105 protein-coding genes, 2 tRNA genes and 1 pseudogene (1 of these 108 running past the window's edge) are annotated in these 115343 nt (G+C 66.6%); 42 read left to right on the plus strand and 66 right to left on the minus strand.

From position 1 onward, the window contains the following. From ABIC21_RS12705 to ABIC21_RS12745, 9 genes are all read right to left on the minus strand, one after another. On the minus strand, positions 1-593 hold a 593-nt coding region (locus ABIC21_RS12705), incomplete at its 3' end, for a thiolase family protein (protein ID WP_502935994.1). Continuing rightward, positions 590-1075, minus strand: coding sequence for a 4-carboxymuconolactone decarboxylase (gene pcaC / locus ABIC21_RS12710; RefSeq protein WP_354350762.1), 486 nt, complete (start codon positions 1073-1075; stop codon positions 590-592). The genes pcaC and ABIC21_RS12705, both read right to left, overlap by 4 nt. Beyond that, on the minus strand, positions 1072-1890 hold the full coding sequence (locus tag ABIC21_RS12715; RefSeq protein ID WP_354350763.1) for an alpha/beta fold hydrolase: 819 nt from the start codon (positions 1888-1890) through the stop codon (positions 1072-1074). Before ABIC21_RS12715 ends, pcaC begins: the two co-directional genes overlap by 4 nt. Beyond that, the gene (locus ABIC21_RS12720) at positions 1883-3400 is read right to left on the minus strand and encodes a lyase family protein (protein ID WP_354350764.1); all 1518 of its coding nucleotides are present in this window, start codon (positions 3398-3400) and stop codon (positions 1883-1885) included. The genes ABIC21_RS12715 and ABIC21_RS12720 overlap by 8 nt, the downstream gene beginning before the upstream one ends. Then, the gene (gene pcaG, locus ABIC21_RS12725) at positions 3397-3963 is read right to left on the minus strand and encodes a protocatechuate 3,4-dioxygenase subunit alpha (protein ID WP_502935998.1); all 567 of its coding nucleotides are present in this window, start codon (positions 3961-3963) and stop codon (positions 3397-3399) included. Before pcaG ends, ABIC21_RS12720 begins: the two co-directional genes overlap by 4 nt. A gap of 7 nt (positions 3964-3970) precedes the next feature. Continuing rightward, positions 3971-4879 carry a protocatechuate 3,4-dioxygenase subunit beta gene (gene pcaH, locus ABIC21_RS12730; RefSeq protein WP_354350766.1) on the minus strand — a complete coding sequence of 303 codons (909 nt, stop codon included), beginning with the start codon at positions 4877-4879 and terminating at the stop codon, positions 3971-3973. 45 nt (positions 4880-4924) lie between these two features. Then, positions 4925-6892: a bifunctional sugar phosphate isomerase/epimerase/4-hydroxyphenylpyruvate dioxygenase family protein gene (locus tag ABIC21_RS12735; protein WP_354350767.1), complete on the minus strand. Its 1968-nt coding sequence runs from the start codon at positions 6890-6892 to the stop codon at positions 4925-4927. Next, a complete protein-coding gene (locus ABIC21_RS12740) occupies positions 6892-7773 on the minus strand; it encodes a shikimate dehydrogenase (protein WP_354350768.1) in 882 nt (293 codons plus the stop codon). Before ABIC21_RS12740 ends, ABIC21_RS12735 begins: the two co-directional genes overlap by 1 nt. Positions 7774-7936: 163 nt before the next feature. Then, a complete protein-coding gene (locus ABIC21_RS12745) occupies positions 7937-8803 on the minus strand; it encodes an IclR family transcriptional regulator (RefSeq protein ID WP_354350769.1) in 867 nt (288 codons plus the stop codon). A 225-nt stretch (positions 8804-9028) separates the two neighbouring features. On the opposite strand from ABIC21_RS12745, the gene ABIC21_RS12750 reads away from it, so the two are divergent. Continuing rightward, positions 9029-10348: an MFS transporter gene (locus tag ABIC21_RS12750; protein WP_354350770.1), complete on the plus strand. Its 1320-nt coding sequence runs from the start codon at positions 9029-9031 to the stop codon at positions 10346-10348. 101 nt (positions 10349-10449) lie between these two features. Here the strand turns inward: ABIC21_RS12750 and ABIC21_RS12755 are convergent, their stop codons facing one another. Then, positions 10450-11526 carry an ATP-dependent DNA ligase gene (locus ABIC21_RS12755; protein WP_354350771.1) on the minus strand — a complete coding sequence of 359 codons (1077 nt, stop codon included), beginning with the start codon at positions 11524-11526 and terminating at the stop codon, positions 10450-10452. Between the two features lie 95 nt (positions 11527-11621). Between ABIC21_RS12755 and ABIC21_RS12760 the strand changes: the two genes are divergently transcribed. The 3 genes from ABIC21_RS12760 (at position 11622) to ABIC21_RS12770 (ending at position 14717) form a co-directional block, all read left to right on the plus strand. Then, on the plus strand, positions 11622-12617 hold the full coding sequence (locus tag ABIC21_RS12760) for a TIGR03885 family FMN-dependent LLM class oxidoreductase (RefSeq protein WP_354350772.1): 996 nt from the start codon (positions 11622-11624) through the stop codon (positions 12615-12617). Continuing rightward, positions 12614-14308, plus strand: a complete 1695-nt coding sequence (locus ABIC21_RS12765; protein ID WP_354350773.1) for an alpha-amylase family protein — start codon at positions 12614-12616, stop codon at positions 14306-14308. The genes ABIC21_RS12760 and ABIC21_RS12765 overlap by 4 nt, the downstream gene beginning before the upstream one ends. Positions 14309-14480: 172 nt before the next feature. After that, on the plus strand, positions 14481-14717 hold the full coding sequence (locus ABIC21_RS12770; RefSeq protein ID WP_354171346.1) for a hypothetical protein: 237 nt from the start codon (positions 14481-14483) through the stop codon (positions 14715-14717). Between the two features lie 5 nt (positions 14718-14722). Here the strand turns inward: ABIC21_RS12770 and ABIC21_RS12775 are convergent, their stop codons facing one another. The 4 genes from ABIC21_RS12775 to ABIC21_RS12790 form a co-directional block, all read right to left on the minus strand. Then, entirely contained in the window at positions 14723-15010 is a 288-nt protein-coding gene (locus ABIC21_RS12775; protein WP_354350774.1) for a MoaD/ThiS family protein, read from the minus strand. Between the two features lie 5 nt (positions 15011-15015). Beyond that, entirely contained in the window at positions 15016-16155 is a 1140-nt protein-coding gene (locus ABIC21_RS12780) for a WD40/YVTN/BNR-like repeat-containing protein (RefSeq protein ID WP_354350929.1), read from the minus strand. Positions 16156-16260: 105 nt separating this feature from the next. Then, positions 16261-16461 (minus strand): hypothetical protein, encoded by a 201-nt coding sequence (locus ABIC21_RS12785; RefSeq protein WP_354350775.1) that lies wholly within the window; start codon positions 16459-16461, stop codon positions 16261-16263. 78 nt (positions 16462-16539) lie between these two features. Further along, the gene (locus ABIC21_RS12790; protein ID WP_354350776.1) at positions 16540-16890 is read right to left on the minus strand and encodes an ArsR/SmtB family transcription factor; all 351 of its coding nucleotides are present in this window, start codon (positions 16888-16890) and stop codon (positions 16540-16542) included. 92 nt (positions 16891-16982) lie between these two features. Between ABIC21_RS12790 and ABIC21_RS12795 the strand changes: the two genes are divergently transcribed. The 6 genes from ABIC21_RS12795 (at position 16983) to ABIC21_RS12820 (ending at position 22868) form a co-directional block, all read left to right on the plus strand. After that, positions 16983-18365, plus strand: a complete 1383-nt coding sequence (locus tag ABIC21_RS12795) for an FAD-dependent oxidoreductase (RefSeq protein WP_354350777.1) — start codon at positions 16983-16985, stop codon at positions 18363-18365. Between the two features lie 229 nt (positions 18366-18594). Then, a complete protein-coding gene (locus ABIC21_RS12800; protein WP_354350778.1) occupies positions 18595-19107 on the plus strand; it encodes a universal stress protein in 513 nt (170 codons plus the stop codon). Positions 19108-19131: 24 nt separating this feature from the next. Continuing rightward, positions 19132-19512: a hypothetical protein gene (locus ABIC21_RS12805; protein WP_354350779.1), complete on the plus strand. Its 381-nt coding sequence runs from the start codon at positions 19132-19134 to the stop codon at positions 19510-19512. A gap of 225 nt (positions 19513-19737) precedes the next feature. Beyond that, positions 19738-20085, plus strand: a complete 348-nt coding sequence (locus ABIC21_RS12810; protein ID WP_354350780.1) for a metal-sensitive transcriptional regulator — start codon at positions 19738-19740, stop codon at positions 20083-20085. 67 nt (positions 20086-20152) lie between these two features. Next, a complete protein-coding gene (locus tag ABIC21_RS12815; RefSeq protein ID WP_354350781.1) occupies positions 20153-20383 on the plus strand; it encodes a heavy-metal-associated domain-containing protein in 231 nt (76 codons plus the stop codon). A 124-nt stretch (positions 20384-20507) separates the two neighbouring features. After that, positions 20508-22868 (plus strand): heavy metal translocating P-type ATPase, encoded by a 2361-nt coding sequence (locus ABIC21_RS12820; protein WP_502935999.1) that lies wholly within the window; start codon positions 20508-20510, stop codon positions 22866-22868. A gap of 37 nt (positions 22869-22905) precedes the next feature. Here ABIC21_RS12820 and ABIC21_RS12825 read toward each other — a convergent pair whose 3' ends face one another. Together ABIC21_RS12825 and ABIC21_RS12830 are read right to left on the minus strand one after the other, a co-directional pair. Next, a complete protein-coding gene (locus tag ABIC21_RS12825) occupies positions 22906-23178 on the minus strand; it encodes a DUF2277 domain-containing protein (RefSeq protein ID WP_354350783.1) in 273 nt (90 codons plus the stop codon). Between the two features lie 46 nt (positions 23179-23224). Next, a complete protein-coding gene (locus tag ABIC21_RS12830) occupies positions 23225-24178 on the minus strand; it encodes an EamA family transporter (protein ID WP_354350930.1) in 954 nt (317 codons plus the stop codon). Between the two features lie 177 nt (positions 24179-24355). Here ABIC21_RS12830 and ABIC21_RS12835 point away from each other — a divergent pair, with 177 nt between their 5' ends. Further along, complete coding sequence (locus ABIC21_RS12835; protein ID WP_354350784.1) at positions 24356-24898, plus strand: CGNR zinc finger domain-containing protein; 543 nt, start codon at positions 24356-24358, stop codon at positions 24896-24898. Between the two features lie 23 nt (positions 24899-24921). Here the strand turns inward: ABIC21_RS12835 and ABIC21_RS12840 are convergent, their stop codons facing one another. The 3 genes from ABIC21_RS12840 to ABIC21_RS12850 form a co-directional block, all read right to left on the minus strand. Beyond that, positions 24922-25287, minus strand: a complete 366-nt coding sequence (locus ABIC21_RS12840; RefSeq protein ID WP_354350785.1) for a hypothetical protein — start codon at positions 25285-25287, stop codon at positions 24922-24924. Between the two features lie 84 nt (positions 25288-25371). Then, complete coding sequence (locus tag ABIC21_RS12845) at positions 25372-25965, minus strand: hypothetical protein (RefSeq protein ID WP_354350786.1); 594 nt, start codon at positions 25963-25965, stop codon at positions 25372-25374. 71 nt (positions 25966-26036) lie between these two features. Beyond that, positions 26037-27392 carry an MATE family efflux transporter gene (locus ABIC21_RS12850; RefSeq protein ID WP_354350787.1) on the minus strand — a complete coding sequence of 452 codons (1356 nt, stop codon included), beginning with the start codon at positions 27390-27392 and terminating at the stop codon, positions 26037-26039. 149 nt (positions 27393-27541) lie between these two features. Between ABIC21_RS12850 and ABIC21_RS12855 the strand changes: the two genes are divergently transcribed. Further along, entirely contained in the window at positions 27542-27976 is a 435-nt protein-coding gene (locus ABIC21_RS12855) for a DoxX family protein (RefSeq protein WP_354350788.1), read from the plus strand. A 142-nt stretch (positions 27977-28118) separates the two neighbouring features. Beyond that, positions 28119-29093 (plus strand): acyl-CoA thioesterase, encoded by a 975-nt coding sequence (locus ABIC21_RS12860; RefSeq protein ID WP_354350789.1) that lies wholly within the window; start codon positions 28119-28121, stop codon positions 29091-29093. A 4-nt stretch (positions 29094-29097) separates the two neighbouring features. On the opposite strand, the gene dnaB is transcribed toward ABIC21_RS12860, so the two are convergent. Then, a complete protein-coding gene (gene dnaB / locus ABIC21_RS12865; protein WP_024367946.1) occupies positions 29098-30480 on the minus strand; it encodes a replicative DNA helicase in 1383 nt (460 codons plus the stop codon). Positions 30481-31108: 628 nt separating this feature from the next. On the opposite strand from dnaB, the gene ABIC21_RS12870 reads away from it, so the two are divergent. Both ABIC21_RS12870 and ABIC21_RS12875 read left to right on the plus strand, forming a co-directional pair. Further along, complete coding sequence (locus ABIC21_RS12870; RefSeq protein ID WP_354350790.1) at positions 31109-31576, plus strand: hypothetical protein; 468 nt, start codon at positions 31109-31111, stop codon at positions 31574-31576. A gap of 4 nt (positions 31577-31580) precedes the next feature. Further along, complete coding sequence (locus ABIC21_RS12875) at positions 31581-32153, plus strand: hypothetical protein (protein WP_354350791.1); 573 nt, start codon at positions 31581-31583, stop codon at positions 32151-32153. A 15-nt stretch (positions 32154-32168) separates the two neighbouring features. On the opposite strand, the pseudogene ABIC21_RS19335 reads toward ABIC21_RS12875, so the two are convergent. The 3 genes and pseudogenes from ABIC21_RS19335 to ABIC21_RS12890 form a co-directional block, all read right to left on the minus strand. After that, a pseudogene (locus ABIC21_RS19335) lies at positions 32169-32373 on the minus strand (TFIIB-type zinc ribbon-containing protein). 52 nt (positions 32374-32425) lie between these two features. Then, positions 32426-33052: an FMN reductase gene (locus ABIC21_RS12885; protein ID WP_354350792.1), complete on the minus strand. Its 627-nt coding sequence runs from the start codon at positions 33050-33052 to the stop codon at positions 32426-32428. 101 nt (positions 33053-33153) lie between these two features. Then, on the minus strand, positions 33154-34008 hold the full coding sequence (locus ABIC21_RS12890) for a PhzF family phenazine biosynthesis protein (RefSeq protein ID WP_354350793.1): 855 nt from the start codon (positions 34006-34008) through the stop codon (positions 33154-33156). Between the two features lie 65 nt (positions 34009-34073). Here ABIC21_RS12890 and ABIC21_RS12895 point away from each other — a divergent pair, with 65 nt between their 5' ends. Then, positions 34074-34520 carry a DUF1801 domain-containing protein gene (locus ABIC21_RS12895; RefSeq protein ID WP_354350794.1) on the plus strand — a complete coding sequence of 149 codons (447 nt, stop codon included), beginning with the start codon at positions 34074-34076 and terminating at the stop codon, positions 34518-34520. Positions 34521-34692: 172 nt separating this feature from the next. On the opposite strand, the gene rplI is transcribed toward ABIC21_RS12895, so the two are convergent. The 4 genes from rplI to rpsF form a co-directional block, all read right to left on the minus strand. Beyond that, the gene (rplI, locus tag ABIC21_RS12900) at positions 34693-35145 is read right to left on the minus strand and encodes a 50S ribosomal protein L9 (protein ID WP_354350795.1); all 453 of its coding nucleotides are present in this window, start codon (positions 35143-35145) and stop codon (positions 34693-34695) included. A gap of 17 nt (positions 35146-35162) precedes the next feature. Then, entirely contained in the window at positions 35163-35402 is a 240-nt protein-coding gene (gene rpsR, locus ABIC21_RS12905) for a 30S ribosomal protein S18 (protein WP_003800144.1), read from the minus strand. 126 nt (positions 35403-35528) lie between these two features. Next, on the minus strand, positions 35529-36125 hold the full coding sequence (locus tag ABIC21_RS12910; protein WP_354350796.1) for a single-stranded DNA-binding protein: 597 nt from the start codon (positions 36123-36125) through the stop codon (positions 35529-35531). A 55-nt stretch (positions 36126-36180) separates the two neighbouring features. Continuing rightward, positions 36181-36486, minus strand: coding sequence for a 30S ribosomal protein S6 (rpsF, locus tag ABIC21_RS12915; RefSeq protein ID WP_024366241.1), 306 nt, complete (start codon positions 36484-36486; stop codon positions 36181-36183). Positions 36487-36727: 241 nt separating this feature from the next. On the opposite strand from rpsF, the gene ABIC21_RS12920 reads away from it, so the two are divergent. Next, positions 36728-37402 (plus strand): DUF1345 domain-containing protein, encoded by a 675-nt coding sequence (locus ABIC21_RS12920; protein WP_354350797.1) that lies wholly within the window; start codon positions 36728-36730, stop codon positions 37400-37402. A 60-nt stretch (positions 37403-37462) separates the two neighbouring features. Here ABIC21_RS12920 and ABIC21_RS12925 read toward each other — a convergent pair whose 3' ends face one another. From ABIC21_RS12925 to ABIC21_RS12960, 8 genes are all read right to left on the minus strand, one after another. Then, entirely contained in the window at positions 37463-38779 is a 1317-nt protein-coding gene (locus ABIC21_RS12925; RefSeq protein ID WP_354350798.1) for a M18 family aminopeptidase, read from the minus strand. 40 nt (positions 38780-38819) lie between these two features. Beyond that, positions 38820-39716, minus strand: coding sequence for an intradiol ring-cleavage dioxygenase (locus ABIC21_RS12930; protein WP_354350799.1), 897 nt, complete (start codon positions 39714-39716; stop codon positions 38820-38822). Positions 39717-39977: 261 nt separating this feature from the next. Further along, positions 39978-41417: an amino acid permease gene (locus ABIC21_RS12935; protein WP_354350800.1), complete on the minus strand. Its 1440-nt coding sequence runs from the start codon at positions 41415-41417 to the stop codon at positions 39978-39980. Positions 41418-41673: 256 nt separating this feature from the next. Continuing rightward, the gene (locus ABIC21_RS12940; protein WP_354350801.1) at positions 41674-42414 is read right to left on the minus strand and encodes a response regulator; all 741 of its coding nucleotides are present in this window, start codon (positions 42412-42414) and stop codon (positions 41674-41676) included. A gap of 14 nt (positions 42415-42428) precedes the next feature. Next, entirely contained in the window at positions 42429-43760 is a 1332-nt protein-coding gene (locus ABIC21_RS12945; protein WP_354350802.1) for a sensor histidine kinase, read from the minus strand. A gap of 31 nt (positions 43761-43791) precedes the next feature. Then, positions 43792-44700, minus strand: a complete 909-nt coding sequence (locus tag ABIC21_RS12950; RefSeq protein ID WP_354350803.1) for an ABC transporter permease — start codon at positions 44698-44700, stop codon at positions 43792-43794. A 3-nt stretch (positions 44701-44703) separates the two neighbouring features. Further along, positions 44704-45648 carry an ABC transporter ATP-binding protein gene (locus tag ABIC21_RS12955; protein WP_354350804.1) on the minus strand — a complete coding sequence of 315 codons (945 nt, stop codon included), beginning with the start codon at positions 45646-45648 and terminating at the stop codon, positions 44704-44706. 131 nt (positions 45649-45779) lie between these two features. Further along, complete coding sequence (locus tag ABIC21_RS12960) at positions 45780-47276, minus strand: bifunctional phosphatase PAP2/diacylglycerol kinase family protein (RefSeq protein WP_354350805.1); 1497 nt, start codon at positions 47274-47276, stop codon at positions 45780-45782. A gap of 114 nt (positions 47277-47390) precedes the next feature. On the opposite strand from ABIC21_RS12960, the gene ABIC21_RS12965 reads away from it, so the two are divergent. Then, positions 47391-48104, plus strand: a complete 714-nt coding sequence (locus tag ABIC21_RS12965; protein WP_354350806.1) for a phosphatase PAP2 family protein — start codon at positions 47391-47393, stop codon at positions 48102-48104. On the opposite strand, the gene ABIC21_RS12970 is transcribed toward ABIC21_RS12965, so the two are convergent. The 4 genes from ABIC21_RS12970 to ABIC21_RS12985 all read right to left on the minus strand — a co-directional run bounded on the left by ABIC21_RS12970 (position 48040) and on the right by ABIC21_RS12985 (position 54762). Next, positions 48040-49227: an MFS transporter gene (locus ABIC21_RS12970; protein WP_354350807.1), complete on the minus strand. Its 1188-nt coding sequence runs from the start codon at positions 49225-49227 to the stop codon at positions 48040-48042. The two genes, ABIC21_RS12965 and ABIC21_RS12970, sit on opposite strands and share 65 nt — an antisense overlap. Further along, positions 49224-49997 (minus strand): DeoR/GlpR family DNA-binding transcription regulator, encoded by a 774-nt coding sequence (locus tag ABIC21_RS12975; RefSeq protein ID WP_354350808.1) that lies wholly within the window; start codon positions 49995-49997, stop codon positions 49224-49226. Before ABIC21_RS12975 ends, ABIC21_RS12970 begins: the two co-directional genes overlap by 4 nt. Before the next feature lie 227 nt (positions 49998-50224). Beyond that, positions 50225-53050: an FAD-binding and (Fe-S)-binding domain-containing protein gene (locus ABIC21_RS12980; protein ID WP_354350809.1), complete on the minus strand. Its 2826-nt coding sequence runs from the start codon at positions 53048-53050 to the stop codon at positions 50225-50227. Next, on the minus strand, positions 53050-54762 hold the full coding sequence (locus ABIC21_RS12985) for an L-lactate permease (protein ID WP_354350810.1): 1713 nt from the start codon (positions 54760-54762) through the stop codon (positions 53050-53052). Before ABIC21_RS12985 ends, ABIC21_RS12980 begins: the two co-directional genes overlap by 1 nt. 146 nt (positions 54763-54908) lie before the next feature. Between ABIC21_RS12985 and ABIC21_RS12990 the strand changes: the two genes are divergently transcribed. Further along, positions 54909-55601 (plus strand): GntR family transcriptional regulator, encoded by a 693-nt coding sequence (locus tag ABIC21_RS12990; RefSeq protein WP_354350811.1) that lies wholly within the window; start codon positions 54909-54911, stop codon positions 55599-55601. A 106-nt stretch (positions 55602-55707) separates the two neighbouring features. Here the strand turns inward: ABIC21_RS12990 and ABIC21_RS12995 are convergent, their stop codons facing one another. The 4 genes from ABIC21_RS12995 to ABIC21_RS13010 all read right to left on the minus strand — a co-directional run bounded on the left by ABIC21_RS12995 (position 55708) and on the right by ABIC21_RS13010 (position 61617). Continuing rightward, positions 55708-57390, minus strand: coding sequence for an ABC-F family ATP-binding cassette domain-containing protein (locus tag ABIC21_RS12995; RefSeq protein ID WP_354350812.1), 1683 nt, complete (start codon positions 57388-57390; stop codon positions 55708-55710). A 43-nt stretch (positions 57391-57433) separates the two neighbouring features. After that, the gene (locus ABIC21_RS13000) at positions 57434-59419 is read right to left on the minus strand and encodes a penicillin-binding transpeptidase domain-containing protein (protein ID WP_354350813.1); all 1986 of its coding nucleotides are present in this window, start codon (positions 59417-59419) and stop codon (positions 57434-57436) included. Positions 59420-59617: 198 nt separating this feature from the next. Beyond that, the gene (locus tag ABIC21_RS13005; protein WP_354350814.1) at positions 59618-60274 is read right to left on the minus strand and encodes a response regulator; all 657 of its coding nucleotides are present in this window, start codon (positions 60272-60274) and stop codon (positions 59618-59620) included. Continuing rightward, a complete protein-coding gene (locus ABIC21_RS13010) occupies positions 60271-61617 on the minus strand; it encodes a sensor histidine kinase (RefSeq protein ID WP_354350815.1) in 1347 nt (448 codons plus the stop codon). The genes ABIC21_RS13005 and ABIC21_RS13010 overlap by 4 nt, the downstream gene beginning before the upstream one ends. A gap of 187 nt (positions 61618-61804) precedes the next feature. Between ABIC21_RS13010 and ABIC21_RS13015 the strand changes: the two genes are divergently transcribed. After that, positions 61805-62899, plus strand: a complete 1095-nt coding sequence (locus ABIC21_RS13015) for an ABC transporter permease (RefSeq protein ID WP_354350816.1) — start codon at positions 61805-61807, stop codon at positions 62897-62899. Positions 62900-62944: 45 nt separating this feature from the next. Continuing rightward, a complete protein-coding gene (locus ABIC21_RS13020) occupies positions 62945-63646 on the plus strand; it encodes an ABC transporter ATP-binding protein (RefSeq protein WP_354350817.1) in 702 nt (233 codons plus the stop codon). A 28-nt stretch (positions 63647-63674) separates the two neighbouring features. Here the strand turns inward: ABIC21_RS13020 and ABIC21_RS13025 are convergent, their stop codons facing one another. The 5 genes from ABIC21_RS13025 to ABIC21_RS13045 all read right to left on the minus strand — a co-directional run bounded on the left by ABIC21_RS13025 (position 63675) and on the right by ABIC21_RS13045 (position 69584). Beyond that, positions 63675-65114, minus strand: coding sequence for a phytoene desaturase family protein (locus tag ABIC21_RS13025; protein ID WP_354350818.1), 1440 nt, complete (start codon positions 65112-65114; stop codon positions 63675-63677). Continuing rightward, the gene (locus ABIC21_RS13030) at positions 65107-66576 is read right to left on the minus strand and encodes a glycosyltransferase family 87 protein (RefSeq protein ID WP_354350819.1); all 1470 of its coding nucleotides are present in this window, start codon (positions 66574-66576) and stop codon (positions 65107-65109) included. The genes ABIC21_RS13025 and ABIC21_RS13030 overlap by 8 nt, the downstream gene beginning before the upstream one ends. A gap of 171 nt (positions 66577-66747) precedes the next feature. Further along, the gene (locus ABIC21_RS13035) at positions 66748-66888 is read right to left on the minus strand and encodes a hypothetical protein (RefSeq protein ID WP_354350820.1); all 141 of its coding nucleotides are present in this window, start codon (positions 66886-66888) and stop codon (positions 66748-66750) included. Positions 66889-67532: 644 nt separating this feature from the next. Next, positions 67533-68117: a histidine phosphatase family protein gene (locus tag ABIC21_RS13040; protein WP_301226190.1), complete on the minus strand. Its 585-nt coding sequence runs from the start codon at positions 68115-68117 to the stop codon at positions 67533-67535. After that, the gene (locus ABIC21_RS13045) at positions 68118-69584 is read right to left on the minus strand and encodes a CCA tRNA nucleotidyltransferase (RefSeq protein WP_354350821.1); all 1467 of its coding nucleotides are present in this window, start codon (positions 69582-69584) and stop codon (positions 68118-68120) included. A gap of 170 nt (positions 69585-69754) precedes the next feature. On the opposite strand from ABIC21_RS13045, the gene ABIC21_RS13050 reads away from it, so the two are divergent. The 6 genes from ABIC21_RS13050 to ABIC21_RS13075 all read left to right on the plus strand — a co-directional run bounded on the left by ABIC21_RS13050 (position 69755) and on the right by ABIC21_RS13075 (position 80911). After that, complete coding sequence (locus ABIC21_RS13050; RefSeq protein WP_502935995.1) at positions 69755-70303, plus strand: NUDIX hydrolase; 549 nt, start codon at positions 69755-69757, stop codon at positions 70301-70303. Positions 70304-70370: 67 nt separating this feature from the next. Next, positions 70371-72413, plus strand: a complete 2043-nt coding sequence (gene murJ / locus ABIC21_RS13055) for a murein biosynthesis integral membrane protein MurJ (protein WP_502935996.1) — start codon at positions 70371-70373, stop codon at positions 72411-72413. 173 nt (positions 72414-72586) lie between these two features. Further along, on the plus strand, positions 72587-74188 hold the full coding sequence (locus tag ABIC21_RS13060; RefSeq protein WP_354350823.1) for an ABC transporter substrate-binding protein: 1602 nt from the start codon (positions 72587-72589) through the stop codon (positions 74186-74188). 175 nt (positions 74189-74363) lie between these two features. After that, a complete protein-coding gene (gene trxB / locus ABIC21_RS13065; protein WP_354350824.1) occupies positions 74364-75320 on the plus strand; it encodes a thioredoxin-disulfide reductase in 957 nt (318 codons plus the stop codon). Positions 75321-75356: 36 nt separating this feature from the next. Continuing rightward, on the plus strand, positions 75357-75683 hold the full coding sequence (trxA, locus tag ABIC21_RS13070) for a thioredoxin (RefSeq protein WP_354350825.1): 327 nt from the start codon (positions 75357-75359) through the stop codon (positions 75681-75683). A 5000-nt stretch (positions 75684-80683) separates the two neighbouring features. Next, positions 80684-80911 carry a hypothetical protein gene (locus tag ABIC21_RS13075; protein WP_354350826.1) on the plus strand — a complete coding sequence of 76 codons (228 nt, stop codon included), beginning with the start codon at positions 80684-80686 and terminating at the stop codon, positions 80909-80911. A gap of 439 nt (positions 80912-81350) precedes the next feature. Here the strand turns inward: ABIC21_RS13075 and ABIC21_RS13080 are convergent, their stop codons facing one another. The 8 genes from ABIC21_RS13080 to rpmH all read right to left on the minus strand — a co-directional run bounded on the left by ABIC21_RS13080 (position 81351) and on the right by rpmH (position 87053). Beyond that, positions 81351-82577 (minus strand): ParB/RepB/Spo0J family partition protein, encoded by a 1227-nt coding sequence (locus tag ABIC21_RS13080; protein WP_354350827.1) that lies wholly within the window; start codon positions 82575-82577, stop codon positions 81351-81353. A gap of 68 nt (positions 82578-82645) precedes the next feature. Further along, entirely contained in the window at positions 82646-83713 is a 1068-nt protein-coding gene (locus tag ABIC21_RS13085; RefSeq protein ID WP_354350828.1) for a ParA family protein, read from the minus strand. A gap of 86 nt (positions 83714-83799) precedes the next feature. Continuing rightward, a complete protein-coding gene (rsmG, locus tag ABIC21_RS13090; protein ID WP_354350829.1) occupies positions 83800-84450 on the minus strand; it encodes a 16S rRNA (guanine(527)-N(7))-methyltransferase RsmG in 651 nt (216 codons plus the stop codon). Positions 84451-84467: 17 nt separating this feature from the next. Continuing rightward, positions 84468-85079 carry a Jag family protein gene (locus ABIC21_RS13095; protein ID WP_354350830.1) on the minus strand — a complete coding sequence of 204 codons (612 nt, stop codon included), beginning with the start codon at positions 85077-85079 and terminating at the stop codon, positions 84468-84470. Continuing rightward, complete coding sequence (gene yidC, locus ABIC21_RS13100; RefSeq protein ID WP_354350831.1) at positions 85079-86059, minus strand: membrane protein insertase YidC; 981 nt, start codon at positions 86057-86059, stop codon at positions 85079-85081. Before yidC ends, ABIC21_RS13095 begins: the two co-directional genes overlap by 1 nt. 16 nt (positions 86060-86075) lie before the next feature. After that, on the minus strand, positions 86076-86471 hold the full coding sequence (gene yidD / locus ABIC21_RS13105) for a membrane protein insertion efficiency factor YidD (protein ID WP_354350832.1): 396 nt from the start codon (positions 86469-86471) through the stop codon (positions 86076-86078). Beyond that, entirely contained in the window at positions 86464-86874 is a 411-nt protein-coding gene (gene rnpA / locus ABIC21_RS13110; protein ID WP_354350833.1) for a ribonuclease P protein component, read from the minus strand. The genes yidD and rnpA overlap by 8 nt, the downstream gene beginning before the upstream one ends. A gap of 41 nt (positions 86875-86915) precedes the next feature. After that, complete coding sequence (gene rpmH / locus ABIC21_RS13115) at positions 86916-87053, minus strand: 50S ribosomal protein L34 (RefSeq protein ID WP_003800212.1); 138 nt, start codon at positions 87051-87053, stop codon at positions 86916-86918. A 463-nt stretch (positions 87054-87516) separates the two neighbouring features. On the opposite strand from rpmH, the gene dnaA reads away from it, so the two are divergent. The 11 genes from dnaA (at position 87517) to ABIC21_RS13170 (ending at position 99859) form a co-directional block, all read left to right on the plus strand. Beyond that, positions 87517-88938, plus strand: a complete 1422-nt coding sequence (gene dnaA, locus ABIC21_RS13120; RefSeq protein ID WP_354350834.1) for a chromosomal replication initiator protein DnaA — start codon at positions 87517-87519, stop codon at positions 88936-88938. A 520-nt stretch (positions 88939-89458) separates the two neighbouring features. Then, complete coding sequence (dnaN, locus tag ABIC21_RS13125) at positions 89459-90583, plus strand: DNA polymerase III subunit beta (RefSeq protein ID WP_354350835.1); 1125 nt, start codon at positions 89459-89461, stop codon at positions 90581-90583. A 105-nt stretch (positions 90584-90688) separates the two neighbouring features. Next, positions 90689-91573, plus strand: a complete 885-nt coding sequence (gene gnd / locus ABIC21_RS13130) for a phosphogluconate dehydrogenase (NAD(+)-dependent, decarboxylating) (RefSeq protein ID WP_354350836.1) — start codon at positions 90689-90691, stop codon at positions 91571-91573. A gap of 26 nt (positions 91574-91599) precedes the next feature. Continuing rightward, complete coding sequence (recF, locus tag ABIC21_RS13135; protein ID WP_354350837.1) at positions 91600-92847, plus strand: DNA replication/repair protein RecF; 1248 nt, start codon at positions 91600-91602, stop codon at positions 92845-92847. Continuing rightward, a complete protein-coding gene (locus ABIC21_RS13140; RefSeq protein ID WP_354350838.1) occupies positions 92844-93407 on the plus strand; it encodes a DciA family protein in 564 nt (187 codons plus the stop codon). The genes recF and ABIC21_RS13140 overlap by 4 nt, the downstream gene beginning before the upstream one ends. Before the next feature lie 431 nt (positions 93408-93838). Beyond that, positions 93839-95923, plus strand: a complete 2085-nt coding sequence (gene gyrB, locus ABIC21_RS13145; RefSeq protein ID WP_354350839.1) for a DNA topoisomerase (ATP-hydrolyzing) subunit B — start codon at positions 93839-93841, stop codon at positions 95921-95923. Between the two features lie 59 nt (positions 95924-95982). Beyond that, on the plus strand, positions 95983-98706 hold the full coding sequence (gene gyrA, locus ABIC21_RS13150) for a DNA gyrase subunit A (RefSeq protein ID WP_354350840.1): 2724 nt from the start codon (positions 95983-95985) through the stop codon (positions 98704-98706). Next, positions 98703-99353 (plus strand): DUF3566 domain-containing protein, encoded by a 651-nt coding sequence (locus ABIC21_RS13155; protein ID WP_354350841.1) that lies wholly within the window; start codon positions 98703-98705, stop codon positions 99351-99353. Before gyrA ends, ABIC21_RS13155 begins: the two co-directional genes overlap by 4 nt. A 98-nt stretch (positions 99354-99451) precedes the next feature. Beyond that, a tRNA-Ile gene (locus ABIC21_RS13160) sits at positions 99452-99525 on the plus strand. A gap of 70 nt (positions 99526-99595) precedes the next feature. Continuing rightward, positions 99596-99712, plus strand: a complete 117-nt coding sequence (locus tag ABIC21_RS13165) for a DLW-39 family protein (RefSeq protein ID WP_282378815.1) — start codon at positions 99596-99598, stop codon at positions 99710-99712. A gap of 71 nt (positions 99713-99783) precedes the next feature. After that, positions 99784-99859, plus strand: a tRNA-Ala gene (locus tag ABIC21_RS13170). Between the two features lie 74 nt (positions 99860-99933). Here the strand turns inward: ABIC21_RS13170 and ABIC21_RS13175 are convergent. Then, the gene (locus tag ABIC21_RS13175; RefSeq protein ID WP_354350842.1) at positions 99934-100302 is read right to left on the minus strand and encodes a cupin domain-containing protein; all 369 of its coding nucleotides are present in this window, start codon (positions 100300-100302) and stop codon (positions 99934-99936) included. A gap of 117 nt (positions 100303-100419) precedes the next feature. Here ABIC21_RS13175 and ABIC21_RS13180 point away from each other — a divergent pair, with 117 nt between their 5' ends. Continuing rightward, positions 100420-101334: a DMT family transporter gene (locus tag ABIC21_RS13180; RefSeq protein WP_354350843.1), complete on the plus strand. Its 915-nt coding sequence runs from the start codon at positions 100420-100422 to the stop codon at positions 101332-101334. A 33-nt stretch (positions 101335-101367) separates the two neighbouring features. Here ABIC21_RS13180 and ABIC21_RS13185 read toward each other — a convergent pair whose 3' ends face one another. Next, a complete protein-coding gene (locus tag ABIC21_RS13185; protein ID WP_354350844.1) occupies positions 101368-102243 on the minus strand; it encodes a glycosyltransferase family 2 protein in 876 nt (291 codons plus the stop codon). Between the two features lie 154 nt (positions 102244-102397). Beyond that, positions 102398-103378: a hypothetical protein gene (locus ABIC21_RS13190; protein WP_354350845.1), complete on the minus strand. Its 981-nt coding sequence runs from the start codon at positions 103376-103378 to the stop codon at positions 102398-102400. Between the two features lie 155 nt (positions 103379-103533). Between ABIC21_RS13190 and ABIC21_RS13195 the strand changes: the two genes are divergently transcribed. Continuing rightward, positions 103534-104079 (plus strand): peptidylprolyl isomerase, encoded by a 546-nt coding sequence (locus ABIC21_RS13195; protein WP_354350846.1) that lies wholly within the window; start codon positions 103534-103536, stop codon positions 104077-104079. 9 nt (positions 104080-104088) lie between these two features. Further along, on the plus strand, positions 104089-104970 hold the full coding sequence (locus ABIC21_RS13200) for a rhomboid family intramembrane serine protease (RefSeq protein ID WP_354350847.1): 882 nt from the start codon (positions 104089-104091) through the stop codon (positions 104968-104970). A 1068-nt stretch (positions 104971-106038) separates the two neighbouring features. Here the strand turns inward: ABIC21_RS13200 and ABIC21_RS13205 are convergent. Continuing rightward, positions 106039-106644 carry a DNA-3-methyladenine glycosylase I gene (locus ABIC21_RS13205; RefSeq protein ID WP_354350848.1) on the minus strand — a complete coding sequence of 202 codons (606 nt, stop codon included), beginning with the start codon at positions 106642-106644 and terminating at the stop codon, positions 106039-106041. 120 nt (positions 106645-106764) lie between these two features. Further along, entirely contained in the window at positions 106765-107019 is a 255-nt protein-coding gene (locus ABIC21_RS13210) for a cell division protein CrgA (RefSeq protein WP_354171480.1), read from the minus strand. Between the two features lie 214 nt (positions 107020-107233). Here ABIC21_RS13210 and ABIC21_RS13215 point away from each other — a divergent pair, with 214 nt between their 5' ends. Next, on the plus strand, positions 107234-107875 hold the full coding sequence (locus ABIC21_RS13215) for an anthranilate synthase component II (RefSeq protein ID WP_354350849.1): 642 nt from the start codon (positions 107234-107236) through the stop codon (positions 107873-107875). A gap of 17 nt (positions 107876-107892) precedes the next feature. On the opposite strand, the gene pknB is transcribed toward ABIC21_RS13215, so the two are convergent. The 5 genes in view from pknB to ABIC21_RS13240 are tightly spaced (at most 6 nt apart) and all read right to left on the minus strand, a layout consistent with a single transcriptional unit that may run on beyond the window. After that, entirely contained in the window at positions 107893-109842 is a 1950-nt protein-coding gene (pknB, locus tag ABIC21_RS13220) for a Stk1 family PASTA domain-containing Ser/Thr kinase (protein ID WP_354350850.1), read from the minus strand. Between the two features lie 6 nt (positions 109843-109848). Next, positions 109849-111675 carry a protein kinase domain-containing protein gene (locus ABIC21_RS13225; RefSeq protein WP_354350851.1) on the minus strand — a complete coding sequence of 609 codons (1827 nt, stop codon included), beginning with the start codon at positions 111673-111675 and terminating at the stop codon, positions 109849-109851. Beyond that, entirely contained in the window at positions 111672-113129 is a 1458-nt protein-coding gene (locus tag ABIC21_RS13230; RefSeq protein WP_354350852.1) for a peptidoglycan D,D-transpeptidase FtsI family protein, read from the minus strand. The genes ABIC21_RS13225 and ABIC21_RS13230 overlap by 4 nt, the downstream gene beginning before the upstream one ends. Further along, positions 113126-114577, minus strand: a complete 1452-nt coding sequence (locus tag ABIC21_RS13235; protein WP_354350853.1) for an FtsW/RodA/SpoVE family cell cycle protein — start codon at positions 114575-114577, stop codon at positions 113126-113128. The genes ABIC21_RS13230 and ABIC21_RS13235 overlap by 4 nt, the downstream gene beginning before the upstream one ends. Continuing rightward, positions 114574-115343, minus strand: the 3' end of a protein-coding gene (locus ABIC21_RS13240) for a PP2C family protein-serine/threonine phosphatase (protein ID WP_354350854.1). 994 nt of this gene lie beyond the right edge of the window; only the last 770 of its 1764 coding nucleotides appear in the window; its start codon lies beyond the right edge, outside the window; the stop codon is at positions 114574-114576. Before ABIC21_RS13240 ends, ABIC21_RS13235 begins: the two co-directional genes overlap by 4 nt.

Genomic DNA, 115343 nt, shown 5'->3' on the forward strand with positions numbered 1-115343 from the left:
TCGTCCCACGCCGCGGCCGCGAGGTTGTGCGAGGCCGCGGAGAACTCATCCTGCGCCTGCCGGGTGATCCCGTACTTCTCGCGCAGCCGCTCGGTAGCCTCGCCCAGGGACACGGTCCAGTCCGGGGCCATGGCCGGGTTCACCAACCGCCAGCCCAGCGTGGTGGAGACCAGCGTCATGTCCCCGGCCGGGTAGGGCTTCTCCGTCTTGGGCAGCACCCACGGGGCGCGGGACATCGATTCGGCGCCGCCGATCAGCATCAGCTCCGCATCGCCGGTGTTGATCTGCCGGGACGCGATGATCGCCGCGTCCAGGGAGGACCCGCAGAGCCGGTTGACCGTGGTGCCGGGGATCGAGACCGGCAGCCCCGCCAGCAGGGTTCCCATCCGTGCAATGTTGCGGTTTTCCTCGCCCGCGCCGTTGGCGTTGCCGAACACGACCTCGTCGATGCGCCCGACGTCGAGGTTCGGCGCGCGCTTCACGGCCTCACCGATCACGTGGGCGGCGAGGTCGTCCGGGCGGACACCGGCGAGCCCGCCGCCGAACTTCCCAAACGGGGTCCGCACGGCGTCGTACAGGTAGGCCTGGTTCATGAGCTCTTGTCCGTTTCTGTGTTATCCATGGAATGGAAGACTTCCTGCGCTGTCTTGAAGGCGGTGTTGGCGGAGGGAACGCCGCAATAGATGGCGGTCTGCAGCAGGATTTCCTTGATCTCGTCCCGGCTCAGGCCGTTGGTGACGGCGGCACGGAGGTGCATGGCCAGTTCTTCCCAGTGGCCGTGGGCCACCATCGCGGTGATGGTGACCGCGGAGCGCATCTGCCGGGTCAGGCCCGGCCGGGTCCAGATGCCGCCCCAGGCGATCCGGGTGATCATGTCCTGGAAGTCCTCGGTGAAGGAATCCTTGTTGGCGTTGGCGCGGTCGACATGCGCGGCTCCGAGCACCTCGCGCCGGACCACCATTCCGCCGTCGTAGATCTCCTGGCTGGTGGCCTCCGGCTGGACGACGCCGTTGCGCGCTGCGCCGCTGGGATCTGCGCCGGAGAGCCCCGCGCCGGAGGGCTGGGGGGCGTTCACTGGGCTGCCCCGCCGGATTCGGTCCACGTGATGAGGCTCCGCAGCAGCTCGGCGACGTGGCCGGGCGCCTCAAACGGGGCCAGATGTGCCACGCCTTCAAGGGTGACGGCGCTGGCGGTGCCGCCGCCGGCGGTAATCCCTTCGGCGATCGCCTCGGCGAACGACGGCGGGGCAACGCTGTCCTGGGCGCCTGCGACGGCCTGGGTGGGGACGCTGATGCTGGCGAGCTCGTCCCGGACGTCGAAGCCGGCGAGAGCCTCGCAGCAGAAGGCGTAGCTGAAGCGGTCGGCGTCGCGCAGGCTGTGGAGCAGCCGGCCGCTGAGTTCCGGCTGGCGTTCCATGAAGCCGGGGGCGAACCAGCGCTGCGCCGAGCCCTGGATCATCACGGGCGTTCCCTGCGTGCGGACGGTGTCCGCGCGTTCCAGCCAGCCTTCGGGCGTGCCGAGCTTCGCTCCGGTGCACTGCACGGACAGGCTCTTGAGCCGCTCGCCGTGTTTGATGCCCAGCTGCAGGCCGGTGGCCCCGCCCAGCGACACGCCGGCGTAGTGGAATCTCGCGCCGGGGGCGATCGAATCCACCAGCCCGATGACGGCGTCTGCCAGTTCGGCGACGGTAAACGTCTCCGTCGCGGCCGGTGAAATGCCGTGGCCCGGCAGGTCCCAGGCGACGACGTCGACGTCGTCCCCGAGCAGGGCGCCGGCCTGGGTCCACAGCAACGTGGACGTGCCCAGGGACGGGCCGACAACGAGGAGGGGCTTGTCGCCCAGCGGGCGCTGGGGCGACAGCAGTACTGCCTTGACTGTTGGTCTAGCCACGGGAGGCTCCGTTCAGCTCGGGGGTCGGTGCGGTGGGGGAACCGGCGACTGTGTCGGTGACGCTGACGCCGTACTCCGGGTAGGCGGCGAGGATGCGCCGGGAGATTTCGGCGGCCTGGCCGAGGTAGTTGGCCGGATCGAGGAGTTCCTCCAGCCGGGCGTCGGAGAGCAGCTCCGGGGGGACGGCCGCGCGGAGAAGCCGCCGGTAAGTGGGCGCCTGGTCCGCGGCCGGGACCCGGAGGGTCTCGTCCACCACGGCTTGCAGCCGCTGTTTGCCGTCCGCGCTGTTCCTACCCTCGACGTTGCCCGCCAGGAGCGGTGCGACGGCGGCCGTGACGGCCTCGCTGAGCAGCAGCGGTCCGGAAAGATCCAGGTTCCGCCGCATGGCCCCGGGGAAGACCTGCAGGCCCTCGGCGAGTTCGCGGAGCAGCACGGCGGCGCCGAGGCCGAGGCGGAGGAGCTGGCGGAGCGCCGGCCATTCGCTGTGCCAGGCACCGTCGGGGCGTTCATCGTTGAAGTTGGCGGCGGCCAGGTGCAGCTGGGCGGCCTGGCCGGGCGCCTGCAGGGCGGCGCTGCGGATCAGCACGGACAGCACCGGGTTCTGCTTCTGCGGCATGGCCGAGGACCCGCCCCGGCCGGCGGCGCGGGGTTCGGCGAGCTCGGCGACCTCCGGTCGGCTGAGGAACAGCACGTCGGCGGCGATCTTGCCAGCAGCGTCGGTCACGGAGGCCAGGGCGTCGCCGAGGGATGTCACGGCCAGCCGGTTGGTGTGCCACGGCGCCGGGACCGCGGCGAGTCCGAGTTCTGAGGCCAGCCGGTCGGAGAGATCCAGGGCGCTGAGGCGTGAGCCCGAAGTCAGGACGGTGCCCGCGGCCAGGGTGCCGGCCGCTCCCCCGGTCTGCACGGGGAATTCGAGGGCCTCCAGCCGACGGGCGGCCGCGGCGAGCCCGTGGAACCACTGGGCCGCCTTGAGCCCGAAGCTGAACGGCAGGGAGTGCTGGGTGAGGCTGCGTCCCACGCACAGGGTGTCCGCGTGCTGTTCGGCGAGGGCGGCGAGTGCCGCCGTCGTGGCCTTGAGCTCCGTCAGCAGCCCGCGGACCGCCTCCCGGGACAGCAGCATGAGTGCACTGTCGAGGACGTCCTGGCTGGTCAGGGAGGTGTGCACGGCCTTGGCGGCACCGATTCCGGCAGTGTCGAGGGCCGTGACCTGGCCGCGGAGATCCGCCAGCAACGGGATCACCGGGTTGGCGCCGCCCTGGGCGCGGACCGCAAGGTCCGCGACGTCGTAGCGGCCCACCTCGGCGGCCGCGGCGACCACCGCGGCGGACCCGGCCGGGGCGAGTGCTGCCCGTTCCAGGACCGCGGCCCAGGCGGCCTCGACCCGGAGAACGGCGGCCAGCACGGCCCGGTCCCCGGTCAGCGCCGCCACAAGGGGCGACGCCGACACGGGACTCAGGAGGCCAAAATCGCCCTGCACGCCGGCGTCGCCCCCGGTTTCACGGGAGATCACTTCGATGCACCCTCGAAGTCGAGGAACACCGTCTCGCCCGGACCCTGGAGCCGGATGTCCCAGGTCAGGCCGCCGTCGGCGTCGCGGCGGGCGATCAGCGTCTTGCGGCGTTCCGGCTCCAGCGATGACAGCAGCGGGTCCGCGGCGAGGGCCTCACCGTTCTCCGGCAGGTAGATCCGGGTGAAGAGCCGGTTCATGAGGCCGCGGGCGAAGACCGCGACGGCGATGAACGGCGCCGCGCCGTCCTCGGTGGGGCCGGGGTTGACCGTGGTGAAGGTGAAGACGCCGGTGTTGCCGACGGCGCTTCGGCCGAAGCCGGTGAAGGTGTAGCCGTCACGCACGAGCGAACCCTTGCGGTGCGGGACGTTGCCCTCGGCGTCCGCCTGCCAGATTTCCAGGATCGCGTCCGGGATCGGGTGCCCGGCGCCGTCATACACGGTGCCCTGCAGCCGGATGGAGCCCGGGGAGCCGGGAGCCAGCAGCTCGCGGTCCTTGGTGTACGGCAACGCGTAGCCGTAGAAGGGGCCAACGGTCTGGCCTGGCGTCGGGGTGAGTTTACTCATGCCGGCGTTATTCATGGTCGTCTCCTTCTGCGCCCAGGGCCTCGTTCTCTGTCCAGGTCCGCTTCGACCCGGTCAGGACGATGTCCCAGTTGTACGCCAGGGCCCACTCGGGCTTGGTCTGCTCGTGGTCGTAGGTGGCCACGAGCCTGTCCCGGGCGTCCTGGTCGACAATCGACTGGTAGATCGGGTCCAGCGGAAAGAGCTGGTCGCCGGGGAAGTACATCTGGGTGACGATCCGCTGGGTGAACTCCTGCCCGAACAGGGAGAAGTGGATGTGGGCCGGGCGCCAGGCGTTGAGGTGGTTCTTCCACGGGTAGGCGCCGGGCTTGATCGTGGTGAAGCTGTAGGAGCCGTCGGCGCCCGTGATGCAGCGGCCGACGCCGGTGAAGTTGGGGTCCAGCGGTGCCGGGTGCTGGTCCCGTTTGTGGATGTAGCGGCCGGCGGAGTTCGCCTGCCAGATCTCCACCAACTGGCCGGCGACGGGACGTCCGTCGCCGTCGAGTACGCGGCCGGAGACGATGATGCGTTCACCCAGCGGTTCACCGTTGTGCTGGATGGTCAGGTCCGCTTCCAGCGCGTGGACGTCCATGTGCCCGAAGGCCGGCGAGTAGAGCTCGATGGTTTCCGGGTCCGCGTGGTGCAGGTCCTTGGTGGGGTGGCGCAGGACGCTGCTGCGGTACGGTGCATAGTCCAGCCGCGGCTGGATCTCTGCCGGGGCGCCGTTCTTGAGCGCCTGCGCGTAAGCCTCGCCGATGGCCTTCATCTCGGCACTGAGGCCCGCCTGCGACTCTGCGGCAGTATCCAAGGCAGGGCCAGCGGGCGCATACGTCTTCGGTGCGGCATCCGTGGCTTCGTCGGACACGTCTTCGGTGAGCGGATCCGCGTTGTAGATCTCAAGGTTGAGTTCTTCAGGCACAGCAGCCTCCTTTCGCTGGGTGTTGGTGTTGTTTGCTTTGGCCGGTCAGGCTGTTGGATTCGGCTGGTGCAGGTGGTCGTACTGGACGGCGTGCCGCACCGGGGCGTTGGGCGCCCCGTAGCCGTCGTAGTTTCCGCGGCGCTCCACCATTTCGAAGAACACGCTGCCGACGGTGGCGGTATAGAAGTGCAGGAACTCGCCGTCGGCGTCGCGGTCGTAGAGCAGGTTGAGCTCCCGGAGCGTGGCCAGGAAGGACGCGTCCAGATCGAACCGCGCGTCGAGGTCCTCGTAGTAGTTGTCCGGGATCTGGAGGAAATCAAGGCCCCGGGCCTTCGCGGCGCGGGCCGTGGCTACCAGGTCATCCACCGCAAAGGCGATGTGTTCTTGGTAGGTCCGGCGCTGGCCGGTGCCGGCCGCCGCCTCCGCGCCGGGCCCGGCACCTTCGCGCTGGACCAGCGGGGCCAGGTTCAACACGAGACGGACGCCGCGGTCCCGGGTGAGCATCACCTGGGACCGGACCAGGCCGGTGGGGCTGGCGACTTCCGCGTACGGCTGCGGTTCCAGCGCCAGGGCGCTCGTATAGAAGAGGACTGCCTCGTCGAAGTGCTGCCAGGGCTGCGCCAGGTTCACGTGGTCGATCACGGCGCTCTGCTGCGCGGCCCGGCCGGCGTCGGGGGCTTCCATGCCCTCGCCGAATTCACGGGTCCACACGGCGGTGCCGTCGGGGCTGCCCTGGCACAGGAAGATCTCGGTGGAGTCGGGGGCAGCGAACCCCTGGAAAATTTCCTCGTCGGCCTGGCTCTTGCGCGGCACGGCCGGGGCCTTGAGCTGCTGGGCCCGGGCCGCGGCAATCACCGGGGAATCGACGTCGAACCCCAGGGCAGAAATCGCGGGCGCGCTGGCGGCCTGGGAGTCGCGGGATTCCTCGGAGGAGTCCTCATTGATGATCACGCGGGCGTGGCCCATGGTCCACAATTGCACATTCTTGGTCCGGTGGCGCCCGTTGGACGCGAACCCCAGCTGGCCCAGCAGGGATTCCAGTCCCGCGGTGTCCGCTGCCCTGACCTCGGCGAAGTTGAAGCCCGCCGGTTCGGCCACCTGCGGGAGTGTGGCCAGTTCCATCGGGTACCGGCGGCGGCGCGTCGCAGCGTTATCGGCACGGGAGCCGGCACCGTTATCGGAGGCGGCGGCCGCGTCCAGCCACTTGGCGCTCTGCTCCTCCAGCCAGATCAGCGACCGCATGGCATCCACGGCGGTGCGTTCGACGTCGGACTGGCGGAACACGTCGTTGAAGACCTCCAGGGACACCGGGCCCGTGTACCCGGCCCGGACCACGTGGCCAAGGAATTTCGCGAGTTCGAACTGCCCCTCGCCCGGGAAAACCCGGTAGTGCCGGCTCCAGGACAGCACGTCCATGGACAGCTTGGGCGCGTCGGCCACCTGGACGAAGAAGATCTTCTCCGGGTTGAAGGCTTCGATCGGGGCGGTGTCCCAGTCGCGGGAGAGGATGTGGAACGAGTCCAGGCAGGTGCCCAGGTTCGGGTGGTCCACCGCTTCCACGAGCCGGTGGGCATGCTCGTAGTCGTTGACGTACTTTCCCCAGGCCAGGGCCTCGTAGGCCACCTTGACGCCGTGGTCCTGGGCGAGCGCTGCAAGGGCCGCGAGCTGTTCGGCCCTCAGGGCGTCGTCATCGATGCTGGCGGTGGCCACGTTGGAGCAGACCAGGATGGTGTCCATGCCGAGCCGGGACATCAGCCGGAACTTCGCGTCCGCCCGGCGCAGGTTGGCGGCGAGCAGGTCCTCCGGCACGCTGTCGAAGTCACGGAACGGCTGGTAGAGGTCCAGCGTCAGGCCGAGGTCGGCGGCCATCTTCCGGACCTCCTCCGGGCTCAGCGGGGAAGTGACGAGGTCCTGTTCGAAGATTTCGATCCCGTCGAAGCCCGCAATGGCGCAGGCCTGCATCTTTTCCCGCAGGGTACCCGAGAGGCAGACGGTGGCGATTCCGGTGCGCATCAGGCGGCCACCTCTTCGGCGGCGACGAGTTCCAGGAAGTGGGCGCGCATCCGGTCCGCGTCTGCTTCGCGGCCGGTGAAGATCCGGAAGGCGTCGGCGGCCTGTCCCACGGCCATCCGGCCGCCGTCGAGCACGTCGCAGCCCTTGGCGCGGGCCTCGCGGATAAGTTCGGTCTCGATCGGCCGGTACACAATATCCGCGACCCAGTGCCGGGCAGCCACGAGGGACATGTCCAGCGGAACGCCGGGGTGGGCGGCCATGCCCACCGGCGTGCAGTGCACCAGACCGTCGGCCAGCGGCATCAGCTGCGGCAGCTCCGCCGTCGTCCGGGCGGTGACCAGCTGGTCCGGGAAGAAGCCGGCGAGTTCGGCGGCGCGTGCCGCGCAGCGGGCCGCGTCTGTGTCCACCAGGTCCAGTTCGCGGACCCCGGCGGTGAGCAGGGCGTAGGCGACAGCGGAGCCGGCGCCACCGGCACCGAGCTGCACCACGCGGTTCAGCCTGGCTCCTGGCAGGCCGGTCGCGAGCGCGGCCGCGAACCCGGAGAAGTCGGTGTTGTGGCCGATGAAACGGCCGTCCCGGATGGTCACCGTATTGACCGCTCCGAGGCGCCGGGCGTCCGGAGTGACCTCATCCAGGTGTTCCAGGACCAGCTGCTTGCAGGGGTGGGTGATGTTCAGTCCGTTGAAGCCCAGGCGGTAGGCGCCGGTGAGGAGCTCGCCGACACTCTGGCCGGGAAGTCCCAGTTCGGTGAGGTCGATGGGGCGGTAGAGGTACCGGAGGCCCTGCACATCGCCCTCGCGTTCGTGCATGGGGGGCGTGAGGGAGGGTGTCACGCCATCACCTATCAGGCCCACAAGAAAGGACTCTGCTCGATTGCTCATCCGTATAGCTCCTTTGACAACGGCACTCGGCAGGCGGGGACGCACGGGGCGCCGGCCGCGGGCCGGGTGTTGGGGATTACAGTACAGCAAATGTTCACATGTTGCACTGTTGTTCTACTAGCGAACAATTCGGGGACGACGGCGGCCGGCCAGGCTGCCGGGATCATTGCTGGGGCAGCCGGGCGGACAGCTCTGCTGCCGCCGCCTGGAGCAGCGGAACCAGGGCCACGAGGGCCTCCACACTCATCCGGAATACCGGGACCGCCGTGGCCAGCGCAGCGAAGGCATGGCCCTGGGAGTTGAAGACGGGGACTGCGACGGCGCGCATGCCCAGCTCATTTTCCTCGTCCATGAGGGCGTAGCCGCGCCTGCGCACCAGCTCGATCTCGGCCCGGAAGGCCTCCCGGTCGGTGATGGAGAATTCGGTCAGCGGCCCCAGCTCGAGTTCCTCGACGAGGTGGCCGCGGGTGGCGTCGTCGGCGAAGGCCACGAGCGCCTTGCCCACCGAGGTGGTGTGCAGGGCACCCAGGTGCCCCGGGTCGCTCGTGACGCGGAACGTCTGCGGGCCGTCCACCTTGTTGACGGTGAGATGGTGGTTCCCGTCGCGCACCGACAGGATGGTGGCCTCCCCCGTCTCCTCCGTGACACGCCGAAGGATGGGCAAGGCCGTACCGGCGAATCCGTGGTGGTTGGACACGCGCTGGCCGAGCTGGAAGATACGCAGTCCCAGGTGGTAGCGGCGGCCGTCCGGCTCGTAGTCCACGAAGCCGTCCCGGGTCAGGGAGCCCAGCAGCCGGTAGGTGGTGCTGAAGGGAAGCTCCGCCCGGCGGGACAGCTCCGCGGCACTCGCCCCCCGCGGCTCGTCGCCGAGCAGGACCAGCAGCCCCAGGGCCTTGCCGACCATGTCCGTCCGGGCGTCCTCCTTGCCGGCCTTGGCGCCGGGCTTTCCGCCGGCCGCTGCGTCGTTGCCTGCGGATGCCGGGAGGGGGGCGGCAGCCGCGGCCGCTTCTGTGGCTTGATTCACACTCATGGCTCCATGCTCTCACATGGTGAGAGCTATTTCTAGATGGTGATTATTTTTGTTGACAAGTGACCATCCTCACAGTCATGATTGCTACATCGCACAAGTAGCTCCCACCATGTGGCTACTCGTCCGGGTCTTTCCACGAACCTCCGGCTGCCACACACTTAAATCCAGCGGCAGCCGAGACCTTCCTGATCCATCCGCGACAATGTCGTCACACAAAGGAACACCATGAGCCAGACACTCCCGTCTACGACGCCGGGCACTGACGCACCGGCCGGGACACCGAAGAAGGCAGCCCTCGCCAGCTTCCTGGGCAGCGCCGTCGAGTATTACGACTTCTTTATCTTTGGATCCGCCGCCGCGCTGATCTTCCCCACGGTCTTCTTCCCCGACGCCGGCGCCAACGCGGCGATCATGTCCTTCGCGACCTTCGGCTTCGCCTACATCGCCCGGCCGATCGGCGCCGTCATCCTGGGGCACTTCGGTGACCGGGTGGGCCGCCGCAAGGTCCTCATGTTCACACTCCTGCTGATGGGGGCCTCAACGTTCATGATCGGCTGCCTGCCGGACTTCAACACCATCGGCTGGTGGGCTCCGGCCCTGCTGGTGCTGGCGCGGCTCTGCCAGGGACTCTCCGCGGCCGGCGAGCAGGCGGGCGCCTCGTCCATGACACTGGAACACGCCCCGGACAACCGCCGTGCCTTCTTCACCTCCTGGACCCTGACCGGCACCCAGGGCGGCCAGATCCTCGCGGCCCTCGTCTTCATCCCCGTCCTGGCCCTGCCGGACGAGATCAAATACGGTATCGGCTGGCGCATCCCGTTCTGGCTCAGCGCCGTCGTCGTGCTTGTTGCGTTCTTCATCCGCCGCACCCTGCACGAACCGCCGGCGTTCGAGGAAGCCCAGAAGAACGCCCAGATCTCCAAGCTCCCCGTCGCGGACCTGCTCAAGCACCACTGGCGCGATGTCCTCCGCGTCGTCGCCTGCGCTTTCATCGCCGCCGTCTCCACCGTGTTCGGCACCCTGGCCATCGCCTACGCCAAGAACGTCGCCGGTGTGGACGGCACCACCACCCTCTGGCTCGTCGTCGGCGCGAACTTTATGGCCCTCGGCACCCAGCCGCTGTTCGGCATGCTCGCGGACCGGATCGGCCGCAAGCCGGTCTTCATCTACGGCGCCGTGGCCAGTGCGGTCCTGACACCGGTGTTCCTGCTCAGCCTCGAGTCCGGCAGCGTCCCGCTGATGTTCCTGGCCGCCATCGGCTTCTTCTCCTTCGGCTACGCAGCCGCCAACTCTGTCTGGCCCGCCTTCTACGCCGAAATGTTCAGCACCAAGGTCCGCTTCTCCGGCCTGGCCATCGGCACCCAGCTCGGCTTCCTGATGGCAGGCTTCGCCCCGGCGATCGTCGCAGCCATGGGCGGCACCAAGCCCGGCGGCTGGGTGCAGATCAGCATCTTCACCGCCGTCATCTGCCTCATCTCGGCTGTCTCGGCCCTGACCGCCAAGGAATCCTTCAAGATTCCCACCAAGCAGCTCGGCGTCAAGTAACCCGGGCTCAGCGTTCCTGCCCGGTTGCTCCGGGCCGCTCCTCCGGAAAGCCCTGCGTGTTCACAGGACACGCCGGGCTTTCCGTGTCCCCGAGCGCCGGATCAGTCCCCGCCGGTGCCCAGCACCGCGGCCAGATCGAATTTGACCGGCTCCTCCAGCTGTTCGTTGGTGCACGAACGCGGGTCCCGGTCCGGGCGCCATCGCACAAACTGTGTCGTATGGCGGAACCGCTCGCCTTCCATGTGGTCGTACTTCACTTCCACCACCCGCTCCGGCCGGAGCGGAGTGAAGGAGAGGTCCTTGCCCCCGCTCCACCGGCTGCCCTCGGCCTTGCGCGGGGTCCGGGCCCCTTCCTCCTGCCGGGCCCAGTCCCAGGGGTGGTCGTCGAAGCTGGTCACGAGCGGCTGGAGTTCCTCGAAGAGGTCCTTGCGGCGCTGCAGCGGGAAGGCCCCCACCACGCCCACGTTGGCGAGTTTTCCGGCGTCGTCATAGAGCCCCAGCAGCAGCGAACCGACCCGGTCCGGGCCGGACGTGTGCACCCGGTATCCGGCGAGAACACAGTCGGCGGTCCGTTCGTGCTTGACCTTGAACATGGAGCGCTTGTCCGGCAGGTATGGCCCGTCCAGCGGCTTGGCGACGATCCCGTCGAGCCCGGCCCCCTCGAACTGGTGGAACCACTCCTGGGCGGTTCCCCTGTCCCGGGTCGTGGCGGTGAGGTGGATCGGCGCCGCACTTCCGGCGAGCACGCGTTCCAGCGCCGCGCGCCGCTCGGCGAAGGGACGGCCGGTGAGGTCCTCGTCGTCGAGCGCCAGCAGATCGAACGCGACAAAGCTCGCCGGCGTCTGGTCGGCCAGCAGCCGGACCCGGCTCGCGGCGGGGTGGATCCGCTGTTGCAGGGTGTCGAAGTCGAGCCGGTCGCCGGAGGCGCCGACCATGATGATCTCGCCGTCGAGCACGCAGCGCGGCGGGAGGTTTGCCTTCAGGGCCTCGACCAGTTCGGGGAAGTAGCGGGTCAGGGGCTTGCCGTTGCGGCTGCCGATCTCCACGTCCCCGCCGTCGCGGAAGATGATGGACCGGAACCCGTCCCACTTCGGCTCGAACATCAGTGCGCCGTCGGGCAGGGACGGCACAGCCTTCGCCAGCATGGGCGCGATCGGGGGCATCAGCGGCAGTTGCATGGGCCCCATTCTGGTCCCGCAGTCCGCCGCCCGCCAGAGGCCCGGCCGGGCAGGCTTTCCTCGACAACCCGCCGGGGCGACGGTAGACATGAACGATGGCTACCCTCGGTTTCCACGCATCCCATGAACAGATCAGTCCCGGCCGGCTCCTCATGGACGTCCAGCTGGCGGAGCAGGCGGGTTTCGACGCCGCCATGTGCTCGGACCACATCGAGCCCTGGTCCGCCCGGCAGGGGCATTCCGGCTTTGCCTGGTCCTGGCTGGGGGCGGCTCTGGCCACCACCAAGCTGCGCCTCGGTGTGGTCACGGCGCCCGGGCAGCGCTACCACCCGGCCATCATCGCGCACGCGTCGGCCACCCTGGCGGACATGTTCCCCGGCCGGTTCTGGCTGGCGCCGGGCAGCGGCGAGTACATGAACGAGCACGTCACCGGGGACCCCTGGCCGGACAAGGCGACCCGGCAGCAGCGCCTCGAGGAAGCCGTCCAGATCATCCGCGAACTCCACGACGGCAAGGAAGTGACCCGCGACGGCCTGGTCACCGTCCAGCAGGCCAGGATCTGGGACGTCCCGGAGATCAAGCCGCCGCTGATCGCTCCGGCCGTCAGTGTGGAAACAGCGCGCCGCGGGGCGGCCTGGGCGGACGGGCTCGTGACGGTCAACCAGCCGCACGCGAAGCTGAAGGACATGCTCTGCGCCTACCGCGACGCCGGCGGCCGGGGCAACGCCGTGCTGCAGGTGCACCTCTCGTGGGCGCCGACGGAACAGGAAGCCGTGGCGGTGGCCCTGGACCAGTGGCGCAGCAACGTCTTTGCCCCGCCCATCCCCTGGGACCTCCCGACGGCGGCCCACTTCGACGGCGTCAGCGCCGACGTCGGCGAGGAACAGGTCCGGAACGTCGTGAACATCTCCGCGGACACCGGGCGGCACGCGCAGTGGCTCGCCGAATATATCGACCTGGGCTTCGATGAGCTGTACCTGCATTTCGTCGGGCAGGACCAGACTCCGTTCATCCACACCTTCGCGGAACACGTGCTCCCGCAGCTTCGCGCGTCCGGGGGCCCGCGGCAGGACCGGGAGGCGCTGTTGTGAGAATCGCCGAGACCTCGGACCTCTGGTGGAAAAACGCCGTCATCTACTGCCTGGATCCGGAGACGTTTTTCGACGACGACGGCGACGGCACCGGAGATTTCGGCGGCCTGATCCAGCGCGTGGACTACCTCGCGGCCCTGGGAGTGACGTGCATCTGGCTGATGCCGTTCTACCCCACCCCGGACAGGGACGACGGCTACGACGTCACGGATCTGTACGGCGTGGACCGGCGGCTGGGCAACCTGGGCGACGTCGTGGAGTTCATCCGGACCGCGAAGGACCGGGGCATGCGGGTGATCGCGGACTTCGTCCTGAACCACACCTCGGACAAGCACCCCTGGTTCGTGGAATCCCGCAAGTCGGTGGACAACCCGTTCCGCGACTACTACGTCTGGCGCAAGGACACACCCCCGGATACCTCGGAGCAGGTGGTGTTCCCCGGCGAGGAGACCTCCATCTGGACCCAGGACAAGGCCACCGGCGAGTGGTACCTGCACATGTTCGCGAAGCACCAGCCGGACCTGAATGTGGCGAACCCCAAGGTGCGGGACGAGATCGCCAAGTCCATGGGGTTCTGGCTGCAGCTGGGACTGGACGGCTTCCGGCTGGACGCGGTCCCGTTCTTCCTCGAACTGCAGGGCACATCCAAGGAGGACTCGGCACAGGTCGACCCGCACGATTACCTCAGCGCGCTCCGCAGCTTCCTCAACCGCCGCAACGGCAGCGGCCTGCTGCTGGGCGAGGTCAACGTGCCCTACAAAGACCAGCTGACGTACTTCGGCGGCGCGGCAGGAAACGAGCTGAACATGCAGTTCGACTTCCTGTCCATGCAGAACCTCTACCTGTCCCTCGCCCGGGAGGACGCCCGGCCGCTGGCCAAGTCGCTCAGCTCCCGTCCGAAAATCCACCCGGACAACCAGTGGGCCATGTTTGTCCGCAACCACGATGAGCTGACGCTGGACAAACTCAGCGACGCCGAACGCGAGGAGGTCTTTGCCGCGTTCGGACCGGACGAGGACATGCAGATGTACGGCCGCGGCCTGCGCCGCCGGCTGCCCACCATGCTCAACGGCGACCCCGCCCGGATCCGCATGGTCTACTCGCTGATGTTCGCGCTGCCCGGAACCCCGGTGCTCTTCTACGGCGAGGAGATCGGCATGGGCGAGGACCTCTCGGCGAAGGGCCGTTCGGCCGTGCGGTCCCCCATGCAATGGAATGACACCGAAAACGGCGGATTCTCGACCGCCCCCGCAAAGGACCTGGTGGCGCAGGTGGTGGACGGCTACTTCGGGCCGAAGAACGTCAACGCCGCGGCGGCGAAGCGGGATCCGCAGTCGCTGTGGAACTTCATGGCCACCCTCATCCAGCGCTACCGCGAAAGCCCCGAACTGGGGTGGGGCGACTTCGAACTCATCAAACAGCCCGCCGCGAAGGTGCTCCTGCACCGGTGCTCCTGGGACGGGTCAACCGTGGTCCTGGCCCACAACTTCGGGGCGGAACCGGCCTCCGTCGCAGCGAACCTGGGCTCCGCGGGGGCCCCGGCAACGGGTTTCGAGGGCACCTATCTGCGGGACCTGCTGGACGGCCAGGACATCGAGCTGGCGGACGACGGCGGTTTTGAGCTGGAGCTGGACCGGTACGGCTACCGGTGGTTCCGGATCCAGCGCCCGGGTGAGCGCCATATCCCGTAGCGCGACAGCGGCTCCGTGGCTCCGGCAGCCGGGGCGGTGGCCGCCGGTAACTCCCCCGGCGCCGAACGCTTACCCACGTCTTACCGGGCCGAAACGCAGCGGCAACATTGGCGCACCACACTGGAAGTGCCGGCAAGAGCAGGCACCACTCTCCAGTCCAGGAGGCCCCGCCATGTTGAAGGAAGCCAAAGCCCATGTAACCCGCATCCGTGCCCTGGATCAGCTGCACCGCGGCGACGAGATCGAGGCGCGCCTCAGGGTCGGCCCGAATTACGACGACGTCGTGATCCGCCGCGGCAGTGTCCAGGAAACCGCGCCCGGAATCGGCGTGGTCTGGATCATGGACCGGCAGTCCGGAACCCGGAAAGCCATCAACACGGACGAGTGCAGCCTCTGGCGGGTCGCCTGAGACCGCTAGCCCCCCGCGACGGACTGGATGATCAGGACCTCCTGGCCCGGGGACACCTCGGTGGCCAGGCCCTGCAGGCGGCGAATCTCATTCCCGTTGACGTATATATTCACGTAGCGTCGGATCGCCCCGGTCTCATCCCGCAACCGCCTCGACAGCGCCGGGTACTCCCCGGTCACCACGTCCAGCACCCCCTCCACCGTCACCGTTGTGTCGGCGGGCGCAGTCAGGAAGGACTGCCCGCCGGCCAGCGGCTGGAGCACGCTGGGCAGTACGACACTGACCCCGGCCACGGGCCTCAGGCGCCCTGGGCGCCGGGTGCCGCGGCAACGAACGCGGGGGTGACGGCGGCGGCCCGCACGCACAGCACGTCCGGCAGGTGCGAAGCCACCTCGGCGAAGTGTTCCCCCTCGTCCGCGCTGGCGTAGACGCTGCCGCCACGCGTGCCGAAGTACACGCCGGCCGGTTCCGCCGCGTCGACGCAGGCGGCGTCCCGCAGCACCGAGTTGTATTCCGCTCCCGGCAGTCCGTCGTCTAGCCGCTTCCAGCTCGCGCCGGCATCGTCGGTCCGGTGGACCGCCAGTTTGCCCTCCGGCGGGATCCTCTCGCCGTCCGCCTTGAGCGGGATCACCCAGGCGGTGCCGGCCCGGCGCGGGTGCGTCAGCATCACAAAGCCGAAATCCGCCGGCAGGCCTTCCGCGATCGACTCCCAGCTCTCGGCGCCGTCGTCACTGCGGTAGACGCCGTGGTGGTTCTGCGCGTAGAGCCGGCCGTCGACGGCAGCATCGGCCGCGATCTTGTGCACGCACTGGCCGAATTCCGGGTTGGGGTCGGGCATGAAGTAAGCCGAGATTCCCCTGTTGCGGGGCTCCCACGAGCCGCCGCCGTCGAGCGAACGGTAGACGCCGCCGGTGCTCATCGCGACGTGCACCTTCTCGCCGGTGTGGTCCACGACGATGGAGTGCGCCGCGGCGCCGCCGTAGCCGGCCCCCCATTCGGTGCGGTGCGGGTGGTCCCAGAGGCCGCGATTGAGCTCGAAGTGTTCGCCGCCGTCGGTGGATTTCCAGACCGAAATCGGCTCACAGCCTGCCCAGACGACCCCGGGCCGGGACTCGGCGTCGGGGTGGATCTGCCAGACGCGTTCCAGGGCGGCATCGGTGCCTTCGGGGAACCGGATGGCGCCCTCCTCGGGCTCCTTCCACGTTTCGCCGAGGTCATCGGAGTGGAAGACGGTGGGGCCCCAGTGCTCGGAACGCACGCCGACCAGGATCCGGGTCCGGTCCCCGCGGGTGTCGATGCCGATGCTGGGCACTTCGCTCATCAGGAAGTGCGGGCCGGAAAGGGACCAGTCTTTGCGGTCCGGGCTCGTCGCCAGCCAGAGCCCTTTTTTGGTGCCGATCGCCAGGACATATCTCTCTGCGGTAGCCATGCCCCCTATGCAACCATCACAAGATGATGCCCGCAATGGTTTCCGCGGCCCGGGTTAATCCGCCCCGGCGGCTGCCCCTCGGGGCCGTCCCCCGCGCTGCCCCCGGACGCCGGGTCAGTCGACGAATTCGGACTGCGTCTCGATGAAGTCCCAGTCGGCGTCGCTCAGCACCCCGGACACGTCATCCGGATGGGGGCCGCCGGCCTCGGCAATGCCCTGCAGCACGGTCAGCGGCAACTCGGGGGCCCGCAGGTTTTCCCGCAGCCACTCCTTGCTCGCCAGATCCAGATCCAGCCACCACATGAAGATTTCCACGGCGGTCACCCTTTCCTGAGGTCTTCAACGTTAGGCCCCGCACCGGAGGTGTTCAAGTGCCGCATGGCTCTGGCGGCCCTACAGGGCCGAAAGCACGTCCGCGATCCGCTCCAGCGCGCCGGGGACCAGCGAATAGTAGGCCCAGGTGCCCCGCTTTTCGCGGTACAGCAGTCCGGCGTCGACGAGGATCTTGAGGTGGTGGGACACCGTGGGCTGGCCCAGGTCCAGCGGCTCGGTGAGGTCGCAGACGCAGGCCTCGCCGCCGTCGGACGCCTTGACGATGGACAACAGCCGCAGGCGGTTCGGATCGGCGAGGGCTTTGAAGAGCTGGGCCTTGCCCTGCGCCTCTTCCGCGCCCAGCACCGGCGTCCCGGATGGGGTGCAGCAGGCTTGGGCCGCCGTGGACTCAGCAATCTGCAGTGTTGTCATGCTTCCATTATGCACTCATATTGACAGGCGTCGATATAGAGGGTGATACTCACAATATCGATCATCATCAATCTATTCGGACAGAGGACAAAATGGCTGTCACCACCAATCTTCCCGTTGCTGTCATCGGCGCGGGCCCGGTCGGCCTCGCCGCCGCCGCCCACCTCCTGGAGCGCGGTCTTGAGCCGCTCATTTTCGAGTCCGGCCCGGCGGCGGGCGCCGCCATCGGGCAGTGGCGCCACATCCGCCTCTTCTCACCCTGGCGCTTCAACATCGACGCCGCCGCCGCGCGTCTGCTCGCAGCGTCCGGCTGGGAGGCACCGCGACCCACGGCGCTGCCCTTCGGCGGCGAGCTCGTTGACCAGTACCTCACCCCCCTGGCTGCACTTCCTGCAATGGCGCCCCGGCTGCACACCGGCGCCCGTGTGGTGGCGGTGACGCGCCAGGGCATGGACAAGACCCACAGCCGTGACCGGGACACCACGCCGTTCCTTCTCACGGTCGAACACCCCGGCGGCGACGTCCGCGAGTACCGGGCAGCCGCCGTCATTGACGCCTCCGGCACTTGGGGCAACCGGAACCCGCTCGGCACTTCGGGGCTGCCCGCCACCGGCGAGGCCGCCGCAACGGAGCGGATTTCCTCCGCGCTGCCGGACGTCCTGGGCCGCGAGCGTGTACGGTTCGCCGGCCGGCGCGTCCTAGTTGTGGGTGCGGGCCACTCCGCCGCGAACACCCTGATCAACCTCACCGAACTAGCGCAGCACGAGCCCGACACCAGGATCCTGTGGGCCGTGCGGGGCGCCTCGGCCGCAAAGGTCTACGGCGGCGGCGACGCCGACGGCCTGCCCGCCCGCGGCCAGCTCGGCGGCCGGCTGCGCCGCCTGGTCGAGGCCGGCACCGTGGAACTGCACACCGGTTTCGGGATCGCCGCCCTCACGCCGGCCGCCGCGGGAGTCACGGTCACTTCCACCGACGGCCGCAGCCTGGAGGCCGACGTCGTGGTGCCCTGCACCGGCTTCCGCCCGGATCTGGACATCCTGCGGGAGCTCCGGCTGGAACTGGATCCGGCCGTCGAGGCCCCGCGCGACCTGGGTCCGCTGATCGACCCCGAATTCCACTCCTGCGGCACCGTCGCCCCGCACGGCGCCCGGCTGCTGGCGCACCCGGACAAGGACTTCTACATCGTGGGGATGAAATCCTACGGCCGGGCGCCTACGTTCCTGCTGGCCACCGGCTACGAGCAGGTCCGCTCCGTCGCTGCCGCCCTCGCCGGGGACCGCGCGGCCGCGGACACCGTCCAGCTCGAGCTCCCGGAGACCGGGGTCTGCTCCTCCGACGCCGGCACCAGCTGCGACGTGCCGGCCGCTTCCGCCGACGTTGTGGTCGAAACAGCCGGCGGCTGCTGCGGGACCCCCGAACCGGTCCTGGCGGGCTTCCCCACCGGACTCGCCCACGGCCGCTCCGGCGGGAACTGACCCGGCACGCGCGGCTGACTGAGCCCATGGCCGTCCCGGAGATGCCTGCTGCTGTCCCTGGGCCTCTACACGGTGACGCTGAACATCATTCCGCTGCTGATGGAAAAAGGTGCCGGCTACGCCACCGCTGCCCTGGGCTTGGGGCTAGTGGGGGCCGGGCAGGCCGGGCCGCGGAAGGATCGGGGAGTAAGGCCCTGTTCGCGACGCAGGGCGGGAGCCACAATTGAGTATGTCCGCCGAACGCCCTAGTGGTCCGCCGCCCCTGGTGGTCGGCGTGCTCCCGGGACAGAGCCCCGAGGTGCTGCAGACTGCCGCCTCTCTGGCCGCGAAGCTCGCCGCGCCGCTGATCTGCGCCCACGTGGATGAGGCGAGTTATCTCGTCGAGTGGGATCCGGCGCGGTCCGCGCACCGGCTCTCGCTGCATCCGGATACTGACAACGCTGAAATCCGGGCCGTGACGCAGGAGCTGCGGAACAGCATCGGCTCCGCGTGCGACGCGCTGGGCATTCACTGGACCCTGCGGACACTGGCGGGGGACCCGGCCCGGGCCCTGGGCAGGCTGGCAGCCGAGGTGGGTGCCGAGATGATCATCGTGGGCACACCGGAGCCCGGCCTGGGCCACCGGATTTCCGCTGCCCTCAACGGTTCCGTGGCCGCGTGGCTCAGCCACCATCAGGACCATCCAATCCTGATCGTTCCGGTCCGGGCCGCCGTCCACCACCGGACAAAACATGGCTCCTGACATGGTGCCTGGCTGTGAACGGGCGTGACCGTTCCGCTGGACCGGATCTTCGGACGGCTGCCTGCCCCCGTTAACCGCGGTTTCGCGTGGCTGCTGAACGCCGGGACCGCGCCGTTCGACGCCGTCAACTACTGGGGCTCCAGAGGAGGCGCTCGAATCTACAACCGCCGGCGGATGGCCGCCAAGCTGCGCCGGGTGACCTCGACGCTGGAACGCCTGCTGCGGCGGGAGACGGAACAAGGCCTGGCCCAAAGGATGTACTTCCCGACCCGATGGGACCCCTTCTTCAAAGAAACCATGACTCTGGCGGACGTCTACGCGTATCCCGTCGCGCACTTCGACTTCCACGCCACCCAGCTGTCACTGGACAAGGCCCCGGGAGCGTCAGGGGACCACGAAAAGTAAAGTGAAAGTTGTTATTCGAGGTTCTGGCTTTCTCCGCCCACCGCCGCGTAAGCTTGAATTCGTAGGCGGGAGAAGAACCGCCGACCCAAAGACTGCTCCGGAGTGCGTATCCCCCAATAACGCACTCCGGAGCTCTTTTGTGTCCGGACCTTTTGCCCGGGCGCCGGCCGGAGATACCCCCACAGGGTACTTGCATCATACCCCTAGGGGGTATAAGTTGGCCTCATGAACGAGCCCGAAGTCCCCGTCATGGAAACCGCGGACGCCGAGGAGCACCAGCAGCACGGCTACTCCTCCAATAAGGACGCCTACCTGCTGCGGCTGAAACGGATCGAAGGCCAGGTGCGCGGCATCGCCCGGATGGTCGATGAGGACAAATACTGCATCGACATCCTCACCCAGGTAGCCGCCGTCACCAAAGCCCTGCACGCCGTCAGCCTTGGACTGGTGGAGGAGCACATCGGCCATTGCGTCATCGGTGCCGCCTCCGAACCGGACGCAAAGCTGCGCGCTGAAGCCATCGACTTCAAGGTCAAGGAGGCTACCGATGCCATCGGGCGCCTGCTGCGGTAGCGGCAACACCACCCACCACCCAACCGGGCTGACGAACCAGCATCAGCCCACCCTCAAGGAGCAAGCCATGAGTACCGTTTCCACCACCGTCAATGTATCCGGCATGACCTGCGGCCACTGCGTCTCCTCCGTCAGCGAAGAGCTCGAGAGCCTGGCCGGCGTCGAGACGGTCGACGTCGACCTCAATTCCGGTGGCATCTCCACCGTCACCATCACCTCCACCGGCGCCCTGTCGTCCTCGGAAATCGGCGAGGCCATCGCCGAAGCAGGGTATCTGGTCGTGTCCAACGCCACCTGAGCACCCCCCCCGCCCGGCACACCCCGCAGAGCACAGCGCCAGGACAGAGACAGGGAACACCGTGAGTAGAGAGCAACTGCTGGACCAGCCCGGAAGCCGGGTGATCGAACTCGACATCGAGGGCATGACCTGCGCCTCCTGCGTCGGCCGCGTCGAACGCAAGCTCGGCAAACTCGACGGCGTCACCGCAACCGTCAACCTGCCCCTGGAATCAGCCCACGTAACGGTCCCGGCGGCCGTCACCGACGACCAGATCACCGCCACCGTAGCGGCAGCAGGCTACAAAGCCACGGTCCGCACCCCCAGGTACCCAGCCGCGGAGACTGAACCCGGCGCCGTTAAGACGCCGATTGACACCGCCGGGGAGGTGCCCACGCGCGCCGACGGTGCCGGCATGCGGCAGCATGCGTCTAAGCGAGGTACGAGCGAGCATGCCGAGCATGGCGGACCGGCGGCGCGCAGCGGCGACCACACGGTACCGGCGGCGGCAACCAAGCTCCGCCCGCGCCTGACTGTCGCGGCCATCCTCACCGTCCCGGTGTTCCTGATTTCAATGTTCCCTGCCTTCCAGTTCCCCAACTGGGGCTGGGTCGCAGGAGCCCTGGCCCTGCCGGTGGTCACCTGGGCGGCCTGGCCGTTCCACCGGGCCGCCGCCATCAACGCCCGGCACCTCGCCTCCACGATGGACACACTGGTCTCCATTGGTGTGACCGCGGCCTACGCTTTTTCGGCCTGGCAGCTCTTTGTGGACCCGAGGATGACCGATCACCCGCAGGGTATGGACAGCATGGAGGGAATGGGCTCCGGCGGGCTCTACTTCGAGGTCGCCGCCGTCGTCACCACCTTCCTGCTGCTGGGCCGGTACCTGGAGGCCAATGCCAAGCAGAAGGCCGGAGATGCCCTCAAGGCGCTGCTGAACCTCGGCGCCAAGGATGCCACGGTCCTCCGCGGCGGCCAGGAGCAGCAGATCCCCGCCGATCAGCTGGGGGTGGGCGACCTCATCGTGGTCCGCCCCGGCGAGAAAATTGCGACCGACGGCATCGTCGTCGAAGGGTCCTCCGCGGTCGACGCCTCGCTGGTGACGGGCGAGTCCGTGCCGGTCGAAGTCGGCCCGGACAGCCCGGTCACGGGCGCCACCATCAACACCGCCGGCCGGCTGCTGGTCCGCGCCACGCGCGTCGGCGCAGAAACCACCTTGGCCCAGATGGGCCGGCTGGTGTCCCAGGCCCAAACCGGCAAGGCGCCGATCGCGCGCCTCGCGGACCGGATCAGCTCGGTGTTCGTGCCGGTGGTCCTGGCCATCGCCGCAGTTACCTTCGGCGCCTGGCTGCTGGCAGCCGCCCCGGACGTCAGCGACGCCGAACTGCGCGCCGCGTTCACGGCCGCCGTCGCCGTGCTGGTCATCGCCTGCCCGTGCGCCCTGGGTCTGGCCACCCCCGTGGGACTGCTCACCGGGACTGGCCGGGGAGCGCAGCTGGGCATCCTGATCAAAGGGCCGCAGGTGCTTGAGGACACGCGCACCGTTGACACCATCCTGCTGGACAAGACCGGCACCGTAACCAGCGGACACTTGGCCGTCGACAGCACGGAGGCGTTTGGACCCTTCAGTCCGGCCGAGGTGCTGCGCCTGGCCGGCGCGGTCGAAGCCGCATCCGAGCACCCGATCGCCCGCGCCGTCGCCGCGGCCGCACTGTCGGCGGAGCGCTGCGACAACGACGCCGGCGTCCTTCCCGCCGTCGCCGGCTTCCGCTCCGCACCCGGCGGCGGAGTCCGGGGAACGGTTGGCGACCGGCTCGTGACGGCCGGCCGCACGGCCTGGCTGCAGGAGAACGGCATCGCCCCCACCGAGGCGCAACTGGAGGCCCTGGGCAAAGCCGAGGCCTCCGGGGCCACCGCGATCTGGCTCGCCGTGGACGGGGAGCCGGCCGGGATCATCAGCCTGCGGGACACACTCAAGCCGGGCTCCGCGGCCGCGATACTGCAACTCCGGAAGCTCGGGCTCCGTCCAATCCTCCTGACCGGGGACAACGCCGCCGTCGCCGCCGAGGTGGCAGCCGCCGTCGGCATCGCTCCGGAGGACGTGTTCGCCGGGGTGCTGCCGGAGGGCAAGGTCGAGGCCGTGCGGAGACTGCAGGCGGCCGGCGCCACCGTGGCCATGGCCGGCGACGGCGTGAACGACGCCGCGGCGCTGGCCCAGGCCGACCTCGGCATCGCGATGGGCTCCGGCACAGACGTCGCCATCGAGGCCGCTGACCTGACGGTGATGGGCAACGATCTGGGGCAGGTCGTCCAGGCCATCGAACTGTCCCGCCGGACCCTGGCCACCATCAAGACGAACCTCTTCTGGGCCTTCTTCTACAACGCCGTCGGGATCCCGGTGGCGGCCCTTGGCCTGCTCAACCCGATGATCGCCGGCGCCGCCATGGCCGCCAGTTCCGTGCTCGTGGTGGCCAACTCGCTGCGGCTGCGCAGCTTCGGCAAATAGGCCGCCCCTCGCCGGGGCGCCGCTCCCGTACGTCCGGTCAGACCGCGCCAAAGCGGACGGCGGCCCTGGCTTTCGCCTTGGCGGCCTCTTCCCCGCGGTCCTTTGCCGGGGCGTGGCTCACCAGGGAGTCGAGCAGGTGCTGGGTGGCATGTGCAATCTCGTGCACCGCCCGGTTGAAGGCCTCCTCGTTGGCCTTGGACGGCCTGGTGCTGCCACTGATTTTGCGCACGTATTGCAGCGCGGCGGCTTCCACCTCGGCGGTGGTGGCGTGCGGTTCGAAATTGTGGAGGGTCCGGATATTTCGGCACATAACTCCATGCTAGGTGCCATTGCCCGCAGGATCGAGGGTCCGGGGGTTACGGCACGGGTTCGACGTCGTTCGCATGGTCGAGCGGGGCCGGGCCAGCCCCGGACGGGGTCCGGAGCTCGTCCAGCCGGACCAGCACGACACCGCCGACAATAAGCAGCCCGCCCATGAGCTGGACCGGGCCGGGCAGTTCACCCAGCAGCAGCCACGCCCAGACCACGGCGAACAGGACCTCGGTCAGCGAGACGAACGACGCCACCTTGGAGCCAAGTGCCCGCGCCGCCACAATCCCGGAAACGTAGGCCAGCACGGTGGCCAGCACCACGAGGCCGCCCAGGGCCACCCACCACGGGGTGACCCAGGGGCCCAGCCGGGTGTCGGCCGTGGTGAACGCCATCGGCAGCACGCCGGTTGCCGCGGCAAGCCACATGGTGACGGCGCCGACCATGAGTCCTCCGGAGGCGAGGACGATCGGCGGGAGTGTGTCGTTTTCCTTGGCCGTGATGAAGAAATAGATAGCCAGGCAGACCGCCGCCGCAATCCCCCACAGCACGCCGACGACGTCGATCTTGACGGCCCCCGTGAGGTCCAGCACCAGAACCAGCCCGCCCAGGGACAGCAGGGTTCCGGCAATCGTGAGTGGCCGCGGGCGTTTGCGGCTGGCGGCCCAGAGCCACAGCACGATGATCACCGGAGCCAGGTATTCCAGCAGCAGGGCGACCCCCACCGACAGGCGGGCCACCGCGTTGAAATAGAACAGCTGGCAGGCGGCGACCCCGATGAGGCCGAAGAGCAACACCGTGAGCCAGTTGTCCCTGAGCTGGTGCCAGCGTCCACGCAGCGCCGGAACGGCGGGAACTGCCAGGATGATCGCTGCCACGGTGAGGCGGGCGGTGACTGCTGCACCGGGGGTCCAGCCGGTCTCCAGGAGCGCCTTGGCAAAGGAACCCGAAAGACCGAAGACGGCCGAGGAAAACAGGGCAACCCCAAGGCCCGACGCCATGAACGTTGATGCCCCGCCGGGCCTTCCGCCGCCAAGCTTCCGGGGCGCACGCAGCCCGGGGTCGTTCGCGGCCGGTGCTTCGGCGGTGCGGCGGGTGGCAGACACGGGCAGTCTCCTGTCAGGGGTAAAATGGGGTTATGCTCATGACAGTACGCCACGCCAACGTAAGGAGTCAAGATGCTTTTTGCCCCTGACACAGAAGTGGCCCTGCGGTCCGTGGTCAACCTGATCAACTCGGCGGCAAACGGGGATGAGCACCTGTCCACAACCGAGGACCTGGACCGGTTTCTGGAAACCGAGGGATTCAGCGGTTCGCGTACCCGGGACGCGGCCGAGCTGGCAGGCGTGCACCGGCTCCGCGGCGAGCTCGCCCGCCTCTGGCTCGCGGACGAATCCACGGCCGTGGGCACCGTGAACCGGTTGTTGCGGGAAGCTGGCGCGCTCCCCCAGCTCGTCAAGCACGATCAATGGGACTGGCACCTGCACGCCACCACTCCGGACGCGCCGTTGGCGGACCGGATGAGCACGGAGGCCGCGATGGCCCTGGTCGATGTCATCCGCGGCAAGGAAATGGACCGCATGCTGGTGTGCGCCGCCGAGGACTGCGACGCCGTTGTACTGGACCTCAGCCGGAACCGCTCCAAACGCTACTGCGACACCGGGAACTGCGCGAACCGGGCGCACGTGGCGGCCTATCGGGCCCGGAAGGCCGCGTCCTGAGCGCAGCGCTCGGTGTTGCGGTGCTAGCGGACGTCGTCGCCGGAGCCGTGGGGGTCCGCGTCCGGGGTGCCGGCGTCGGGCCGGGACTGCGCCGGGTGGCCGCCGTGCCCGGAGCTCCGGGAGCTCAGGTTGACGCCGGAGCCCTTGCCAAGGTGTTCGTCATTGGGCTTGTGACCCATCGAAAGCATGGCAAGCACCACCAGGATCACAATGAAGGCGATGCCGGCGGCAGTGAACGCCAGGTCAAAACGCGGGGTCTTGGCGCTGCCGCCGGAGGCGAAAATCAGGGTGGCAACAAAGGCCAGCACAGCCCAGAAGGCGGAGAACATGAGCGGCCCCTTGACCGAGGTGCGCAGCTTGCGCGGTTCTCCAGGTTTCTGCTGTGCCAAGATGCTTTCCTCCTGCAGCCGACGCCGCCAGGCGTGGCAGTTGTGATGCCGCAATCGTTCTACACAAGGTAGAACCTGTCGGTACTAGTTTACGGCCTTCGCGGAATCGGCCCGTGCATCGTGCCGCAGGGTCAGCCCGGCCAGCATCCAGAGCACGCCGCTGATGATGGCACCGCCGCCGGCGACGCCGAGCAGTGCGTGCGGGCCCAGGTCAATAAAGAACGGCAGCAGGGCGGCGGTGCCCACGCCGACGACGCCGGAGGCGATCCAGTCGCGGGCGAGCACGGACCGGCCGCGGTTGGTGATACCGAGGTAGAGCTCTGCCGCGCCGGCGAGGCCCAGGCCCAGGGCGGCCAGGACGCCGAAGAGCAGGTTGGCGTGCATAAGGCCGACCGCTGCGCCGGTTCCGGTCAGTACGGCGCCGGCGGCCGACAGGACCTTGCTGGACGCGGACCCGGCGCGGAGCCCGGCCTTGTTCACGCTCCGGAGCAGCACCACACCCGTGGCCAGCAGGTAGAGACCGCCGGCCCAGCCCATGCCCGCCGTGGAGGGCGCAGCCCAGAACACCGTCACCGCACCGAAGCCGAGTGCGACGGCCGCCCGGACCAGCACGGGTTTCCAGAGATCCGCCGCGGCGGGCAGGGCGGTGGAGGCGTCAGGGTCTGCGGGGAGAGTCACCCGACCAGTTTAGTGCGAAGCCGCACCAGCCCGTGCCGGGGGCCCGGGGCGGCAGAGCCGGGACGCCGGACTCAGCGTGCGCCGAGCACCATCCACCGGTCCGTCCGCGCGCGGAGGCCGAGCGTGACGGCCCTCGCGGCCATGTAGCCCAGCGAGAATGCCGCCCACAGCCAGAGCAGGCCCGCACCGCCGTCGGCCCCGGATAGCCGGACGGCCAGCAGCAGCGGCAGATACAGGGCGAGATTCACGACGCCGGCCAGCGCCAGGTACTTCGCGTCCCCCGCCCCGATCAGCACGCCGTCGAGGACAAAGACATAGCCGGCCAGCGGCTGCCCGGCAGCGAGCACCCACAGCGCCAGCGTCAGCGCGGCCCGGACCTCGGCGTCAGACGTGAAGAGCAGGCCAGCCCACGGTGCCGCGACGGCCAGCAGGACCCCGGCGAGTGCCCCAACACCGAGGCCCCAGCGGACCATGGTTCCTGTCAGCTCCCGCACCGCCGCGGGGCGGCCTGCCCCGAGTTCCTTCCCGATCAGCGCCTGCGCGGCGATGGCGAGGGCGTCGAGGGCGAAGGCAAGGAAGGTGAAGACCGTCATCGCGAGCTGGTGCGCGGCCAGGTTGGCCTGCCCCTGGGCCGTCACCACGACCACGGTCGCGAGGATCGCGATGCGCAGGCTGAGCGTCCGCAGCATCAGCCACGAGCCCACGTGGCACAGGGCCCGGATGCCGCGCCAGTCGGGCAGCAGGGACACTCCGTGGTTGCGGGCATTGCGCTGGACCATGACCACGTAGACCAGGGCCATGGCCCACTGGGCGATGCTGGTGCCGATTGCCGAGCCGGTAACGGACAACTGCAACACGTAGACCAGGTAGAGGTTCAGCACAACGTTCAGCGCGAAACCCGCCGCCGCGACGAACAGCGGGGTGCGCGTGTCCTGCAGGCCCCTGAGCACGCCGGTGCCGGCAAAAATCAGCAGCATCGCAACAAGCCCAGGCATCGACCAGCGCAGGTAGTCCACGGCAAAGTCCCGCACTTCACCGGCGGCTCCCATCAGGTCCAGGAGCGGTTCGGCGGCGAGGAACCCGGCGGCGGCCAGGACGATTCCGAGCAGCAGGGCCAGCCAGACGCCGTCGCGCCCGGCGGCCAGGGCCCGGGGCAGCTGCCCGTTGCCGATCGCCCGCGCCACGGCCGGAGTGGTGGAGTAGGCCAGGAACACCATCAGGCCCACGACGGTATGCAGCACGGCGGACGCGAGTCCGACGCCGGCCAGCTGGGCCACTCCGAGGTGACCGACGATTGCCGCATCCGCGAGGAGGAACAGCGGTTCGGCAATGAGGGCGCCGAAGGCCGGGACTGCGAGGCGCAGAATTTCCCGCCGGCGGGCCGCCGCGGACGGGGGGGCTGCGGGGGTCGGGGCGGAGGCTGGCACGGAACCACCCTAGCGGCAGGGCCGGCGTCGCACAGCTCCGCATTAGTTGACATTTCAACTACACACCGGAAGACTATAGGTTGAATCTTCAAGTAAATCTGCGGGTGGCCTTCAGCCCGCCGCGGCCCCTACGTCAGAACGGCATCCCCATGAACCAGCCCACGCTCACCACCACGGCCCGCACCATCCTGCGCATCGTCACCGGATTCCTCTTTGCCGCCCACGGCTGGCAGAAATTCAATGAGTTCACAATCGCCGGCACCCAGGCCGCCTTCGCGCAGATGGGTGTTCCGGCCGCCAACCTCGTCGCCCCGGTCGTCGCCACGCTGGAACTCGTCGGCGGCATCGCCCTGATCCTCGGCGTGCTCACCCGGGTGTTCGCGACCCTGCTCGCGGTAGACATGCTCGGCGCCCTGTTCCTGGTCCATGCCCCGGCGGGAATCTTTGCCGCCACCGGCGGCTACGAGCTGGTGCTGATCCTGGCCGCCGCCGCGCTGGCCGTGGCTCTTGTCGGTGGCGGGAAGGTCTCCGTGGACAAGGCCCTCTTCGGCCGCACCGGCTCCAGGCTCAGCGTCCTGGCCTAAGGAATCACCTGCGCCAGGCGGCGCGTGCCGGCGGGCGGTCACCTTTGGGTGGCCGCCCGCCGTCGTGCGCCGTATGGCGCCCCGGACGGCGTTTGTGTCGTCGGCCGCGACGCTTCCGCGGCCCGTCAGTAAACTCACTTCCATGAGTGAGACTGCCGCCAATGCCGTGACCCTGCGCTTCCTCGCCGCGCCCACCGACGTCGGCCACAGCGGTTCGGTCGACGCCGGCACCGTGCTCGAGTGGGTGGACAAGGCCGCCTATGCGGCCGCGGTCGGCTGGGCCAAGTCCTACTGTGTGACGGCGTACGTGGGGAACATCCACTTTGCGGATCCGGTCAACAGCGGGGACATGGTTGAGGTCACGGCCACGATTGTCTACACGGGCCGGTCCTCCATGCACATCCGCACCGTCGTGTCCTCGGGGGATCCGAAGGGCGGCCCGGCCACGATGCGCAGCCAGTGCATGGTGATTTTCGTGGCCGTCGGCGCGGACGGCAAGCCCATACCCGTGCCGCAGTTCGAGCCGACGACGCTTGAGGAACTCGAACAGCGCGACCATGCGCTGGCGCGGATCAAGGTCCGCGAGGACATCGTCCAGGCAATGAGCGGACAGGAATATACCGACGCCGGAACCGCCGAGAACGTTGTCCTGCGCTTTGTGGCCGCGCCCACGGATGTGAACTGGGGCGGGAAAGTGCACGGCGGCATCGTCATGAAATGGATCGACGAGGCGGCCTACGTCTGCGCCTCCCGGTACTGCGGAATGGACACGGTGGCCGTCTTCTCCGGCGGCGTCCGGTTCTACCGTCCGCTGCTCATTGGCCACGTGGTGGAGGTGGAGGCCCGGCTCGTCTACACCGGAACCAAGGGCATGCACATCGCGGTACATGTCCGCTCGGGAGATCCCAAGGGACGCGAACTGGAGCTCACCACCTACTGCCTCACCGTGATGGTGGCACGCGACGAGCACGGCACGTCCGTCCCGATCCCGCAGTGGGTGCCGGTGTCCGACGAAGACAAGCGGCTGCACGCCCACGCCCGCGAACTGCTGGAGATCCGGGGCCGGGCACCCGGAAACCGGCTGCCCAACCACCTGCTGCGGGCCGGCGGCGAGTAGCCTTTTAGAAGCCGCCGCCCCCGGCGTCGGCCGCCATGTTGGCGAACCGCGAGTAGTGGCCCTGGAAGGCGACCACGATGTCCTTGGTGGGCCCGTTGCGGTGCTTGGCGATGAGGATGTCCGCCTCGCCGGCACGCGGCGATTCCTTGTCGTAGACGTCTTCGCGGTGCAACAGGATGACCATGTCGGCATCCTGCTCGATGGAACCTGATTCGCGCAGGTCCGAGACCATCGGGCGCTTGTCCTGGCGCTGCTCGGAGCCACGGTTCAGCTGCGACAGGGCAATGACGGGGACCTGGAGTTCCTTGGCCAGCAGCTTCAGCGCACGGGAGAACTCCGAGACTTCCTGCTGGCGGGACTCCACCTTCTTGCCGGAACTCATCAGCTGGAGGTAGTCGAGGATGACGAGTTTGAGATCATGCTGCTGCTTGAGGCGCCGGCATTTGGCCCGGATCTCCATCAGCGACATGTTGGGGCTGTCGTCGATGAAGAGCGGGGCGTCGTTCATCCGGCCCATGGTGGTGGCGATCTTGGACCACTGTTCGTCCTTGATCGTGCCCTTGCGCAGGTCTTGAAGGCCGATCGTGGCCTCCGCGGACAGCAGACGCATGGCGATCTCGTTCCGGCCCATTTCCAGGGAGAACATCACGGTGGCGAGGTTGTTCTTGATGGCCGCGGAGCGGGCGAAGTCCAGCGCGAAGGTGGACTTGCCGACGGCGGGCCGGGCAGCGATCACGATCATCTGGCCGGGGTGCAGGCCATGCGTGAGCTCGTCGAGTTCGTAGAAGCCGGTGGGAACGCCCGTCATCCCCTCCTCGCGGTGGCCGGACGCTTCGATCTCGTCCACGGTGGACTCCATCACGTCCTTCAGGACAACGTAGTCCTCTGCGGTGCGGCGCTCCGCCACGGCGTAGATCTCGGCCTGAGCCTGGTTCACCAGGTCTTCGACCTCGCCGTCCTGGCCGTAGCCGAGCTGGACGATCTTGGTGCCGGCGTTGACCAGCCGGCGCAGGACCGCACGTTCGCCCACGATTTCGGCGTAGTACCCGGCATTGGCAGCGGTCGGAACAGTCTGGATGAGCTCGTGAAGGTACGCGGGGCCGCCGATCCGGTTGATCTCGCCGCGCTTGGTCAGTTCATCGGAGACGGTGACGGCGTCGGCAGGTTCGCCGCGGCCGTAGAGGTCGATGATGGCTTCGTAGATCGTCTCGTGCGCAGGGCGGTAGAAGTCCACTCCGCGCAGGATTTCGACGACGTCGGCGATGGCGTCCTTGGACAGCATCATGCCGCCCAGCACGGATTGCTCGGCGGGAATGTCCTGCGGCGGCTTGCGGCTGCCTTCGGCTCCCCGAGTCCCCTCGACTGAGTCCAGATGCGTAACTGACAAAACTGCCGTCCTCCATTGTGTGCCTCGGCGGTGTCCGTGCGCCGGCGACGCGTATGCCATGGGCCTTGGTGCCCGCTGGCGTCGACCCCGGCGCAAGCCCGACGGGTTAAGTACTATCAGCGGGCCCTGACACTTTGGCCGCCGCCCGGAACTGCCGTTTTCCACAGCCCGCGCCCAGGCCCGAGGGGCCGGGGAACGGGAGGGAAGCCAGCATCGGATTTCATATCCAAGGCTCGATATCCAGCAACGTTATCCGCCGCCGGAGCAGGTACCAACCCGGCCGGCCGGCCCTCCTGTGGATAACCTGTGCACTACCGCCCCCTGCTTGTGCACAGCCTGTGGGAACAGCTGTGGATAGAAAAATTCTTTTGCCGGAAATCTGCCTCTGACATGCGGAAACGCCGGGGTTACCGTGTGGACACAAAAGAATTTTCGTCAGCATTCATCCACAGCGGGCGGATCGCCTCTGGGGATAGCCGGCCGCACACAAGGGCACATAACCCCGAAAATATGCACATTTGGTGATGGTCATCACGTGGGAACCCCCGCTTTGACGCCACGGGCGACGCACGGTACGCCGTTCGCAGAATGTGCTGTGGATAACTGCGATCTGGCATAAGCTCTTCACATGGGCGATGTACTGCTAGTCATACTGCCTGCCCTCATCCTGGCAGCAGTTCTCTGGGCGATTGCCACGGCCCTCAGACCCCGCGACTTCGGCATCTCTGACGCGGAGCGCTACCAACAGGAATTGGCCGTCCGCTCCCAGGCCCACTACGCGGCCCAGGTCCGGGCCGCCACCGCCGCCCGGGCCCGCGTGGACGCCGTCACCCGTCCCAGCCAGAATGAACAGCAGCAGTCACAGCAGGCCGACCATGCCCGCAATGCGTTGCGCGCCCAGGCGGGAGCCGCGCCTGCCGCCGGGCAGCACGGCTACCAGGGGCACGTTCTCCCGGGCGGCCAACTGAACCCACAGTTCGCCCTGCAGCTCCAGTCGATGGCAAGGAACGGCAAGAAGCTCCAGGCCATCAAACTGCTGCGCCAGGCGACCCATTCAGATCTTTTGACCGCCAAGAAATATGTAGATCGGCTGTAGTTTCATGGAATCCCTGTTTATCCCCCTGCTCATTTTGGCGCTTGTCGGAGCCGGCGTCCTGTTGGGCGCCCGCGCCCTCGGCCGCCGCGGCACGCGGTCAAGGCCGGAAGCCGCCCCCGAAGCGGGACGCGACCCGGTTGACCTCGCCCGCGCCGCCGCCGCCAAACTCAACCAGGAGCAGCACCGCCGGCTTTACGCGCTGATTGCCCAGGGGCAGGCCATGGCCGCCATCAAGCTGTACTTCGAGGCCACGGGAGACGGGCTGAGGGCCTCGCGGGATGCCGTGGGGGCCCTGGCTGCCCACCCTCAGCCTTTCCGGCCCGAGGCGCCCGACCAGGGGCCAGTCGAGGACGACGACGACGCGCCGCAGCGTTTTGCCTACCGCTACCGGGCGATTGCCAGCAAGGGCGATGTCACCCGCGAAGTCAGCAGCAACATGCTCAACGACGAGATCTACGGCAGGATCCGCACCCTGGCCAGAAGCGGCGACACCGAGGCAGCGGCGGAGGCCCTGACCCGCCACTCGGACATCTCCATCAAGCAGGCACGCGAATTTATCGCCCTCCTCGAGGACTGACCCGTCCCCCGGGGACTAGAAGTCGAACAGCTCGCCGAGCCAGCCTTCCTTCTTCTTGGGACGGCGGCGGTCGTCATAGCGCGGCTGCTCATAGCGCGGCCGGTCACGGCGTTCGTCGTAGCGGCGGTCATCCGGACGCCGCGGCACTGGGGGCAGTAATCGATCTCGACGCCACTACGTTCGCTCATGATCAGTCAATTGAATCCTCGGGACATTTCATGTCCCGCACAACGAGCCGGGGGCCCGGTTCGTTCGCCGGTGTGCCGGGGCTGTCAGCGCCGGCCCGAGATGCCGGCGAGCAACTGTTCGAACGGCAGCGACTCCAGGGCAGCCCGTTTCTGCTGCGGCTGGGCCCCCTGCAGCAGTCCGACGAACTCCCCCGCCGCCCGGTCGATCCGCGCCGAGAGGGGTGACGCGCCGTCGTCGTTGTTGCCCCAGTCCTGGGGGCCGGCAAAGACGGCGGTGCTGGCGATCCGGGTGCGGAGGTAGGTGAACAGGGGGCGCATAGCGAAGTCCAGGACCATCTGGTGCCGGTCCGTTCCGGCGGTGGCGCCGAGCAGGACAGCCTTGCCCTCCAGCGATTTGGGGTCGAGGACGTCGATGAAGGACTTGAAGAGGCCGCTGTAGGAGGCGCTGAAGACCGGGCTGACGGCGATGATGCCGTCCGATGCCTCCACCCCGGCGATCACCTCGGCCAGCTTTGGCGCGGCGTAGCCGGTCACGAAGTTGTTGGCGATGTCCACGGCGAGGTCGCGCAGTTCCAGCATCTGGATCTCGGCGGCGTAGCCGGCCGCGGCAAGGTGGTGTTCCGCGGAGGCGGCCAGCTGGTCCGCCAGCAGGCGGCTCGACGACGGGACGCCGAGTCCGGCGGAGAGAACGGTGATGCGGCGGGATTCCACGGGGATGCTCCTCAAGTTGTTCAGGCCACAAACGCTGATACATGCGTTTGCATCTAACTAGGGAAGCGCGGGGATGGGCGGTTTATTCCCCGCCCCGCCACTCAGAGCAGGACAAACCCCTCGATGCAGCTCACCGAGCTCCCGCCAACCCAGATGTCATCCCCCGCCGCGTCGATGTGGACCCGGCCGGAACGCCCCAGCACCGTTCCCTGCGCCGCAACGTAGGACTCAGGCGCCCGGCCGCTGCGGATCAGCCACTGGGCCGCGCCGGCGTTGAAGCTGCCGGTGACGGGGTCCTCCGCGGCGGCGTCGCCCGGGATGAACGTGCGCACCTCGAAGCCGACCTCCGATCCGGCGGGATGGGGGCCGATCACGCCGACTTTGAGTCCCGCCATGGCAGCGTAGTCGGGCCTGATGGCGAGTACCAGCTCCGCCGACTCCAGCAGCACACCGATCCATTCCGGCCCGATGACGAGCCAGGACGCATCCAGCAGGGCCTCCCGCGGCATTCTGAGGCCGGCGCCGATGCGGGCGAGGTCCGCCTCGGCCACCGGTCCTGAGCGGGTTAGTGGCGGCGCTGCGAACGCCAGGCGGCCGCCGTCGCGCCTTACCCTGACGAGACCCGCTCCGCACTCCTGGACCAGCATCCCGTCCTGCCGGGGGATGCCGCCGGCTTCGAGCCAGGCATGCGCAGAGCCGAGGGTGGGGTGGCCGGCAAAGGGGAACTCTTCGCTGCCGGTGAAGATCCTGACCCGGTAGTCGGCCGCAGGATCGCTGGGGGGCAGCAGGAACGCGGTCTCCGCGAGATTCGTCCAGTTGGCGAACCGCTGCATCACGCCGGAGGCAAGGCCCCCGGCGTCGAGGACGACAGCCAGCGGGTTGCCCCGGTAGGGCTCGGACGAGAAGACGTCCACTTGGGCGAAGGGGCGGAGGCGGGGCGCGGCATTCGAAGTCACTGCCGCAGGCTATCACCGGCGCCGGTGCGGCTGACAAGCCTGCCGCGGTCTGCAAGACTTCCCGCATGGCTGTGAACAAGACCCTAAACAAAACCGACAACAAGACCACGGCAACCGGCGCGTCCGTCGGGGACTTCCTTGCCGCCGTCGAGCATCCCGTCCGGCACCGCGACGGTCTCAGGCTGCTGGAACTCATGGCCGGGGCCACCGGGCAGCCGGCGGAGATGTGGGGTCCGACGATTGTCGGCTTCGGCCGCTACCACTACAAGTACGCGACGGGCCGTGAGGGCGACGCTCCCGCCGTCGGGTTCTCGCCGCGGAAAGCCAGCCTGTCACTCTACGGGCTGACCTACGGGCCGGAATCGGCCGCGCTGTTGGCACGGCTGGGAAAGCACAAGACCGGCGCCGGGTGCCTCTATGTCAACAAGCTCGACGACGTCGACGAGGCGGTGCTCACCGAGCTCATCCGTAACGGCTACCGGCACGTGACAACGGTCCTGCATCACGCCTAAGTGCCTCGACCCTGCAACGCGGGGTCACATCGCGCCCTTGGCACCGCCGCCGACGATGGGCCGTAAATGACTCCGCGTTGGAGTTAAAGCAGAAGGCCCCCGCGTCCGGTTCCGAAGAGGAATCCGAAGGCGGGGGCCTTCCAGCAGTTCAGGACTGCGCAGCCGGTGAGGGCTACTTGCCTGCGACTACGTCGAGTTCGATCACAGCGGCAACGTCGTTGTGCAGACGGACGTTGGCCTGGTAGGAACCAACCGACTTGATGTGTGCCGGCAGTTCAACCTTGCGCTTGTCGATCTTGCCAAGGCCAGCGGCCTCAACAGCGTCGGCCACGTCGCCCTGCTTGACGGTGCCGAACAGGCGTCCGGTCTCGCCTGCCTTGACAACGAGCTTGACCGGCTTGGCGGAGAGTGCAGCGGCCTGCTTCTGAGCGTCTTCCAGGGAAGCGTGCTCGCGGGCGGCGCGGGCAGTCTTGATGGACTCAACCTGCTTCTCGCCACCCTTGGACCAGGTCAGAGCGAAATTGCGGGGCAGCAGGTAGTTACGTGCGTAACCGTCCTTGACCTCGACAACATCGCCTGCAGCACCGAGACCGGTTACTTCGTGGGTCAGAATGAGCTTTGCCATGTTAGTTAATCCCTTCCTTAGCCGCGGCCAGCGCCGGAGTAAGGCAGCAGAGCAACTTCGCGGGCGTTCTTAATTGCCTGGGCGATCTTGCGCTGTTCCTGCACCGTGACGCCAGTGACGCGACGGGCGCGGATCTTTCCGCGGTCGGAGATGAACTTGCGCAGCAATGCTACGTCCTTGTAGTCGATGACGGTGATGTCAGCGGCCTTCAAGGGGTTGGACTTTGGTTTGGGCTTACGGAGTTCAGCCTTAGCCATCGTGGAGCTCCTATTCGATGGAGCCCGTGGATATTGATCCACGGGATGGTGGTGATCCGATGTCGGTCAGCGCCCGTCCGCCTTGCGGCGTTCCGGCGGGTTCCGTCGTCGAACCTTAGATGTTGTTTAGAAGGGAGGTTCGGAATCCGGGCCGTTGCCCCAGCCGCCGCCTGCATTGCTGACACCGGGCGTGGCCCAGGGGTCATCCTGCTGTGCGGGCTGGTTGCCGCCCCAGGTTCCGCCCGAGTTGCCGCCCTGGTTTCCACCAGAGCCGCCACCGAAGCCGCCGCCGCTGTTGCCGCCGGCGCCGCCGCCGAAGCCACCCTGGGCACCGTTGCCGGCACCCCCACCGCCGGAGCGCTGGGTGCGGTTGACCTTGGCGTTGGCGTAGCGCAGGCTGGGGCCGATTTCATCGACCTCAAGCTCGATAACGGTGCGCTTCTCGCCTTCTTTGGTTTCGTAGGAACGGCTCTTCAGCCGGCCGTTAACGATCACGCGCATGCCCTTAGTCAGGGATTCGGCGACGTTTTCGGCAGCTTCACGCCAAACCGATGCGCGGAGGAACAGGGTTTCCCCGTCCTTCCACTCATTGGACTGGCGGTCGAAGGTGCGGGGCGTAGAAGCGATGGTGAAGTTCGCTACTGCCGAACCTGACGGTGTGAACCTCAGTTCGGGGTCATTGGTGAGATTACCGATGACCGTAATAGTGGTTTCGCCTGCCATCTACTGCCTCCTTGTTCGTTCCTGCGGGGTGAAGAGTGAAAACCGGGAGCTGAAATTACTCAGCAACGACCTTCTGTACTTCGGGGCGGGTGATCTTGGTGCGCATGATGGTCTCATTGAGGCTCAGCTGGCGATCAAGTTCCTTGGCGGTAGCCGGCTCAGCGGTGAAATTCACCACGGCGTAGATACCTTCAGACTTCTTCTGGATTTCGTAAGCCAGGCGACGACGGCCCCAGATGTCAACCTTTTCGATGGTTCCACCATCGGTCGTGATGACGTTCAGGAACTTCTGAAGCGTTGGCTCAACGGTACGCTCTTCGACCTCGGGGTCGATGATTACCATCAATTCGTAAGGACGCATATGTGAACCCACCTCCTTTGGGCTAAGCGGTTACGGCATTTCCGTAACAGGAGGTTCATTTGCGGTGCCATGTGCCCGCATCACCCCCAGGTACGGGGGCAGGGCGCAGCACAGACTTCAACAGCTTAGTGCATCGGGACCGTATTCCGCGATTCCACGCCCCTCCAGCGTAGGCGGGATCGGCAGGGGCCGGGAAGGAGCGCCGGCCTCCATGTGGAGAACCGTGTGCCATGATCGGGGAATGACCACCGGATTACCGCCCGCCGGGCCTGTGCACCGCAGCCGGCTGCGGTTTGGGGTGATGCTTACCGCGGGGGCCGCCGCGGCCGCGGTCACGGCTCTGACCGGGAACTGGGTGGCGGCTCCCGCCGTCGGCTGGGGCGTCGCGGCCCTGACCTACGTCGCGTGGGTTTGGGTGGCGATCGGCCGCTTCAACCCCGCCGAAACCCGGGCGCACGCCACGGCGGAGGACCCGTCCCGCGGCACGACCGACCTGCTGATCCTGGCGGCCAACGTCGCCAGCCTCGGCGCGGTGGCCGCCGTCGTCGTCGATTCCCATGCCAGCACCGGCGGGTCCCGCTTCGGCGGCGGGCTGCTGGCGCTGGCGTCGGTGGCCCTGTCCTGGATGCTGGTGCAGACGCTGTTCACGCTCCGGTACGCCGAGCTTTACTACGGCACGGGCGGGAAGGCCGGGGCGGCAGTGGGCGGCATCGACTTCAACCAGGAACGGCCCCCGCAGTACACCGACTTCGCCTACCTCGCCACGAGCCTCGGCATGACGTACCAGGTCTCGGACACTGCCCTGCAGAGCCACGGCATCCGGGCGGAGGCGCTCAAGCACAGCCTGCTGTCCTACCTCTTTGGCACCGTCATCCTGGCCACGACGATCAGCCTCGTGATCAGCCTGGCTTTCTGAGGGCCTACGCCGCCGTGCGGAAGAACAGCGCCGTCACAGTCGCGAGCCCTTTCTGAGGGCCTACGCCGCCGTGCGGAAGAACAGCGCCGTCACAGTCGCGAGCCGGTAGGGGTCCTGGACGCCACAGAGCTCACGGGCTGAGTGCATCGATAGCAGGGGCACGCCGACGTCGACTGTCCGGACGCCGAGGCGGGTGGCGGTCAGCGGACCGATCGTGGAGCCGCACGGCATCACGTTGTTGGAGACGAACTCCTGGTAGGGGATGCCGGCGTCCGAGCACAGCCGCGCCCAGAGGGCCGCGCCGGTGGCGTCCGTGGCGTAACGCTGGTTGGCGTTGATCTTCAGCAGCGGGCCGCCGTTCAGGGCCGGCCGGTTGGCCGGATCGTGCCGTTCCGCGTAGTTGGGGTGCACGGCGTGACCGGCGTCGGCGGACACACAGAACGACGCCGCGAAGGCCTGCCGCCGCTGGCTCGCCGAGGCGCCCAGACCGTCGGAAATGCGCACCAGCACGTCCTCGAGGACGGGCCCGCTCGCGCCGGAGCGCGAGGCAGAGCCGATCTCCTCATGGTCGAACGCGGCCAGCACGGCAATCGGCGCCCCGGCCGGCAGCGGCGCGGCGGCGTGGGCGATCAGCGCCGTGAGCCCGGCATGGGTTGCGGACAGGTTGTCCAGCCGGCCGGAGGCGAAGAATTCGTTTTTGGCGCCGAACACGGCCGGGGGCTGGGTGTCAGCGATGACGACGTCGTAGCCGCCGATCAAGGCAGCGTCCACGTCCGCGCCGACCACCCGGTCCGCCAGCAGCCCCAGCAGGTCCTCGCCCGCCGGGTCGCCGAGCCCGTAGACCGGGTTCATGTGCTGCTGTTTGTCCAGGGCCAGCCCCTCGTTCACGGCGCGGTCCAGGTGGACGGCCAGCTGCGGAAACCGCAGCAGCGGCCCGGTGGCGGTGAGGTGCCGGGTGCCGTCCCGCATCACCAGCCGTCCGGCAAGCTGCAGTTCGCGGTCCAGCCAGGAGTTGAGCAGCGGGCCGCCATAGACCTCGACGCCGGCCTGCAGCCAGCCGAACTTGCCAGTGGTGGGTTTGGGCTTGAGCTTGAACGACGGCGAATCGGTGTGGGCGCCCAGGATGTTGAAGCCGGTGGTCGGACCGGCCGACGCCGGCGTCACCCAGGCGATGATCGCGCCGTCGCGGACCATGTAGAACTTCCCGGCGCCGCCGCCGTCGGCCGCGTCCCAGGGCTGGAGTTCATCGAGGGCGGTGAATCCTGCCTCGCCCAGCCGGAGGGCGGCCTCGTGGACGGCATGGAAGCTCGACGGCGACGCGGTGACGTACGCGCCGAGGTCCTGGATGTGGGCTGCGGCACTGGACTCTGAGGGCATGGCTCCGAGTCTAGCGCCGTGCCGCTGGCCGGACGGGTGCCTAGACGGTGACGTTGAGTCCGGCCGAGTACCCGCCGGACACCGATCCGGTCATCGTGGCGAGCTGATAGATGCCGCCGTCGTCGCCGAAGACATTGTCCGACTTCAGCGTGGTCCGGGGGAAGTTCCGGGCACTGGATTCATATCCGGCCGAGGCGTAGACCTCCTTGCAGGCGGCGTCGGTCAGGGCGACCTGGGACACGGCGAGGACCTGCCCGGCCGCCGTCGCGTTGTCCATGGACTCGAAGACTTCGAAGTGGATGTGCGGCCAGCGGCCGCTGTACGCACCGGGGAAGATGGTCTGGAAGGTGACCTGGCCGTTGGCGTCGGCCTGCTGGACGCCGCGGAGGTAGTTCTCATCCTTCAGTCCGGCGTCGTACATGGAGTACTTGCCGTCCTTGTCGCAGTGCCAGGCATAGACGGCGGCCCCGGCCAGGGGCGCGCAGCCGTTGACGTTGTCAAGCAGGGTCAGCGTGACGGTGAGCGGCACGCCGTCGGCCATGGTGCTGGAGGTGCCGAAGCTGGAGGTGATGTCCTGCCGGACCACGCCCGAGGCTGCCAGGACGTTGGGGCCGTTGGAGCCGTCGCCGGGGTATGGTCCGGCGGTTTCCTCCGGGATTTCGACGCCGCACTCGGCGATGGCGCGGGTCAGTGTGGGGGACGCGGAAGCTGAAGGCGTGCTGGTGGCTGCGGCGGTTCCGGAGGAAGCCGGCGCCGTGGCCGACGCGGCACCCGCTGAGGAGCCGCCCGGCGTGCAGGCGGCCAGGGCTGCGGCCGTGCCTGCACCGAGGAACATGCCCAGCGACCGGCGGCTCAGGAGGGTGGAGAGGTCGAATTCCAGCCCGCGGTCGTGGTCGGGATGCGGCTCGTGCGGGGGCTGCTGCGGGGGAGGGGTCATGCGTTCATGGAACCCCAACGCACTATGCCCTGGCTAGGCCCTTCCTGTGAACCCGCTGTGGCTTGCGCCGGAACAGCCCGGGTGCCGGCTAGCCGCGGGACGTGCCCTCCGTGTGTGCCTAGGACTGGGCATGTCCCGCCCGGCCCGCTGGACATGTCCGCCCCTTGCCGCGCCGAGTGGACATAATGCCACTATGTCCACTGCAGCGCGGCAGGACTGGGCATGTCCCGTGGTACTGAGGGGTCAGGGCCGAGCTGGGAGCTATGACGCCGGGCCGGCGCCCACGGTGGCGTCTTCGGCGGGCGCCCCGCTATCAACTGCGGTACTGCCGCCGCCGGTCGCCGGGGACTTCCCGCCGGTCTTGCGGTAGCGCCACAGGCCGATACCGACCACGACGGCGGCGAGGGCCAGGGAGAGCAGCAGCGACTCACGGGTGGACTCCAGCACCACCATGCCGACCAGCAGGGCGACGATGCTGATGATGGCGACCCAGGTCAGGTAGGGGAACAGCCACATCTTCAACTGGAGGTCCTTTGCCGCGGCGCCCATCCGGCGGCGCAGGATCAGCTGCGAGCCGGCAATCACGAGCCAGACGAACAGGGCGATGGCGCCCGAGGTGTTGACCAGGAACAGGAACACGGTGTCGGGGGCGATGTAGTTCAGGCCGACGGTGATGAATCCCACCACGGTGGAGGCCAGGACGGCGGCGGCCGGTACGCCGCGCCTGGAGATCCGCATCCATGACCGCGGCGCGTCGCCGCGGCGGGACAGCGAGAACAGCATCCGGCTGGCGGTGTACAGGCCGGAGTTGAGGCACGAGAGCACGGAAGTGAGTACCACGATGTCCATGATGGTGCCGGCACCGGGAATGCCGTACAGCTCGATCACCGCAACATAGGGGCTCTTGGCCACGGACGCGGAGTTCCACGGCAGGAGGGTGACCACGATCGCAATGGAGCCGATGTAGAAGACGAGGATGCGCCAGACAGTGGACTTCACGGCCTTCTTGACCGCGTCGACGGGGTTTTCGGATTCACCGGCGGCGATGGTGGCGATTTCAGCGCCGAAGAAGGAGAACACGACCACAAGGATGCCGGCCAGCACGGCGCCGGGCCCGTTGGGCATAAAGCCGCCGTTTTCCAGCAGGTTGCTCACCCCAGGAGCCGGGACGCCCGGGATGAGGCCCAGGATTGCCGCGGCGCCGAAGAGTAGGAACAGCACGATCGCTGCGACCTTGATGGAGGCGAACCAGAACTCAAACTCGCCAAAGGACTTTACCGACCCCAGGTTGGTCAGGGTCAGGACCACCATCAGCAGCAGCGCCCAGATCCACTGGTCGATCCCGGGCACCCAGCGGTGCATGATCGCCGCACCGGCCGTGGCCTCGATGCCTAGCACAATAATCCAGAACCAGGCATACAGCCAGCCGATGCTGAATCCTGCCCACCGTCCCAATGCCTTGTCCGCATATGTCGAGAACGAGCCCGTTTCCGGATTGGCCGCCGCCATTTCGCCGAGCATGCGCATGACCAGGATGACAACGAGGCCTGCCGCCGTGTACGCGACCAGGATGCCGGGACCCGCCTGCTGGATCGCCGCGCCGGAGCCGACAAACAGGCCGGCTCCGATCACCCCCGCGATGGCGATCATGGACAGATGCCTGGGTTTCAGGGATTTGGAGAGCTGCTGGTCAGCCTGCATGAAGCGCCGTCCTTCGTGGATTGTTCGGGTCCGCGGGTGGATCGTGAAACTTGTGCGGCGGACCACATTGACGTTTCACCCTAGACCGGGCGGGGAAGCGCCCGTTCTGTGCAGTCCCACAAATGACGGAGGCCCAGTCCGGGCAGAACTCCAGCTAAGAGGCCAAGGAAGCAAAGGAAGTTGCCTCACGGGCAATTTGGAAATGTGCCTGAAACCACTGCTTCGGACTCCCGGGTCGGTCAGCCCTGCCCCGAGCTCAGTAGTCGGCGTTGCTGGGCACCACCAGGCCGGTCTCGTACGCGTACACGACGGCCTGGACCCGGTCGCGCAGATGGAGCTTGGTGAGGATCCGCCGCACGTGTGTCTTGACCGTGGCTTCGGACAGGAAGTACCGGTGCGCAATCTCGGCGTTGGAGAGCCCCTCGGCCATCGCCCCGAGCATCTCGGTTTCGCGCGGGGTGAGGTCCCCCAGCAGCGGGTCCCTCGCCGCCCGGACCCCGGCGGGGGCACCGCCGGGCGCGGACCCGCCGGGGGCGCCCCCGGCCTCCGGACCGGGCCCGTTGCCCCGGACATACGTCTCCAGCAGCCGCCGGGTGATGCGCGGCGCCACGACTGCGTCTCCGCTCGCCACGACCCGGACGGCACTGATCAGTTCGACGGGCGCCACGTCTTTGAGCAGGAAGGCCGAGGCGCCGGCCTGGAGCCCGGCGAACGCGTATTCGTCGAGGTCGAAGGTGGTGAGGATGATGATCTTCGCGTGGGCCCCGGATGCGCTGATGGCCCGCGTGGCCGCGATCCCGTCCAGCACCGGCATCCGCACGTCCATCAGCACGACGTCAGGCGCTAGCTCGCGGACCTGGCGGATCGCTTCGGCGCCGTCGGACGCCTCGCCCACAATTCCCAGGTCGTCCTCCCCCTCCAGAATCAGGCGGAAGCCCATCCTCAGGAGCGGCTGGTCGTCCACCAGCAGGATGCGGATCGGTCCGGTCTCGCTCATTGCTTCCCCTTCGCTCATGTGCCCCTATTTCCGTTCTCGCCGTTCCAGTGCAGGACGGCGTGCACCCGCCAGCCGTGTTCCGCGCTCCGCCCTGCGTCCACGGTGCCCGCGTAGATTCGTGCCCGTTCCCGCATTCCGGCCAGACCCCGGCCCGTCCCCACGGACCCGGGGGACTTCCCTTTTCCCGGCGCCGCGGCCGAACCGCCGGAGTCAACGGTGCCCTTGCCGTCGTCGACGACGTCGATGGTCACGGCGGGGCCAACCCGGGCTATCGCCACGTCCACGCGGCCCAGCGAGCGGCCGTAGCGCAGCACATTCGTCAGGGACTCCTGCACGATCCGGTAGACCGTCAACTGGAACGCGGCGTCGTCCGGGAGCGAGGGGCCGGTGTGCGTGTAGTGCAGCGGGAGCCCCGCCGTGCGGAAGCCCTCAAGCAGTTTGCCCAGGCTGTCCGCAGCCGCGAGCGGACCGCGCGGAGCCTGCCCCGGGGCCGAGTCGTCCCGCAGCACGCCCAGAACGCGCCGCATGTCCGCCAGTGCGGTGCGGCCGGTGCGGGAGAGTTCCCCGAGGACCTCCGCCGCCCGCGCCGGGTCCTTTTTGACCACGACGGCGGCCCCGTCCGCCAGGCTGACCATCACCGTGAGCGAGTGCGCCACGACGTCGTGCATTTCGCGGGCGATGCGGTTGCGTTCGGTGACCGACCCGAGTTGCGCTGCCCTGGCGGCCCAGGCGGAAATCTCGTGCTCGTGCTCGCGCCGCTGCCGGACCGAGACGCCGAGCCCGGTGGCGATGACGTTGGAGAGGGTGATGCTGACCGCGGCGGCGATGCTGGTGATCAGCTGGAAGTTCTCGGGCGTATTCACGCCCATGTCCGGCAGCCGGCCATCCAGCGGGCCAACTGCCAGCAGGAAGTACAGGGAAATCAGCGGTGCAGTGGCGGCCGCCAGGCAGACCAGCGCGAACCGGCGGCTGCGCGCCTCCGCCACGGCGTAGAGCGCGAACCACAGCCCGGCCGAGACGTTGGAGCCCCAAGGGTGGAGCAGGGTCACCCCCAGCTCCAGCACCGCCACGACGGCCACCACCGGTACCGGGCCGCTCCGCCGGAACACCAGCGCCGCCGCGGCCGCCGCGAGCAGCAGCGCGACCGGCCAGACGCCGTCGAGCACTGACTCCACCGCCGTCGGGGTGACAAGCAGCAGGTAGCAGGCCACCACAACCGCATCCATGGCGCGCGGATACTGGAACAGGTAGCCCCGGACCCGGCCCCGGCGCCGGGCGGTGATTTCAGCGAGGGACGCGTCGGCCCGGCCGGCCGGCGCGTCCTTCACTGAAACTGCATCGATCATGCTCTGAGCCTAGACGGTGAGCACGAGCGGACTACACGTCCCGCTTTTTGAGCAGCACGGCGGCCAGGACTACGGGGACGACCACCCAGGCGCCCAGCACCAGGGCGGCCTGCCAGGCTTCCAGGGTGTCCGGGAGGTGCTGCACGGCGATCATCGGTTCTACCGTGTTGCCGGGCAGGTACTTGCGGGCCTCGACGAAGAAGTCACCCGGGATCAGCTGAAAGGCGATCGGGGCCACAAAGAACAGCCCGACGAGGCTCATGATGCCGCCGGCGGAGTTGCGGATGAGCGAGCCCAGGGCCATCCCGATGGCGGCGACGGCGGCGACGTAGAGGCTGTTGACGAGCAGCATCTTCACAGACTGCGAGCTGGAGAGGTCCAGCTCGAGGTTGTAGTTGTCCAGGATCGGCAACGACACCAGACCGGCCAGGTATACGGAGGCCGCGGTGAGGAAGAACGCCGTCACCATGACCACAAGCAACTTGGCAGCGAACGCCGGAATCCGCTTGGGGACGGCCGCAAAAGTGGAGCGGGCCATGCCCGTGGTGAACTCGGAACTCATCAGCAGCACCCCGAGCGAGCCCAGGATCAGCTGAGCAAACGCGATTCCGGATGTGGGAACGCCCACGGCGAGGTCCCCGCCCTGGGCGGCGAAGGCGGCGGCCGCGTCCGGGTCGGTGGCGGCAGCCTCGGCGAACTGTCCCGTGCCCCAGGCGGACAGGGCACCGAAGCCCACGACCACCAGGACGGTGCAGCCGAGCAGGATCAGCGTGGACAGGAGAGTGCGGAACTTGATGAATTCCGAGTTCAGCACGCGATGGAAGCCGGGGCCGGGGCCGGTGCTGAGGCTGTCTCCCGCGCGGTTAACTGCCGTGTCGTTTGCCGTGCCGGTGTGCGCGCCGCGGCTTGGCGGGGTGGGTTCAAGAGTGGTGAAGCTCATGGCTTAGTTGCCTCCGGACGGGACGGGGGCGTGGCCGCCCGTGGTGATCAGCGAGTGGTATTCGACCTCATCCTTGGTCAGCTCCATGTATGCCTCCTCGAGGCTGGCCTGCAGCGGGGTGAGTTCGTAGATCATGACGTGGCTGTCGAGGGCCGCGCGGGCAATCCGGCGCGGATCCAGGCCCGTGACCTCAAGCAGTTCCTTGTCCTGCAATTCCACGGAGACGCCGTCCCCCGCGAGTAGCTGCATCAGCTGGTCCGGCTGATCGGTGCGGACGCGGGTACGGATCCGGCCCTTGCCGTTGATGATGTCCTGGATGGGGGCGTCGGCGATGATTTTGCCGCGTCCGATCACAATCAGGTGGTCCGCGGTGACGGCCATTTCGCTCATCAAATGGCTGGACAGGAACACGGTACGGCCCTCGGAGGCCAGGTACTTGACGAGGTTGCGGACCCAGACAACGCCTTCCGGATCCAGGCCGTTGACGGGCTCGTCCAGGATGACGGTCTGCGGGTCCCCGAGCAGCGCCGCGGCGATCCCCAGCCGCTGTCCCATACCGAGCGAGAAGCCGCCGACCTTCTTCTTGGCCACCTCGGCCAGGCCCGTCATTTCGATGACTTCATGCACCCGCTTCTTGGGGATGCTGTGCGTGGCAGCCATCGCCAGGAGGTGGTTGTAGGCCGAGCGGCTGGTGTGGACAGCTTTGGCGTCCAGCAGGGCGCCGACGTCGCGCAGCGGCGCGTGGTGGCGGTCGAACGGCACGCCGTTGACGGTGACGGAGCCCGACGTCGGCCGGTCCAGCCCCATGATCATGCGCATGGTGGTGGATTTGCCGGCCCCGTTAGGGCCCAGGAAGCCGGTGACCCGGCCGGCTTCGACGGTGAAGTTGACTCCGGCGACGGCGGTTTTTTCGCCGTAAACCTTGGTCAGGCCTCGTGCTTCGATCATGGAAGCGTTCCTTTACCTAGCAGTGGGGATGGTTTACACACCACGCTACCGAGGCGGAGGGTCGGTTTCGCCGGTCTCAGGGATGATTCAGGGTCGAATCAGGGTAGTCCGGGAGGATGACAGAGCGGCAGTCAGGATGCCGGGGAGTAGTAGGTCAGGGCGCCGGGCGTCACTGAGAATTCGACGCCGCGCACCCCGGGCATGACCTCCCCGTCGACGGCGAGGACCATGCTGGTGTCCCCCGGTTCCACCCGGATGCTGCTGGATTCACTGAGGTGGGTGATCCGGGAGGTGGCGACGGTTCCGGTCAGCACGGACCACAGCAGCCGGAGCCGGGCGAAGGATTCGTCGGCGGTGATCATGCGCAGGTCGAAGACACCATCGTCCAGGACCGGGCGGACCAGCGGGGCGTGGTCGCGGGGGTAGTACCGTCCGCGGCCGATGTAGAGGATCCACAGTTTGTGCCGGACCCCGTCGACGATCAGGGTGGTGGGCGTCCCGGCGGCGAAGGTCCGCAACATCGCGACGACGCCGGCCAGGGGCTTCCCCAAGGCCGGCTGGAGCAGTTCGCGTCTGCGGACCAGATTAGGGTAAAGGCCGATGCTCGCAGTGTTGAGCATCGTCAGGTGCAACAGCTCGGGGCTGTCGGGGAGTCCGCGCTCCACGGCCACCAGCCCGACGTCCGCCCGTGCCGCTTCGCCGCGCGACGCGGCCTCGACGGCGGCCGTGAGGTTCGGGATGCCGGCGTCCCTGGCGAAATGGTTGAGGGTGCCGCCCGGAAGGACCAGGAGCGGGAGGGAATGCTCGACGGCGGTCGCGGCTGCCGTGCCGATCGTTCCGTCGCCGCCCCAGACGCCCAGTGCCACGACCCCGGGCCGGCCGGCCACGCGGGCGATCTCCTCCGCGAGGTCCTCGTCCTGGGCAACTTCTTTTATATACGCTTTGGGGAATACCTTGTGGAGCGCGGCTGCGGTCTCCTCCGCGTAGGAGCCGCCCAGCGTGTTCACGGCGATGCCGAGGCCCTCGCCTTCCGGAAGCTCCGCTGTTTTCACAGCGCTCCGCTGGATCCCGGGAATTGGCGGCCGAACGGGCCACCATTTACGCGTCACAAGGGCGGCGCCCGCGCCGATCGCCGATCCGAAGAACACATCCGAGGGCCAGTGGGCGCCGGTATGGACCCGGGAATATGCGACGCCCGCCGCGAGGGGGGCCAGGGCGGCGCCGACGGCAGGCCGCACGAGAGCGGCGCCGAGGGCGAATGCCACGGCCGAGGCGGAGTGGCCCGAAGGCATGGAGGAACTCGTGGGCTGGGGATGGACAAACCTGAACACCGGAAGATGCTCCGGCAGCGGGCGGGCCCGCGGCAGCAGGGTCTTGAACCCGAGATTGGTGACCGCGGACGCGACGGCCTGCGCCAGCAGACCGTGCAGGGCGGCACGTCGCGTCGTGCCGGGGAAGAGTGCCATCACCGCGGCGATGGCAAACCAGAGCTTGCCCTTGTTCGCCGCGGCGGACAGCTGCCGGAAGAAGTCGTCATGAGTGCCCCCGGGGAGGCCGGACACGGCGCGGACAAGTTTCCGGTCGAGTTTCCCCAGGCGGCTCGGCGCCTTCCTCAGCATGCTGCGCATTCGACCACCTTACTGCCGGGACGGGACGGCAAACAGTCAGGCGCGTCAGGCAGGAAGATGTCCTGCGGCTGTCTGGTCCCGGCCGCCGGGGAGCCGGTTGGCTATGATGAGGCGATGACGCGAGTGCTGGACCCTCAGCGATTGTCACCTGGCCTCGTGCTGGCGGCGAGCACCGCCATGCTCGTGCTCGGTGTGGTCCTCGGGGGAATGCTGCTGGCGGACGTGAGGCTGCCCCCGTTCCAGGTCCTGGACGAAGCCTGGGCCCGCTGGATCACGTCACTGCGCAGTCCGTTCTGGGACGGTGTCAATGCCTTCCTGAATGTAGCCGGCTACCGGGGCGTCCTGGCGCTCCACGGGGTGCTTGTTGCGGCCCTGCTCCTGCGGAGACGCACGCAGATGGCCATCTTCGCCGCCGCGGCCGGCATCGCCGTCCTGATATTCACACAGATCCTCAAGGCGGGCATTCTCCGTGACCGGCCGGAGAACACTGTGGTCCTGACTGACACAGGCTCCTTTCCCTCAGGACATGTCGCGAGCAGCGCGGCGTTTCTGGTGGTCGTGGCCCTTCTGGTGGGCCGCGCCTGGGCATGGGTACTCGCAGGGTTCGGGGTTCTGGCCATGATGGTCAGCCGCACGTACTTGTCGGCCCACTGGCTCGTGGACACCTTGGGCGGCGTGTGCCTGGCAGTCCCGCTGGCGCTCCTGCTCTGGTTGCTCTCCCAGAACGCATGCATTCAGGAGAATCGAGACGTCGGTCGCCTGCTTAGTTGGCGCGCAAGGGCTTCGCGGCGCCGGCGAGCAGAAGCGCACCCAGGATCGGGACCATGATGGCCAGCAGCGCCAGCCGGATTCCGATCAGGTCACCGAGGTAGCCCAGCAGCGGGGGCCCGGCCAGGAAGGCGACGTACCCGATCGTGGAGACCACTGACACGCGGGCGGCTGCCTGCCTGGGATCGTCGGCCGCAGCGGACATGCCCATCGGGAACGCCAGGGCGGCCCCCGCCCCCCAGAGCACAGCGCCGGCTGTGGCCATCCAGATGTCACCGGCCAGCACGAAGAGCCCCAGCCCTGCGGCGGCGGCGGCCATGCTGGCACGGAGCACAGGCACGCGGCCGTAGGCGTCGATCGCCCGTCCGCCGAAGAAGCGCACCGCGGTCATGGCCAGGACAAAGGCCGCGAACAGCAGCGCACCCGTCGCTTCCGTGGCGTCCAGGCCGTCCACGGCGGCCTTCGCGATCCAGTCGTTGCCGGCGCCTTCGGTAAGCGTCGCACCCAGCACCACGACGCCAATCAGCAGCGTCCGCCCGTCCCGCCAGGCCGAGCGGCCCTTGGATTCCCTGGCTTCCCCGGCCACCGGCACGGGAGCCGGGATGTGCGGCAGGAAGTAGCGTGGCGCAGCCAGGGTCACGGCGGCCACGATGGCGGCGATCACCAGCAGGTGCGCCGGGAGCCCGACGCCGAGTCCGGCCAGGCCGGCGCCGATCAGTGCGCCCAGGAAGGCACCCCCGCTGAAGGCGGCGTGGAACTGCGGCATGATGGTACGCCCGAGCTGGTGTTCGACGTCGGCGCCTTCGATGTTCTGGGACACGTCCCAGAGCCCGATGCCCATGCCGAAGAAGAACAGCGCGATGGCGGTCCCGGGGATGGACTCGGCCAGCAGGGCCAGCGCCACGCCGACGCCGGCCGCGGCGGCGACGAGGCCGGCGGCCCGCACCGCATTGGCCGTCCCGATCCGGCCCACCACATGGCCGGCGGTGGGCAGTGCTATCAGCGAGCCCGCCGCCACGCACAGCAGCAGGGTTCCCATCTGCCCCGAGGAGATGTCCAGGATGTCCGTCACTGCAGGGATGCGGGCGGCCCAACTGGCGAACACGAGCCCGTTGATCCCGAAAATCAGGAAGGTTGCCGCGGCTGCGGCATTGAGCTGCGGGCGGGTTGCCGTCTTGGTCATACGATCACTACTTCCACCGAGTGTTGCGTGAGCTGGGCAAGTTCTGCGGTACTGAGCTGCTTGTCGGTGACCAGGACATCCACGGCGTCCAGGGGCGCGACGAGCGCGACGGCGCTGGCGTTCCACTTGCTGCCGGAGCAGGCGACGATCACCCTGCCCGCGGATTCCAGTCCGGCGCGTTTCACCGCCGCATCGTCGAGGTCATGGGCCAGGAGCCCGTCTTCAAGGTTCAGCGCGCAGGGCGTGAGCACAGCCGTGTCAAACCGCAGCGACCGGATGTTGGATTCCGTCATGGGCCCGCGGAAGGACTGTTCCCCGGCGATCAGGCGTCCGCCAGGGAGCAGCAGTTCGGGATGCCGGCCGGCGGCCGGACCGCCGTCGGTCAGCGCGTTGACGGCCCGCAACGACATCGGCATCAGGGTCATGTCGCGCTGCCGCAACTGCCGGGCGACCTCGGTCGCCGTGGTGCCGCTGTCCAGCCAGACGTGCCGGCGGTCCTGCAGCAGGGCGGCCACCCCGGCCGCAATCCGGACCTTGGCGGCGTGGTCCTCGATCTCGCGCTGCCCGTACTCGGGGTTCTCGCCGCGCAGCACCAGGCTCCGGGCCCCGCCGTGGACCCGGCGGAGAACGCCGTGGAGCGCAAGCACGTCCAGGTCGCGCCGGATCGTCGCGCCGGAGGCGCCACATTCGGCCATGAGCTCATCGACCGACACCTGCTCCCGGTGGCGCAAAAGCTCGCCGATGCGGCGGTGGCGCTCCTCAGTTGTCATGAACAAATGCTAATGGACCGTGATCATTTAATCATTTATTGCGCGAATGCACTCTGGCGGCAAGACCCTCGAATGGACCATTGGGGCCCCGGACGGCACCGAAACCGGGCGCAGATCCTTCAAATAGCCCAATGCTCCCTCACGTTTCGCATGAAAAACGCCAACGCTCTCTCATCAGCTGAGGGAGCGTTGGCGTCTTCCGTGCAGGACGTGAGGGAGCGTCCTGGTCAGCGGGTGACTTCCTCCAGCAGCTCCAGCACGTGGCGGTACTGGGCACCCGTGGCCCGGGTCATGCCCAGTTCGCATGTCCGGTTGCACGAGGCGTGCGCGGCCGCGCCCATGTCCGCCACCTCTGCGGCCTGTTTCGCGGTGGCCGAGGCCGTCAGCTCCGGGTGCAGCATGCCCCGGTCGCCGGCGAACGCGCAGCAGCCCCAGTTTTCCGGGACCTCGACCCGGTCGGCGACGGCGCCGGCGACGGCACCGAGGGCGTCGTTGAGGCCCAGCCGGGTGGAGGAGCAGGTGGGGTGGAGGGCCAGCGACTCCAGCTTCGCGTGGTCGGGCAGCGAGGGCAGGATCCGTTCCGCGGCGAAGTCCACGGCGTCCACCATGCGCAGGGCATGCTGCCCGGCCGCGGGGATGTCCGACTCCACGGCCTGGCGCAGGCCCTCGGTGCAGGAGGACGCATCGCAGACGATCGGAAGCTCGCCGTCCCGGGTTGCCTCCCGGAGGGCGGCCAGGGTCTTCTCCCGCATCGTTTCCTGGCCGGCGGCCATGCCCTTCGAGGACCAGGGGGTGCCGCAGCACAGCCCGTCGATGCCGTCCGGGACCAGGAGGGTGAGCCCGGCCCGGGCACAGAGCTGTTCGAAGCTGTACTGGACGCCGCGTCCCCCGGTGCCCTGACCTGCCCCGGCGGGTCCGAACATGGTGCCGACGCAGGCCGGGAAGTAGACAGCATCAACCGCGCCCGCCGGCGTCGGACGTTTCCGCACGGAACCGCCGCCCGGCAGCTCGGCGGAATACAGCGGCACGGTGTCTGCACCGAGCAACGCCCGGGCAGCCTTGTTGGGCGGGGCGATGGCGGCGGCCGGGAGCTTGTCGACGACCGTCAGCGCCAGCGAAGCACCCCGGGTGACGCCTTCCCAGTGCTTGGCGGCGGCGCTCCACGCCCCGTTGGCGAGCGGGCCGGCGTCGGCCTTCCGCAGGCGCTTCACGAGCGATCCGGTATTGATGTCCACCGGGCAGGCGGTCTGGCACATCCCGTCCACGGCGCAGGTGTCCACGGACTCGTATTCGTAGTCTTTTTCCAGTTCCTTGACCAGCGCCGTGTCCCCGGCCAGCCGGGCCGATTCGATGGCGCGCAGCGTGACGATCCGCTGACGCGGGGTCAGGGTGATGTCCTTGCTCGGGCACACAGGCTCGCAGTAGCCGCAGGAGACGCAGCGGTCCACTTCCTCGGCGACGGGCGGCGCCGTTTTAATGTGCCGGAGGTGCGCCATCGGATCCTCGTCCATCAGGACGCCCGGGTTGAGCATCGCGGCAGGGTCGAAGAGCCGCTTGATGCTGCGCATGACGTCGTAGAGCTCATCGCCGTACTGCCGGCGCACGTACGGGGCCATGACGCGCCCGGTCCCGTGCTCGGCCTTCAGGGATCCACCTTCGGCCAGGACCAGGTCCACCATGTCTTCGGTAAAGGCGCTGTAGCGGTCGAGTTCGGCCGCGGTGGCGAAGCCGTCGGTGAGCATGAAGTGGACGTTGCCGTCCTTGGCATGGCCGAAGATCACACTGTTGCTGTAGTTGTATTTGTCGAAGAGCCGGATCAGTTCCCGGCAGGTGCGGCCCAGCACCGGGACCGGAACCACAATGTCTTCCAGCAGCGCCGTGGTGCCCTGGGGCCGCGCCCCGGCCACCGAGGCGTAGAGGCCCTTGCGCAATTGCCAGAGCTGGCCGCGTTCCCGGGCGTCGCCGGTGAACCGGGCGGGGGCGGACAACCCGAGGCCCGGCAGGATGGCCTCGCCGCTGCCCTGGAGTTCCGCCAGGGGCCCGGCGCTGCCGGCGGAGTATTCCACAAGCAGGGCGGCGTGGTCCCGGACCGTCAGGTCCTGCACGACGGCGGGAGTTCCCTTGAGCGCCTGGCCCACCTTGAGCGACAAGGCGTCCATCAGCTCAATCGTGGCGGCTCCGGTTTCGACGAGGGCGGGCAGGGCCGCGTTGGCGGCCTCCAGATCCGGGAACACCAGCAGGCCCGCCGCCGCGTGCTGGAGCCGCGGGATGGTGCGGAACACCGCCTCGGCCACGAAGCCCAGCGTGCCTTCGCTGCCGACGATCAGGTGGGCCATGATGTCCACCGGGGTCCGGAAGTCCAGCAGGGAGTTCAGCCCGTAGCCCATGGTGTTCTTCATGGAAAACTGCTGCCTGATCCTGTCCACGGAGTCGGCGTTGTTCCGGACCCGCTCGGCCAGCCGGGCCAGTCCTTCGTAGAGTTCCGGCTCGAGGGCGCGGAGCTTCCGGTCGGCGTCCGCCGCCCCGGTGTCGATGACTGTGCCGGAGGGCAGGACCACGGTCAGCGACTCCAGGGTGCGGTAGGTGTTGTCCACGGTGCCGCAATTCATGCCGGAGGAGTTGTTGGCAACGACGCCGCCGATGGTGCACGCCGCCTCGCTCGCCGGATCGGGGCCGAACTTCCGGCCGTAGCGGGCAAGTCTCGCGTTGAGCGCCCGCACGGTGACGCCGGGCTGGACGCGGACCCGCGCGCCGTCGTCGAGCACCTCGATATCCCTGAAGTTGCGGCGGACGTCCACGAGCACGCCGTCGGTGACCGCCTGGCCGCTCAGGCTGGTCCCGCCGGAGCGGAAGGTCAGCGGCACGCCCTGGGCGGCGCTGGCGCGCAGCAGTCCGCCGACCTCGGCAGCGCTCCCGGCCGTGACAACAGCCTGCGGGATGAGCAGGAAATGCGAGGCATCATGGGCATTGGCGTGCAGGTCGATGGCCCGGGTCTTCACCTGGGCAGGGTCCTGCACCGCCAAGCGGAGGGCTGCCAGGTCCAGGGGGGCCATCAGGGGACCATCCAGCCCAGTACGGGGGTGGACTGCAGGAAGATCAGCACGGTGATGAGCGCCAGCAGGCCCAGGCTCCAGCCGATCAGCTTGCGGAACAGCGTCCCCTCCGCGCCGTCCAGGCCGACGGCGGCGGCGGCAACGGCCAGGTTCTGCAGGGACAGCATCTTGCCCATCACGCCGGCAGAGGAGTTGGAGGCGGCCATCAGCACCGGAGACAGGCCGGTCTGCTCCGCAGCGGTGGCCTGCATCTGGCCGAACAGGGAGTTGGAGGACGTGTCGGAGCCGGTGAGGGCGACGCCGATCCATCCGATCAGCGGCGAGAGGATGGCGAAGAAGCCGCCCGCGGAAGCCAGCGCGAAACCCAGGGTGGTGGTCTGGCCGGAGAGGTTCATTACGAAGGACAGGCCCAGGACGGCGGTCACGGTGACGATCGTCCAGCGCAGCTGGACCAGGGTGTCCCGGTAGATCCGCAGCCCCTGTGAAGCGGTGACCTTGTACAGCACCATGGTCAGCAGACCGGAGAACAGCAGCAGGGTACCGGTCGCCTTGAGGTGGTCGAGCTTGAACTTGGTGGCCGCGACCGGCTTTCCGGCCGAGTCGGTGATGTCCAGGCCGGGCCAGGCGAACGTCACGCTGCCGACCTGGCCCAGCCAGGTCTTGACGAACGGCAGCTGGGCGACCGAGAACACGGCGATGATGATCAGGTAGGGGGCGATCGCCATCCAGATCTGCCGGGGTTCGGGCCGGGTGTTGTCGGTGGGCACCGTGGTCGCTGCGGCGGAGCCGGCGGTGGCCCCGGCGCCGGACCCGGCGCCACGGGAGCCGGCCGTCACGGCGACGGCGGCGTGTGCGGACTCCGGGGCGCCCTCGACGGCACCTTCGACGCCTACGATCTCCTTCGGCTGCCAGACTTTGAGCATCAGCAGCACGGCGGCGACTGTCACGACGGCGGCGACAACGTCGGTGAGTTCGACGGCGAAGTAGTTGGAGGTCACAAACTGGGCCAAGCCGAAGGCGACGCCGGCCACCAGGGCCACGGGCCAGGTCTGCTTCACGCCGCGCCGGCCGTCGACGATGAACACCAGCAGCAGCGGAACGATCAGGGCGATGAACGGCGTCTGGCGTCCGGCCATGGAGGACAGATCATGCAGTGGCAGTCCCGTGACACCGTTCAGGGCGATGATGGGCGCGGCCATCGCGCCGAAGGCCACGGGAGCGGTATTGGCCAGCAGCGAGACCACGGCGGACTTCAGCGGTTTCATGCCGGCAGCCATCAGCATGGCGGCGGAGATCGCCACCGGGGCGCCGAATCCGGCCAGGGACTCCAGCAGGGCACCGAAGCAGAAGGCGATCAGGATGGACAGGATTCTCAGGTCGTTCGAGATGGAACGGATGGTGCGTCCCAGCACTTCGAACCACGGGGTGGCCACGGTGAGCCGGTAGATCCAGAGCGCATTGACGAGGATCCACAGGATCGGGAACAGGCCGTAGAAGATACCGGCCGCGGTGGCGCTCAATGCCTGGTTCACCGGCATCTGCCAGCCGACGATGGCCAGCACCAGCGACAGGGCCAGTCCGGCCAGTGCAGCCATGGGGGCCTTCACCTTGAAGACGCCCAGGAGGACGAAGAGCAGGACGAGCGGAAGCGCCGCGCAAAGGGCTGAAATCACTAGGGACCCGGCAATGGGGTCGAGGATCTGCTGAAACATGAGTCTCCAGATTGTGTTAGGCGTCACAACACCGTGGCGCCCTTCGATTGTCTTACAAGTACACATGATCGTCAAGAGAGACTTGTTGTCTTGTCTGGCAAGATGGGGATTGAATCAAGAAAACTCTTGACGGGAAGGGAGGTCCGGTGGCCGGGCGAATCGCAGCAGTCTCGATCGTGGACGCGGTCGCCTCGGATCTGCGGAGCCGGATCTTTGCCGGTGAGCTTGGATCCGGGGATGCCCTGACGGAGTCAGAGGTCGCCTCCGCCTACGACGTGGCGCGGCCCACGGCGAAGGCCGCGATCGAGAAGCTCGTGGCCGAGGGGCTGCTGGACCGGGGGACCCATAAAACCGCCCGGGTGGTCGAACTCGGCCCGGACTCGGTGCGGGACATCTACCTGGCCCGCGCGTATCTGGAGAGCGAAGTGCTCCGCCGGCTCGCACGCACCAGGGACGTGCCGGCGGCGGCGGTGCAGGCCAACCGCGACATCGCGGCGGTACAGTCCGGCGCTCCGCTCGACGTCGTCGAACCGGACATGCGGTTCCACACCAGCCTGATCGACGCCGTGGGCAATGAACGGATCAGCAGGATGTACCGCTCGCTCGTGGGCGAGGTGCGGCTGTGCATGGTCCGGATCCAGTCCCTGCACCTGCTGGACACCGCACTGATCCAGGCCGAACACCAGAAAATCCTGGAACTGATCAAGGCCGGCCAGGGCGAGGCCGCGGCCGAACTGCTCGACGAACACCTTGGGCGCGCCCGGGAGCGGCTGGTCGCCGCCATGGGAGGAACCGCCGGCCCGGAGGCCGAGCAGCCGTCCGGGCTGCTGCCGGAGTAGACCCTGACGACACAGCAACGCGAGGATCCTTAGCGCCGAAAACCTCTCGGTAATGGGCGCCAAGTGACCCCGCGTTGCTGTTGGCCGGCGGGTGTCGGCTGGCTAGTTAGCGGACGCGCTCGACGCGCTTTTCGTCCCAGACCGGCTCGGCCGATTCGTAGACCTTGCCGTCGGAGCCGAAGACCAGGAAGCGGTCGAAGGTCCGGGCGAACCAGCGGTCGTGGGTGACAGCCAGGACCGTTCCCTCGAAGTGGTCGATGGCGCGTTCCAGGGCCTCGGCCGAGTGCAGGTCAAGGTTGTCCGTGGGCTCGTCGAGCAGCAGCAGGGTGGCGCCGGAGAGCTGTAGCAGCAGGATCTGGAACCGGGCCTGCTGCCCGCCGGAGAGCGACTCGTACTTCTGCTCCGACTGCGATGCCAGACCGTAGCCGTCGAGGGCGCCGGCCGCGGCCTCGCGCCCCAGCCCCGAGCGGTGTTCGTCGCCGCGGTGCAGGATTTCCAGCAGCGTCTTGCCCAGCAGGTCGGGCCGGATATGCGTCTGGGCAAAGAAGCCGGGCCGGATGCGGGCGCCGAGCTTCACGGTGCCGTCGTGCGGGACTTCGGCAATGTCGACGTCGGACACCGGCAGGTGCTCACGTTCCGGGTCGGTGCCCCCGGTGGCGAGCAGGCGCAGGAAGTGGCTCTTGCCGGAGCCGTTGGAGCCCAGCACGCCGACGCGGTCGCCAAACCAGACCTCGGTGGAGAAGGGCTTCATCAGGCCGGTGAGTTCCAGCTTTTCGGCGACGATGGCGCGTTTGGCGGTGCGGCCGCCCTTGAGCCGCATCTGCACGTTCTGCTCGATCGGCAGCGCCTCGGGCGGACCGGCTTCGAGGAACTTCGCCAGGCGGGTCTGCGCGGCGTGGTACCGGTTGGCCATGTCGGAGCGGAACGCGGCCTTGTTCTTGTACATGTTGACGAGTTCCTTGAGCTTCACGTGCTCCTCGTCCCAGCGCTTCCGGAGTTCCTCGAAGCGGGCGTTCCGGTCCGCGCGGGCGTCCACGTAGGAGCCGAAGCCGCCGCCGTGGATCCAGGCTCCGGCGCCGTTGATGCCCGGTTCGAGGGTCACGATGCGGCCCGCGGCGTTGTTCAGCAGCTCGCGGTCGTGGCTGATGAAGAACACCGTCTTCTTCGACTCGTTGAGCTTCGCCTCGAGCCAGCGCTTGCCCGGGACGTCGAGGTAGTTGTCCGGTTCGTCGAGAAGCAGCAGCTCATCGGGACCGGCGAAGAGCGCCTCGAGCACCAGACGCTTCTGCTCCCCGCCGGAGAGGCTCGACGCCGGGCGGTGCTGCGCGCGGTCAAAGGGCAGACCGAGCGCGGCCATGCAGACTTCGTCCCAGACGGTCTCGACGTCGTACCCGCCGGCGTCGCCCCAGTCCACGATGGCCTGCGCGTAGGCCATCTGGGAGGGCTCGTCGTCGTGCTCCACCATGGCCAGTTCCGCCGCGTCCACGGTGCGGGCGGCGGCGGCCAGCGCGGGCGGCGCGGCGGAGACGAGGAGGTCGCGGACGGTGGATTCGTCCCGGACCTGGCCGACGAACTGGCGCATGATGCCCATGTTGCCGGACCGGCCGATCACGCCTTCGTCGGCGATGAGGTCGCCGGAGATGATCCGGAACAGCGTCGTTTTGCCGGTTCCGTTGGGTCCGATCAGCGCCGTCTTGGTCCCGTCCGGGACCTTGAAGGTCACGCCGTTGAGCAGCTGGGTGCCGTCGGAGAGGAAGTAATCGATGTTGGAAACGTCAATATGAGCCACGCTTCCATCCTCCCACGGCCGCCGTTCGGACCCGTCGGGGGCCTCAGCCCGCGGCGGTGAGGAACTCCTTCAGCAGCGGACCGGAGACGGTGGCGCCGAGCCCGCCTTCCTCGACGAACACGGCGACCGCCAGGTCCCCGTGCACGGCCACGATCCAGGCGTGGGTTTTGGGCGGGTTGTCGCTGCCGAACTCGGCCGTTCCGGTCTTCGCCGCCACCGGCGCACCGGGAACGGAGGCGAGGAAACCGGTGTGGCCGGAGGTGACCACGGCGCGCATCATGTCCGCCAGGGCGGCAGCCTCCGCTGCGGCGACCGGGGTGCCGGAGGGCGGGGCCGGGGCGGACGGGGCGGAAGCCGACGCCGTGGCTCCGGCGGGGGGCGTGGCTCCTGCGCCGCCCGCTGCCTCATCATCGGCGCCGGGGTTCAGCACGAGCTGCGGCGACACGGGCGCGCCCTTGGCGACCGAGCCCGCCATGATGGCCGCGGCCAGCGGGGACATCAGCACCTTGCCCTGGCCGATCATCGACGCGGCATGCTCGGTCCCCGTGGCTTCGCCCGGAACCGAGCCCAGGAACGCGCCGGCACCCAGGGACGGGGCTTCCACGGCGACGCCGAGGGAGGTGGCAGCGGCTTCCAGCTGGGCCTGGCTGACGGTGTCGCGGGCGTTGATGAACGCGGTGTTGCAGGAGTGCGCGAAGGCGTCGCGCAAGGTCACGGATCCCAGTGAGGCGGCCGGGTAGCCCTCGGCGTTCTTGAAGGTCCGGCCGTCGACGGTCAGGGTTGCGGGGCACTCCACCGTGGACTCCGGGGTCATGCCGGTGCGGATCATGGCCAGGGAGTCCACGATCTTGAAGATGGACCCGGGGGCGTACTGGCCCAGCAGTGCGGTGTCGTAGCCGTTGCTGCCCGGCCCGGAGGCGGCGGCCAGGACGGCGCCGCTGGAGGGCCGGAGCGCCACAATGGCCGAGGCCGGGCCCACCTTCCCCAGGATGTCCTCGGCCAGCTGCTGGAGGTTGGGATCCAGCGTTGTTTTCAGCGGCGTTCCCACCTTCATCTCGAGCTGGAAGAGGGCCCGGCGGCCGCCGTTGAGCAAGGTCTGCCGTTCCTCGGCGGTGAGACCCGCCTTTTCGGCGAAAACCTGGATTCCGTTGCTGCCGCGCAACTGCTCGTCATACTGCTGCTGCAGGCCGCCGGTGCCCGTGGTGTCGCCGGCTTTGAGCGCCCCGCCGGATTTCTCGATCTGTTCGGCATTCGCCTCGGCTGCGGTACCCAGCAGGGCGCGGGCGAAGGTGCGAGTGGGTGCCAGAGGCAGGAAGTCGCGGATGGCGCGAGCGCCGGGAACTTCGCCGATCTGATCGTCGGTGATGGTCCGGCCGTCCTCGCGCAGGGTAATGGCGGTAACGAAGGCCTCGGGGCCGGCCGCCTGGACCTGCTGGGCGTAGGCCGCTGGGTCTACCCCCACCAGCTGGGCGAGCCGGGTGGCGGATGCCGCGGGATCGGCGGAAGCCAGCAGGGGTTTGTCGATGCCGACGTTCACGACCGGCCGGTAGGTGACCAGTTTGGCGTCACCGGCGCCCAGGATCTCCGCCCGCGACGGCGACTGGGACAAGGTGCCGAGGATTTCCCCTTCGGCCAGCCCGGGGACCAGGGTGGCCGGGTTCCAGACGGCCAGCCACTGGTCGGAGGACTTTTTCAGCTCGGCGGAGGTGGTGTACTTCCACTCGCCGGAGCCGATTTTCCAGGTGTAGCTCAGCGGGACCGTGGCCGTCCCGGACTCCAGTGTCAGCTCGCCGCTCTCCACCGTGGGCTTGGCCGGGTCCAGTGCCCTGAATACCTCGTTGAGCTGCTCGTTGGCCGCGCCTGGGTCCTTGCCGTCAAAGGCGACGGAGCCGACGTCGAGCGCCGAAACAGCGGACGCCAGCTGCTTCGCCGCGTCACGAGCGCCGGCGCTGCCGTCGTCGCAGGCCACCAGCGAGCCGCCAAGAATAAGACCAATAAGGACAGCTGAAATTTTTGATGTTTTCCCCACCCGCGCCATTATGCCCCGTACCGCGGACAAACCCGCTGTCACAAAGTTCTCCCCGTGCCGGTGCTCCCGCCCGGTTACTCCGGAGTGGACTCCACCGGAGTAAGGCAGTTCCGCGGAATTCCAGGGATTCCCCGCCGCGGACAACAAAGCCGGCACGGGGTAACTGGGCAGGAACGCCGTCCCGGTCAAAGGGGCGGCTCAGAAGCGCCGGATGATCCGGCGCTGCGCGGCCACGGAGATCGCCGCCGTGCGGTTGTCCACGCCGAGCTTGCCGTAGATGTGCACGAGGTGGGTCTTGACCGTTGCCTCGGAGATGAACAGCTTCTTGGCGATGGCCCGGTTGCCCAGGCCGGTGGCGAGCAGCTCCAGGAGCTGGATTTCGCGCGTGGACAGGACGGGTTCGGGGTTGCGGATCCGCCCCATCAGCCGGGCGGCCACCTCGGGCGCCAGCGCGGTCTGGCCGGCCGCGGCGGAGAGCACCGCCTGGCGGATCTGCTCCGGCGGGGCGTCCTTGAGCATGTAGCCGCTCGCCCCGGCTTCCACGGCGGCGAGGATATCGGCGTCGGAGTCGTAGGTGGTGAGAATGAGCACGGGCGGGGCGGGCTGGCCGGCCTCGCCCGCCCTGATCCTGCCGGTCGCGGTGACGCCGTCCATGCCGGCGCCCATCTGCAGGTCCATGAGGACGACGTCGACGGGCTCGCCGAGGGTATGGAGCCGGGAGAGCTCGGCGAGGGCGGCGCCGCCGTCGGCCGCCTCGGCGACGACGGTGAGGCCCTCGAAATCGCCCAGCATGGCCCTCAGCCCGGCCCGGACCACCGGGTGGTCGTCGACCAGCAGGACGCGGATGTCGTTCACGCCTGGCTCCCCGCCGGGGAGTCCCCGAGCGGGAGCCGGATGGCCACCACTGTTCCTTCGCCGGGGGCGGACTCGATGTCCAGGCTGCCGGAAAGCGCTGCCACCCGCTCCTGGAGTGATTTCAGCCCGTATCCCGAGCCGTCGGGACGCCCGGCCGGGCCTCTGACCGCCGAGGGGTCAAAGCCCGCGCCGTCGTCGTATATATCCATCGCCACTTCGCTGCCCAGGAATGACAGGGTCACGACGGCGGTGCCCGCCTGGGCGTGCACCCACACGTTCGCGAGGCTTGCCTGCGCGGCCCGCAGCAGGGTGGTGCGGTACGTGTTGGGCAGGTCCACCGGGGTTCCCTCGAGGTCGAAGCGGCAGCGCAGCCGGGTGCCGCGGGCGGCCGCCTCGGTTTCGGTCTTTTCGCAGAGCCGTCGCAGGCTGTTAACCAGCGGATCCTCCGCTGGGTTCTCGGCTGGGGTCTCCGCTGGCTTCTCCGCCAGGGCGGGAGGCTGCAGGCCGCGGACGAAGTTGCGGGCCTCGGCGAGATTGGCCGAAGCGGTCTCTTGGACCGTCCGGAGCCGGTCCCGGGCCATGGCGGCGTCCCCGTCATCGAGGGACTTTTCCGCCGAGCGGCTCATCAGCACAATGCTGGAGAAGCCCTGGGCCAGGGTGTCGTGGATTTCGCGGGCCAGTCTGGCCCGCTCGGCCAGCGTGCCGGCGTCGTGCTGGCTGCGGGCAAGCTCGGCGCGGGTGCGGCGCAGCTCCTCGGCGGCGAGTCGCTGTTTTTCGGCTTCCAGATACAGCGCCCGGTACGCCAGCCCGGTGACCACGGCGAAGGCCGCCCCGAACGCCGGTCCGAGCACCATCGGCAGCTGCAGCGCGCCGCCGTCCGCTCCGGTGTTGTGGAACCACAGCGCCACGATGACCAGCACGGTGCTCACCGCGATCGCCGGCAGCGCCAGCCGCAGTGGCAGCAAGTGCAACTGCAGGAAGAAGATCGGGAAGGCCAGCCAGACGAAGTCGGCGCTGGCCCAGATCAACAGCAGCCAGAGCAGGCAGACGGCCCCCAGCCACAGGTGCGAATACGGCCGGGGGTCGAACCGGGACGGATCCGTGGAATGGCGTTTCTCCAGGACGGTGCCCAGCAGGTAGACGGCCGCGAGAACCAGCGCGAGGCCGAGGATGAGCCAGTCTGTGCCTTGCAGCCCCGTGCCGAGCAGCCGGACCAGGGCGACGAGCAGCAGGACCGCGAAGCCGCTGTGCAGGCACACCCGCAGGACGCGCAGTATCACCGCAGCATCCGGTGTGGCGGTGGTGGCGGTTCCCGCCGGCGCCCTGCGGGCCTCGTCATCCATGCTTTCAGCGTAGTGCCGGGCCGGGCGGATTCCGGCCGAAATGCCTGCCGCGCGGCCACTATCAACCTTTTGGTTGACCCTCGGGTCAACCACTCCGGGCCGCAGTCTCCACCGGGTGGGCGATGCCGGCGACGCGCCGCCGCGGGAGGCTTGGAACAAGGCCACAAACCCCTCGAAAAGGACTGACATGTATCTCGCTCTCCGCGACCTCCGCTTCGCCAAAGGACGCTTTATTCTGATGGGCGGAGTCGTCGCGCTCATCACCCTGCTGCTCGTGCTGCTCTCCGGGCTCACCGCCGGCCTGGGCAACCAGTCGACGTCGGCCCTCTCCGCACTGCCCGCAGACCAGATTGTCTTTGGAGCCCCCGCCGGAGACAGCGCCAAGGCGTCGTTCACGGAGTCCGAGGTCACCCGCGGACAATGGTCGGAGTGGTCCTCCCGGGAGGGCGTGGCGCACGCCGAACTGCTGGGCATCAGCCAGAGCCGGTTCCAGGCGGTTGGCCCCGCGGGAAGCCCGTCCGGGACGGCCAGCGTGGCTGTCTTCGGCACCGAGGGCACCGGCCTGGCTCCGGCTCCGGTAGCCGAGGGAACGGTCGTGATCGGCAGCAGCCTCGCCGAGGAACTCGAGCTGCAGGCCGGCAGCCCCGCGACGGTGGGCGGAACGGAACTGACCGTCTCCGCCGTCGTCCCGGACCAGTGGTACTCCCACACCGGAGTTGTCTGGACCACCCTCGGTGACTGGCGGAAGCTGTCCCGCATCACCGGCACTGACGCCGCCGCGACCGTCATCGCGGTCACCTCCGACGACCAACAGTCCCTCGACGCCGGTGCCGCCAACGCCGCGGCCGGAACCGTCAGCACCACCCGGGAGGGGTCCTTCCAGGCCCTGGGCTCCTACAAGAGCGAAAACGGTTCCCTGCTGCTGATGCAGGCGTTCCTGTACGGGATCTCAGCCCTGGTCATCGTGGCATTCCTGACGGTGTGGACCGTGCAGCGCACCCGCGATATCGCGGTCCTCAAAGCCCTCGGGGGATCGTCCGGCTACGTCCTCAGGGACGCCATGGTCCAGGCGGCGGTGGTGCTTTTCGCCGGGGCCGCGGCCGGAGGTGCTGCCGGCTTGGCAGGCGGAGTTCTCGCCTCCGGCGCAGCCCCGTTCCTGCTGACCCCGCAGACCACCCTGCTGCCGGTGGCGGGCATCGTGGTGCTGGGACTGGCCGGCGCCGCCCTGGCGGTCCGGAGCATCACCCGGGTGGATCCTCTGCTGGCCTTGGGCGGCAATTAGACCCGTCCGCACCGCACCCAATAAATTCCCTGAAAGGCATACACCGTGAAAACCGCCCTTAGCCTCGTCAATGTCACCCTGGAGTACCCGGACGGCGACGGCACCCTTAAAGCGCTCGACGACGTCAACCTGAAGCTCGCCCCGGGGGAGTTCCTGTCCCTGGTCGGCCCCTCCGGGTCGGGTAAATCCTCCCTGCTGGCCGTCGCCGCCACCCTGGTCAGGCCCTCCGCGGGCCTCGTCGTGATCGGTGGGATCGATGCCGGCGGACTGTCCGAGGCGGACCGAACCTCCCTGCGCCGGGACCAGATTGGCATTATCTTCCAGCAGCCGAACCTGCTGCCGTCCCTGACCGCTTTGGAGCAGTTGGTGATCGGGGAGCACCTGCGCGGCAAACCGGCGCGGGCGGCCAGCCTCCGCGCCGCCGCGCTGCTGGATCTCGTTGGCCTGGCCCCGGCGGCCGGGAAACGGCCGCATCAGCTGTCCGGAGGCCAGCGGCAGCGGGTCAATATCGCCCGTGCCCTGATGGGGGATCCCGCCGTGCTGCTGGTGGACGAACCGACGGCGGCCCTCGACCATGACCGGAGTGAGGCCATTGTGCGGCTGCTGCGCCGGGTCACGGACGAGTTCGGGGTGGCGACGGTGATGGTCACCCACGACACCGGCTTCGTCCCGCTGACGGATACGGTCGCGAGTATGCGTGACGGCAGGCTCTCCGCCCTGCAGCCGGTCAGTCCCGCCCTCGCCTGAGGCCACTGCCCGAGGTACGGGCGACACCCTACATCCGGAGGGACGGCACCGGGAGACCGAATATGTCCTTGAGAGCATATTTGGCGGCGTGAAATCCCGGCATGCCCGTCACTCCCGGCCCCGGCGGCGTCGAGGAGGAGCAGAGGTACACACCGCGCAGGGGAGTCCGCCACGGGACCGGGCTTAGGACGGGCCTCCGGATGATCCTGCGGAGGTCCATCAGGCCGGCACTGAAGTCCCCGCCAACGTAGTTCTCGTTGTACTCCCCGAGCTCGGCCGCCGTCGTGACGTGATGGCCGAGGACAAGGTCGCGGAATCCGGGCGCGAAGCGCTCCAGCTGGGCCGTCACGGCCCCAGCCATGTCCACGCTGGATCCGGCCGGCACGTGGCAGTAGCTCCACAGGATGTGCCGGCCCCCGGGTGCCCGTCCGGCATCGAAGCCCGACGGCTGGGAGACCAGGACATAGGGCCGCTCCGGATGCCGCCCCGCGGCGACGAGGTTTTCCGCCTCGGCCATCTCCGCGCGCGTGCCACCCACATGGACCGTGCCGGCCTCGGCCAGTCCGGGCGCCGCCCAGGGGACCGGGCCGGACAGGATGAAGTCGACCTTGCAGGCCGCGTTCCCGAACCGGAACGACTCCAGGGCGCGGCGGTACCGGTCGGGGAGCCTGCCCTTCGCCAGCCTCAGCAATCCGGGTGGCGCCACGTCCAGCAGCGCGGCGCGGACCGGGGGCAGCTCCGCCAGGGATCCGATCCGGGCCCCTGTTTCCACCGCCCCGCCGTGCGCTTCGATGTCCGCCACCATGGCCTGCGCAATCGCCGCGGAGCCGCCTACCGGGACGGGCCAGCCGACCGTGTGGGCCAGGGTCCCCAGCATGAGCCCAGCTCCGGCCGGAGCGGGTGCAGGAAGTTGCGCCACCGCGTGCGCGGCGACACCGGTCAGCAGCGCCGGCGCCAGGTCCTCCCGGAATCTCAGCCCCCACAGCGGCGAGCCCTGCTCCAGCACCCGGGCACCGAACAGGGCGGCCGCCACCGGGTCGTGCGGTACCCGCAGGAGCTGGTTGAGCGTCAGGTCCGTGATCCCGTCCGCGTGCCGCACGAGCGGGGCCATCAGCCGCCCGAAGGCGCGTCCGTCGCGTCCCAGACCGGCGACCGTGCGCTCGAGGGAGCGGTACGCCAGCACGGCCCGGCCGCCGTCGAGCGGGGTGCCGTACGAGACTTCGGGGACCTCGAGCCGGATCCGCCGGGACAGCTCGAACTCCCGGAAGAACGGCGAAGCCAGGGCCATCGGGTGCACCGCCGAGCAGACATCGTGAAAGTGGCCGGGCTCTATGAGTTCCGCGGTGCGCAGCCCGCCGCCCGGGGTGGAGGCCGCCTCGTAGACATGCACTTTCAGTCCGGCGCGGGCGAGGGTCACCGCGGCAGCGAGCCCGTTCGGTCCTGATCCGACGACGGCGACGTCAAGCATCAGCGAACGCCTTCCGCCAGGGCAGCACGGACGCCGCGGGGCGCAGCAGGTCCACCCGCAGCCGGTCCGGAGCGCCGTCGAATGGACCGCCCTGCGGATCGTCCATCCCGTACCGGCGGACCACGTCATGGCCGGGGTCCCAGATGTCCCAGGCTACCCGTGCCATCAGGTAGCCGGTGGCTGCCATGTGGAAGACCACGGCGAGGACATAGTAGGGCATATCAATATTGTGCTGGGAGACGCCGCCGCTCGTCACCTGTCCGAGGTACATCCAGACGGCGGCCCAGTGCAGCGCCTCGAAGGTCTGCCAGATCAGGAAGTCGCGCCAGCGCGGCCGGGCCAGGGCCAGCAGCGGGATGAGCCAGATGACGAACTGGGGGGAGTAGACCTTGTTGGTCAGGATGAACGCGGCAACGATCAGGAAGACGAGCTGCGCGAGCCGCGGCCGCCGGGGCGCGGCCAGGGCCAGGACGCCGACCAGGAAACAGGCCAGCACAAAAAGGTTCAGGGCGAGAGTGTTGACCGCCTCAGGCTGCAGCGGGAGCCAGCCCAGCCGGCTGGCGACGAGGTTGTAGGCAAACCACGGCGAGCTGTAGCCGGCGGGCCGGTCCTCCGTGAACTGGTAGAAGTATTTCCAGCCTTCCGGGTTGACGGCGGCGACCGGGACGTTGACGGCCAGCCACGCGGCGGCGGCGGCGCCCGCGGTGACCAGGACCGGACGGACCCTCCCGGTGCGCAGGGCCAGGAGCAGGACCGCACCAAGGATCAGCACCGGATAGAGCTTGGTTGCGGTGCCCAGCCCAATGAAGATCCCCGCCAGCAGAAGTTTGTTCCGGGAGAAGCAATACATGCCCAGGGCCAGCAGGCCTACAGCCCACATGTCCCAGTTGATGGTGCCGGCCAGGACAATTCCGGGGGCCACCGCCACCATGGCCGCGTCCCACGGCCGACGGCGGGCCATCCGTGCTGTGGCGAGGACCGTCACGATCCAGACGGCCAGGATCAGGGCGGCATTGATGTCAAAGTAGGCGAGGATGCGGCCGGCCGAAACGCCATCCCCGGGCACCAGCAGGGCCGTGGTGCCGGCGATGAAGCCCATGAGGACGGGGTATTCGAAGAAGGTCCCCTGCGTGATGAAGGGGAAGGTGCCGTCTCCGAGGCCGCGGCTCTTGAACAGTTCCGGGAAGTCCGAATAGCACGTCGCATAGAACTGGCCCGGGGTTTCCCAGCCTTTGCTGCGGCAGTAGGACTTGAGCAGGATGCCGATCACCGCTGCGAGAACGGTGAGCAGGACCAGGACGCGTTCCACGGTGAAAAATCCGGGGGAGACGATGCCGGGGGCGGATCGGCGGCCCATGGGTCCGCCGATCAGTTCCGTGAAGTTCCTCAGCAGGGGGTCGCTGCGGCTCGGAATGACCAATCGGACACGTCTGCGGTGTTCCGGCGGCTTTGTCTCCTGCATGCCCCCGAGCTTACCGGGGCAGCTGCCGGTGCCGGTGCCGCGCCGGACGGGTGGCCAAATGGGGGTCAACCCGGGTGCTTAGCAGGGGGAGCCCACGCGCCGCCGCGTGGGCTCCGGGCCGATCGGTTCCGACGTCAGTCATCGGTTCCTCCTTCGATGCCTGGACCTGCCTCAGCGGATGAGGCCCATCTGGTGCATGACAACGTAGACGTCTTCACGCTTCCGGTCGAGGAGTTGTCCGTTGAACAGCGTCGTGTGCCTTGGGGCGGGCTTGAGGGCCCGGCGCAGCATTCTGTGGAGTTTCTGCTTCATGGTGGTCACCTCCCGCCGGCGGCTCGTGCTGCCTGGTCGGGCTGTGGTGCTGGCAATTGTCACGATGGACCTTTCATTGCTACTGCTGGGGGTAATTGGGCATGCCGAATAAGGCCTCTGTTAATGGAGGAAGAAAAGGCCGTAATTGAGCGCGGAAATGCCCGGCGCTAATTAAAGAGTTTTCGCAAAAGCGAATGGAGGCCCCTGGATGCAGAGTGCCGCAACCCCAACAGGAAGCTTGGTTCCGAACTTTGGGGATGGTGCGCGACGGCGTGGTTCCGCCTGGGTCAGTCCGCTGTCACGGAACTCCCGGGAAAGGGAATGCCGGTATCGCCCTGGCTCCGCTCCCTAGGTCAAAGGCCTGGTCGCGGCAGGAACGGTCAGGAGGCAGTCGGGCCGAAATTCGGGCGCGGTTCAGCGTCAGAGGCCGGGGTGGCGGTGACGAAGTACATCCATCCGCTAGTCAAAGTAATCATTTCTCCCAACCTCCTTTTCTGTTATGCCGTGGCTTCGGCTGACTGGCCGGGCCACGCGCGCCTCGACCCCGGCAGGACGCTCTGGGGTCAGAAATAAAAATACACCAGGAATGCAGGGCTTGACTACCGCATTCATAAACTTTTTCGAAGTTATTCTCTAAATCGTGTTTATAGTCCCCAGCGGACCACTGCCGGGGTCTTCTTGTCCCAGCCGAGCGTGCAGACTTTCGCGGTGCCCAGGATGAAGTGCCGGCCCTCGTGGGGATCGAGGCCCAGCCACCTGGCGGTGAGGATCCTGGAGAAGTGGCCATGGGCCACGATCAGGACGTTGTCCAGGCCGGATTCCAGCACCCGCGCCACGATCTTGTCCGCGCGCGCGGCGACGTCATCGAGGGCTTCGCCGTTCGGCACCCCGTGGGTCCAGATCAGGTATTCCGGGTTGTCCTTACGGATGAGGTCCGAACTGATGCCCTCGTAGTCGCCGTAGTCCCACTCGACCGCGAGCGGCTCCAGCTGGGCGTCAGGAAAGCCGGCGAGTTCCGCGGTCCGGCGGGCCCGCCGCAACGGGGACGTCAGCACCAGGTCGAAGTCGACGGCGTCGAGCACCTTGCGCGCCTCCACGGACTGCTGTTCCCCCTCCACGGTCAGCGGGAGGTCGGTGAGTCCGGTGTACTGGCCGCTCTTGGACCACTCCGTTTCGCCGTGCCGCAGGATCCACAGCTGCGGGCGGGGGCCGTTGGAAGGTGCAATCACTTAGGACTCCTCAGTTGAGAGTGCGACGGCGTACTCGGGCTGTGCAGCCCACCATTCGTGCAGTTTGGCCTCGGCGACGGCGGGTTCCAGCGGGCCGTGCTCCATCCGTTCCTCCAGCAGGAATTTGTAGGCGCGGCCGACGACCGGGCCGGGTTTGAGTCCCAGGAGTTCCATGATCCGCCCGCCGTCGAGGTCCGGGCGGACAGCCTCCAGTGATTCCTGCTCCCGCAGGGCCGCGATCCGGGCCTCGAGATCGTCGTAGGCGAAGGCGAGCCGCTCGGCCTTGCGCTGGTTGCGTGTGGTGACGTCCGAGCGGGTCAGCCGGTGCAGCCGTTCCAGCAGCGGCCCGGCGTCGGTGACATAGCGGCGGACGGCCGAATCGCTCCAGCCCGCATCTCCGTAGCCGTAGAAGCGCATGTGCAGCTCCACCAGCTTGGCCACGGCCTTGATGGTGTCGTTGTCGAAGCGCAGGGCCTTCATCCGCTTTGTTGTCAGTTTGGACCCGACCATGTCGTGGTGCCGGAAGCTCACCGCGCCGCCCGGTTCAAAGCGGCGCGTGGCCGGCTTCCCGACGTCGTGCATCAGCGCTGCGAATCGCAGCACAAAGTCCGGCCCGGGCACGGTGCCATCGGCATCCGTTTCGAGGGCGGCCGCCTGCTCCAGGACCTGGAGCGAGTGCTGGTAGACGTCCTTGTGCCGGTGGTGCTCATCGGATTCGAGCCGCAGGGCGGAGACCTCCGGCAGCACGAACTCGGCCAGTCCCGTGTCCACGAGCAGGTCCACGCCGGCCCGGGGGTGCGCCGCGCAAATGAGCTTGACCATCTCCTCGCGGACCCGTTCAGCGGAGATCATGGTGATCCGTTCCGCCATCCGGGACATCGCCGCGCGGACATCCTCGCGCACCGTGATCCCCAGCTGGGCTGCGAATCGGGCGGCGCGCATCATGCGCAGCGGGTCGTCGGAGAAAGAGGATTCCGGGGCACCCGGGGTGGCCAGGATGGAAGCGTGCAGGTCGCGGACGCCACCGAAGGGGTCCACCAGCTCCAGCGCGGGCAGGCGCAGTGCCATGGCGTTGATCGTGAAGTCCCGGCGCAGCAGGTCATCCGTCAGTGAGGTACCGAACGCCACCGCAGGTTTGCGTGAGTCGGAATCGTACGCCTCGGCACGGTACGTGGTGATCTCGATCTGGAAGCCGGCCTTGCGCATTCCGATGGTGCCAAAGGCGCGCCCGATTTCCCAGTAGTTGTCAGCCCATTTCCTGATCAGGGCGACCGTCTGGTCCGGGGTGGCGTCCGTGGTGAAGTCCAGGTCCGGGGACACCCGGCCCAGGAACAGATCGCGCACGGGACCGCCCACCAGGGAGAGCTCGTGGCCGGCGTCGACAAACCGCTGCCCAAGTTCCAGAACCACAGGGTCTACCTGGAAATCAACAGTGTGCGAGTCAGTCTTGTGATGTGCGTGCGCCATAGTTTCTTAAGCTTGTCAGAAATCCCGGCCAGCACCACACCGAATGCTTCCCGAGTCCGTCCGGTGGCACCAAACCCGGGGGTGGAACGGACTGTCCACTTTCCCGGCCGTCCACTTTCCTGCCATGTTTAGGTCATCAAGTGCGGACAAGAGTCGTTAGAGTGGACTTCATGGCCCATCCCGTACCGAGCGCTCCCGGCAGGAGGACAAACGCACCGTTGCCGTCGGCAATCGGTGCCAATGTCGCGCCGGTCCAGCACTCCGGGCAGGCCTCCCTTCCCACTGTGGAGGAAATCTCCGCCGGCGGCGTTGTGGTGGACACCTCCGACGCCGAACTCCGGGTTGCGATCATTGCCCGCCTCAATCGCGGAGGGCGGCTGGAATGGTGCCTGCCCAAAGGACACCCTGAAGGCAAGGAAAGCAACGAGGAAGCGGCCGTACGGGAGATCGCGGAGGAAACCGGCATCGAAGGCAAGATCCTCGCGCCGCTGGGAAGCATCGACTACTGGTTCACGGTCAGCGGGCATCGCGTGCACAAGACCGTCCACCACTACCTGCTGCAGGCCACGGGCGGGGAGCTGACGATCGAGAATGATCCGGACAAGGAAGCGGTGGATGTCGCCTGGATCCCCATCCATGAGCTCGCCCGGAAGCTTTCCTTCCCGAACGAGCGCCGCATAGCCGACCTCGCCAAGGAAGTCCTGCCGGAACAGCGCTAGGCCGCGCGGATCCCCTGATCGGACCCGATAGCGCCTTAACCCGTGCCCGGGTGAGACGATGAAGACGATGTCATCAGCCAAACCCACCCCAGCGCACTCCGGCCCCGCCGATTCCAAAGCTGTCCAATCCGGAGAAGTCCGTTCCAGCGCCATCATGGCCGCGGGAACGCTGGTCTCGCGTTTCCTTGGCTTCGCCAAGACCTGGATGCTGGCGGCCGCCCTCGGTCTGGGCTCCACGGTCAACGACACGTTCATCAATGCGAACAACCTGCCGAACCTGATCTTCCTGCTGGTGGCGGGAGGCGTTTTCAATGCCGTTCTCGTGCCCCAGATCATCAAGGCCAGCAAGGCTCCGGACCAGGGAGCCGACTACATCAGCCGGCTGCTGACCCTCGCCGTGCTGGTGCTGCTGACACTCACGCTGGCCGTCACGCTGCTGGCGCCGTCGGTCATTGAGCTGACGACGCAGGGTTACTCGCCGGAGCAGAAGGCCCTCGCGGTGTCCTTTGCGTTCTGGTGCCTCCCGCAGATCTTCTTTTACGGGCTGTACGCCCTGCTGACGCAGGTACTCAACGCCCACGGCGCGTTCGGGCCCGCGATGTGGGCGCCGATCCTGAACAATATTGTCGCGATCGCCGGCCTGGGCATGTTCATCTGGACCTTCGGCGCCAACGCGGCCAACCCCCACACCCTGGACACCTGGGATTCCAACCAGACGTTCCTGGTGGCCGGGTTCTCTACCATTGGGGTGATTGCCCAGACCGCCATCCTGCTGGTCCCGGTTTTCAGGCTCCGGCTCGGTCTGCGTCCCCGCTTCGGCTGGCGCGGCGTCGGACTGGGCCAGGCCGCCAAGCTGAGCGTCTGGACCCTGGCGACCGCCGCCGTCGGACAGCTGGCCTTCCTCTATGTCATGCGCATCGCCACGATCCCGGGTGCGGAACGGCTCCGCCTGGAACAGGCAGGCGACCCGGCCGCGGACACACTCCCCGGCAACGCCGTGCTGGAGGTGGCGAGCCAGCTTTATCTGCTCCCGCACTCGATCATTGCGCTGTCGCTGGCCACGGTGCTGTTCAACCGGATGACCCGGGCTTCGCAGGACGGGGACCACGCCGCGCTCCGCAACGCCCTCTCGCATGGACTCCGCACCATGGCCGTGGCCACGGTGTTCGGAGCCCTGGCCCTGTTCGCACTGGCAGGACCGCTGGGCATGTTCTTCTCCGGCGGCATTCCGCAGGACGGCGTCATGCTGGCCCAAACGCTGACCATACTGGCCCTCAGCACCCCGTTCATGAGCGCCAATTTCATGATGTCCCGTGTGTTTTATGCCAACGAGGACGCCCGGACCCCGTTCTTCATCCAGCTGGTTCTGGCCGTCGTGAACGTGATTGCCGCCTTCACGATCCAGTTCCTTCCGTTCGATCAGATTATCTTCGCCATCGCCACCCTCTACACCGGCGGCAATATTCTGTCCGTGATTGTCAGCGCGATCTTCCTGCGCCGCCTTCTGGGACACCTGGACGGGCCGCGGATCGCCAATTCCTACATCCGGATGGGCTACGCCGCGCTGGGTTCCGCCCTGGCGGGTGCCGTGGCATTGTGGCTGCTGGGCAGCTACAGCCGGGACGGCTTCGCCTGGAGCACGCCTGCCGCCGCGCTGGTGACGATCGTCGTCGTCGGGCCGGTCATGCTGGCAGCCTATCTGCTCCTGCTGAAGCTGTTCCGGGTCACCGAGCTGAGCGATCTGCTGCAGCCCCTGCTGGGCCGCATGCGCCGCCGGTCGGCTGCGGAGCCCGCTGGGGACGCTCCGGACGGCACCGCTGCAGCCCGTACGCGGCCGGAACGTGCCACTGTTTCGGTCGACACCGGACTCATTCCGAGGATATCCGGGGAATTCGACGCCGCGTCTTTTCGTGCCGGGCCCGACCTGCGCGAACAGGACGAACGCTCCGGACTCGACGGTCCGGAAGGTGGCTACCTGCCCTCCGAAGACCTCCCCAGCACCGCCGAGGGCGGCTTGGCCGGCGACGTCCCGCTGCCTGGACGCAGGACGTACCAGGGCCCCGCAGGGCATAACCCGCATTTCCCGTTTGGCGGCAGGAAGAAAAAATAGCAACCGGCCGGCTCCGCGGCGCCGTGCTTCCGTGGCCGGGACCGGCGCATCGGCTAGGATCGAAGACTAACAAGGGGAGTTGCAGACCAGGGGTCCACCGGCTTTACCGGGCGGCCTGCGGTCACTGATGAAGTGATCAGCCCGGCAGTTCCCGGACAGTCTAGGAGGAGCCCGTGTCCCACCCGATCGATGTCGGATCAGTACTAGGTGGCCGTTACAAGGTCACTGCCACTGTACTGACCTCACATGACCAGGATCTGGTGCTGGACGGTGTGGACCAGGTGCTTAACCGTGCCGTGAGCATCCTTGTGGCCGGCCCCGGCAATGCCGAACAGGTGGCGCAGAGTGCCAGGGAAGTTGCCACGGGGGAGCGTCCCGGCACGGTGCAGATTCTCGATCTTGGGGTCAGCGACGACACAACTTACCTCATCACCAATCACACCTCGGCCGCTGACCTGCTGGACCTGGTGGTATCGTCGCACCCGCCCTACGTCGAGCCATTCTTCACAGATACGCTGGGCAGCGAAATCTTCGGTCAGCCGCGCTCCCACGAACCCGAAACCTACGACGGCCTCTACGATGACGAAGAGGTCGACGCCGGGTACATCAATTACGGGCAGAGCCAGAAGCCAGCCGTGCCGGTACAAAAGGCCCAGCCGACGGCACCTCCGGTGTCCCCGGGCCGCCAGCCTTCGCGTCCTGCTCCGTCGCCCGCTGCCGCCGGGGCTGCAGGGGCTGCCGGCGCGGCCGTCGCCGCAGGGCTCGCGGGCGGCGCCGCAGCGGCGCCGCCTGCCAAAGCAAAATCCCCGGACACCGCGCCCCAGAAGGCCGCCCCTCACGTAACGGCTCCCCAGCCGGTCCAGGGCGGCAGCCAGAACTCGGCTGCCCGTGTCCCCGCGCCGCCGGAAGCTACCGAAAAGCCCAAAGTTTCACTGTGGTCTGACAACGACTACGAGAACCCCGCCCCCGACAGCGGGCGGACACCCCGGCAGGATCAGGCACCGGCGTTCGCCGCCGCGGCCGGCAGTGCCACCGCGGACCGTCCGCCCGGATTTTTCCCTGGCCCGGCCCGGAACAGCGATTCCGCCGCAGATGACGAGTACTCCGGCAGGGACGAGGAACCTCAGCGCGGACCATTCTCCACGCGCTGGCTGGTCGGAGGTCTGCTGGCCGCGGCCCTCGTGGTCGGACTGGTTCTTGCTGTTACGAACCTCGGGAGTCTTTTCAAGACCACTCCCGAGCCCATTGCAGGCAGCAACACGTCCACCAGCGCACCCGGCTCGCCGTCGGCAAAGCCGTCGGGTACCGCCAGCGCCGCACCGGCCGCCGGACCGCCTGCCATTGCGGACGTCACCCGGCTAGGCGACTTCGATTTCGCCGGAACCTATGACGGGGACCTGGTCAAGACCTTCGACGGCAATGCCGCCAGCTATTGGTCGGACATGGAATTCGCCACGGACAACTGGGGTGGCCTGACCTCCGAAGTCCCGCTAGTCGTCGAGCTCGAGAGCCCCGCTGAAGTCTCCTCGGTAACGTTGAGTCAACTGGGCGCATCCGGCGGCAGCATCAGCGTTTTCACCAATGACAATCCGTCCCTCGATGGCGCCAAGCAAGTCGGCAGCAACAGCTTTACCTCCCCGGATCTGACCATGCGCCTGCAGGAGCCCACTACAGCGCAGTACGTCATCGTCTCGATCAAGACCCTGCCCAAGCTGACGGCGCCGAAGACCCGCTATGGGTTTGGCCTTCGTCTGGCCGAGATCAAAGTCCAGTAGCGGGTCGGCAACCAGGCACAGTCCCGCCGGTCCTCGACGCCAAGACGGTATCCTGAGTGATGGTGTCGGCCCATGACGCCGAGTCCGCCCGGAATATTCAGCATCAAGTGGCAGTTGTGCCATGTGGCCGGCCATCCAGGCGGGCGCATCGACAAAGGAAGAGGTTCACCGTCCAGTGAGCAACGCAGAAAACACCGCGTCCGAAGTACGTGATGTCATCATCGTCGGCTCCGGCCCCGCGGGCTACACGGCCGCGGTGTACACAGCGCGGGCCAACCTGAAGCCGCTGCTCCTGGCAGGATCAGTAACCGCCGGCGGCGAGCTGATGAACACGACTGACGTCGAGAACTACCCGGGTTTCCCTGATGGAATCATGGGCCCGGACCTGATGGAAAACTTCGAAAAGCAGGCTGCCCGGTTCGGCACCGAAATCCAGTTTGAGGATGTTACCGAACTGGATCTCGACGGCCACATCAAGACCGTGACCATTGGCTCAGGGGAGACCTTCCGGGCCCGGGCAATTATTCTGTCGACAGGGTCGGCCTACCGAGAGCTCGGACTGCCGAATGAGAAGCGCCTCTCCGGGCACGGTGTCAGCTGGTGTGCAACCTGCGACGGTTTCTTCTTCAAGGACCAGGACATTGCCGTGATCGGCGGCGGGGACTCCGCCATGGAAGAGGCACTGTTCCTCACCAAGTTCGCGAAGTCCGTCACCGTTGTCCACCGCCGCGATACCCTGCGTGCTTCCAAAATTATGGCCGATCGGGCCCTGGCACACGACAAAATCAACTTTGTCTGGAACACCGGCGTCGAGGATGTCCTCGGCCAGGAAAAGGTCACCGGCCTTCGGTTGAAGAACCTCGTGGACGGCGCCGAGACTGACCTCGCCGTTACGGGCGTCTTTGTGGCTATCGGCAACGATCCCCGCACCGATCTCGTCAAGGGCAAGCTGGATCTGTCTCCCGAGGGAACCATTGCCGTGGAGGGCCGCACCTCCAAGACCAGCATCGAGGGAGTCTTTGCAGCCGGGGACGTCATCGACCCGACTTACCGCCAGGCGATCACGGCTTCGGGGTCCGGCTGTGTGGCCGCCCTCGACGTCGAGCACTATCTCGCAGACTTCCACGCCTAACCGGCGCGCAGCAACCAACCGAAGAAAGACAGGGCTATGAGCAACGCAAAAGACGTCACAGACGCTAGTTTCAGCACCGATGTACTGGCTTCTTCCAAGCCTGTCATCGTAGATTTTTGGGCAGAATGGTGCGGACCGTGCCGGAAGCTCGGACCGATCCTCGACGAGATCTCCGTTGAGTACAGCGAGAAAGTGGACGTCGTCAAGCTAAACGTTGATGACAACCCCGCGATCGCGGCCCAGTACGGCATCACGTCCATTCCCGCCGTCTACCTGTTCCAGGACGGTGAAGTGAAGGGTACCGTGATCGGAGCCCGGCCCAAGCAGTTCTTCGAGAAGGAATTTGCGGACGTTTTGTCCTAGTTCCAGCGCAGTCTGTGTTCAGCGCAGACCAGGCGCCAGAGTGGCCCCACTTCCGTTACAGGAAGTGGGGCCATTTTTGTGCAGGGTTACTGTCAGCGGACCGCGCTGGGAGGGGAGAGAGGCACTCGGGAACTCCTATTGGGGACTCTATTCTCGATAAACAACCCTTAGATGTTGCTAGAAGCTACGAAGTTGGCTGGTCGGCGCGAGTACTGAATACCGGCAACTTCGGCGCGTGCGGGAGTGGGCACTTCAGCTATTTGGGTGGACGGGGGGTGGTGGCTACAGCCGGCCGACCTGGTTTCACGTGAAACAAGCTGCGCTCGGGTTTGGTCTGCACCGCAGAAGTTGGCCTCCCTCCGAATTCGAAGCACGGGGACGCGGGATCGACGTTTCACGTGAAACATCGGCATCCGTGGCAGTGAAGGTGATGTGAACAGCGACTTCAACCGCAACCTACTTCATCGCAATGCCTGGACACCTCTTCAATCGTATTGTCCAAACCGCACCGCTCTAGTGGGATGTGGTTCTCGCTCCTTTCGACAAACCAGCCCCAGCACAGCGTCAAGAGAGGCAACTCGCGGTCGGCGAGTCTCCGAAAATCGCAGACCGCCTGTTCTATGCGCCTATCCGGTCGACGTCCTTCACTGCTGTTGAGATACCACCCGTCAACAATCAATGTCTTTTCCGGTACCTGCTCCCGAATGATGGAGATCGCCTGGGGCACATTCGTTCTCACGGGCGTTGTCGAGGACGTTGTCGAGGGCGATTCAGACTATGGGACGGCGCTGTCCGTCGCTGTCGCAGCCGGAACTGCTCGCGTACTGGTTGCCCACCAAAGCACGGCGCTGCTCGGAGGACCAAGGGTCGGTTGTGACAGCAGCGTTTCACGTGAAACATTTGCCCCATGTTCCACGAACAGCACGGACACGGCTTCACGCCGCCCTGGCCCAGGCTTCGCTCCGCCCTTGGCATGCGACAAATTTTGCTTTGAACGCCAAATATTGAAAACGCGGGCGACCCAGATCCGTCCTTTCTAAGCGCTTGCCGGATATTTGCGGCCGCAAATCTATGCCTGTCGCTACTGGGATGACATGTTTCACGTGAAACATGCTGATAACTGACTACAACTTAGTCAGAGTCGTCCATGTTTCACGTGAAACGCTTCGGCCGAACTCAGGGCGGTGGATGACATACCTAAGAACACGGACGCAGTTTTGCGATTCGATATTACACTCTCACCTACGAGTTTGTATGGATGTACTTCCAGGACATAGCAGTTGCCTGCCTTGAAATGCGCCCTGGCCATCTACAGTCGAAGTTTCCCACCACCGTCCCGACTCCGCGTCGGAGTGTCATCCCGAAAACGGGACGTGGGCTGCGCAGGGTCATTTCACGAACATGCGCCACCTTTCACAGCTGTGGCGGGAGCACTAGCAAGTGGAGCAGCAGTGACCACACGTGTTGGGATCGTGTTTCACGTGAAACACCACCCTTGCAGATTCCGCCGCGACGGCCGATTCGATACCGGCGTTGCGGATACAGGCGCGGTCTTCGTGCCCGAGCTGAGCGTAGACGCGGCCGCATAGGGCGATAGCATCCCAGTGGCATGCACGAATCTCCGGTGCAGCCACCGCGTCACAGGGCCTCGGGGAAACCCTTGAATTCACATCGTGTGCCCACCGTTGCGCATCCCCTCATGGCGTCACGACTCTGAATGCCCCGGCCTCCCGGATTCGATGCCGATCCTCGGCTGTGGAACAGGCTCAGTGACCGGTGTGGCCACCACGCTGTCCGAGACTACGGGGATCAAAGACCCGGCCGTGGATACGAGACAGGTCACGGCCGATCCACAGATGCCGCAGACCGTTACCCGCGACCGCCTCCAATCCATGCCGGCAGGTATTGGCCGGGGGATCCGCAGGCCAGATGGAATACACAGTCATCGGCTCAAGGGGAAATTCGGGTGACCTCGCAAGCGCCCAATTTCCCTGGCGCCAGAGCGCGGGGCGTCCCGCTTAGGGAGAGGTGCCCCACATACTCTGGGCGTCGTCGAAATGCAGCGGCCACTGTCCATCCGGTCCGCCGAACAATGTCCTAGGTCAGACGTACCCGCGGCTAGAGTTCCCCGGGACCTTCGTATGCGGGGTGGGGTATGGTCGATACCAGCCGTCTCCCGATTCCGTTCCACAAAGAGTGAGGGCTCAGGCGCGACGACTCGCCGGGTGGGGATCAAAGCCTGCACCGGCTCCTTCTCCGACGCAGCTAAACGATAGGGGGAGACACCGGCTTGTGTGTCTTCGGTCGTGGCGTGAACGGACTCATGAGACGGCCAACGGGGTAGCCCCGCAACGGTCTGGCGTCCCTCGACAGCCAATAGGAACCCTCTATGGCGTCAACAGTCACCTTGCCAGAAGGATGCAATCCAGTGCGGGAAACACTTTGATCACAGCCGAACCAGGCTATGCGAGGCCCTCTGGTACCGTCGAATCAATCCGCGCTTTTGCATCGATGAGAGATCCATTGTCCGTCGCTGCCGTCTCGACGGAAGCCCTAGGAGGCTGTACCCACAGGTTTCTCCACAGATGTTATGCACACAGTTATCCACAGGCGGCGAGGGATTAATCACAGCTTCGCGGATATGCCTTGAGCCGCCATGTGAGGCCAAGCGTTCCTCCCAAACCAGAACATTGGCACAACTCTTTCGTACGGCGAGCGGTCGGTAACCCACGAGATTCTGACGGCCCACAGCGGCTGCCCAAAAACACGCATATTTCCGCGAAAAATTAACCAGCAACGGGGGATTTGGTCAGCCCGGGCGGCCGTGAATGGGATCACGATTCCTGACCCGCAATTGTTTCACGTGAAACAGGGGCCGCCTCCCTCCGCAGTCGGAAGGCTGCAGCTTTCGCGCGGTCCCCATGTGCGCGGCGTCATGGAACCAGCTGGGGCTGGCCAGCAGCGTAATCCACAAAGTTATCCACAGTAATATCCACCGCTCTATCCACTGCCCTATCCACTCCTCGCCGGTCCGTCGAAGACGCCTCTTTCACGCCAAGGGGACCATCCGGATTGCCGTCCCCGTCCTCAATAGCGCCATCCACGTGACAGACCGAGCGATTGGGATGCAAGCACGCGAACACCCCTCGACGCCATTGCCGCAGTTGGTGACGATCACTTGCGGGGTACTTCATTCATCCCAACGGACGCTCCTTGGCTGGAAGGCTGATGGAACTCTCCGATGATCGTTGGGAAGTGTTCCGGATGGTTCCAACTGTTCTCCGCGGGGGAGCCCGCCGTCAGATATCCGAGGAAGAGCCGAAGCTTCCCCTAATCTACAGCTGGCCCTGATCCAGCTCCTCTACAACGCAGGCATCCAGAGCCGCCGGAATCCCGGATCCGACGACGCCGGCGCAGCGCCCAGCCTTCACTAAGAACCCCTGGGTGTGGGAACGTGTAATGGGACCTGCCAGTATCCCATCCAAGCTCGTAGCTCCCAAAGCCGTGATGCTTGCTTTGAGGGTGACGCCGGTGACTCAGATTCCGAAGTGCTCCGTGCACTGTGCACTACCTAGGTTTGCCGTGACGGAGTCGAGGGGACCACGGGGGTGCCCCCACATCCCAGGCACCGGGGACTGGTCAAAATCACGGGTCACGGCAACGGGCCGGGGGCAGAGAGCCCGGGAGGCTCAACGCCCGCGTCTAAGCCCGCGTTGATATCACCCCACGCCAGGTACCGGGTTGGCGCCAACGCTTCATTGATGGCCGCTCCAGCTCTCGCAGGCCGGGGTTGGGCGGACTCGCTCGGGCGGCCATCTAAAACATCTTCTGATGAAGCCGCGTCGCTTACAGCGCTGTCTACGGGAATGGCTGCGGTCCAGGCATGGCATTCCGTACTGACGAATGTGCCAGCTGTTTCCCTGAGCCAACTTCAGCAGGTGCGATCCGGGCATGCTTGGCCTAAGGAAACAGTTCCCTGGACTTAGGGCGTACGCGGACCGCGCATTGGGCCCACTGGCGCCGCGGGGCGCCGTAGGATGGTCATTGGCCGGCTCCGCCCTCCTAGCGCTAATGGGTCGTCCTCATCGGAGCTGCCTTCGTCTGCTACAACAACGTACGGATCACTGGTTCAGGACTCTGGATGTTTCACGTGAAACCTGACTCACCCGCAACTTCCACCGGAGACGCCCCATCTCGTTAGACTAATGGTCCCGGACTTAGTTGAGTGAGTGTCAACGCTGGTACACGAGACACCGAAGGCTAGCGGGCCAGCCAGTTAACTGTTCGGCCCGCACTCACCGCGCAGGGCCCCGCGACGGTCGACTCCTGGCAAAATCACAAGCCACCAGAACATCACTTTGTTTCACGTGAAACCTGCGGACGTGCGTTTCGATGAGTCCACCAAAACGAATGCCGCAACGAGCGCGACTGAGATGCTTCAGGGCTCATGCAACACGCACCTGGGGGATGGGGACCCTCCCGGGAAAACTCGATAGTGCTTGCAGCGGTCGCGAAGAATACCTAAGCGGACCAGGGTGGCTTCAAGTCGTCTTATCCCGCTGCGACCACGTCGCGGCCCAACCGCAGGGCGCCGCCAGTTCTGCCGGCATAGATGGCACTGCTGGGGCGTCTGGCTTGCCGGCAGTACTCGCATTGGCTGCTTTGACTGCCCGAGGTTCAGCCATTCCGGTCAGGCTTTTACCGGCTACTCTGAAACAGGCACCACCCGCGCCTTCAATGTCGGCACCGCGGTCACTGAAAATTTGCTTTTGGGGTCCATCTGTCGTGTGTTTGGGGGCCGGTGGGCTGAGCGCGCAGTAACGGTCTTGGGTGCCGGTAGTGGCGTGTCTGGGGGGCACCCAGTTCAGGCTCCTTCCGTCGTGTGTATAGGGCGCACGGCGGAAGGAGCAATCATCAATCGTACGGAAGATCAGAGCGAAGCTCGAGTTGCGGTTGCGAGCCTAGGGCCTGTCCGGCCGGGCAATCGTGGCATCGCAGGAATGTCCCGGAAGAACGTCACGGCGGTGCTGGAGGCTGCCGACGCGGCCGGTGTGGTTTGGGACGATATCGCGAAGGACAAGCCACAGGGACAAACCAAATTCCTGAAAGGGTACGCGGCCTTCACCCTGCTCGTGATCGACGAATGGCTTCTCAACCACCCCGACGAGGGCATGCGCAGCATGCTGCTGGAGCTGCTGGAGCGCCGGTACGACACCATGAAGCAGTAGGAGAACGTCGGTGGGAGCCGGCGGCCCCCACAACCCCGGCCGCTGGCCCCCGCCAGCAATATCAATGGCCCCGAAAAGGCAATATTGGGTGGCTTCCAAACCTTCAAATACTCAGTCGCCGCACCGCACACGCCTTGCAGAAGATGACTTCCACAAAAGGTCGCACTCCATATGCGAAATCCCGGGGGTGCCGCTTCTTAAGTCTTCCCTCAACAGCCAATGCCGGCTCACTCCCGAGAGACATCACCTTCTGGCGCTGGGAGACCTCCGAGCTTTCTGGGATGGCGGCCATCTCCAGCGCCCCAAGTAAGTGCTGAAGCAACGCGAAACGAAGCCCTTCCCACCGCTGACGCCGCAAAGCCTAAAGCCCGGGACGAGTCAGCCAACAGGAAGGGACCCGTTTCACGTGAAACGGGTCCCTTCGATGGTGCAGGGTGGGCTAGCTGGAAGCCCCAGGCGTCAAGACATCCATGATCCGATTGAGATCCTCAACGCTTGCGAACTCGATGCTGACCCGTCCCTTGCGTGCACCCAAGGAGATCTTGACGTTGGTATCGAGCCGGTCAGAGAGGGATGAGGCCAGGTAATCGAGGCGCTCGTGCCGCGCACCGGGGCGCGGAATGTTGTTCTTCGGTGCCGCCGACGGATTCTGGTACAGCGTCACGGCCTCTTCGGTTGCGCGGACGGACATGCCTTCAGCGACAATCTTCTGTGCCAGGCGTTCCATGGCGGCAGCGTCCGGGAGCGCCAGAAGTGCGCGGGCATGCCCGGCAGAGATGACGCTGGCGGCTACGCGACGTTGCACCAGCGGCGGAAGCTTGAGCAGCCGGAGCGTATTGGACACCTGAGGGCGTGAACGCCCGATGCGGTCGGCAAGTTGTTCGTGGGTGGTGCCGAAGTCCTCGAGCAGCTGCTGATACGCGGCAGCCTCTTCAAGCGGGTTCAGCTGGCTCCGGTGCAGGTTTTCCAGCAGGGCATCGCGGAGGAGGTCGTCATCGGTCGTGTCCCGGACGATGGCGGGGATGGTTTGAAGGCCTGCCGCCTGTACTGCCCGCCAGCGGCGCTCACCCATGACGAGCTCGTAGGGTTCTCCACCTTCTTCAGTTGAAGTGCGGACAACAATTGGCTGGAGGACGCCGATTTCACGAACCGAGTGAACCAGCTCCGCCATGTCGTCCTCATCGAAGACTGAGCGGGGCTGCTTGCGGTTGGGGTGGATGTCAGTGACCAGGATTTCCGCGAAGCGGACACCAGGCACCTCCACAAGTTCGACGCCCTGATCGTCAGCCGAGGGAACCGGCTCTTCGACAGCCGGCGTCTGGGCGGCAGGCTTGGCTGCTGCAGCCGGAGTTTCACCCTTGGCCGCGGAAGTCTTCCGGGCCGGTGCCATCTTGGTCCCGGAAGCAGTCTTTGAATCCGGCGCGTCGGAAAGGCCAGTCGCAGCCGGCGAGGAGGCGGGCGACTGCGGCTTTGCAGTTTCTTGCTTCTCGGGAACGGTCGTGTTCTCGTCCGTGGCCGCTACCTCGGCGGCCGGAGTCCGCTTTCGGGCCTCAGGAAAGAAAAGATCCACGGGACGGGACGGCGCTGAACCGTTGCCGGAAGCCGCAGCGGAACTTGGAATGAGTGCCCCAAGCCCACGGCCGAGGCCGCGTCGCTTATCGCTCATGGATAAATCCCTCCATTGGAAGAGCCTGGCATCACCGGACTCTAGCTAGTGCAATTCTTGAAAAGATTCTAACGTTCCGCGATTTCGGCTGCGGCTTCCAGATAGGACAGGGCACCGCTGGATGAGGGATCGTATGTCATCACGGTTTGCTGGTAGCTGGGAGCTTCAGAAATTCTTACCGATCGGGGGACCACGGCGCCGAGGACCTGCTCGGGGAAATGTTCCCTTACCTCTGCTGCCACCTGGGCAGCAAGGTTTGTGCGCCCGTCGTACATGGTCAAGAGGATGGTGGAAACGATCAGGTCCGCATTCAAGTGCTTCTGGATCATTTCGATGTTCTTCAGCAGCTGGCTCAGTCCCTCGAGCGCGTAGTACTCGCACTGGATCGGAATGAGCACCTCGTTGGCCGCACAGAAGGCGTTGACGGTCAGCAGCCCCAGGCTCGGCGGGCAGTCGATGAAGATATAGTCCAACCGCTCCTCACCGTTTTTCGCCCGCTCCTTGGCGTACACGTCAATAGCACGGCGGAGGCGCTGCTCGCGGGCCACGAGGCTGACCAGTTCAATTTCAGCGCCGGCGAGGTGGATGGTGGCCGGGGCGCAGATCAGATTGTCGATGTCCGGGCACGGTGCCACGACATCCTGCAACGGGATGTCGTTGATAAGCACGTCGTAGATGCTGTCGATGTCGGCGTGGTGTTCAATACCGAGTGCGGTCGACGCGTTGCCCTGCGGATCGATGTCGATGACCAGCACGTTCAAGCCTGCAGCAGCCAGGGCGGCGGCGATGTTCACCGTGGTGGTTGTTTTGCCCACTCCGCCCTTCTGGTTCGAGACGGTGAAGATCCGGGTCTTCTCCGGCTTCGGAAGTTCGCGGCCCAGGAGGCGTTCCCGGCGTTTGTTCTCATGGGCGAGCTCGCGGGCGATGGGGCTCGAGTCATCGATGGAATCCAGGACATTCCCGGAGGAGACAACGGATGTTTCACGTGAAACGCTGGCCATGCCGGTGGTCTTCACAACCGATGCCGTGCGATTTCCGGAGTAATCGTGAGCGACTGCGGGCGCAGTAAAGGCCCGTGCGGACCCCAGGGACACAAACGGGGGGATCCGCTGTGTGGAGGCTTCGCTACTGGTCACTGTGACACACTCACTCTCGTTCGGCTCTTTCTGCCGTTTACTAGCCTAGCCTCTTACCCAAGGAGTCCGAGGGCAACGGGCTGGTGCTAGGCAATCTTTTGAGGCTTATTCACAACGATTCGGACAACGGTTGTGGGTTCTTCGAGGAGGTCCTCACCCACGAGCACAACGGACGTCTGCGTACCGCCAAGCTTCCGGATCACCTTGGCGGCCTTTTCGATTTCCTCGCCGGCGCTGCGTCCCTTGATCGCGACAACTTCGCCCTTGCCCCCCAGCAGCGGGATGGTCAGGCCGGCGAGGTTGGAGAGGGCGGACACGGCGCGTGCCGTGACGACATCGGCGTTCACCATACCAACCGCAAGCTCGGCCCGGGTGCGCATGATCGTGACGTTCTCGAGGCCGAGGTCGTCCACGACTTCCTGGAGCCAGATGACACGGCGCTCGAGGGGTTCGATCAGGGTCAGTTCCAGGTCCGGCCGGGCAATGGCCAGGCACAGTCCGGGGAGGCCGGCGCCGCTGCCGACGTCAGCCACGTGGCTTCCCTCGGCAATCTGGCTCTCGATGACAGCACAGTTCAGCACGTGCCGGCTCCACAGCCGGGGCACTTCACGGGGCCCAATCAGACCACGTTCCGTTCCGGAGGTGGCCAGGTGCTCCACGTAGCGTTTGGCCAGGTCCAGCCGGTCGCCGAAGATCTTTTCGGCTGCCTGCAGTTCGGCGGGAGTAATTTCAACCATCAAGCTATCCGGCGGTTTCAGTCTGCGGAAACGACGATGTGGCGGTCAGCGCCTTCGCCTTCGGACTCGCTGATGAGCCCGAGGTCAGCGACGGCATCGTGCACAATCTTCCGCTCGTAGGCGCTCATCGGCGCCAGTGCCACGGTCTCGCCGGACTCCTTCACGGAAGCCACGGCGTCTTCAGCAATCTTCTGCAGCTCGCCGGAACGCTCCGAGCGGTAGCCATTAATATCCAGCACCAGCCGGGAACGGTTCTCCGTTGCGGACAGCACAGCAAGCCGGGTCAGTTCCTGCAGGGCTTCGAGGACTTCGCCGTCCTTGCCTACCAGGCTCTCCAGGCCGGCGGATTCTTCCTCAGCGACGATCGAAATATAGGTTCGGCCGTTGCGTACTTCAATGTCGATGTCGCCGTCGATGTCGGCGATGTCCAGCAGTTCCTCGAGGTAGTCCGCTGCGACGTCACCTTCTTCTTCCAGACGGCTGGCGGAGGTCCCCTTGTCCTCGGAGCTCTCCGAATCCTCGGCGCCTGAGTCAACGTCCTGCTCGGGGTCCTGGACTGCGCTCAGGGCGTCGTCCTGCTCCTCGATGGCTTCAGCGGAAATAGCGTGTTCGGTGCTCTCGGCAGACATTACTTCCTCTTCCTGTTTTTACGTTGCGGCTGGACGCGCTGGCTCTTGGCGACCAGGGCTGCGGCTGCGGCAGCCTCGGCAGCCTCGGCCTCGGCTTTCTTGGCACCTGTCAGGGGCAGGGCCGGCAGGCCCTTGGCGGCGCGGCGTTCGGCCAGGGCCTTGGCGGCAGGGGATCCCGGCGTCGGCATGCGGCGGATCACGAAGAACTGCTGCGCCATGGTCCAGAGGTTGGTGGTGGTCCAGTAGATCAGGACGCCGATGGGGAAGTTGATGCCGCCCACACCGAAGACGATCGGCAGGATGTAGAGCATCATCTTCTGCTGGCGCATAAACGGGCTGGCCATGGCCTCTTCGGACATATTCTTGGCCATGATCTGCTTCTGCGTGATGAACTGCGAAGCCGTCATGGCCAGGATCATCACAATCGAGAGGATCCACACGGCAACCACGTTGCCGCCCGGAGGGGTGCCATGCAGCAAGGTTGCGGACAGCGGGGCCCCGAAGATGCTCGACTCATCGAACTGCACCACCTGCTCGTGACTCATGGCGCCGATGCCCTTGCCGCTGTCGGCCGCCGTCGTAATACCGGACAGCACGGTGAAGAGGGCAAAGAAGAACGGCATCTGGATCAGCATGGGCAGGCAGGCCGAGAACGGGTTGGTGCCGTGCTTCTTGTACATGGCCATCTGTTCCTGGGCCATGGCCTGGCGGGACAGCTGGTCGGTCTTGCCCTTGTACTTGTCCTGCAGCTTCTTCAGATCCGGCTGCAGGAGCTGCATGCCGCGCTGCGCCTTGATCTGCTTGACGAACACGGGAATCAGGGCGGCGCGGATGACCAGCACCAGCCCGATGATGGACAACGTCCACGTCCAGCCGTTGGCGGCGGGCATGCCGAGGGTGCTCAGGCCATCGTGGAAGACCACCATGATGGCGGACACAAGCCACTTGAACGGAAACATGATTGTTTCAAAGAAATCCATACGATATCCCTATTCGTTAGGCCGCAGAGCGGCCTTCTCCATCAGTCTGAGCAGCCAGGTACTTGTCCGGATTGTTCAGCACAACAATTGTGGGGGTTCGGTCTGCGGGCCACTCGCAGTTACCGGCGGGGACATGGTCCACACCGCCGGCATTCCAGGGATGGCAGCGCACCAGGCGCCTGGCCGCCAGCCAGCTTCCCTTGACCGCGCCGTGGACCGTGATTGCCTCAAGGGCATAGGCCGAGCAGCTGGGGAAGAAGCGGCAAACCTGGCCGTACAGCGGTGAGATCACCTTGCGGTACGCCAGGAGCAACAGGATGAGGATATTGCGGGGCAAGTTCCAGACTGCCCGGCCCAGCCATAGTGCTGCGGATTTTGCAGGAGGGACGACGGCGGCAGTTAAGTTACGCACGCGGGGTCCCTTCCTGTGTTGTCTCGTAAGAAACTGAAGAAGCAGCCTTCGGAAGGCGGCTGCCCAGCCGTTTCATGTTGCTTTCCAAGGCGGCGTCATAGTCTGATCGCAACTGGTCGAAGCCGGCACCGGCCGCGGCGGGCAGGGCCCGGACCACGATCGCGAACCCGCTGCCGTACTTCTGCAACGACAAGGCGCCGACTTCTCTCAGTCTCCTCTTAACGAGGTTCCTGACAACAGCGTTCCCGACACTCTTGGAAACGATGAATCCGATCCGGCTTGGTTCATCGGCAGCGAGAGCTGCCGTATATAACACTACGTTCCGGCGTCCATTGCGGACACCGGAACGTACAGTTGTTGAAAAATCGGTTGATGTCCTCAGACGGTTGCGGGTGGCCAGCACCTTTACACTCGCACAGGGATGTGGACCGACGAGTCAGTTATTTAGGCCGACAGCTCGGTGCGACCCTTGCCACGACGGGCTGCCAGGATGGCACGGCCGGCACGGGTACGCATACGAAGGCGGAAGCCGTGCTTCTTGGCTCGACGGCGGTTATTCGGCTGAAAAGTCCGCTTGCTCACGTTAGTTACTCCAGTGGGATCAAAGGTGCGCCCACCCGATCAAGGGGAAGAACTGGTCGACGCTAAGTTTTGTATGTGCCGCTTCCCTCGACTCGCAAGACGCTGGGCGTCGGGAGAGATTCAAATAAGGCGAAAAGCGTACACATGGGACTTCACAACGTTAGGGCTTGCCGCCCTCCCGAGTCAAACCGGGGGTCGCGCCGCGGACTTTCCACAGTTGTGGCTAAGTGCCGCTCCAGCCTGTGGATGAAGTGCGTCACGCGCCCCAATTTCGAACTACAACGATGTGATTATCCACAGGACAGAACCCAGCTATCTTCTGGCGTTTTGATCCCCTACAGTGGCTCAGTAGCCCATTATCCACGGACTGTGCATAACTCTGTGGATTATCCGGGGTCCAGCGCACTGGATTGACCCGCGTGGCTGCAGGTAATGAAGGCCAGCAAGTTTGAGGAACTGATTGATGACAGTAGACGAAGCCAACCAAGCCAACACTGTCGGAAGTTCCTGGCGGCGGGTCGTGAGCCTGCTGGAGAACGATCACCGTGTTTCACCCCGGCAGCGTGGCTTCGTCATCCTCGCCCAGGCCCAGGGCCTGATCGGGTCCACCCTGCTGGTGGCCGTGCCCAATGAGCTCACCCGCGAAGTGCTGCAGACGCAGGTGAAGGAAGCCCTCGACGACGCCCTCCGGAGCGTGTTCTCGGACGAAATCCGCTGCGCAATCGACGTCGACACCGATCTGGTGCCGCTCCACACTGAGCCGGAACCCGCCGTCGAACTGTCCCTCGTGGCCGATCCCTCAGTGGAACTGAAGCCGCAGCCGATGCTGCCCAGCACCTCCCACGAATTTGGCCGCCTCAACCCGAAGTATGTCTTCGACACTTTCGTGATCGGTTCCTCCAACCGCTTCGCCCACGCCGCAGCTGTCGCTGTGGCCGAAGCGCCGGCCAAGGCCTACAACCCGCTCTTCATCTACGGTGACTCCGGACTCGGCAAGACGCACCTGCTCCACGCGATCGGCCACTACGCCCGCCGGCTCTACAGCGGGATCCGGGTCCGCTACGTGAACTCCGAAGAATTCACCAACGACTTCATCAACTCCATCCGTGACGATGAAGGCACCAGCTTCAAGACGACATACCGCAACGTGGACGTCCTGCTGATCGATGACATCCAGTTCCTGGCCGGCAAGGACCGGACGCTGGAGGAGTTCTTCCACACCTTCAACGCGCTGCACAACAACAACAAGCAGGTGGTCATCACCTCCGACCAGCCGCCCAAGCTGCTCGCCGGCTTCGAGGACCGGATGAAGTCACGGTTCGAGTGGGGCCTGCTGACCGACATCCAGCCGCCGGAACTCGAGACCCGGATCGCGATCCTCCGGAAGAAGGCCCTCAGCGAGGGCCTGTCCGCCCCGGACGATGCCCTGGAATACATCGCCTCGAAGATCTCCAGCAACATCCGCGAACTTGAGGGGGCGCTGATCCGCGTCACGGCCTTCGCCAGCCTCAACCGCCAACCGGTCGACGTCGCCCTGGCCGAGATGGTGCTCAAGGACCTCATCACCGATGACGGTGCCCAGGAGATCACCTCCGCGCAGATCCTCACCCAGACCGCCGACTACTTCAAGCTCAGCATGGAAGAACTCTGCAGCAAGTCCCGGACCCGGACCCTGGTGACCGCCCGGCAGATTGCGATGTACCTGTGCCGGGAACTCACGGACATGTCCCTTCCCAAGATCGGGCAGGAGCTCGGCGGCCGCGACCACACCACGGTCATCCACGCGGACCGCAAGATCCGTGAACTGATGGCCGAGCGCCGGGTCATCTACAACCAGGTGACCGAGCTGACCAACCGGATCAAGCAGCAGCAGCGCAATTCCTGAGCAGTCAGACCGCGCGCTCCTACCTTATTAACAGGCGCCTGTGGACAAGGCTGTGGATAGTTAAGGGGACAACCGCGGTTAATGGGCTTAAAACCCTTAAGGCGCCTGTGGATCAGCGGAACGGCCAAAAATGTTATCCCCATCCACACCCTGTTTAAAACCTGCTCCGCCCACAGCCCATGAACAGGGCTTAACCGCGGAATCGCACCGCCAAACGGGGTTATCCACAGTATCCACAGCAGTTATTAACACTACTAATCCCTAGAAAATGAAATTCCCTCAAATAACAACTTCGATCCGCACCCCGCACACGGCCCAGGCCCGTCCCGGCCCCCGGCCGGAAACCGGCACCGGACCGGCCAGGCCGAACCACACGGATGTAACCCGGGGATGGGAGAATCACACTTCTTGCGGCTAAGCTGTCTGCAGTGTGTCCGTCCTGGACATATTTTGTGATTCCTGCCCGGCCCGTGGCCCGGCTACCAGCGATGACAGCAGCAATGAAAGGCGGCACCCTTCCGTGAAGTTCAGAGTCGAGCGGGACGTCCTGGCAGAAGCCGTGACCTGGGCCGCCCGGTCGTTGTCTCCGCGGCCGCCAGTACCCGTGCTTTCCGGCCTGCTCCTCAAGGCTGAAGCCGGTACCGTCAGCCTCTCGAGCTTTGACTACGAGACTTCAGCCAGACTGGAAATCGCCGCTGACATCACCACCGAAGGCACAATCCTCGTCTCGGGCCGCCTGCTGGCCGACATCTGCCGCAGCCTGCCGTCCGCACCGGTCGACATCGAAACCGAGGGCAACAAAGTCACGCTGAGCTGCCGACGAAGCAGCTTCCATCTGGCCACCATGCCGGAGGCCGAATACCCGCCGCTGCCAGCACTGCCCCCGATCAGCGGCACCGTCCCGGGCGACTCGTTCGCCCAGGCTGTCTCCCAGGTGATCATCGCGGCGAGCAAGGACGACACCCTGCCGATCCTCACCGGCGTGCGGATGGAGATCGAGGACGACCTCATCACGCTGCTGGCCACCGACCGCTACCGGCTCGCCATGCGTGAAGTTCCGTGGAAGCCCGTCACCCCGGGCATTTCCACCAGCGCCCTGGTCAAGGCCAAGACGCTCAATGAAGTGGCGAAGACCCTCGGCGGCAGCGGCGACATCAACCTCGCCCTCGCCGAAGACGACAGCAGGCTCATCGGCTTCGAAAGCGGCGGCCGCACCACAACGTCGCTTCTGGTTGACGGGGACTACCCCAAGATCCGCTCACTCTTCCCGGAGTCGACCCCGATCCACGCGACCGTGCAGACCTCGGAACTGGTCGAGGCCGTGCGGCGTGTCTCGCTCGTGGCCGAACGCAACACCCCGGTCCGCCTCGCTTTCACCCAGGGCCAGCTGCACCTCGACGCCGGAACCGGCGAAGATGCGCAGGCCTCGGAAGAGCTCGAAGCCCAGCTCACCGGTGACGACATCACCGTGGCCTTCAACCCGCACTACCTGATCGAGGGCCTGAGCGTCATTGAGACCAAGTTTGTGCGTTTCTCCTTCACCAGTGCGCCCAAGCCGGCCATGATCACGGCCCAGAAAGAAGCCGACGGCGAGGACCAAGGCGATTACCGCTACTTGGTCATGCCGGTCCGGCTGCCCAACTAGCTGACATTTGCGGCCGTTTTGACGACTCAAAACGGCCGCAACTGCCAGTCAGTTGGGTTGGCGCCACCACCCAAAACACCCCAGCGCAGAAAAGAGATCATCTAAGTGCACATCGGACTGATCGGCCTTGGAAAAATGGGTTTCAACATGCGCGAACGGCTGCGCAAGGGTGGCATCGAGGTCACCGGTTTTGACCGCAACCCGGAGATCGCCGACGTCGCGAGCGTGGACGAGCTGATCGCCGCCGTGCCGGCGCCGCGGCTGATCTGGGTGATGGTCCCCTCCGGCGAGATCACCGATGCCGTTATCACCGAACTCGGCAGCAAGCTCGACGCCGGCGACCTGGTGATCGACGGCGGCAACTCCCGCTTCACCGAGGACCAGAAACACGGGGCAGCACTGGCGGAAAAGGACATCCGTTTCGCCGACTGCGGTGTTTCCGGCGGCGTCTGGGGCCTGCAGAACGGCTACGGACTGATGGCCGGCGGGGACGCTGCGGACATCGAACGGGCGATGCCCGTCTTCGACGCACTCCGTCCCGACGGCGACCGCGCCGACAGCTTCGTCCATGTCGGCGGGATCGGCGCCGGCCACTACGCCAAAATGGTCCACAACGGCATCGAATACGGTCTCATGCAGGCCTATGCCGAAGGGTACGAACTCCTGGCCGCCAAGGACATCGTCACCGACCTCCCCGGCACGTTCCGCGCCTGGCAGAAGGGAACCGTTGTCCGGTCCTGGCTGCTGGACCTTATGGTCAAGGCCCTCGACGAGGACCCCGGCCTGGAATCGATCGACGACTACGTTGAGGATTCCGGCGAAGGCCGCTGGACCGTGGAAGAGGCCATTGCCAACGCCGTGCCGGCCCCGGCCATCACGGCAGCACTTTTTGCCCGCTTCTCCTCCCGCGAGGACAACTCCCCGGCAATGAAGATGGTTTCCGCGCTGCGCCACCAGTTCGGCGGTCATGCGACCCGTCCGGCCAAGTAGTCCTGCCCTGAAATCCTGAACCCGGCGTGTACCTAGAACAACTTTCGCTCACAGATTTCCGCAGTTACGCCCAGGTGGAGCTCAGCCTGGAACCCGGCGTTACGGTCCTGGTCGGCTCAAACGGCATCGGCAAAACCAACCTGATGGAAGCCGTCGGCTACCTGGCCACCCTCAGTTCACATCGGGTCAGTTCCGATGGTCCGCTGCTGCGGTTCGGCACCGAACGTGCCATGATCCGCGCCAAACTGGTCCGCGGCGAGCAGTCCACCGTGCTCGAACTGGAAATCAACGGCTCCCGCGCCAACCGTGCCCGGATCAACCGCAGCAATCCGGTCCGGGCCCGTGACATCCTGGGCATCTGCCAGACTGTCCTGTTCGCTCCGGAGGACCTGGCCCTGGTCAAGGGTGACCCGTCCAGCCGGCGCCGTTTCCTCGATGAGCTCCTGGTCAGCCTTATTCCGCGGCACGCGGCCACCCGCAGCGACTATGACCGGGTGTTGAAGCAGCGCAACGCGCTGCTGAAGTCCGCCCGCGCCGGAAAATTCAGCACGGGGCATGAGGCCACCCTGGATGTCTGGGACCAGCACATGGCCCGGGCCGGTGCCGAGCTGCTGCATGCGCGGCTGGAACTGGTCGAACGGCTCCGTCCCCACCTCAGGAGCGCCTACGCCCAACTCACTGACGGGTCCAAGGAAGCGGGTGCCGTATACCGTTCCACGCTGCAGGGCACCGTGGACGAAGACGGCGCGGTGCCGGCCGCCGCTGTGGGCCGCGGTTCAGCACCCGGATCCGGCACCGACCCTGCCCCGGGCACGGACCCTGCCGGAGCCGCCGAGGACCTCCGGCTGCTCTCCGTCGACCGGCTCACCGAACGCTACGTCCAGGCCTTCGCCTCGTCCCGGCGCAAGGAACTCGAACGCGGGATCTCCCTCGTGGGCCCGCACCGTGACGAGCTCGAACTGGTCCTGGGCGAGGCTCCCGCGAAGGGGTATGCCTCGCATGGTGAAACCTGGTCCATGTGCCTGTCCCTGCGGCTGGCCTCGTACTACGTGATGCTCGACGACGCCCGGACCGGCGGATCCGCCCCGATCCTGATCCTGGACGACGTTTTTGCCGAGCTTGACGTCCAGCGGCGGCGTAAACTGGCCGCAATAGTATCCGGCGCCGAGCAGGTGCTCGTGACTGCCGCCGTCGAGGACGATATCCCGGCGGAATTGGCGGGGCGGCGGGTGAAGGTCGTCCCGGGAGGAATCGATGAGCGGGAAGATCGATGAATAAGGATACCGACGGCGGCCTGCAGCCCGGCCGCGACCCCGACGACATCGACGCTGCCCAGTCGGCCCTGAACAGGATGCGCGAGGCGGCCGCGTCCCGCGGCGAAATCCGACGCAAAGCCCCGCCCCGGCCGGGGAACACCCCGCAGAAGACCGGCCGCAGTTCCGGCAGCACCCGTGGTTTCGGCCAGTTCCATGGCACGGGCCGGGACCCGATGGGACTCGGCAAAGTGGTGGGTCGTCTCGTCGCGGAGCGCGGCTGGAGTTCCCCGGTCGCCGTCGGCTCGGTGATGGCCGAGTGGGCCACACTCGTGGGACCGGAGATTTCCGCCCACTGCACCCCGGAGAGTTTCACCGACACGACCCTCCACGTCCGCTGTGATTCCACCGCCTGGGCAACCCAGCTGCGCCTGCTCAGCTTGAGCCTGCTGGAGAAGTTCCGCACCGAACTCGGCGACGGCGTCGTCACCAAGATCCAGGTTCTCGGACCCGCGGCGCCGAGCTGGCGCAAGGGCGGCCGGACGGTCAACGGCCGTGGACCGCGGGACACGTACGGGTAATTCTGCGTGTCTCTGGTCAGTTCCGTGGCGCCCGCGGCAGCAGATCTGAAGCACTCCTTGCAAAACTCTTGAAAAATCGGCAAACGGCGTGTAGGGCGCTCAGACGCACGGGAGTCGTATAGGAACCCGCATCCGGTGGTCCTGGAGCCTTGCAGGTGTAGTCTGTGGCCTCCCAGCGGCACTTTCCTCGCCGTTTAGCCCCCCGGAATGCGGGTTTCGCTTCTATAACACGGTAGAATCGTGGAAGATAACTGGGCGCCGGTGAAACGTTGACTGAGTCCGTTTCCGACGCAATATCCGCGTGCGGTAGACGGATCCTCGAGCCAGCAGCACAACCGGTGTGATCAGTGACGTGCCCGTTGGCAGAAGCTGTTTCCTTCGGGAAGGGGCGACGGCCGGCCTTTAACGAAAAAGAGGAGTCGAAAGCGCCTGTGGCTAACGACAATGCAGAGATCCCGGCAGTGGAACCAGTAGTGGCGGGAACGGCGGATACCGCGCCGGAAGCCGCACCTCCCCACGGCTACGGCGCCAGCGACATCACGGTGCTCGAAGGCCTGGAGGCTGTCCGGAAACGTCCCGGCATGTACATCGGCTCCACCGGGCCGCGCGGTTTGCACCACCTGGTCTATGAAGTCGTGGACAACTCGGTGGACGAAGCCCTGGCCGGGTACTGCACCCACATCGAAATCGTGCTGCAGGCGGACGGCGGGGTTAAGGTGGTCGACAACGGCCGCGGCATCCCCGTCGACATGCACCCGACCGAACACAAGCCCACCGTAGAGGTCGTCATGACGATCCTGCACGCGGGCGGCAAGTTCGGCGGCGGCGGCTACGCCGTATCCGGCGGCCTCCACGGCGTGGGCATTTCCGTGGTCAACGCACTGTCGAGCCGCGTCGACACCGAGGTCCGCCGGCAGGGCCACGTCTGGCGGATGTCCTTTGCCGACGGCGGCAAGCCGCAGGGCGGCCTGGTCCAGGGTGAGGAGACATCCGAAGCCGGTACCACCCAGACGTTCTACCCGGATGCCGGCATCTTCGAATCCACGGACTTCGATTTCGAAACACTCCGCGCCCGCTTCCAGCAGATGGCCTTCCTGAACAAGGGGCTGCGGATCACGCTCACCGATGAGAGGCGCGCCGCCGAGGAACCGTCCGAGGACGGAGACCTGGACCTCGACGCCGTTCCGACCGAAGGCGAAGTCCCGGCCGAGTTCCACACCGTCGTGTACCAGTACGACGACGGTCTGCTGGACTACGTGAAACACCTCAACTCCGGCAAGAAGGTCGATGTGGTCCACGAGGACGTCATCGCGTTCGAAACCGAGGACAAGGAACGGCACATCGCCCTGGAAATGGCGATGCAGTGGACCAACGCGTACTCCGAGAGCGTCCACACCTACGCCAACACCATCAACACCCACGAGGGTGGCACCCACGAAGAGGGGTTCCGCGCCGCGATGACCTCGCTGATCAACCGCTACGCGCGGGAGAAGAGCATCATCAAGGAAAAGGATGACAACCTCACCGGTGACGACATCCGCGAAGGCCTCACGGCGGTCATCTCGGTTAAGCTGGCCGAGCCGCAGTTCGAGGGCCAGACCAAGACCAAACTCGGCAATTCCGAGGTGAAGGGTTTCGTCCAGCGCGTCGTCACGGACGGACTGGGCGACTGGCTCGAACGCAACCCCGGCCCGGCCCGCGACGTCATCCGCAAGGCCATCTCGGCAGCCCAGGCCCGGATGGCAGCGCGGAAGGCCCGCGACAACGCGCGCCGCAAGAGCCCGCTGGAGTCCTTCGGCATGCCCGGCAAACTCTCCGACTGCTCCTCGAAGAACCCGGAGAAGTGCGAGGTCTACATCGTGGAGGGCGACTCCGCCGGCGGTTCGGCCAAACGCGGACGCAACCCGGAGACCCAGGCCATCCTGCCGCTGCGCGGCAAGATCCTGAATGTCGAACGGGCCCGGCTGGACAAGGCCCTCGGCAACGCCGAGGTCCAGTCAATGATCACCGCGTTCGGCACGGGAATCGGCGAGGACTTCGACCTGAGCAAACTGCGCTATCACAAGATCGTCCTCATGGCCGATGCCGACGTCGACGGCCAGCACATCACCACCCTGCTGATGACCCTGCTGTTCCGCTACATGCGCCCGCTGATCGAGAACGGCTACGTCTATCTCGCGCAGCCGCCGCTGTACCGGATCAAGTGGTCCAACGCCCCGCACGACTACGTCTACAGCGACCGGGAGCGCGATGCCCGGCTGCTGTCCGGCCAGGCCGCCGGCCGCCGCATCCCCAAGGACAACGGCATCCAGCGCTACAAGGGCCTCGGCGAGATGGACTATACGGAACTGTGGGACACCACCATGGATCCGGATCACCGCACCCTGCTGCAGGTCACCATGGACGACGCCCTGGCCGCGGACCAGACCTTCTCCACCCTGATGGGCGAAGATGTCGAATCGCGCCGAAACTTCATTCAGCAGAACGCCAAGGACGTTCGGTTCCTCGATATCTAGCGCCCAGAAGCCCTAAATATTCCCGAACCGATATATACCTGAAACGGAAAATATAGACTATGAGCGACGAAACACCAGAAGTTCCGGCTGGCCCGGCCGGTGGCGAGCCCATTATCGAGGGCACTGTCCTTGACACCGATGTGCTGACCGACCGCGTCGAACAGGTTGACCTGCAAACGGAAATGCAGCGTTCCTACCTCGACTACGCGATGGCCGTGATCGTGGGACGTGCCCTTCCGGACGTCCGCGACGGCCTGAAGCCGGTCCACCGGCGGGTGCTCTATGCGATGTTCGACGGCGGCTACCGCCCGGAACGGTCCTTCAACAAATGCGCCCGTGTGGTCGGCGAGGTCATGGGCCAGTACCACCCGCACGGCGACACCGCCATCTACGATGCGCTGGTCCGCCTGATCCAGGACTGGACCATGCGCTACCCGCTGGCACTGGGTCAGGGCAACTTCGGTTCTCCCGGCAACGACGGCGCCGCTGCGCCGCGGTACACGGAAACGAAGATGGCCCCGCTGGCCATGGAGATGGTCCGCGACATCGACGAGGAAACCGTCGACTTCCAGGACAACTACGACGGAAAAAACCAGGAACCGACCATCCTGCCGGCGCGGTTCCCGAACCTGCTGGTCAACGGCTCCTCGGGCATCGCCGTCGGCATGGCCACCAACATCCCGCCGCACAACCTCCGCGAGGTCGCCGACGGCGTGCAGTGGTACCTGTCCAACCCGACCGCAAGCCGCGAGGAACTGCTCGAAGAGCTGATCGTGCGCATCAAGGGACCCGACTTCCCGACCGGCGCCACCATCCTGGGCCACAAGGGGATCGAGGACGCGTACCGCACGGGCCGCGGATCGATCACCATGCGTGCCGTGGTCAGCGTAGAGGAACTCCAGGGCCGCACCTGCCTGGTGGTCACGGAGCTGCCGTACCAGGCCAACCCGGACAACCTGGCGATCAAGATTGCGGAGCTCGTCAAGGACGGCAAGATCTCGGGCATCGCGGACCTGCGTGATGAAACCTCGGGACGCACCGGCCAGCGCCTGGTGATCGTGCTCAAGCGCGACGCCGTCGCCAAGGTGGTGCTGAACAACCTCTACAAGCACACCCAGCTGCAGGATAACTTCGCAGCCAACATGCTGGCGATCGTGGACGGTGTGCCCCGCACGCTGAGCCTGGATGCGTTCATCCGCCACTGGGTCACCCACCAGATGGATGTCATCGCACGACGCACGCGCTACCGCCTGCGCAAGGCTGAGGAGGAAGCGCACATCCTGCGCGCCCTCCTCAAGGCGCTCGACGCGCTCGACGAAGTCATCGCGCTGATCCGGGCTTCCAACACCACCGAAGCGGCCCGCGACGGCCTGATGCAGCTCCTGGACATCGATGAACTCCAGGCCCGCGCCATCCTGGACATGCAGCTGCGGCGGCTCGCGGCACTGGAACGCCAGAAGATCCAGGACCGCCACGCCGAACTCGAGGCCCTGATCGCCGAGTACAACTCGATCCTGGCCTCCGAGGAACGCCAGCGCGGGATCATCAGCACCGAGCTGGGCGAAATCGTGGCCAAGCACGGCGATGACCGCCGCACCAAGGTCCTGCTGGGCTTCGACGGCGACATGTCGATGGAGGACCTGATCCCCGAAGAGGAAATGGTCGTCACCATCACCCGCGGCGGCTATGTCAAGCGCACCCGCAGCGACAACTACCGGTCGCAGCAGCGCGGAGGCAAGGGCATCAAGGGTGCGCAGCTGCGCGGCGACGACGTCGTCGAGCACTTCTTCGTGACCACAACCCACCACTGGCTGCTGTTCTTCACGAACCTCGGCCGGGTGTACCGGGCAAAGGCGTACGAACTCGTGGAGGCCGGACGTGACGCCAAGGGCCAGCACGTGGCAAACCTGCTCGCTTTCCAGCCGGACGAGCACATCGCCCAGGTGCTGGACCTGCGGGACTACCAGCAGTCGCCGTACCTGGTCCTGGCCACCAAGCGCGGACTGGTGAAGAAGACCCGCCTCGAGGACTACGACACCAACCGCTCCGCAGGGGTCATCGCGATCAACCTGCGCGACGCCGACGAGCTGGTCTCCGCCCAGCTGGTCTCCGAGACGGATGACCTGATGCTGGTTTCCCGCATGGGCCAGTCGATCCGCTTCACCGCCACCGATGAGGCCCTGCGGCCGATGGGCCGGGCAACGTCCGGTGTCACCGGAATGAAGTTCCGCGAGGACGATGAACTCCTGGCGGCCGACGTGGTCACAGACGGTTCCTTCGTGTTCGTCGTGACCGAGGGTGGCTACGCCAAGCGCACCGCGGTGGAGGAATACCGCCTCCAGGGCCGCGGCGGCCTCGGGATCAAGGTCGGCAAGTACCAGGAGGAGCGCGGCCACCTCGTGGGCGCCCTGATCGTCCAGGAAGAAGACGAGGTCCTGGTGGTCATGGAAGGCGGCAAGGTGGTCCGTTCCTCCGTGGCCGGAGTGCCGGCCAAGGGGCGTGACACCATGGGTGTCATCTTTGCCAAGCCGGACAAGAACGACCGCATTATCGAAGTGGCGCGCAACAGCGAACGAGGCCTCGAAACCGACGACTCGGATGCAGCCGAAGATGCAGACGATGCTGCCGAAAGTCAGGCATCGGCGGCGGATGACGTAACGTTGGCTGAAAATAACGGACCACATGAGGGGTCCGCAGCGGAAGAATCAGCACCGGCCCCGGAGTCAGATGAGTCATCAGGCAATGCCGAGCTGGACGAAGACAACACCGGAGGTAACGCGTGAGTAATTCCGACTCATATCCCAAGCCGAACAACGGCGTTCCCGGCGGCGTGCGGCAGCCTGCCGCCGCGCCGCGGGTGGGCGCGCCGTCCCGTCCCGATCAGCGCCCCGGGGTGGCGAGCGGCGTCACCGGCACGACGCCGCGGCCGCAGGTCCCCGGACAGCGTCCCGGGCAGGCAAGCACCGTGGCTCCGGGCCAGCGTCCGGCCACGCCGGGCCAGCGTCCGGCCACGCCGGGCCAAAGCCAAAGCACGGCCGGACTGATCAAGCCGGCCCCCAAGGCCAAGGTCCGCCGCGCCCGCCTGCTGGTGAGCAAGGTCGACCCCTGGTCCGTGCTCAAGATGGCCTTCCTGCTCTCGGTGGCTCTGGGCATCGTGACCGTCGTGGCCGCCATCGTGCTCTGGACGGTCCTGGACCTGACCGGGATCTTCGACCAGGTCGACGGTCTGCTCGGCACCCTGGCCGGATCCGAAGGCGGCGGCTTCGAATTGAAGAAGGTCGCGTCACTGGGACAGGTGGCGTCCTTCGCCACCATCATCGCCGTCATCAACGTCGTCCTGCTGACAGCACTGTCGATGCTCTCGGCTGTGCTCTACAACATCTCGGCCACCCTGGTGGGCGGCATCGGCGTCACCCTCACGGACGACTAAAACCCGAAGTTTTCCCGGACTTTTCCCGGGGAAATGCCTCGATTTGAGATCGGGCCGGGATGTGCTGTACAGTCATATCTCGGCCCGATGAGGCATCGGGGCGTATAGCTCAGGCGGTTAGAGCGCTTCGCTGATAACGAAGAGGTCCCAGGTTCAAGTCCTGGTACGCCCACGGAATCTGTACTGATTCAAGTGGAGGTCCGGTTGATATTTGTTTATCGCCGAACCGGAACGGGGTGCATGTGAAGAAGTTGCTCGTTGTTGCAGCTACGATCGCAGGCGTCCTGCTCTACAGGAAAGTGCAGGAATCCGAGGCCCGGAAGACGGTCTGGAGCGAATCAACCGACACGGTTGACTAGCCCGGATTCCCGGATCGGGAGCCGGAAATCGGCTCCTCGAACTAGGGTATGATTGTCGGGTTGCTTCTTATGGGGGCATGGCGCAATTGGTAGCGCACCTGCTTTGCAAGCAGGGGGTTCGGGGTTCGAGTCCCCGTGCCTCCACCATAGGAAAGGCCCCGGACCGCGGAAACGCGGTCCGGGGCCTTTTGCATGCCCTGCCAGGCACCTGGATGGGCTCCTCATTCCTTGGGCTTGGCGTAGTCGCTCATGCCCTGCCAGTCGATGAAAACGTACGGTTCGTCGCCGACGACCCATGCGTCGTGCCCCGGCGGGATGACGCCGAAGTCACCCGGGCCGAACTCGTTCTCCTCGCCGTCGTCCATCACAACCTTGAGGCGGCCCGAGATCGTATATCCCTTGTGGGCAACCATGCAACTGTCGGTCTGCGCGATCGGTTTGACGTGCAGAGACCACTTCCAGCCGGGCAGGAACGTCACCCGTGCCACGGCACCGGCGTCCAGATTGACGAGCTCCACCTGACCCATGCCGTCCTTGACGGGTCGGGTCTCCTCCGGATTGTCCAGGCTCTTGCGGATGGTTGAAGCCATGTTGGTCTCCTTTGTGGATGATGGTGAGACCGGATTTAAGACTGGCACCGCCGCCCGCCGCGGTCAAGGATTCACGGGCCCCAGCTGGCAGCTCCGCGTCCCCACTAGTGTTGGACCGTGAACTTCTTCCTTGCCGCCCTGGGCGTCCTCGGTGTGGCCTCGTCCGGGCCGCTCATTGCCGCCACCCTGGGGGCCACCTCCGTCAGTGCCCTGGCCATCGCCTTCTGGCGCAATGCCATCGGGTCGGTCGTCATGGCGGGCCCAGTGCTGGTCCGTGACCCCCGCCAGTTAGGCCGGGTCAGCGGTAGGGAATTCCGCTGGTCCCTGGCGGCTGCCGTCGCCCTGGCGCTGCACTTCGCCTGCTTCATCACCTCGCTGCAGTTGACGTCGGTGGCGGCGGCCACCGCTCTTGTCTGCCTGCAGTCCGGCTGGATCGCCGTCTTCCAGCTCTTCCGGGGCGTCAAACACCGGTGGCCGGTCCTGGTGGGCCTGGGGATCGCCTTTGGCGGCGTCGTTGCGATTACCGGGTTCGACATGGGCACGTCGCCGGACGCCCTGCTGGGCGACCTCCTGGCTGTGGCTGGCGGGGCCCTCGCCGGTATCTACACGCTGGCCGGCGGTAAGGCGCGCCAGACCATGGGGACGGGCGTCTACACCACGCTGTGCTACGGGATGTGCGCGGGCGGCGTGGCGGTGCTTGCATTGCTCTCCCAGCAGCCGCTGGTAGGCTTCGAAGCCGCTGGCTGGCTTGGCATCCTGGCAATCACAGTGTGCGCCCAGCTGATCGGTCACACGGCATTTAACCACCTGCTCGCCACCATGAGTCCGCTGCTGGTGTCCATGATCATCCTGCTGGAGATTCCGGGGGCAGCGCTGCTCGCTGCAGCGTTCCTGGACGAGACCCTCCCGGCCGGGACCTACGCAGGCCTCGCGATGATCCTGGTGGGGCTCGCCGTCGTCGTCGCGGGGCAGCGCAGTTCACGCACTGTACGGCGGACTGCCGCCGGGCTTGCTGAGCTGGGGACCGACTGACGACGACGGGCGGCTCCGTCGGCGCTGTGTGAGTTACTGGCCGCCGCGGCGCGCAGGCTGGGCCGTGTTGACCGTGTGGATTGCACGCAGCAGCTTGGCCGGGAAGTACACCGAGAAAAAGACCACCATGGGGGCCTTGAGCGCCATCTTCTTGACGTTGTGGGCCTTGTAGGTGCGGTCGAAGCGCGTCACGTAATAGCGGTAGTCGCGGGGGGAATCTTCCAGCCGGCGTGCTGACATGCCGGAGACCATCTGCGGCCAGTACTGGATCCGGAGCTCGTTCTCGGCCAGGTGCAGGGACAGATCGATGTCCTCGTGCATCTCGTCCTTCTCATCCCGGCACGCCTCGGCCCGGATGATCTCCCACGCGGAACGCCGGAGAGCCATGTTGGAACCAAAGAGAAAGTGATACTGGTGCTTGGCCAGCCTGAGCATCAGCTGCCGCATTCTGTCGTCGGCCTTCAGGCCGAAGCGTCGCATCGGCATATCGTAATAGACCACCGGGCCGGTCGCGGCATGTACGGATTTGTCCCGGAAGGCCCTCTGCACTTGCTCAACCCAGTCGGGCTCCAGGACGGAATCGGCATCAATCCGGCCCAGGATGTCGCCCGTGGCATGGTCGAGCCCGAAATTGCGCGTGGGGATCAGCCCCTGGTCCCGGTCCTGGCTCAGCAGGATGATGGGGCTCTCCGGGTATTCCAGCTGCATCTGCCGGACGATGTCGGCCGTGCGGTCCCTGGACATGTTGTCGACCACGATGATCTCGTGTGCAGGGACAGACTGATACACGGCGGCAATGAGGCACTGCCGGATGACGCTTTCCTCGTTATAGGCCGGGATAACAATGGATACAGCCAGCGGCTGCACAGCATCATGTAAGGCATCCTCAGAGGATTTTTCGGGTGACATTCCCCCAAATTTAGCATCAACGCGGTTTTTCCAGCCCGGTACCGGGCAGCGCCCCGGCTACGAACTGGTAAACATCACGCAAAAAGGGAGGGACCCCGCCTCGCTGGCGGAGCCCCTCCCTCCACGGCTGCCCGCAGGCAGACCGTGATCTGGCTTAGCTGCCGGTGGTCTTGTCTGTGCCGTTGTTGCGGCTTGCGGCGATATTCCGGACGGCGGTCTTAGCATCGGTGGCAACCTTGGCGGCAGCGTCCTTGACGTCCTCGACAGCGTCCTCGGCCGCGTGCTTGGCCTTGTCCACAGAGTCGTCGGTCGATTCGGCAGCGTCAGCCGACGCGTCTGCGGCGGTGTCAGCGGCGGCAACCGTGGCTGCGCCGGCCTGGCCGGCAGCAGCCGTGAGGGAATCCTTGACGTCGTTGACGGTGGTGGCCGGAACGGGCGCCGGTGTGACCGGAGCCGGCGTCTTCCAAGGATCCTCGACCGGCTTGGAGGCCCGCCAGGCGGCAACACCGGCGGCAACGGCGGCGGCGATGATACCGAAGATCAGCAGCCCGCGGTGCTTGGGCTTCTGCTTCTTAACCAGTTCACCGTTGACGGCCCTGCTCGCCTTGTTCGCAGCGACCTTGACGTGGCCTCCCGCGGTCTTTGCCTGCTCCTGCACGGAGTGGATGATTCCTGCTTCGCCGAGCCGCTGGGCTACTGCATCCACGTGCGCCGGGGCGCTCTGGAGCGTGCGATGCACGGCGTCGGAGGCGTGGCCGATCTGGTCGGACAGCTTCGGCAGGTACTCCACGACCACCCGGTCGCGTGCGTTGGCGATGACCGGCGTCGCCTTGTCCAGCGCCTCGTGAAGGCGCGGGGTGGCGCCCTCGACGGCGTCGTTGATCTTGGGTGCGAGCTGTGCGAGTCCATCCTGGAGACGCGGGGTTACCGTCGCAACGCCGTCGGCGAGATTGTAGGCCGCCGACTTGAGACCCTCCTGGATCTTGGGAGAAGCGGTATCCAGTCCCTGCTGCAGACGCGGAACGGCCCAGCTGACGGCTGCTTCAACCCGCGGTCCTGCCCAGTCCTTGGCGGTTACTACTCCGGTGCTGACTGAATGCTCCAGCTCACGGGCAATACGATCCGTTTTCTTCACAACTACCTCCCGATTAATGTGACGGTTCTGCAGTTAGCCTACGTGTCCCGGACCTCACCGGCTATTCTTCACGCCGATTTTGGGCGGATTTCACCCAGCGCGGAACTGGCGGACCGGCCCTGTGTACAAAGGCCTGTCGTGGAAGAATAGGGCCTATGACTGCCATCGCAACTGCAAAAGCAACCATCCACACGAGCATGGGCGACATTGTCGTCAACCTCTTCGGCAACCACGCCCCCAAGACCGTCGACAACTTCGTCGGACTGGCCACGGGCGAGAAGGCCTGGACCCACCCGGAGTCCGGCGAGGACAAGACCGGGACGCCGCTCTATGACGGCACCATCTTCCACCGCATCATCAAGGACTTCATGATTCAGGCGGGCGATCCCCTGGGCCGTGGCGTTGGCGGACCGGGCTACAAGTTCGACGACGAAATCCACCCGGAACTGACCTTCAACGAGCCCTACAAGCTGGCCATGGCGAACGCCGGCATCCAGATGGGCCGCGGCACCAACGGCTCGCAGTTCTTCATCACCACCATCCCCACCGGCTGGCTGCAGGGCAAGCACAGCATCTTCGGCGAGGTGGCGGACGATGACTCCAAGAAGGTAGTTGACGCCATCGAGGGTGTCCGCACCGGAATGGGCGACCGCCCGGTCGAGGACGTCACCATCAACAGCATTGATGTAGAAAAGCTCTAAGCCCAGCGCATGAGCTACGGAATTCCGGCGGCTGAGCCGTCCGCGCAGATCCCGGTGTGTCCCCGGCACCCGGATCGGCCCGCCTATGTGCGCTGCCAGCGCTGCGGGCGCCCTGCGTGCCCCGACTGCCAGCGGGCGGCCGCCGTCGGATTCCAATGCGTTGACTGTGTCAACGAAACAAAACGCACGACGCCGGACGTCAAGACCGTCTACGGCGGCGCCGTGACCACGGGAAAACCCGTGGTCACCCTTTCGCTTATCGGGCTCTGTGCCTTCGTCTTTGTGCTTCAATGGCTGGTCCCCAACGACGCGATCTACCAAAATCTGGCGTTCGCCACTGTCTATGCCAGCCCGGAGTATGGCGTTTTCGAACCTTGGCGGATGGTGACGTCCGCCTTCCTGCATTCCCAGGGCTTCATCCTCCATATTGTGCTCAACATGTACATGCTGTGGGTATTCGGCCAGGCACTCGAGCCTCTCCTAGGACGAATCCGCTTTTTGGCGGTCTATTTGCTGTCGGCTGTTGGCGGATCAGTCGGATACCTCCTGCTGACGCCGGGGTATGTCCCGGGCCAGCCGCTGAGCGGCGTCGTCGGCGCTTCCGGCGCAATCTTCGGGCTTTTCGGGGCCATGCTGGTGGTCCAACGCCGCCGCGGTGGCGACACCAGGCAACTCTGGGTGCTGATCCTAATCAACGGCGCCATCGGCTTCGTCGTCCCTTCGATCGCCTGGCAGGCCCACCTTGGAGGTGCAGTCACAGGCGCCCTGTGTGCCGCTGTCCTGGCGTACACGCCCCGCGGCCCTCGTCAGGGCCTGCTGCAGGCCGGCGGCCTGGTTCTGGTTCTCGCCCTGCTGATCGCAGTCTCCGCCCTCCGCGTCGCCGCCGCCTGAGCCCGCGGGGCCTTCCGCCCTCCTGGGCCCTTCCCGCGCCTGCCCTCGTGCCCTGCGCCGTTCCAGCCCAGTTGCTCGGTGCCCGAGCACGCCCCCGCCCCTTGGAACCACGGATTTCCGCGGCCGCGGCAGTGTGGGGTTGAGAGCAACTGGGCGGGAGCGTGGACCCGTGGCGGCCCCCGAAGCCTTCACGGACGTCTGGGCTGTCTGGGCCTCAGCGGCGAAGGCCCTTGCCCACAGCCGCTTGTCCCCGTTTTCCACAGCGCGCCGTGCCCGGCGTGCTTTTTTGCGTTTCCGCGCGGCGCCAACGGCCGTAAAGACGCGCCCTGACGCCAAAAGGGTTCGGCGCGCATCTCCCGCCGGATAGTTGTCCACAGGGGTTATCCACACTGTTGGTAACTTACATGCCTGTAGTTCAGAACGCTGTCCCGGATCTGAGGGCCACACCGGGCGATTTCGGAGCGGGGCGCTTCCGGATCTCCACAACTGTGGATAACTCCTGTGGGCGTGCCTGTGGTTAAGTGGACAACTCCGGCGCGGAGCCAGGGCCCGGAGAGCTAATGGACCCTGCGTGGCGGAACAGGCAGCGCGGTTGCACGCACCACCAGCGGGCCGGGACCGGGATCAAATCTTATTTCAACAGGGTTATTCACAGTGTTAATAAAGTGGTACTTGCCGCATCCCCGGCCGGATTGGCGCCATGTGGGGCCGGCACCGCCGGAAGAGCCCTAGTTTGGGCCCGTTATCCCCAGCTGTGGATAAGTTTGTGGGTACTGGTGTGTTGCTATGTGGATAACTTGTGTGTGCAGGTCTGCGGACCGGGAGAACGCCCGTCCGCGTACCCCCGCGGGTGGCCGTTCCTAGGACAGGGGCCCGCGCGGAACTTATCCACAGGGAATCCACACTGTTAATAACTCACAAACCTGGAACTCCTTGGCGAACGTTCTCCGGAACAGCGGTCTGGGGGCCACAGGGCAGGGGCAGGGTGGTGCGCACGGACGGAAGCGGACAAGGACTTATCAACATTGTGGATAACTTTGGCCTGAGTTGTGCACACCGGCGCGGGGCTTAGCCAGGCCAGATACCGGAGGTCCCCCGGCGGTGGCTGTCCAGCAGATGTGTGTCAATCATTCCGATGGCTTCCATCAGGGCGTACATCGTGGTGGGCCCGACGAACGCGAACCCCCGCTTGCGCAGCGCCTTGGATAGGGCGATCGACTCAGCGGACGTAGTGGGGATATCCTCGTGGGTTCTCGGCTCGGGAGTGGAATCCGGCTGGAAACCCCAAACGAACTCAGCCAGTCCGCCGTCGTCCCGCAGCGCGATGGTGGCCTGGGCGTTGGTGATGGCGGCCCGGATCTTCAGTCGGTTGCGGACGATCCCGGCGTCCAGGAGGAGTCGCTCCACATCGACGTCGGTGAAGGCGGCCACGGTCTCTGGATGGAAGTTGTGAAATGCCGCCCGAAAGGCTGGCCGTTTCCGGAGAACAATGGCCCAGGACAGTCCGGCCTGGAAGCCCTCAAGGCTGATGCGCTCGTAGAGACCCTGCTCGTCACGCACCGGAAGTCCCCACTCGGCGTCGTAGTAGTCCCGCAGCATCGGATCCACGGCCGCCCACGCGGGCCGTGCCAGGCCGTCGTCGCCGATTACCGGGCCGGTTGTTGCCGGGGTCATCTAGACTCCTTCGCTCGCATTGTTCGCCGCTCCAGCATTATCAGCCCCAGGGAGGGCGGGACGTTAACGGGAAAGACCGGCACACAGGGTGTACCGGTCTTTCGTCAAGTGGCGCAGGGCTCAGGAACGCCAGCGGGTGGTCATCAGGAAGCCGATGATGGCGATGCCGAAGCCGGCGATGATGTTCCCGGATCCCCAGGCAGCGACGGGGAGGGTGCCCTCGCTGATGTAGAACGTGATGATCCACAGCAGTCCAATGATCATCAGGCCGAACATCACGGGTTTGAACCAGACCGGGTTGGGTTTGTTGGCCTGCGCGGCGGAAGTCTGCGGCGTTTCGTGGGCAGTGCGTTTGCGGCGCTTTGACTCGGGCACGGGTCCTCCTAGGCGGCTGGAACAGGAGCGGGACCCTGGCTTGGTATCCTGCAAGGAGGAATACACCGGCGGTCAGCGCTCTTGGTCATGTTGAAGTTCTTGTTCGGAGCCAATTCTAGCTGTAGTTCAGACCACGGGGATGTCCGCCGCGAACGCCCGGGATGGCAAGATTCACCCAGTTCCCTGATTCAACGATTGGTTCAGCAAGGCACCCATGAGCACAACCAAGATTCTCGTCGTCGACAACTATGACAGCTTTGTGTACACCCTGGTGGGCTACCTCCAGGAACTCGGCGCGGAGACCACGGTGGTCCGTAACGACGACGTCACCCTGGCCGAGGCGATCGACCTGGCGGAGGCACGCGACGGCGTCCTCATTTCCCCTGGTCCGGGGAATCCCGCCGGCGCGGGCGTCTGCATCGAGCTGATCAAGTGGTGCGGCGGCCACAACAAACCCATGCTTGGCGTCTGCCTGGGCCACCAGGCACTGGCCGAGGCTTATGGAGGTACCGTCACTCACGCTCCTGAGTTGATGCACGGGAAGACGTCCCTTGTGGAGCACCATGGCACCAGCGTGTTCGCCGGGTTGCCCTCACCCTTCACGGCGACCCGCTACCATTCCCTCGCCGCCGTCCGCGAGAGTATCCCGGACATACTGGAGATCACCGCGGAAACGGGAACGGGTGTTGTCATGGGGCTTCAACACCGCACCGCACCTCTCTGCGGGGTGCAGTTCCACCCGGAATCGGTGCTGACGGAGGGCGGCTACCAGATGCTCGGGAACTGGCTCGAGTCCCTCGGCATGTCCGGCGCGGCCCAGCGTGCAGCGGCGCTGAGCCCGCTCATCAAGCACTAGAGCCCGCCCGGGGAAGCTCAGTCGCCCTTGGTGCCCCTCGTGGACGTCGAGGTCGGCGTGGGTGAACGACTAGGCGACGGCAGCGGAGCCTTGGCCACGGTGACGGAAACCGTCCTGCCCTGTTCCACAAGGGAATCTGCGGCGTCAGACTGTCCGGTGACCTTCCCCGGTTCGACCTGGGAGTTTTCGACATCCGTGGCGACCATGCCCAGGCCAAGAGCCTTCAGGGCGGCTTCGGCCTCTGCCTGGGGAAGTCCGACGAGCTGGGGAACCGCCACTTTGCCGGTGGAGACAATGATTTCCACGATGCTGCCGGCGGCCACGTTCTGGCCCGGCGACGGGTTGGTGGTGATCACGATGCCGGCCGGGACCGTGGGACTGTTGGCCATAGTGGTGCCCGGCGCTCCGGCGAGGCCTTTCTGGCGCAGCACATCCCGGGCAGCAGCCTCCGTGCGACCAGGCAGGTCGGCGGGGATGGTGATGACGCTGGGGCCCTCGGAGATGTTGAGCGTAATGTCGGAATTCGGATCCAGCGAGTTCCCCGTCGCCGGGTCCGTGCCGACCGCGATGCCCTTGGCGATGGTCTCGTGCTGCATCCGGTTCAGCCGTGGTTTCAATCCAGCGTTGTAGAGCTTCTGGAGGGCCTCGGTCTCCGTCAGCGACGTGACCGACGGCACCAGGACCTTGGCGACTGGGGGCGGCGCCTGGTTCATCAGGTTGTAGAGCCACAGGCCGCCGCCTGCCAACACCAACACGGTAACGATCACCAGTGCGGTGATCCAGGTCCGACGCCGGGACTGCTGACGCGGAGTGTGTTCGCGCTCGGGCGGCAGGACCAGCGGCAGGCTGCCGGTATCCGCGGCACCATAAGCGACGCCTTGCGCCATCAGGGTGGTTTCATCATCAGCGGAGGCCTCCAGCGCGGGCCGGAGACGACCGGTGGGGGTCTCGTCGAGGAACTTGGCGCCGGTGACGGAGAAGGGGGCCGCCGGCGTACCGTCCGGGGCCGGTACCGTATTGGTGGGGTCCGTGGGAGCTTCGCTCGCGGCCGGCGCGGCAACGCCGACGCCGCTGCGCGCGGCCCGGAGGGCACGGCGGAACGCTGCGGCATCCTGGAACCGGTCCGCGCGGTTCTTCTGCAGCGCCTTCATCAGCACGCTGTCCAGCGCCTCGGAGACGTCAGGATTCAAGCTACTGGCCAGTTCGGGGATTTCGCGCACGTGCTGGTAGGCCACGGAAACGGGGCTGTCGCCGATGAAGGGCGGCCGGCCCGCCAGCATCTCGTACAGCAGGCAGCCGGCCGAGTAGAGGTCGCTGCGGGCATCCACGGTCTCACCGCGGGCCTGTTCCGGTGAAAGGTACTGGGCGGTGCCGACCACGGCCTGGGTCTGGGTCATGGTTGCCGCCGAATCCGCCATGGCACGGGCAATCCCGAAGTCCATCACCTTGACGCTGTTGGAGTCCGGGCAGAACATCACATTGGCCGGTTTGATATCGCGGTGCACGATCCCGGCCTTGTGGCTGTAGTCCAGGGCGGCGAGAACGCCCAGAGTGAAGTCGATCGCCTGGTCGATGCTGACTTCCTTGGCCTTTATCATGTCCCGGATCGTCTGGCCGGAGACGAACTCCATCACGATATACGGCACCCGGACCGTGTCCTCGTGGTCCCCGGGGACGGCGTGGTCCCCGGTGTCGTAGATGGCAACGATCGAAGGGTGGTTCAAGGCGGCCACCGCCTGCGCCTCGCGCTTGAACCTGGCCTGGAACTGGGGGTCCCGGGCCAGGTCCGGGCGGAGCAGTTTGACCGCCACGGTGCGGCCCAGGCGGGTGTCGGTGCCGCGAAAGACGTCGGCCATGCCGCCGCGGCCGATCAACTCACCCAGCTCATAGCGCCCGCTAAGAACGCGGTGCGTGTTCACGGGGCCGCGGTCCTCCCGGTGCGATGGGGTGCGAGGTGAAGTGGGCATCGTGGACTACGTTCCTGATGGACTTGGGGTTGATTCCGCTGCCGCGGCCTTGGCCAGATGGTAGGTCACGACGGAACCGGCGGGCACCTTGCTGCCGGAAGCGGGCTCGGACCTGACGAAGGTTCCCGGGTCCTCGTTCTTGCTCGTTGGATTGACGTCGGCCCCCTTGGCCCAGCGCAGGCCCGCGCTCTCGATGGCCCGCCGTACGGCCGCTTCGCTGGCACCGGACGGGAGGGTGGGAACGGTCGCGGATTCCGGGCCCTTGGAGTAGGACACCGTGATGGTGGTGCCGGGCTGGACGGGCCCGGCGGGGTCGATTTCGACCACTGTTCCGGGGGCGGAATCGTTGAAAACCTCTGCTCCCGTGACGCCCAGGCCCAGTCCGATCAGTTCACCGCGGACGTCGTTGTACAGCCGTCCAAGGTACTTCTCCGGAATCAGATTAATGGCCGCCGGTGTGGATTGTGTGGGTGCGGCGGAGCTGCTGGTGGGGCTGGGGCTGGGGCTAGGGCTCGCAGTCGTGGGCGAGGCGCTGGTGGTGGTCGGCTGCGCACTGGTGGTCGCGGCGGCGGTGCTGCTGCTCTCCGGTGTCTGCGGGAACAGGACCCCGGCCTGGCTCAGCATGACGCCGACCAGTGCGAACAGCACCAGCAGGATCAGGGCAATCAGCGGCCACGTCCAGGGGCTCCGGCCGCGACGTGCCGGCTCAGTGACGGGCTCGTCGTAGTCCTCGTCCTCCTGGACCCACGTGCGTTCCGCGCCGAGGGCGTCGGCCCGAGACAGCGTGTTGCGGGCCCCGTACGCGCTGGCGGCGGCGGCTCCGGCGGCGACCCCTGCTGCGGCGCCCGCCCCGGCGGCCCCGACCACCGGCAACGCCGAGGTGGCCGACGTCGTACGGTCTTCCGTGCCGATGACACCGGTTGCCGCTGTGGGGAGGTCCACCGGTGCCGTGATCGGCCCGGTTGCTGCTTCGAAGAGAAGCATGCCCGGGACGGCGGCGTGAGCTGCGGAGATGTCGCCACTGCGGATGGCTTCGGCGGCCTCGGACAGTTTGAGGGCGTCGGCCGGGCGGTTCTTGGGATCCTTTGCCAGCATCGACATCAGCAGTGCCCGGACCGGCTTCGGCAGCGTCTCCGGCAATGGCGGTGGTGCGTCATTAACCTGGGCCAGCGCAATGGCGATCTGTGATTCCCCGGAGAACGGGCGGTGCCCGGTGAGGCACTCGTAGCCGATGACGCCGAGGGCGTAGATATCCGAGGCACCGGTAGCGAGCTGCCCGGTGGCCTGCTCCGGAGCCAGGTATTGGGCGGTGCCCATTACCTGGCCGGTCTGCGTGAGCGGGACCTGGTCCGCCAGACGGGCGATGCCGAAGTCCGTCACTTTAACCCGGCCGTCCGGAGTGATCAGCAGGTTGCCCGGCTTGACGTCGCGGTGGACCAGACCTTGGGCGTGGGCCACCGAGAGGGCGCGCGCAGTCTGGGCAATCATGGACAGGGTGCGGTCCGGGGAGAGCACCTGTTCATGTTCGATGATGCTGCTCAGCGGCTGGCCCGGAACCAGCTCCATGACGAGGTAGGCGGAGCCTTCCTCCTCGCCGTAGTCAAAGACGTTGGCGATGCCAACGTGGTTCAGGAGTGCCGTATGGCGCGCCTCGGCGCGGAACCGCTGGAGAAAGCCGGGGTCTCCCGTGTATTCCTCCTTGAGCACCTTGATGGCCACGATGCGGCCAAGGATCAGGTCTTTGGCTTTCCAGACTTCCCCCATGCCGCCGATCGCAATGCGTGTGGTCAGCTGGAACCTGCCGCCGAGGGTGATTCCTGATGAAGGCCTCACTTATTCAACACCGCCTCAAAAATCTTTTTCGCGTTCGGACTGGTTAGCTTTGCGCCGGTGGTGATGTCTACGCCTTCCATGACGATAGTGACGGCCACTTGCGGGTCATTCGCCGGGGCGAACCCGGTAAACCATGAATTGTTGAGGCCGTTGCCGAGTTCAGCGGTACCGGTCTTGCCGGCCACCTTGACCCCAGGCACGGCCGCCTTGCTGGCGATGCCGTCGCTGACGACGCTGACCATCCACTCATTGATCTGCCGCGCGATCTCCGGCGTCGTGGACGTCTGCAGGGCCTGGGGTTTCGGTTCGCTGATCGGCCGCAGGTCCGGGGAACGTACGGCCTTGATCAGGTTCGGTTGCATCTGGACCCCGCCGTTGGCGATGGCGGCGGTCATCTGGTTGATCTGGAGCGGGGTGGCCCGGACGTCCCGCTGGCCGATCGAGGATTGGGCCAGGCTGGCGTCGTCCAGCTCTTCGGTGGGGAAGAAGCTCGGCGCGGAGTCCAACTTCAGCTGGTCACCGAAGTCCCGGCCGAAGCCGAACTTCTCCGCTTCATCCGCGATAGCCTGCTGCCCCAGGTCCAGGGCGATGCTGGCGAACGGCGTGTTGCAGGACTGCTGCAGGGCGAAGGCGAATGTCGCGGTGTCGCGGGTGTAGCAGTTGCCGCCGGCGTAGTTGGGCAGTGTGTATTCGATGCCGGGGAAGGACATCGCCGCCGGGTTGGGCAGCACGCTGTCCTTGTTGTATTTCCCGGATTTGAGCGCCGCGGACGTGTCGATGAGCTTGAAGACCGAGCCGGGGGCGAGCAGCTCACCGGTGGGTCCGCTGACGTTCTGGTTCAGGTTGATTCCGGGGACCTGGTTCAGCTCGGCAAAGTTGGCGGCCTCGGCCACGGGGTCCTGGGTGGCGATCAGGTTGGGGTCGTAGGAGGGTTTGGACACCATGGCCAGGATCGCCCCGGTCTTGGGATTGGTCACCACGATCGATCCGCGTTGGCCATCCGGAATGAGGTTGTACGCGAGCTTCTGGATCTCGGGATCCAGCGTGAGCTCCACGGAGGCGCCCTTGGGCTGGTTGCCCAGGAAGAGTTGGCCGACACGGTCCAGGAACTGCTGGTCCGAGCTGCCGGCGAGCTCCTTGTTCATTGTCTTCTCGAGCCCGGTCACGCCGAAGCTCCTCGAGAAATAGCCCGTGATCCCGGCGTAAGGTTCCGGCTGGTTGTATGTGCGCTGGAATTTGCAGCTCTCGTCTGCAGGCACCGACTCTGCCACCGGGGCGCCGCCGACGATGATTGCACCGCGGTCGTTGCAGTAGTTCTGCAGGAGGGTGCGCTTATTCCAGGCATTGGCCTCCAGCTCGTCCGCGCCGACCACCTGGACGTAGCTGAGGGCGCCGAAGATCAGGACGAACATCGCGATCGCGGCGATCCAGGCATTGCGAATGGCTTGGTTCACAGCTTCACCGCCTCGGTGGGGGCGTCCGGGCTGTTCCGCCCGGTGCCGGGTACGGTGGCCGGCTTCGAAGGCATGGCAGGCATTACTTTCTGTGGGTCGGGTTCCTCACCGGGAGCCAGCGGTGTGGTGTCCACCGGGCCCCGTGCCGTGTGCGAGATCATCAGCAGCAGCCCGACGATAATCCAGTTGGCCAGCAGCGAGGAGCCGCCCGCAGCCAGGAAAGGGGTGGTGAGTCCGGTGAGGGGAATGAGGCGGGTGACGCCGCCAATCACGACAAAACACTGCAGCGCGATGGCGAAGGACAGCCCTGTGGCGAGCAGCTTCCCGAAGGCGTCGCGGGTGCCGAGCGCCGCACGGAAGCCGCGGGTGAAGAGCAGCAGGTACATCAGGACAATCGCCATGAGGCCAATCAACCCGAGTTCCTCGCCGAAGGACGCAATAATCATGTCGCTGTTGGCGAAGGGAACCAGGTTGGGGCGTCCCTGGCCGAGCCCCGTGCCCACCAGCCCGCCGTTGGCCATGCCGAACAGCCCTTCGACGATCTGCAGGCTGCCGCCGAACGCCCGCCCGTACACTTCGTCCGTGAAGGCATTGATCCAGCCGTCAATCCGCAGTGCGACATGGGAGAAGACACGGGAAGCGACGAACCCGCCGGCAGCGATGAGGCCGACGCCGATGATCACCCAGCTGATGCGGCTCGTGGCGACGTAGATCATTACCAGAAAGAGGCCGAAGAACAGGATCGACGAGCCGAGGTCCCGCTGGAAGATCAGCACGCCGATGCTCACGAGCCAGGCAGCGATCATGGGACCCATGTCCTTGAACCGCGGGAACTGGATGGGCCCGACTTTCCGCCCGGCCAGCAGGATGAGGTCGCGGTTGGAGGAAAGGTACCCGGCAAAGAATATAGCGAGCGTGATCTTTGCGATTTCACCGGGCTGGAAGGTCATCGAGCCGAACTTGATCCAGACCCGCGCGCCAAGGATTTCACCGGCCGTTATGCCGGGAACCAGCGGAAGGATGAGAAGGAACGCACTGACGGCCAGGGAAATGTAGGTGAAGCGGCGGAGGATCCGATGATCCTTGAGGAACCAGATGACGGCGATCGAGACGGCCATGGCCACAAGGGTCCAGCGAAGCTGGTTGTTGCCCGTGTCCTCCCCGACCCGGTCCAGCCGGTGGATCATGGCTAGTCCGAGGCCGTTGAGGGCTACCACCAGCGGAAGAATTACCGGATCGGCATATTTGGCCCTCACTCGCAGGACGATGTGGAACGCGAGGGCGGCGGCGGCGAGCAGGCTCGACTGGAACCAGAAGTCGGTATCGAAGGCCTTCTGCTGATCTACGCCGACGAGGGCGTTCGCCCCGATGCCGACGGCGAGAGCCAGCACCAGCAGGACCAGTTCAACGTTCCGCCGCGGCCGCGGCGTGGGATCGATGGGTGTCATTTGTCCACCTCGCAGATGGGAGCTGTCGCCGCCGGCGAGGGCGCCGCAGTCCCCGCCGCGCCGGGACTCGCTGTGGCACCGGGATCCGCCGTCACGCCGGGGGCTGCGGGGCTCGGGGACGGGGTGATGCATTCGTCCGAGGGGGCGGTGGTGCCGGTGCGCTCAAGGTTCTTTACGATCCTCTGGGCGTCATAGAGGTCCCGGGCCGGCACGGTCTGGCGGACCCGCTGTTGGGAAAATTCGGGCAGATCTGACATCCGGATTTCGGTCACCGCTTCGAGGGTGGAGAGCTGGATGGGTCCCAGGCGCTGGGAGACCCCGTTGAAGATGGCCACATGCTGGTCGTGCTCGCCGATGTAGTACCGCGTCTGGGTCCAGGCATAGCCGAGCCACAGGCCCACCGTGAGCACCGTCGCGATGGCGGCGGCGATGGAAACCGTGACCCAGCGGCGGGGCCGGCCGGACTGTCGGTATTCTTCGGCGTCATCCCTCGCCTGATCCGACTTGTGCGTCAGGACTGTCGCTGCCCGGCGGGCCATGGTGCGCCCGGCGATGGTGGGGATGGAACCCGATTCCGCGGCGGCCGCGGCGGCGCCCACAAGTTCGTGGGGGCGGCCGGCAAGTTCCTCGCGAAGCACCTCGGCGGACAGATGCTCACCGAGGTGCGGGTCGGTGGAAGTGGGCGGTTCCCCCTTGTCGGAGGCACTCTCGGACGGTTTGTCGTCCGCTGTGCCGGAGTCCAACGCGGAGTCGGCGGCCGTGCGCG

Source organism: Pseudarthrobacter sp. PvP090 (assembly GCF_040547365.1).
GTDB lineage: Bacteria > Actinomycetota > Actinomycetes > Actinomycetales > Micrococcaceae > Arthrobacter.

Bases quoted from the DNA above. Each gene is read 5' to 3' on its own strand.
- ABIC21_RS12735 (WP_354350767.1), bottom strand. From the start codon at position 6,892: ATGCGCACCGGAATCGCCACCGTCTGCCTCTCGGGTACCCTGCGGGAA.
- yidC (WP_354350831.1), bottom strand. From the start codon at position 86,059: ATGGATTTCTTTGAAACAATCATGTTTCCGTTCAAGTGGCTTGTGTCC.
- ABIC21_RS12750 (WP_354350770.1), top strand. From the start codon at position 9,029: ATGAGCCAGACACTCCCGTCTACGACGCCGGGCACTGACGCACCGGCC.
- ABIC21_RS12970 (WP_354350807.1), bottom strand. From the start codon at position 49,227: ATGACCAAGACGGCAACCCGCCCGCAGCTCAATGCCGCAGCCGCGGCA.
- ABIC21_RS12935 (WP_354350800.1), bottom strand. From the start codon at position 41,417: ATGCAGGCTGACCAGCAGCTCTCCAAATCCCTGAAACCCAGGCATCTG.
- ABIC21_RS12930 (WP_354350799.1), bottom strand. From the start codon at position 39,716: ATGACCCCTCCCCCGCAGCAGCCCCCGCACGAGCCGCATCCCGACCAC.
- ABIC21_RS13010 (WP_354350815.1), bottom strand. From the start codon at position 61,617: ATGGATGACGAGGCCCGCAGGGCGCCGGCGGGAACCGCCACCACCGCC.
- ABIC21_RS12910 (WP_354350796.1), bottom strand. From the start codon at position 36,125: ATGGCAGGCGAAACCACTATTACGGTCATCGGTAATCTCACCAATGAC.
- ABIC21_RS13205 (WP_354350848.1), bottom strand. From the start codon at position 106,644: ATGACCCCGGCAACAACCGGCCCGGTAATCGGCGACGACGGCCTGGCA.
- ABIC21_RS12820 (WP_502935999.1), top strand. From the start codon at position 20,508: ATGACCTGCGCCTCCTGCGTCGGCCGCGTCGAACGCAAGCTCGGCAAA.
- ABIC21_RS12950 (WP_354350803.1), bottom strand. From the start codon at position 44,700: ATGAGCTTCACCACTCTTGAACCCACCCCGCCAAGCCGCGGCGCGCAC.
- ABIC21_RS13200 (WP_354350847.1), top strand. From the start codon at position 104,089: ATGAGCTACGGAATTCCGGCGGCTGAGCCGTCCGCGCAGATCCCGGTG.
- ABIC21_RS13140 (WP_354350838.1), top strand. From the start codon at position 92,844: ATGAATAAGGATACCGACGGCGGCCTGCAGCCCGGCCGCGACCCCGAC.
- ABIC21_RS12980 (WP_354350809.1), bottom strand. From the start codon at position 53,050: ATGGCCCCCCTGGACCTGGCAGCCCTCCGCTTGGCGGTGCAGGACCCT.
- ABIC21_RS12855 (WP_354350788.1), top strand. From the start codon at position 27,542: ATGAACCAGCCCACGCTCACCACCACGGCCCGCACCATCCTGCGCATC.
- ABIC21_RS13045 (WP_354350821.1), bottom strand. From the start codon at position 69,584: ATGGCGCACGCACATCACAAGACTGACTCGCACACTGTTGATTTCCAG.
- ABIC21_RS12895 (WP_354350794.1), top strand. From the start codon at position 34,074: ATGGCTGTGAACAAGACCCTAAACAAAACCGACAACAAGACCACGGCA.
- ABIC21_RS12940 (WP_354350801.1), bottom strand. From the start codon at position 42,414: ATGAGCGAGACCGGACCGATCCGCATCCTGCTGGTGGACGACCAGCCG.
- ABIC21_RS12790 (WP_354350776.1), bottom strand. From the start codon at position 16,890: ATGACAACACTGCAGATTGCTGAGTCCACGGCGGCCCAAGCCTGCTGC.
- ABIC21_RS12830 (WP_354350930.1), bottom strand. From the start codon at position 24,178: ATGGCGTCGGGCCTTGGGGTTGCCCTGTTTTCCTCGGCCGTCTTCGGT.
- ABIC21_RS12870 (WP_354350790.1), top strand. From the start codon at position 31,109: ATGGGCGATGTACTGCTAGTCATACTGCCTGCCCTCATCCTGGCAGCA.
- rplI (WP_354350795.1), bottom strand. From the start codon at position 35,145: ATGGCAAAGCTCATTCTGACCCACGAAGTAACCGGTCTCGGTGCTGCA.
- ABIC21_RS12860 (WP_354350789.1), top strand. From the start codon at position 28,119: ATGAGTGAGACTGCCGCCAATGCCGTGACCCTGCGCTTCCTCGCCGCG.
- dnaA (WP_354350834.1), top strand. From the start codon at position 87,517: ATGACAGTAGACGAAGCCAACCAAGCCAACACTGTCGGAAGTTCCTGG.
- ABIC21_RS13175 (WP_354350842.1), bottom strand. From the start codon at position 100,302: ATGGCTTCAACCATCCGCAAGAGCCTGGACAATCCGGAGGAGACCCGA.
- trxA (WP_354350825.1), top strand. From the start codon at position 75,357: ATGAGCAACGCAAAAGACGTCACAGACGCTAGTTTCAGCACCGATGTA.
- ABIC21_RS12815 (WP_354350781.1), top strand. From the start codon at position 20,153: ATGAGTACCGTTTCCACCACCGTCAATGTATCCGGCATGACCTGCGGC.
- rsmG (WP_354350829.1), bottom strand. From the start codon at position 84,450: ATGGTTGAAATTACTCCCGCCGAACTGCAGGCAGCCGAAAAGATCTTC.
- ABIC21_RS13025 (WP_354350818.1), bottom strand. From the start codon at position 65,114: ATGCTTGACGTCGCCGTCGTCGGATCAGGACCGAACGGGCTCGCTGCC.
- pknB (WP_354350850.1), bottom strand. From the start codon at position 109,842: ATGCCCACTTCACCTCGCACCCCATCGCACCGGGAGGACCGCGGCCCC.
- ABIC21_RS13235 (WP_354350853.1), bottom strand. From the start codon at position 114,577: ATGACACCCATCGATCCCACGCCGCGGCCGCGGCGGAACGTTGAACTG.
- ABIC21_RS12925 (WP_354350798.1), bottom strand. From the start codon at position 38,779: ATGCCCTCAGAGTCCAGTGCCGCAGCCCACATCCAGGACCTCGGCGCG.
- ABIC21_RS13185 (WP_354350844.1), bottom strand. From the start codon at position 102,243: ATGTCACCCGAAAAATCCTCTGAGGATGCCTTACATGATGCTGTGCAG.
- rpsR (WP_003800144.1), bottom strand. From the start codon at position 35,402: ATGGCTAAGGCTGAACTCCGTAAGCCCAAACCAAAGTCCAACCCCTTG.
- ABIC21_RS13080 (WP_354350827.1), bottom strand. From the start codon at position 82,577: ATGAGCGATAAGCGACGCGGCCTCGGCCGTGGGCTTGGGGCACTCATT.
- ABIC21_RS13030 (WP_354350819.1), bottom strand. From the start codon at position 66,576: ATGCAGGAGACAAAGCCGCCGGAACACCGCAGACGTGTCCGATTGGTC.
- ABIC21_RS12810 (WP_354350780.1), top strand. From the start codon at position 19,738: ATGAACGAGCCCGAAGTCCCCGTCATGGAAACCGCGGACGCCGAGGAG.
- ABIC21_RS13015 (WP_354350816.1), top strand. From the start codon at position 61,805: ATGTATCTCGCTCTCCGCGACCTCCGCTTCGCCAAAGGACGCTTTATT.
- ABIC21_RS12740 (WP_354350768.1), bottom strand. From the start codon at position 7,773: ATGAGCAATCGAGCAGAGTCCTTTCTTGTGGGCCTGATAGGTGATGGC.
- ABIC21_RS13215 (WP_354350849.1), top strand. From the start codon at position 107,234: ATGAGCACAACCAAGATTCTCGTCGTCGACAACTATGACAGCTTTGTG.
- ABIC21_RS12760 (WP_354350772.1), top strand. From the start codon at position 11,622: ATGGCTACCCTCGGTTTCCACGCATCCCATGAACAGATCAGTCCCGGC.
- ABIC21_RS12960 (WP_354350805.1), bottom strand. From the start codon at position 47,276: ATGCGCAGCATGCTGAGGAAGGCGCCGAGCCGCCTGGGGAAACTCGAC.
- ABIC21_RS12800 (WP_354350778.1), top strand. From the start codon at position 18,595: ATGTCCGCCGAACGCCCTAGTGGTCCGCCGCCCCTGGTGGTCGGCGTG.
- gyrA (WP_354350840.1), top strand. From the start codon at position 95,983: ATGAGCGACGAAACACCAGAAGTTCCGGCTGGCCCGGCCGGTGGCGAG.
- ABIC21_RS12875 (WP_354350791.1), top strand. From the start codon at position 31,581: ATGGAATCCCTGTTTATCCCCCTGCTCATTTTGGCGCTTGTCGGAGCC.
- ABIC21_RS12825 (WP_354350783.1), bottom strand. From the start codon at position 23,178: ATGTGCCGAAATATCCGGACCCTCCACAATTTCGAACCGCACGCCACC.
- ABIC21_RS12965 (WP_354350806.1), top strand. From the start codon at position 47,391: ATGACGCGAGTGCTGGACCCTCAGCGATTGTCACCTGGCCTCGTGCTG.
- ABIC21_RS13075 (WP_354350826.1), top strand. From the start codon at position 80,684: ATGTCCCGGAAGAACGTCACGGCGGTGCTGGAGGCTGCCGACGCGGCC.
- rpsF (WP_024366241.1), bottom strand. From the start codon at position 36,486: ATGCGTCCTTACGAATTGATGGTAATCATCGACCCCGAGGTCGAAGAG.
- murJ (WP_502935996.1), top strand. From the start codon at position 70,371: ATGTCATCAGCCAAACCCACCCCAGCGCACTCCGGCCCCGCCGATTCC.
- ABIC21_RS12975 (WP_354350808.1), bottom strand. From the start codon at position 49,997: ATGACAACTGAGGAGCGCCACCGCCGCATCGGCGAGCTTTTGCGCCAC.
- ABIC21_RS12920 (WP_354350797.1), top strand. From the start codon at position 36,728: ATGACCACCGGATTACCGCCCGCCGGGCCTGTGCACCGCAGCCGGCTG.
- ABIC21_RS13195 (WP_354350846.1), top strand. From the start codon at position 103,534: ATGACTGCCATCGCAACTGCAAAAGCAACCATCCACACGAGCATGGGC.
- ABIC21_RS13095 (WP_354350830.1), bottom strand. From the start codon at position 85,079: ATGTCTGCCGAGAGCACCGAACACGCTATTTCCGCTGAAGCCATCGAG.
- ABIC21_RS12770 (WP_354171346.1), top strand. From the start codon at position 14,481: ATGTTGAAGGAAGCCAAAGCCCATGTAACCCGCATCCGTGCCCTGGAT.
- ABIC21_RS12755 (WP_354350771.1), bottom strand. From the start codon at position 11,526: ATGCAACTGCCGCTGATGCCCCCGATCGCGCCCATGCTGGCGAAGGCT.
- ABIC21_RS12945 (WP_354350802.1), bottom strand. From the start codon at position 43,760: ATGATCGATGCAGTTTCAGTGAAGGACGCGCCGGCCGGCCGGGCCGAC.
- ABIC21_RS12795 (WP_354350777.1), top strand. From the start codon at position 16,983: ATGGCTGTCACCACCAATCTTCCCGTTGCTGTCATCGGCGCGGGCCCG.
- ABIC21_RS13035 (WP_354350820.1), bottom strand. From the start codon at position 66,888: ATGAAGCAGAAACTCCACAGAATGCTGCGCCGGGCCCTCAAGCCCGCC.
- ABIC21_RS12745 (WP_354350769.1), bottom strand. From the start codon at position 8,803: ATGAGTGTGAATCAAGCCACAGAAGCGGCCGCGGCTGCCGCCCCCCTC.
- ABIC21_RS12985 (WP_354350810.1), bottom strand. From the start codon at position 54,762: ATGTTTCAGCAGATCCTCGACCCCATTGCCGGGTCCCTAGTGATTTCA.
- pcaG (WP_502935998.1), bottom strand. From the start codon at position 3,963: ATGAGTAAACTCACCCCGACGCCAGGCCAGACCGTTGGCCCCTTCTAC.
- ABIC21_RS12955 (WP_354350804.1), bottom strand. From the start codon at position 45,648: ATGATCGAAGCACGAGGCCTGACCAAGGTTTACGGCGAAAAAACCGCC.
- ABIC21_RS12835 (WP_354350784.1), top strand. From the start codon at position 24,356: ATGCTTTTTGCCCCTGACACAGAAGTGGCCCTGCGGTCCGTGGTCAAC.
- ABIC21_RS13050 (WP_502935995.1), top strand. From the start codon at position 69,755: ATGGCCCATCCCGTACCGAGCGCTCCCGGCAGGAGGACAAACGCACCG.